96 protein-coding genes, 2 pseudogenes and 2 riboswitches are annotated in these 105,220 nt (G+C 61.5%); of the genes and pseudogenes, 35 read left to right on the forward strand and 63 right to left on the reverse strand.

Annotation, left to right across the window (positions count from 1 at the left end; translation table 11 throughout):
• A pseudogene (locus FLO80_RS23245) lies at positions 1–395 on the forward strand (hypothetical protein); the annotation flags it as partial.
• 53 nt (positions 396–448) lie between these two features.
• On the opposite strand, the gene FLO80_RS16340 reads toward FLO80_RS23245, so the two are convergent.
• The 5 genes from FLO80_RS16340 to FLO80_RS16360 all read right to left on the reverse strand — a co-directional run bounded on the left by FLO80_RS16340 (position 449) and on the right by FLO80_RS16360 (position 5,356).
• Entirely contained in the window at positions 449–1,273 is an 825-nt protein-coding gene (locus FLO80_RS16340) for an ABC transporter permease (protein WP_111367802.1), read from the reverse strand.
• Entirely contained in the window at positions 1,270–2,070 is an 801-nt protein-coding gene (locus FLO80_RS16345; protein WP_246156709.1) for an ABC transporter permease, read from the reverse strand. Before FLO80_RS16345 ends, FLO80_RS16340 begins: the two co-directional genes overlap by 4 nt.
• 81 nt (positions 2,071–2,151) lie before the next feature.
• Positions 2,152–3,270, reverse strand: a complete 1,119-nt coding sequence (locus FLO80_RS16350) for an ABC transporter substrate-binding protein (protein WP_111367798.1) — start codon at positions 3,268–3,270, stop codon at positions 2,152–2,154.
• A 27-nt stretch (positions 3,271–3,297) separates the two neighbouring features.
• Positions 3,298–4,365: an ABC transporter ATP-binding protein gene (locus FLO80_RS16355; protein ID WP_111367796.1), complete on the reverse strand. Its 1,068-nt coding sequence runs from the start codon at positions 4,363–4,365 to the stop codon at positions 3,298–3,300.
• A gap of 100 nt (positions 4,366–4,465) precedes the next feature.
• Entirely contained in the window at positions 4,466–5,356 is an 891-nt protein-coding gene (locus tag FLO80_RS16360) for a LysR substrate-binding domain-containing protein (protein ID WP_111367794.1), read from the reverse strand.
• A 150-nt stretch (positions 5,357–5,506) separates the two neighbouring features.
• Here FLO80_RS16360 and FLO80_RS16365 point away from each other — a divergent pair, with 150 nt between their 5' ends.
• From FLO80_RS16365 to FLO80_RS23035, 3 genes are all read left to right on the forward strand, one after another.
• Positions 5,507–7,087, forward strand: a complete 1,581-nt coding sequence (locus FLO80_RS16365; RefSeq protein ID WP_246156710.1) for a zinc-binding metallopeptidase family protein — start codon at positions 5,507–5,509, stop codon at positions 7,085–7,087.
• Between the two features lie 19 nt (positions 7,088–7,106).
• Complete coding sequence (locus tag FLO80_RS16370) at positions 7,107–8,024, forward strand: dimethylarginine dimethylaminohydrolase family protein (RefSeq protein ID WP_111367792.1); 918 nt, start codon at positions 7,107–7,109, stop codon at positions 8,022–8,024.
• A 302-nt stretch (positions 8,025–8,326) separates the two neighbouring features.
• Complete coding sequence (locus FLO80_RS23035; RefSeq protein WP_149187083.1) at positions 8,327–8,533, forward strand: hypothetical protein; 207 nt, start codon at positions 8,327–8,329, stop codon at positions 8,531–8,533.
• A 100-nt stretch (positions 8,534–8,633) separates the two neighbouring features.
• Here the strand turns inward: FLO80_RS23035 and FLO80_RS16380 are convergent.
• From FLO80_RS16380 to cobO, 3 genes and pseudogenes are all read right to left on the reverse strand, one after another.
• Positions 8,634–9,391, reverse strand: a pseudogene (locus tag FLO80_RS16380) (IS5 family transposase).
• Between the two features lie 354 nt (positions 9,392–9,745).
• A complete protein-coding gene (locus FLO80_RS16385) occupies positions 9,746–11,194 on the reverse strand; it encodes a cobyric acid synthase (protein WP_111367789.1) in 1,449 nt (482 codons plus the stop codon).
• Between the two features lie 3 nt (positions 11,195–11,197).
• Positions 11,198–11,809 (reverse strand): cob(I)yrinic acid a,c-diamide adenosyltransferase, encoded by a 612-nt coding sequence (cobO, locus tag FLO80_RS16390; RefSeq protein WP_111367842.1) that lies wholly within the window; start codon positions 11,807–11,809, stop codon positions 11,198–11,200.
• Positions 11,810–11,847: 38 nt separating this feature from the next.
• A riboswitch (cobalamin riboswitch) is annotated at positions 11,848–12,054 on the forward strand.
• Positions 12,055–12,148: 94 nt separating this feature from the next.
• Between cobO and FLO80_RS16395 the strand changes: the two genes are divergently transcribed.
• From FLO80_RS16395 to cobJ, 7 genes are read left to right on the forward strand one after another with little or no spacing between them, the layout of a single operon-like run.
• Positions 12,149–12,547 carry a DUF1636 family protein gene (locus FLO80_RS16395; protein ID WP_111367787.1) on the forward strand — a complete coding sequence of 133 codons (399 nt, stop codon included), beginning with the start codon at positions 12,149–12,151 and terminating at the stop codon, positions 12,545–12,547.
• A gap of 1 nt (position 12,548) precedes the next feature.
• Positions 12,549–13,604 carry a cobalamin biosynthesis protein CobW gene (gene cobW, locus FLO80_RS16400; RefSeq protein ID WP_111367785.1) on the forward strand — a complete coding sequence of 352 codons (1,056 nt, stop codon included), beginning with the start codon at positions 12,549–12,551 and terminating at the stop codon, positions 13,602–13,604.
• Between the two features lie 14 nt (positions 13,605–13,618).
• On the forward strand, positions 13,619–16,918 hold the full coding sequence (gene cobN / locus FLO80_RS16405; protein ID WP_111367783.1) for a cobaltochelatase subunit CobN: 3,300 nt from the start codon (positions 13,619–13,621) through the stop codon (positions 16,916–16,918).
• A complete protein-coding gene (locus FLO80_RS16410) occupies positions 16,915–18,063 on the forward strand; it encodes a ferredoxin-like domain-containing protein (RefSeq protein ID WP_111367781.1) in 1,149 nt (382 codons plus the stop codon). The genes cobN and FLO80_RS16410 overlap by 4 nt, the downstream gene beginning before the upstream one ends.
• Positions 18,064–18,693: a precorrin-8X methylmutase gene (locus FLO80_RS16415; protein WP_111367779.1), complete on the forward strand. Its 630-nt coding sequence runs from the start codon at positions 18,064–18,066 to the stop codon at positions 18,691–18,693.
• On the forward strand, positions 18,690–19,433 hold the full coding sequence (gene cobI, locus FLO80_RS16420; RefSeq protein ID WP_111367777.1) for a precorrin-2 C(20)-methyltransferase: 744 nt from the start codon (positions 18,690–18,692) through the stop codon (positions 19,431–19,433). The genes FLO80_RS16415 and cobI overlap by 4 nt, the downstream gene beginning before the upstream one ends.
• On the forward strand, positions 19,430–20,182 hold the full coding sequence (cobJ, locus tag FLO80_RS16425) for a precorrin-3B C(17)-methyltransferase (RefSeq protein WP_111367775.1): 753 nt from the start codon (positions 19,430–19,432) through the stop codon (positions 20,180–20,182). The genes cobI and cobJ overlap by 4 nt, the downstream gene beginning before the upstream one ends.
• Here cobJ and FLO80_RS16430 read toward each other — a convergent pair.
• A complete protein-coding gene (locus FLO80_RS16430; protein ID WP_111367773.1) occupies positions 20,155–20,910 on the reverse strand; it encodes a cobalt-precorrin-6A reductase in 756 nt (251 codons plus the stop codon). The genes cobJ and FLO80_RS16430 overlap by 28 nt on opposite strands.
• On the opposite strand from FLO80_RS16430, the gene cbiE reads away from it, so the two are divergent.
• From cbiE to cobF, 7 genes are all read left to right on the forward strand, one after another.
• The gene (cbiE, locus tag FLO80_RS16435) at positions 20,909–22,105 is read left to right on the forward strand and encodes a precorrin-6y C5,15-methyltransferase (decarboxylating) subunit CbiE (RefSeq protein ID WP_111367771.1); all 1,197 of its coding nucleotides are present in this window, start codon (positions 20,909–20,911) and stop codon (positions 22,103–22,105) included. The genes FLO80_RS16430 and cbiE overlap by 2 nt on opposite strands.
• Complete coding sequence (locus FLO80_RS16440; RefSeq protein ID WP_111367769.1) at positions 22,102–22,473, forward strand: cobalamin biosynthesis protein; 372 nt, start codon at positions 22,102–22,104, stop codon at positions 22,471–22,473. The genes cbiE and FLO80_RS16440 overlap by 4 nt, the downstream gene beginning before the upstream one ends.
• Complete coding sequence (cobM, locus tag FLO80_RS16445) at positions 22,470–23,270, forward strand: precorrin-4 C(11)-methyltransferase (protein WP_111367767.1); 801 nt, start codon at positions 22,470–22,472, stop codon at positions 23,268–23,270. The genes FLO80_RS16440 and cobM overlap by 4 nt, the downstream gene beginning before the upstream one ends.
• 6 nt (positions 23,271–23,276) lie before the next feature.
• Complete coding sequence (locus tag FLO80_RS16450; protein WP_111367765.1) at positions 23,277–24,587, forward strand: cobyrinic acid a,c-diamide synthase CobB; 1,311 nt, start codon at positions 23,277–23,279, stop codon at positions 24,585–24,587.
• A complete protein-coding gene (cobA, locus tag FLO80_RS16455; protein ID WP_111367763.1) occupies positions 24,584–25,303 on the forward strand; it encodes a uroporphyrinogen-III C-methyltransferase in 720 nt (239 codons plus the stop codon). Before FLO80_RS16450 ends, cobA begins: the two co-directional genes overlap by 4 nt.
• 36 nt (positions 25,304–25,339) lie before the next feature.
• A riboswitch (cobalamin riboswitch) is annotated at positions 25,340–25,521 on the forward strand.
• Positions 25,522–25,580: 59 nt separating this feature from the next.
• Entirely contained in the window at positions 25,581–26,258 is a 678-nt protein-coding gene (locus FLO80_RS16460; protein ID WP_111367761.1) for an energy-coupling factor ABC transporter permease, read from the forward strand.
• Positions 26,259–26,325: 67 nt separating this feature from the next.
• On the forward strand, positions 26,326–27,072 hold the full coding sequence (gene cobF / locus FLO80_RS16465; RefSeq protein WP_111367840.1) for a precorrin-6A synthase (deacetylating): 747 nt from the start codon (positions 26,326–26,328) through the stop codon (positions 27,070–27,072).
• Between the two features lie 85 nt (positions 27,073–27,157).
• Here the strand turns inward: cobF and FLO80_RS16470 are convergent, their stop codons facing one another.
• Positions 27,158–29,422, reverse strand: coding sequence for an adenosylcobalamin-dependent ribonucleoside-diphosphate reductase (locus FLO80_RS16470; RefSeq protein ID WP_111367759.1), 2,265 nt, complete (start codon positions 29,420–29,422; stop codon positions 27,158–27,160).
• Between the two features lie 157 nt (positions 29,423–29,579).
• Here FLO80_RS16470 and FLO80_RS16475 point away from each other — a divergent pair, with 157 nt between their 5' ends.
• On the forward strand, positions 29,580–30,011 hold the full coding sequence (locus FLO80_RS16475) for a DUF1489 family protein (RefSeq protein ID WP_111367757.1): 432 nt from the start codon (positions 29,580–29,582) through the stop codon (positions 30,009–30,011).
• Between the two features lie 120 nt (positions 30,012–30,131).
• Here the strand turns inward: FLO80_RS16475 and hisG are convergent, their stop codons facing one another.
• From hisG to hisS, 3 genes are read right to left on the reverse strand one after another with little or no spacing between them, the layout of a single operon-like run.
• Positions 30,132–30,827 (reverse strand): ATP phosphoribosyltransferase, encoded by a 696-nt coding sequence (gene hisG, locus FLO80_RS16480; protein ID WP_111367755.1) that lies wholly within the window; start codon positions 30,825–30,827, stop codon positions 30,132–30,134.
• On the reverse strand, positions 30,824–31,912 hold the full coding sequence (locus tag FLO80_RS16485) for an ATP phosphoribosyltransferase regulatory subunit (protein WP_111367753.1): 1,089 nt from the start codon (positions 31,910–31,912) through the stop codon (positions 30,824–30,826). Before FLO80_RS16485 ends, hisG begins: the two co-directional genes overlap by 4 nt.
• Positions 31,912–33,402 (reverse strand): histidine--tRNA ligase, encoded by a 1,491-nt coding sequence (gene hisS, locus FLO80_RS16490; protein WP_111367751.1) that lies wholly within the window; start codon positions 33,400–33,402, stop codon positions 31,912–31,914. Before hisS ends, FLO80_RS16485 begins: the two co-directional genes overlap by 1 nt.
• Before the next feature lie 125 nt (positions 33,403–33,527).
• On the opposite strand from hisS, the gene FLO80_RS16495 reads away from it, so the two are divergent.
• Positions 33,528–33,722 (forward strand): SlyX family protein, encoded by a 195-nt coding sequence (locus FLO80_RS16495; RefSeq protein WP_111367749.1) that lies wholly within the window; start codon positions 33,528–33,530, stop codon positions 33,720–33,722.
• A gap of 9 nt (positions 33,723–33,731) precedes the next feature.
• On the opposite strand, the gene FLO80_RS16500 is transcribed toward FLO80_RS16495, so the two are convergent.
• The 7 genes from FLO80_RS16500 to FLO80_RS16530 all read right to left on the reverse strand — a co-directional run bounded on the left by FLO80_RS16500 (position 33,732) and on the right by FLO80_RS16530 (position 42,207).
• Complete coding sequence (locus FLO80_RS16500) at positions 33,732–34,706, reverse strand: hypothetical protein (protein WP_111367747.1); 975 nt, start codon at positions 34,704–34,706, stop codon at positions 33,732–33,734.
• A 114-nt stretch (positions 34,707–34,820) separates the two neighbouring features.
• Entirely contained in the window at positions 34,821–38,225 is a 3,405-nt protein-coding gene (locus FLO80_RS16505) for an efflux RND transporter permease subunit (protein WP_111367745.1), read from the reverse strand.
• A 3-nt stretch (positions 38,226–38,228) separates the two neighbouring features.
• Positions 38,229–39,686 (reverse strand): efflux RND transporter periplasmic adaptor subunit, encoded by a 1,458-nt coding sequence (locus FLO80_RS16510; RefSeq protein WP_111367743.1) that lies wholly within the window; start codon positions 39,684–39,686, stop codon positions 38,229–38,231.
• Between the two features lie 130 nt (positions 39,687–39,816).
• Positions 39,817–40,260: an NUDIX hydrolase gene (locus tag FLO80_RS16515; protein ID WP_111367741.1), complete on the reverse strand. Its 444-nt coding sequence runs from the start codon at positions 40,258–40,260 to the stop codon at positions 39,817–39,819.
• Positions 40,257–40,799 carry a molybdenum cofactor biosynthesis protein B gene (moaB, locus tag FLO80_RS16520; RefSeq protein ID WP_111367739.1) on the reverse strand — a complete coding sequence of 181 codons (543 nt, stop codon included), beginning with the start codon at positions 40,797–40,799 and terminating at the stop codon, positions 40,257–40,259. Before moaB ends, FLO80_RS16515 begins: the two co-directional genes overlap by 4 nt.
• A 2-nt stretch (positions 40,800–40,801) precedes the next feature.
• A complete protein-coding gene (locus FLO80_RS16525) occupies positions 40,802–41,407 on the reverse strand; it encodes a metallophosphoesterase family protein (RefSeq protein ID WP_111367737.1) in 606 nt (201 codons plus the stop codon).
• Positions 41,404–42,207, reverse strand: coding sequence for a uracil-DNA glycosylase (locus FLO80_RS16530; RefSeq protein ID WP_111367735.1), 804 nt, complete (start codon positions 42,205–42,207; stop codon positions 41,404–41,406). The genes FLO80_RS16525 and FLO80_RS16530 overlap by 4 nt, the downstream gene beginning before the upstream one ends.
• A gap of 309 nt (positions 42,208–42,516) precedes the next feature.
• On the opposite strand from FLO80_RS16530, the gene FLO80_RS16535 reads away from it, so the two are divergent.
• The 6 genes from FLO80_RS16535 to plsY are packed head-to-tail and all read left to right on the forward strand — an operon-like array spanning position 42,517 to position 46,875.
• The gene (locus FLO80_RS16535) at positions 42,517–43,476 is read left to right on the forward strand and encodes an aspartate carbamoyltransferase catalytic subunit (RefSeq protein ID WP_111367733.1); all 960 of its coding nucleotides are present in this window, start codon (positions 42,517–42,519) and stop codon (positions 43,474–43,476) included.
• Positions 43,473–44,024, forward strand: a complete 552-nt coding sequence (locus FLO80_RS16540) for a hypothetical protein (RefSeq protein ID WP_111367731.1) — start codon at positions 43,473–43,475, stop codon at positions 44,022–44,024. Before FLO80_RS16535 ends, FLO80_RS16540 begins: the two co-directional genes overlap by 4 nt.
• Complete coding sequence (locus FLO80_RS16545; RefSeq protein WP_111367729.1) at positions 44,021–44,497, forward strand: hypothetical protein; 477 nt, start codon at positions 44,021–44,023, stop codon at positions 44,495–44,497. Before FLO80_RS16540 ends, FLO80_RS16545 begins: the two co-directional genes overlap by 4 nt.
• An 8-nt stretch (positions 44,498–44,505) precedes the next feature.
• On the forward strand, positions 44,506–44,967 hold the full coding sequence (locus FLO80_RS16550) for a hypothetical protein (protein ID WP_111367727.1): 462 nt from the start codon (positions 44,506–44,508) through the stop codon (positions 44,965–44,967).
• A 28-nt stretch (positions 44,968–44,995) separates the two neighbouring features.
• Positions 44,996–46,270, forward strand: coding sequence for a dihydroorotase (gene pyrC / locus FLO80_RS16555; RefSeq protein WP_111367725.1), 1,275 nt, complete (start codon positions 44,996–44,998; stop codon positions 46,268–46,270).
• Complete coding sequence (gene plsY / locus FLO80_RS16560; protein WP_111367723.1) at positions 46,270–46,875, forward strand: glycerol-3-phosphate 1-O-acyltransferase PlsY; 606 nt, start codon at positions 46,270–46,272, stop codon at positions 46,873–46,875. Before pyrC ends, plsY begins: the two co-directional genes overlap by 1 nt.
• A 309-nt stretch (positions 46,876–47,184) precedes the next feature.
• On the opposite strand, the gene FLO80_RS16565 is transcribed toward plsY, so the two are convergent.
• The 3 genes from FLO80_RS16565 to FLO80_RS16575 are packed head-to-tail and all read right to left on the reverse strand — an operon-like array spanning position 47,185 to position 49,865.
• Complete coding sequence (locus tag FLO80_RS16565; RefSeq protein ID WP_111367721.1) at positions 47,185–48,555, reverse strand: glutamate--cysteine ligase; 1,371 nt, start codon at positions 48,553–48,555, stop codon at positions 47,185–47,187.
• Positions 48,556–48,615: 60 nt separating this feature from the next.
• Positions 48,616–49,140 carry a hypothetical protein gene (locus FLO80_RS16570; protein WP_111367719.1) on the reverse strand — a complete coding sequence of 175 codons (525 nt, stop codon included), beginning with the start codon at positions 49,138–49,140 and terminating at the stop codon, positions 48,616–48,618.
• Positions 49,137–49,865, reverse strand: coding sequence for a 16S rRNA (uracil(1498)-N(3))-methyltransferase (locus FLO80_RS16575; RefSeq protein WP_111367838.1), 729 nt, complete (start codon positions 49,863–49,865; stop codon positions 49,137–49,139). The genes FLO80_RS16570 and FLO80_RS16575 overlap by 4 nt, the downstream gene beginning before the upstream one ends.
• Before the next feature lie 12 nt (positions 49,866–49,877).
• Here FLO80_RS16575 and ubiA point away from each other — a divergent pair, with 12 nt between their 5' ends.
• The 3 genes from ubiA to FLO80_RS16590 are packed head-to-tail and all read left to right on the forward strand — an operon-like array spanning position 49,878 to position 53,159.
• The gene (gene ubiA, locus FLO80_RS16580; protein WP_246156711.1) at positions 49,878–50,861 is read left to right on the forward strand and encodes a 4-hydroxybenzoate octaprenyltransferase; all 984 of its coding nucleotides are present in this window, start codon (positions 49,878–49,880) and stop codon (positions 50,859–50,861) included.
• Positions 50,862–50,920: 59 nt separating this feature from the next.
• Positions 50,921–52,849: an OmpA family protein gene (locus tag FLO80_RS16585; RefSeq protein ID WP_111367717.1), complete on the forward strand. Its 1,929-nt coding sequence runs from the start codon at positions 50,921–50,923 to the stop codon at positions 52,847–52,849.
• Positions 52,836–53,159 (forward strand): hypothetical protein, encoded by a 324-nt coding sequence (locus tag FLO80_RS16590; protein WP_111367715.1) that lies wholly within the window; start codon positions 52,836–52,838, stop codon positions 53,157–53,159. The genes FLO80_RS16585 and FLO80_RS16590 overlap by 14 nt, the downstream gene beginning before the upstream one ends.
• Here FLO80_RS16590 and FLO80_RS16595 read toward each other — a convergent pair.
• From FLO80_RS16595 to FLO80_RS16650, 13 genes are all read right to left on the reverse strand, one after another.
• A complete protein-coding gene (locus tag FLO80_RS16595) occupies positions 53,146–54,297 on the reverse strand; it encodes a winged helix-turn-helix domain-containing protein (protein WP_111367713.1) in 1,152 nt (383 codons plus the stop codon). The genes FLO80_RS16590 and FLO80_RS16595 overlap by 14 nt on opposite strands.
• Before the next feature lie 64 nt (positions 54,298–54,361).
• A complete protein-coding gene (locus tag FLO80_RS16600; RefSeq protein WP_111367711.1) occupies positions 54,362–54,655 on the reverse strand; it encodes an SCP2 sterol-binding domain-containing protein in 294 nt (97 codons plus the stop codon).
• A gap of 74 nt (positions 54,656–54,729) precedes the next feature.
• Positions 54,730–55,170 (reverse strand): molybdenum cofactor biosynthesis protein MoaE, encoded by a 441-nt coding sequence (locus FLO80_RS16605; RefSeq protein ID WP_111367709.1) that lies wholly within the window; start codon positions 55,168–55,170, stop codon positions 54,730–54,732.
• A gap of 1 nt (position 55,171) precedes the next feature.
• Complete coding sequence (moaD, locus tag FLO80_RS16610) at positions 55,172–55,417, reverse strand: molybdopterin converting factor subunit 1 (RefSeq protein WP_111367707.1); 246 nt, start codon at positions 55,415–55,417, stop codon at positions 55,172–55,174.
• Entirely contained in the window at positions 55,417–56,088 is a 672-nt protein-coding gene (gene pgsA / locus FLO80_RS16615; protein ID WP_111367705.1) for a CDP-diacylglycerol--glycerol-3-phosphate 3-phosphatidyltransferase, read from the reverse strand. The genes moaD and pgsA overlap by 1 nt, the downstream gene beginning before the upstream one ends.
• Before the next feature lie 176 nt (positions 56,089–56,264).
• Positions 56,265–58,142, reverse strand: coding sequence for an excinuclease ABC subunit UvrC (gene uvrC, locus FLO80_RS16620; protein ID WP_111367703.1), 1,878 nt, complete (start codon positions 58,140–58,142; stop codon positions 56,265–56,267).
• A gap of 312 nt (positions 58,143–58,454) precedes the next feature.
• Positions 58,455–59,237: an SDR family oxidoreductase gene (locus FLO80_RS16625; RefSeq protein WP_111367701.1), complete on the reverse strand. Its 783-nt coding sequence runs from the start codon at positions 59,235–59,237 to the stop codon at positions 58,455–58,457.
• Positions 59,234–60,190: a calcium/sodium antiporter gene (locus tag FLO80_RS16630; protein ID WP_111367699.1), complete on the reverse strand. Its 957-nt coding sequence runs from the start codon at positions 60,188–60,190 to the stop codon at positions 59,234–59,236. The genes FLO80_RS16625 and FLO80_RS16630 overlap by 4 nt, the downstream gene beginning before the upstream one ends.
• Positions 60,191–60,192: 2 nt before the next feature.
• Positions 60,193–60,354: a hypothetical protein gene (locus FLO80_RS22910; RefSeq protein ID WP_188078318.1), complete on the reverse strand. Its 162-nt coding sequence runs from the start codon at positions 60,352–60,354 to the stop codon at positions 60,193–60,195.
• Positions 60,355–60,357: 3 nt separating this feature from the next.
• Complete coding sequence (locus FLO80_RS16635; protein ID WP_111367697.1) at positions 60,358–61,152, reverse strand: S49 family peptidase; 795 nt, start codon at positions 61,150–61,152, stop codon at positions 60,358–60,360.
• Between the two features lie 101 nt (positions 61,153–61,253).
• The gene (locus tag FLO80_RS16640; protein ID WP_111367695.1) at positions 61,254–62,015 is read right to left on the reverse strand and encodes an ABC transporter permease; all 762 of its coding nucleotides are present in this window, start codon (positions 62,013–62,015) and stop codon (positions 61,254–61,256) included.
• Positions 62,012–62,941, reverse strand: coding sequence for an ABC transporter ATP-binding protein (locus FLO80_RS16645; RefSeq protein WP_111367693.1), 930 nt, complete (start codon positions 62,939–62,941; stop codon positions 62,012–62,014). The genes FLO80_RS16640 and FLO80_RS16645 overlap by 4 nt, the downstream gene beginning before the upstream one ends.
• 100 nt (positions 62,942–63,041) lie before the next feature.
• Positions 63,042–63,968, reverse strand: a complete 927-nt coding sequence (locus FLO80_RS16650) for a LysR family transcriptional regulator (protein WP_111367691.1) — start codon at positions 63,966–63,968, stop codon at positions 63,042–63,044.
• Between the two features lie 102 nt (positions 63,969–64,070).
• Here FLO80_RS16650 and FLO80_RS16655 point away from each other — a divergent pair, with 102 nt between their 5' ends.
• On the forward strand, positions 64,071–64,706 hold the full coding sequence (locus tag FLO80_RS16655; RefSeq protein ID WP_111367689.1) for a class I SAM-dependent methyltransferase: 636 nt from the start codon (positions 64,071–64,073) through the stop codon (positions 64,704–64,706).
• 3 nt (positions 64,707–64,709) lie between these two features.
• Here the strand turns inward: FLO80_RS16655 and FLO80_RS16660 are convergent, their stop codons facing one another.
• Complete coding sequence (locus FLO80_RS16660; RefSeq protein ID WP_111367687.1) at positions 64,710–65,570, reverse strand: crotonase/enoyl-CoA hydratase family protein; 861 nt, start codon at positions 65,568–65,570, stop codon at positions 64,710–64,712.
• Between the two features lie 149 nt (positions 65,571–65,719).
• Between FLO80_RS16660 and FLO80_RS16665 the strand changes: the two genes are divergently transcribed.
• Positions 65,720–66,439, forward strand: coding sequence for a hypothetical protein (locus tag FLO80_RS16665; RefSeq protein ID WP_146611055.1), 720 nt, complete (start codon positions 65,720–65,722; stop codon positions 66,437–66,439).
• On the opposite strand, the gene FLO80_RS16670 is transcribed toward FLO80_RS16665, so the two are convergent.
• From FLO80_RS16670 to FLO80_RS16690, 5 genes are all read right to left on the reverse strand, one after another.
• Positions 66,432–67,118 (reverse strand): hypothetical protein, encoded by a 687-nt coding sequence (locus FLO80_RS16670; protein ID WP_111367683.1) that lies wholly within the window; start codon positions 67,116–67,118, stop codon positions 66,432–66,434. The two genes, FLO80_RS16665 and FLO80_RS16670, sit on opposite strands and share 8 nt — an antisense overlap.
• Positions 67,119–67,233: 115 nt before the next feature.
• Positions 67,234–67,965: a proteasome-type protease gene (locus FLO80_RS16675; RefSeq protein WP_111367681.1), complete on the reverse strand. Its 732-nt coding sequence runs from the start codon at positions 67,963–67,965 to the stop codon at positions 67,234–67,236.
• Between the two features lie 15 nt (positions 67,966–67,980).
• Positions 67,981–68,778: a transglutaminase family protein gene (locus FLO80_RS16680; protein ID WP_111367834.1), complete on the reverse strand. Its 798-nt coding sequence runs from the start codon at positions 68,776–68,778 to the stop codon at positions 67,981–67,983.
• Positions 68,779–69,048: 270 nt separating this feature from the next.
• A complete protein-coding gene (locus FLO80_RS16685; protein WP_111367680.1) occupies positions 69,049–69,990 on the reverse strand; it encodes an alpha-E domain-containing protein in 942 nt (313 codons plus the stop codon).
• A gap of 1 nt (position 69,991) precedes the next feature.
• Positions 69,992–71,428, reverse strand: a complete 1,437-nt coding sequence (locus tag FLO80_RS16690; protein WP_111367679.1) for a circularly permuted type 2 ATP-grasp protein — start codon at positions 71,426–71,428, stop codon at positions 69,992–69,994.
• 308 nt (positions 71,429–71,736) lie between these two features.
• Between FLO80_RS16690 and FLO80_RS16695 the strand changes: the two genes are divergently transcribed.
• Both FLO80_RS16695 and FLO80_RS23385 read left to right on the forward strand, forming a co-directional pair.
• Positions 71,737–74,250, forward strand: coding sequence for a cation:proton antiporter (locus FLO80_RS16695; protein ID WP_111367832.1), 2,514 nt, complete (start codon positions 71,737–71,739; stop codon positions 74,248–74,250).
• Positions 74,251–74,455: 205 nt separating this feature from the next.
• Positions 74,456–74,581 (forward strand): hypothetical protein, encoded by a 126-nt coding sequence (locus FLO80_RS23385; RefSeq protein WP_281287023.1) that lies wholly within the window; start codon positions 74,456–74,458, stop codon positions 74,579–74,581.
• A 137-nt stretch (positions 74,582–74,718) separates the two neighbouring features.
• Here the strand turns inward: FLO80_RS23385 and FLO80_RS16700 are convergent, their stop codons facing one another.
• The 9 genes from FLO80_RS16700 to FLO80_RS16740 form a co-directional block, all read right to left on the reverse strand.
• Entirely contained in the window at positions 74,719–75,351 is a 633-nt protein-coding gene (locus FLO80_RS16700) for a response regulator transcription factor (RefSeq protein WP_111367830.1), read from the reverse strand.
• A gap of 263 nt (positions 75,352–75,614) precedes the next feature.
• Positions 75,615–78,182 (reverse strand): ATP-binding response regulator, encoded by a 2,568-nt coding sequence (locus FLO80_RS16705; protein WP_111367677.1) that lies wholly within the window; start codon positions 78,180–78,182, stop codon positions 75,615–75,617.
• Between the two features lie 2 nt (positions 78,183–78,184).
• Positions 78,185–79,099, reverse strand: coding sequence for a type II secretion system F family protein (locus tag FLO80_RS16710; RefSeq protein WP_111367675.1), 915 nt, complete (start codon positions 79,097–79,099; stop codon positions 78,185–78,187).
• A 4-nt stretch (positions 79,100–79,103) separates the two neighbouring features.
• Positions 79,104–80,084, reverse strand: coding sequence for a type II secretion system F family protein (locus tag FLO80_RS16715; RefSeq protein ID WP_111367673.1), 981 nt, complete (start codon positions 80,082–80,084; stop codon positions 79,104–79,106).
• Positions 80,081–81,538 carry a TadA family conjugal transfer-associated ATPase gene (locus FLO80_RS16720; RefSeq protein ID WP_111367671.1) on the reverse strand — a complete coding sequence of 486 codons (1,458 nt, stop codon included), beginning with the start codon at positions 81,536–81,538 and terminating at the stop codon, positions 80,081–80,083. The genes FLO80_RS16715 and FLO80_RS16720 overlap by 4 nt, the downstream gene beginning before the upstream one ends.
• Positions 81,528–82,865, reverse strand: a complete 1,338-nt coding sequence (locus tag FLO80_RS16725; protein WP_188078319.1) for a CpaE/TadZ family protein — start codon at positions 82,863–82,865, stop codon at positions 81,528–81,530. Before FLO80_RS16725 ends, FLO80_RS16720 begins: the two co-directional genes overlap by 11 nt.
• Positions 82,862–83,935, reverse strand: a complete 1,074-nt coding sequence (locus FLO80_RS16730) for a CpaB family protein (protein WP_111367667.1) — start codon at positions 83,933–83,935, stop codon at positions 82,862–82,864. The genes FLO80_RS16725 and FLO80_RS16730 overlap by 4 nt, the downstream gene beginning before the upstream one ends.
• A gap of 36 nt (positions 83,936–83,971) precedes the next feature.
• Positions 83,972–84,214 (reverse strand): hypothetical protein, encoded by a 243-nt coding sequence (locus tag FLO80_RS16735; RefSeq protein WP_370330874.1) that lies wholly within the window; start codon positions 84,212–84,214, stop codon positions 83,972–83,974.
• Between the two features lie 176 nt (positions 84,215–84,390).
• Positions 84,391–84,984, reverse strand: coding sequence for a response regulator (locus tag FLO80_RS16740; RefSeq protein WP_146611054.1), 594 nt, complete (start codon positions 84,982–84,984; stop codon positions 84,391–84,393).
• A gap of 570 nt (positions 84,985–85,554) precedes the next feature.
• Here FLO80_RS16740 and FLO80_RS16745 point away from each other — a divergent pair.
• Complete coding sequence (locus FLO80_RS16745) at positions 85,555–86,769, forward strand: glycosyltransferase (RefSeq protein ID WP_111367663.1); 1,215 nt, start codon at positions 85,555–85,557, stop codon at positions 86,767–86,769.
• 141 nt (positions 86,770–86,910) lie between these two features.
• On the opposite strand, the gene FLO80_RS16750 is transcribed toward FLO80_RS16745, so the two are convergent.
• A complete protein-coding gene (locus FLO80_RS16750) occupies positions 86,911–87,717 on the reverse strand; it encodes a tetratricopeptide repeat protein (protein ID WP_188078320.1) in 807 nt (268 codons plus the stop codon).
• A gap of 45 nt (positions 87,718–87,762) precedes the next feature.
• Complete coding sequence (locus tag FLO80_RS16755; protein WP_188078321.1) at positions 87,763–89,031, reverse strand: BamA/TamA family outer membrane protein; 1,269 nt, start codon at positions 89,029–89,031, stop codon at positions 87,763–87,765.
• Positions 89,032–89,510: 479 nt separating this feature from the next.
• On the opposite strand from FLO80_RS16755, the gene FLO80_RS16760 reads away from it, so the two are divergent.
• Complete coding sequence (locus FLO80_RS16760; RefSeq protein WP_111367657.1) at positions 89,511–91,148, forward strand: pilus assembly protein TadG-related protein; 1,638 nt, start codon at positions 89,511–89,513, stop codon at positions 91,146–91,148.
• A gap of 33 nt (positions 91,149–91,181) precedes the next feature.
• Here FLO80_RS16760 and FLO80_RS16765 read toward each other — a convergent pair whose 3' ends face one another.
• The 10 genes from FLO80_RS16765 to FLO80_RS16805 form a co-directional block, all read right to left on the reverse strand.
• Positions 91,182–91,580: a TadE/TadG family type IV pilus assembly protein gene (locus tag FLO80_RS16765; RefSeq protein WP_188078322.1), complete on the reverse strand. Its 399-nt coding sequence runs from the start codon at positions 91,578–91,580 to the stop codon at positions 91,182–91,184.
• 76 nt (positions 91,581–91,656) lie between these two features.
• Positions 91,657–92,211 (reverse strand): CpaD family pilus assembly lipoprotein, encoded by a 555-nt coding sequence (locus FLO80_RS16770; RefSeq protein ID WP_146611053.1) that lies wholly within the window; start codon positions 92,209–92,211, stop codon positions 91,657–91,659.
• On the reverse strand, positions 92,208–93,602 hold the full coding sequence (locus tag FLO80_RS16775) for a type II and III secretion system protein family protein (RefSeq protein ID WP_111367651.1): 1,395 nt from the start codon (positions 93,600–93,602) through the stop codon (positions 92,208–92,210). The genes FLO80_RS16770 and FLO80_RS16775 overlap by 4 nt, the downstream gene beginning before the upstream one ends.
• A gap of 65 nt (positions 93,603–93,667) precedes the next feature.
• On the reverse strand, positions 93,668–94,843 hold the full coding sequence (locus FLO80_RS16780; RefSeq protein ID WP_111367649.1) for a beta-barrel domain-containing protein: 1,176 nt from the start codon (positions 94,841–94,843) through the stop codon (positions 93,668–93,670).
• Positions 94,840–96,975 carry a type I secretion system permease/ATPase gene (locus FLO80_RS16785; protein ID WP_111367647.1) on the reverse strand — a complete coding sequence of 712 codons (2,136 nt, stop codon included), beginning with the start codon at positions 96,973–96,975 and terminating at the stop codon, positions 94,840–94,842. The genes FLO80_RS16780 and FLO80_RS16785 overlap by 4 nt, the downstream gene beginning before the upstream one ends.
• 4 nt (positions 96,976–96,979) lie before the next feature.
• Entirely contained in the window at positions 96,980–98,272 is a 1,293-nt protein-coding gene (locus FLO80_RS16790; RefSeq protein WP_111367645.1) for a TolC family protein, read from the reverse strand.
• 221 nt (positions 98,273–98,493) lie between these two features.
• Positions 98,494–99,588 (reverse strand): BapA/Bap/LapF family prefix-like domain-containing protein, encoded by a 1,095-nt coding sequence (locus tag FLO80_RS16795; RefSeq protein ID WP_146611052.1) that lies wholly within the window; start codon positions 99,586–99,588, stop codon positions 98,494–98,496.
• A 278-nt stretch (positions 99,589–99,866) separates the two neighbouring features.
• Complete coding sequence (locus FLO80_RS16800; RefSeq protein WP_188078323.1) at positions 99,867–102,095, reverse strand: BapA/Bap/LapF family prefix-like domain-containing protein; 2,229 nt, start codon at positions 102,093–102,095, stop codon at positions 99,867–99,869.
• A 367-nt stretch (positions 102,096–102,462) separates the two neighbouring features.
• Positions 102,463–104,079, reverse strand: a complete 1,617-nt coding sequence (locus FLO80_RS22915) for a hypothetical protein (protein ID WP_188078324.1) — start codon at positions 104,077–104,079, stop codon at positions 102,463–102,465.
• A complete protein-coding gene (locus FLO80_RS16805) occupies positions 104,046–105,023 on the reverse strand; it encodes a hypothetical protein (protein WP_223145497.1) in 978 nt (325 codons plus the stop codon). The genes FLO80_RS22915 and FLO80_RS16805 overlap by 34 nt, the downstream gene beginning before the upstream one ends.
• Positions 105,024–105,220: the final 197 nt, after the last annotated feature.

A 105,220-nucleotide genomic window follows, 5' to 3' on the forward strand; every position in this document is an offset into this window, starting at 1 on the left:
GCGCGAGGCGGACTTTCAAATATAAATCCACGACTAAAATCTCCCGCCCTCCCTGCAAACAGAAAGGGCCAAAGTGGCAACATTTTACGCTGCCCGCAGCGGGATTATCACGCCACTTCCGTGGCTCACTTTTGCACTGCCGTTCTCACATATTGCAACTCAAGGCCACGCCACTGGTTGCTACGATTACCGTGGTGGAGATCTATGCCGTATCCTCGCGCGTGCGGGCGGATACCTTCATCGTCTACGAGCCGCTCTTGCTACTCGCCGTGGCCTATTTGCTGGTGGCGGGAGTCATCACCCTGCTGTTCGGCCGCTGGGAGCGGCGCGGATCGGGCGCGGACCTGTCCCGCGCCACCACGCCCGCAGCCGAAAAAGCAGCCACGCAACCCTGAGGGGGCAAGGGCGAGAGGCCCCCTTCTTCGCGGTGGCGACTGGGCGGGCAGGTCTAGCCGTGTGGGGCAGCTCTGCGTTTCTTCATAAGCTTCTGTACCACCGTTTTACCCACAACGACGACGATGACGATCAGGATCAACACCACGGAAATGGCGGCTATGGCCGGGTCGATGTTATCGCGCAGCCCCTGCCACATGAGCCGCGGCAGGGTGACGGCATCGACGGAGGTGATGAAGATCGTGACGGCGATCTCCTCCCACGACAGCACGAAGGTCAGCAGAAACGCCGCGATCACGCCGAACTTAATGTTGGGCAGGATCACCTTGAATATCCGCGTTCCCAGCCCTGCGCCCATAGCCCGCGCGGCCAGATCCATGCGCCGGTCAACCTGGGCGAGCGAGACACTCACCAGCACCACGGCGAATGGCACGATCATCACGGAATGGGCCAGCGCCACGCCGAACATCGTGTCATAGGCCACGATGCCGTTGAAATTCGACAGGGTGATCAGAAAGAAATACAGCGTCAGCGCCGATACAACCGGCGGCGCCACCATTGGCAACAGCGCCAGCCCCATAAGTACCCCGGCGAAGCGGGGCCGGAACATCCATATCCCAAGACTGAAAAACGTGGCCAGCGCGGTAGAGAAAGCGGCGCTCAGCACTCCGATACGCAGCGACAGCCAGATGCCTTCGATCCATTCGCGATCTTCGATCAGCGTGCGATAATGACGCAGGGACAGTTCGCCCGTAGGAACCGAAAGAAACCTCTTGGGCGTAAACGACACCGGCACCACCGCCAGCAGCGGCATCAGCATGAAGATCGCGATCAGTACGGTCAGGATAACGGTCAGACGGCGGGGGCGCGAACTGATCATTTCTCAGCCCCGGGCCGGATCTGTTTCAACAGAAGGGACAGAAGCGCCGAAACGGCAAGCATCAGTATGACGCTGATCGCGGCGGCCAGCCCCCAGTCCGGGCTCTGGAATATGCGCAGGTAGATCAGCTCGGCCACCATGACGCTTCGACCACCACCAAGGATCGCAGGCGTGATGAAAAAGCCTATGGCAAACACAAACACAAGCAGTATCGCACCCAGAATGCCTGCCGCCGTCATCGGCACGAAGACCTGCAAGAACACGCGTGCGCGGCCCGCGCCCATGCCGCGCGCTGCCATCAGCACACGTTCGTCGACCATGCGCATGGCCGAGGCGAGCGGAAACACCGCGAAGGGAACCATGAAGTGGATCATGCCGACCGTGACCCCGAATTCGTTGCGCACAAGGCGCAGAGGATCGTCCAACAATCCGGCGGCTTCCAGCCATTTGTTGAGGATGCCACGATTTGACAACAGCGCCAGCCAGCCGAAGGCCCGGGTCAATACGGAAATCCAGAAGGGGATGAGGATGCATAATTCGGTTAACATGCGCACCAGCGGCGAGCCGCGCACCCAGAGCAATGCCAGGAAATAGGCCATTGCCACCGAAATCAGCGTGACAATCACGCAGATGCGCAGCGTGCGCCAGAAAACCGAGAGGACCAGCGGGTCAGCCAGCGCTGCCTTGTAGTTCTGCAGTCCCGGTTCGGGAAGTGTCACGCTCCACCCCACGACGCCGGCGAAGGGCAGCACATAGGCTAGCGACAGAAACGCCAGCAGCGGCGCCAAAAGGATCATGGGGCGGAAACGACGTGCCATTGGTAAACCTCGAAACGGCGTAAGATTGCTCCGGCCCACGGGCCGAAGCAGCGGCGGGTATTACGACGAGACGATACCCAGATAGGCATCGAGCGCCGCGCCGTAGTTCTCTTCGTACCAGGCGACGTCCAGCGGTACCTGCTTTTCAAAGTTTCCGGCAGCCACCGGGTTATAGCGGCGTTCATCCTCGGGGATCAGGTCATCCGTCTCGGGGTTGGCCGGACCCTGATAGAGCATGTCGAACATGACTCTCTGCCGCTCGGGCTCCTGGGCAGAGGCAATGAACTTCATAGCAGCCTCGGCGCCGCCGGGGTTGCCCTTGAGCACCGCCATCGCGCCGGGCGACAGAATACCGTCCTGCCATATGAAATTCACCTCACCGTCCGTGTCCTGTTCCAACAGCCGCGCGCGGGTAGACCAGATCAACGCCATTGAGGCCTCGCCGTCGAGCATCAGCGTTTGGCTCTCCGCCCCATTACCCCAGAAGCTGATCACATGCATCTTGAAGTCCTTCAGTTTGTTGTGGGCGCGTTCGATATCCAGTGGATACAGGTCCTCTTGCGCCACGCCGTCGCCCATAAGCAGCGCCTCCCACATGCCAGCGCCCCATTTGTACATGGCGCGCTTGCCCGGGAAGGTTTCCACATCGAAGAAATCGGCCATCGACGTCGGGGGGTTGTCCCCGAACTTCGTGGCGTCATAGGCGATGATATAGGAAAAGAAGTAGCTGGATGCCGAATATTCCCAGCCAAAGCCGTCACGCATCTTGGACTTGTCGACCACGTCATAGTCGATCGGTTCGATCATGCCCTGCTTGCCCAAGGCTTCGGCCGAAAACGCATCGGCGTCTACGATGTCCCAGGTGGGATTGCCACTTTCGAACTGCGCCTTGATCGCGCCTTCCGTCGGGCCCGAGCCGTCCTGGCGAACCCGAATGCCGTTCTCTGCCTCGAAAGGTTGACCGTATGCTTCATCATAGGCGTCGACCGCATCGCCACCCCAGCTTACAAAGACAAGCTGCCCGTCATCGGCCAGCGCCGGTGTCCCGCGAGCAAGCACCGTGGTGCCCAGCAGGGCGGCGCCGAGTTGGGCGAAGGTCCGGCGAGAAATTTTCCCTTTCCGCGCGTTCTCGGTCAGTATTTCAAGCTGGTCTTCCACGAAATGTTTAGTGTGATTCATTGCCTTGTCTCCCTTGTCGATGAGGCCCTACAAAAGAAACCCCTTCTGTTCAGGCCAAGTGGCCCAGATGTCGCTGCCGGGGGCCAAACCCTCCGGCAACTGATCGGTGGTGTGGTTCAACGTGAGGGCTGTGTTGTCGGGGCCTCGCAGATCAATGCGCGTCTCCGCACCCAGATAGGTCAGATCGGACACTGTTGCCCGGATCGCGTTGCCGGTTTCCGGCGGGGTCAATGTCAATGTCATGTATTCGGGCCGGACAGCGAGAGTCTGACCGTCCTCGCGACCTATGGCACGCAGGGCGCGTCCACCGAACTGACCGCGCAACATGACACCGTCGCGCACCGTGTCGGTGAGAGGCAACAGGTTGATATCGCCCAAAAACTCGGCCACGAAGCGGTTTTCCGGCCGCTCGTACGCCTCGCGCGGTGGAGCGATTTGCTGTAGCCGGCCCTGCTCGAAAATCGCAACACGCGACGACAGGGCTAGCGCCTCGGACTGATCATGGGTGACGAATACAAAGGTGGTGCCAGTCTCTCGGTGCAGGCGCCGCACTTCATCCTGCATCTGCCCTCGCAGGTTCTTGTCGAGCGCTGAAAACGGTTCGTCCAGCAGCATCACCGGCGGTTCGCTGGCCAGGGCACGTGCCAGCGCCACGCGCTGTTGCTGGCCGCCCGAAAGTGCATCGGGCCGCTTGCGCTGGTGTCCGTCGAGACCCACCATCTCGATGATCTCGGCCACCCGCGACTTGATCCGCGATGCACTCCATTTCTGCACCTTGAGAGGAAATATGATGTTCTGCTCGACAGTCATATGAGGAAACAGCGCATAGCCCTGGAAGACCATGCCAAAACCGCGCTTTTCGGCAGGCACATTAGTCATGTTGGCACCGTCGAGCGTCATCCGCCCACGACTGGGATCCTCGAATCCTGCCAACAACATGAGAAACGTGGTCTTACCCGAGCCGGAAGGCCCAAGAAGCGTCAGGAATTCGCCGCGCCCAACGGTCAGAGAGATATCGTGAAGCGCAGTGAAACCGCCAAAGTCCTTGCCGATGTTTTCGACGCCAATCTCGGCGGCACGGCTATTGATCGTCATCGGACCTCCCTCTTTGTAGAGTAAGCGTAGAGGCGGCTACCGGGCAGGTGCAATTGAAATCTTTTACCGAAATCGGCAAACAAAATTTGTCAAGGACAGCTTATCGCTCCCGCCCCACGATCGCGTCATGCACCCAGCGGCGGAAGGCAGAAGCAGGAGCTAGATCTTTATTCTGTGACGGGATGGCTAAGTAATAGGCGTTCTGCGATTTGATCTCGATATCCGTGACCCGGATCAGCTGGCCGCTTTCCATCGCGGCGGTGCAGATGAATTCGTCGCCCATGGACACGCCCTGACCCGCAAGCGTGGCGGCATAGACCAAGTTCATGTCGGCAAACACCGGCCCTCTGTTTGCCTCCTTCGGGAGCCTGCCCGCTGCGCTCATCCAGCGTTGCCAATCTTCGGTACTGCCCAGATGCAACAAATCAGCGCGCAGGATGTCGCCCGGCGATTGGATTCCGCCCAGCCGATTGGCAAGGCTGGGGCTCATCAGTGGTACAAAGGCCACCTCCCGCAACAATTCAACCTCGACACCTGCCATGTCACCGCTGCCAAAAGCTATAAAAACATCGACTTCCGGATTCGACACATCCTCCAGCCGTCTGGGGGTCACGATGCGAATATCCACATCCGGACAGGTGGCGCGGAAAGCACTGATGCGCGGAGCAAGCCAGAAAGCGGCGAAGCCGGGGGTGCAACTGACCGTCAACCGCCCCGACAACCCGCGTCCGGCATTGCGTGATGCCGAGCTTGAAATGGCTGACAACGCCGCACGCACATCCGTCGCATAATGACGCCCCTGCGCGGTCAACTCGATCCCGGTGCCGACACGGTTGAACAGGACAAAGCCCAGATCTCGTTCCAGCAAGCGCAGCTGATGACTAACTGCGCTACGCGTCAGGTTCAGCTCTTCCGCCGCCGCACGCACCGTTCCCTGCCGCGCGAAACACTCGAGAGCGCGCAGGGCCTGAGTCGAAGGAATGCGGGACATGGGTAAGTCTCCTTTGCTGCGACCTTACCTTATAGGGGATCGGGAGGAGGTCTAGCAGCTTGGTGAGCGAATTTTGCCAATGGCGGAAAAAGGTTTCACTATGACACGTCGCGTTTCGCTGGCTAACTGACGTCGAAGAAGGAGACCCACGTGACCTTGTCCGACGCACAGACCAAAGCCTTGGCCACCGTGGACGCCCGCATGCCCGAGCTGTCGGACTGGTGTGCCACGATATTTGATTTCGGCGAAACGGCGTGGCGCGAGTATCGCTCGGCGGAATGGTATGTGAACCGCCTGCGGGCAGAAGGCTTCACGGTCGAGGAAGGATCGGGTGGCATGCCCACCGCCTTCTGTGCCGAATGGTCGAATGGCGATGGCCCGGTGATCGGCATGTATGCCGAATACGATGCCATTCCTGGTAATTGCCAAGCAGCGGCCACGCAGCGGGCCCCGCGCGAGGGGCTGGGATTTCAGGCCGGGGGGCACACGGACCCCCATTCCGGACTTGGCATCGGGGCGCTTGGGGGGCTTCTGGCCACCAAGGCGGCGATGGAGGCACAAGGCATAAAGGGAGGTCTGCGCTTCACCGGCGAACCGGCCGAAAAGGTGCGCGGCTCGAAGCCGATCCATGCTGCCAAAGGCTATTATGACGGTCTGGCGGCGATGCTGTCATTCCACCCGTTTTACATGCTGCCGCTGTGCAATACCGTGCGATGGGACACTCATTGCGGTGCCGCCCATTCGATGGTCTATCGCTTCATCTGCGACGCGCCCGAATCCTGGGGAATGGGCGACGGTGCCCCGATCCCACAATCGCACTCCGCGATCCGCGCGCCAGGTGCCTCCGAGGCGCTGATCGCCATGTTCCAGATGTCGAAGGCGCTGCGCGATTCGATGTTACCTCATCAGGGCGGCTGGTCGATCTCCGAGGCGGTTCTGACCGCAGGTCAGGCGACGGCGGACAATCAACCGGCGGGCCTTGCGGAACTGCAGTATATGCTGCGTACTCCCGACGTGGAGATGGCCGAACAGGTGACGGCGGCGCTTGACCGCAACGCCGAAGCGGTGGCCGCCATGACCGGGTGCCGCTGGGAGCGGCACTGGGTCTGCAAGTCGCGCCCCGGCTTGGCCAATCACGCGATGGCAATGATCGTGTGGAACGCGATGCAGGTGGCGGGACCGCCGCAATGGGACGACGAGGCGGTACAGGTCGCGCAAGAAATCCAGTCGAACCTCGGGCTCGACCCCATGCCCGCCCCTTTCATCGACGAAATGAGCCGCCTGACCCATCCGCATGAAGCCGAAGCCATCCTGCGCCGCGATTTGCCTCCACGCCAAGCCAACAGCACGTCAGACGATTATACCGACATGAGTTGGCACACGCCCTTGGCCCGGTTCTACATTGCGCGCCCCGCGCTCAACCCCGCCGGGGCGCCCTATCCCAACTGGGTGATGAACGCCTTGGGCGGCATTCCGGCCACAATCGACCCGATGGTGCGCAGTGCCGCAAGGGTTCTGTCGCTGTCGGCGTTGCGCCTGCTGGAAGACAAGGCCGCCCGTGACGCGGCCTGGGCCGAATTCGAAGAACGCACGGGCGGCGGTGTAGGTGGCGATCGCTGGGTGGCTCCGCTTTGCGATTACGAGCCGCCAATTCATTTCCGCTGGCCGGAATACATCGAAACCCCGCGCGGGCGCAACTGGTGGATACCATCGACCATGCCCGGCGCGTGACCTGAGGAGAAAAAAGATCATGCTTGACAAGACCGCGAACGACTTCACCATACAGGCCCGTATCACGGGCGGTGGCACTGCGCCCATGCAGAACTGGCGCCTGCCGAACGAAACCGACCCGCTGAGCGACGTGCTACTCGGCTCGCCCGCGCATCTCAAGCACTTGGCGACATCGAGTCTGTCGAGGAAGCACCTACGCGAAGATCCCTGCGACATCCAGGTGGCGCAGGGCCAGCACGCAGAGATGGTTTCGGCTTATGAACATTTCGGCGTCACGGTGCACATGCACCGGCCCGAGCCGGAACTGCCGATGCAAGTCTATGCACGTGATTCCTCGGTGATGACGCCCTACGGCGCGATCATCACGGCCATGTCTCAGTGGTGGCGCCGGGGCGAAAACTACGCCGCCATCCGTACCTATGAAAGGCTCGGCATCCCGATCTACGATATGGTGACCGCCGGCACTTTCGAAGGCGGCGATTTCAACGTGATCGAGGAAGGCTGCGTGCTGATCGGCTGTGGTGGAGCGCGCACCAATGAGGCAGGTGCACGTCAGGTCGCGGGCTGGTTCGAGGACGAAGGCTGGGAGGTGAAGCTGGCCTTCATAGACGAATACTACGTTCACATCGACCTGATGGTTGTCCCCATCGCCGAAAAGCTTACTGCAGTCTGTACCGACTGCACCGACCCCTGGATCGTCGATTGGCTGAAGGGCAAAGGGCATGAAATCATTGATGTACCCTTCCGCGACACCATGAACCTTGGCTGTAACGTGATGAGCCTCGGCAACGGCCGGGTGATCGCACCGGAACGGTCGAAAACCCTGGTCGAAGCGCTGCGCGCACGCGGCTTCGAGGTGGCCGCCATCGACACGGCGGAAATCTCCAAGACCGGCGGCGGCATTCACTGCATGGCGCAATCCCTTCGCCGGGGCTGACAATTCCTTGGGTTTTGTATTTGCTGAATCGGATCAAGGAGGTATCTGATGCGAACCGGACCTGTGCCGATTGCACCGCGACGCGCCCTGTCCACGACTATCGAACCCATACCCTCGACACCCTTTGCAGTCGGTTTCGCACCAATGTGCCTCGCTATTGTCGGTGTGCCTGTGGTGCAAAATCCGATACCGTTTCTCAGGGACCGGTTTCGCCGTTCACGAAGCTCATTCCGGATAGGTCGACGCCGGGCTAGCAGCGTCCTGAGGCCGAGCGTGAGTCGGGCCATTCCCTTTAGGAGGCGGTGCAGATTTTAGAAACGCTTCTGCCTTGTGCACAGCAGTTCAACACCACGGTACGTAATCGCCTAGGTAAGGTTGCGCAAATGATAGCTGACGACGAACAAACCGAGATCAAGGCTGACGAAAAATGCGCCGTCGCCTCCATTGATCAGTATTCTGGACGGCACTCATATCCGGTGCTGATCGGAGTATCAAAGACGCCATCTTGATATCGTAGTTGGCAAGATCGAAGGCCTCAATAAGAGCCATCGCATTGGTCTGGTTCAACAGACCGCACGCTCCCCCGCTAGGGTCAGGACTCATTGAGTTTCAAAGCCAGTAGATGACGATGGCCGCGAGAGCAATAGCGGACAGGAAGACCTTGGGACAGCGATCATAGCGTGTCGCTACTCGTCGCCAATCCTTGAGTCTGCCGAACATGATCTCGATGCGGTTGCGCCGGTTGTAGCGGCGTTTGTCGTATTTGACAGTTGCCTTGCGCTGTTTCCGGCCCGGGGTGCAGGCGCGTATCCCCTTGTCTCTCAATGCGTCTTGGAACCAGTCGGCGTCATAGCCACGGTCCCCGAGCAGCCAGTCCTCGTCGAGCAAACTGCGCAGCAGAACCCGCGCGCCGCTGTAATCGCTGACCTGACCAGCAGTCATGAACAGGTTCAGGGGCCGGCCCTGGCTGTCGCAGATTGCGTGTAACTTGGTGTTCATGCCACCTTTGGTCCGCCCGATCAGGCGTCCACGCCCCCCTTTTTCGCGGCCAGGCGGGTCGCTGTTCGCTGTGCTTTCAGACAAGTTGCGTCGATCATCACCGTCTTCTCTTCACCGTGCTCCGCGGCAAGGCCTGCCATTATCTGCGCGAAGATGCCCTTATCGCTCCATCGCTTCCAGCGGTCGTAGAGCGTCTTGTGCGGGCCGTATTCCGCAGGCGCATCTCACCAACGTAAGCCATTGAGGTTGATGAAGATAATCCCGCTCAGCACCTTGCGGTCATCGACCTTTGGCTTGCCGTGGGACATCGGGGAATAGGGCTCCAAACGCGCCATCTGCGCATCGCTCAACCAGAAAAGATCAGACATGACACCGCTCCGTTTTCGGAGCCGTGAATCACGCAGCGTGTCTGAAATCAATGGGTCCTGAGCCTAGCAGGAGACCGATTTCCTCGGGTTGGGCCTGTCGAAACAGACGGGACAAGCGGTTGAGGTGATGCGCTTCTGTGGTTCCGTTTTTCAAAGGTCGTCTCGACGATTACAAGTACATCCATGGTCGTTTCCCTAACAATGAAACCACCATTATAGCTGAAGACCCCCAAGATTTGCCCACTCCCGTTTTGGGATAAGAGCGCAACATGGCAAAACCTTATGTCGAAACCTTGCCAGGTCACGCGTCACGCGCCCGCCAAGTTTCGAGACTGTCGCAGGGTCAGGTAGTGATCACTCTGCCAGTTTCAGAAGGCCATTCACATCTAGATGCGCTTCGAGGTGATCAGCAAGCGCGTCGAGCGTCGCCTCCACCGACGCATCATAGGACAAGCCCGACGCGGCTACACCCAACCCCGACAGCCATGCGCGGCGGAACCTGTCTTCGGAAAACAGCCCGTGCAGGTAACTGCCCGCGACACGCCCATCGACCGAAACAGCGCCTTCCGGTCGCCCGTCGACATACGCGAAGGGGCGCGAACGGTCTGGACCATCTGTCTGGCCAATATGAATCTCGTACCCCGAAACCGTCTGTCTAGTCGCCGCATGGACAGCCTCTATGCGAGTGAGGTGCTTGTCCCCACCCATCACTGTGGTGACGTTCAGCAGGCCCAGACCCGGCGTTCGGCGCGGTGGCCCTTCAATGCCTTCAGGATCGTCAACGCAATGACCAAGCATCTGGTACCCCCCGCAAATCCCCAACACGCGTCCACCGCGCCTATGGTGCGCCAGTAGATCGACGTCCCAGCCCTGCGCACGCAGAAAATCCAGATCACCGCAGGTGGATTTCGACCCGGGAAGGACCACCAGATCGGCATCCGCTGGAATTACCTCGCCCGGCCCCAACATCGTCACACGGCAGCCCGGTTCCTGCATGAGTGGGTCGAGATCGTCGAAATTCGCGATACGCGAAAGGCGCAGACAGACGATGTGGAAACCCTCGGCCCTAGCGGGCACTACGAAATCCAGCGCGTCCTCGGCGGGTAGGTGCCACGCATCAGGAAACCAGGGCACGACGCCATAGCCTCGCCAGCCAGTCTGCGCTTCGATCATCGCATAACCGTCATCAAACAGGCTCGGATCGCCTCGAAACTTGTTGATAACAAATCCGCTGATCCGCGCGCGGTCGGCCGCTGATAGCACTGCCTGTGTGCCCACGATCTGGGCAATGACGCCGCCCCGCTCGATGTCGCCGCAGAGCACCACCGGCACATCCGCGGCTTCGGCAAAGCCCATGTTGGCGATGTCATCTTGGCGAAGATTGATCTCCGCCGGGCTGCCTGCACCTTCAACGATCACCAGATCATGAGCGGCTTTCAAACGGGTAAAACTCTCCAGAACCGCATCCATAAGCTGCAGCTTGAGCCGGGCATAGTCGCGCGCGCGGGTCGATGTCAGCCGCTTGCCTTGAACGATGACCTGAGCGCCGGTGTCCGTCTCGGGCTTGAGCAGCACCGGGTTCATATCAGTGTGCGGCGCCAGCCCACAGGCCCGCGCCTGCAGCGCTTGGGCCCGCCCGATTTCGCGGCCTTCCTGCGCCACAGCGGCGTTGTTAGACATGTTCTGCGGCTTGAAGGGCGCAACGGATAAACCACGCCTGCGCACTGCACGGCACAACCCCGCGACAAGCATGGACTTGCCAACATTGCTTCCGGTGCCCTGGATCATCAGCGCGCGCGACATAGATCAGAACTCCACGCCAGCCTGCGCTTTGACGCCGTCACGGAATGGGTGCTTGACCAGCGTCATCTCTGTCACGAGATCAGCGGCCTCGACCAACTCGGGCTTGGCGTTGCGCCCGGTCAGGCAGACATGGGTCATGGCGGGTTTTTCGTTCAGCAGGAAATCAACCACTTCGTCGATGTCGAGGTAATCGTAGCGCAGCGCGATATTGATTTCGTCCAGCAGAACGAACTGAATCTGCGGATCGAGGATTTGTTCCCTGGCAATGCGCCACCCGTTTTGCGCCGCGGCGATGTCGCGCTCGCGATCCTGCGTTTCCCAGGTAAAGCCTTCGCCCGAGACGAAAAAACGGCACTCGTCAGCAAACCGTTCGCGCAGGAAGGTCTTTTCGCCGGTGTCCCAGTTGCCCTTGATGAACTGTACGACAGCGGCAGGCATGCCATGGGCGATACAGCGCATGATCATGCCAAAACCGGACGAGGATTTGCCCTTGCCCGATCCGGTATGCACCATGATCAGGCCCTTTTCTTCGGTCTTGGTTTCCATCATCTTGTTGCGCGCGGCTTTGATCTTGCGCATCTTCTCAGCATGGCGGACGTTTTCGTCATTGTTCATTTCGGCATCCTCGTTCTTGACAAGCGATTGGGATTCGGACCATCTGGCGCAGTGTTGGTGCCTGTGTAAACAGGTGAAAAGGGAATGTGCAGCCGGGATATGCCCGGTCAAGTACAGCCGCCCCCGCGACCGTGACCGGAGAAGGTTGCTCAGAGCCACTGGCAAATGCCGGGAAGGATGAGCCACCGCAGGGCAAAAGCCCGAAATCCGCAAGCCGGGAGACCTGCCAGCACGAACCGCGCGAAACCGGACGGGGTGTTCCGGTGACGGGATTGGACCTGTCAACATAGGGTCTGTTCCGCCATCTGACCCGCGTCCCATGACCATGGGACCGAGGAAATGGAAACGACGGCCAAGAGCCAACCGCAAACCGAACTGCTCGTCTGTGTCAAATGCAGACGGGGGCAAGAAATTCCCTCTGATGCGCGTCGGCCGGGGCAGGCGCTTTATGATGACCTCACCGGGTTGGACCGTCCCGAAGGCGTGCGCATCACCGCCGTCGAATGCCTGCAGAACTGCGATCACGGGTGCACCGTCGCGTTGCGGGGTGGCGATGCGAAATGGACGTATGTTTTCGGGCATGTCGACGAGGCGTCCCATCCAGAGATGATCCTTACCGGCGCAGCGCAATACCACAGCAGCGCCGATGGGGTTATTCCATGGCGCCAGCGCCCGGAACATTTCAAGCGCAACTGTATCGCCCGCATCCCACCTGTCGCTCTGCCTGAGGAGGCCTGACATGACCAATCTCGCAAAACTGCCCGTCACCGTAATCACCGGATTCCTTGGCTCGGGCAAAACCACGCTGATCTCGCATCTGATGCAGAACCCCGGCGGCAGGCGCCTAGCCGTGGTGGTCAACGAATTCGGAGATGTGGGCGTGGACGGGGAGATCCTGAAGGGTTGCGCCATCCCCGATTGCCCGGCAGAGAACATCATGGAACTGGCCAATGGCTGCATCTGTTGCACTGTCGCAGATGATTTCATCCCGACGATCGAAGCGCTTATGGCCCTTGATCCACGGCCCGATCACATCCTGATCGAGACCTCTGGTCTGGCTTTACCCAAGCCGCTCCTGAAGGCGTTCGATTGGCCGGACATACGTTCCAGGATCACGGTTGACGGCGTGATCGCGCTGGCCGATGCAGAGGCCGTGGCCGCAGGCCGCTTTGCTCCCAATGTTGCGGCGGTGGACGCCCAACGTCTGGCCGATGACAGCATCGACCACGACACCCCGCTTTCCGAGGTTTTCGAGGATCAGATTTCCTGCGCCGATATCATTCTGCTCACCAAGCCGGACCTGGCAGGCTCCGACGGTGTGGCCAAGGCACGCGAGATCATCGCCGCCGAGGCTCCCCGCCCGCTACCCGTTGTGGAAGTATCCGAGGGCGTGGTGGACCCACGCGTGATCCTAGGATTGGAGGCAGCCGCTGAAGATGACATGGACGCACGCCCCTCGCATCACGATGATCACGATGACCACGAGCATGACGATTTCGAATCCATCGTCGTGAACATCCCTGAAATCTCCGACCCGGTCGAGTTGGTGAAAGCGATCGAAACCCTTGCTAAAGAACACAATATCCTGCGCGTGAAAGGCTATGCCTCCGTCGTCGGCAAACCGATGCGCCTTTTGGTGCAGGCCGTTGGCGCGCGGGTGCGCCATCAGTATGACCGCCCATGGCAAGCAGACGAACCGCGCGCCAGTCGTCTGGTGGTGATCGCGGAGCACGACGACATCGACACAAAGGCCATCCGGTCCGTGTTGGCCCCCGCTGCCCAGGCTGCCGAGTAAGAAGGGCCGCCGCCATGCATGTCGTATTCCGTGAAAGCCACGGCCTGGAAGAGACAGACACGCCAACCGATCTGGGCCAGGACCCGGCGGATCTGGTGGTGCTGTCCTTTTCCGACAGTGACCTTGGCGCCTTTGCCGAGGGCTGGCGGCGCGGCGGCGGGCCACAAGGCAAGCTGCCGAGTCTGCGGCTGGCCAACCTTACGGCGCTGCGCCACCCGCTCTCCATCGACACCTACATTGAAAACACGCTTGTGGGGGCCAAGGGCATCCTGATCCGGCTGATCGGTGGGGTGTCTTACTGGGAATACGGTGTGCAGCAGGTGCTGGCGCTTGCACAACGCCAGGGCATGGCGGTCGCGGTACTGCCTGCAGATGGACGCGACGACAAGCGGCTGGATGCAGTCTCCACGCTGCCCATCTCCACGTTGCGGCGGCTCGCACATCTCTGTGACACAGGTGGCGCGGTGGCGGCACAAGCAGCTCTGGCACAGATGGCGCTGGCGACCGGGCTCTATGCTGCGCCGGTGCAGGGCAACAAGGCTTTACCCACGGTCGGCGCGTGGACACCAGAACATGGAGTGACCTGCCCACTTTCCGATATGCCCATGGCGCGCGCAGCCCGTGTGCTGATCGTCTTCTACCGCTCTTATCTGGTCGCGGCCGACCTTGCACCGATTGCCGAACTGGTCGCGGCGTTTCGCGCCGAAAACTACCACGTTCGCGCCCTGTTCGTGCCGTCGCTGAAAGCGGCCGATGCCAGCAGTTGGCTGGCCCGACAAATCCGAGCCTATGGGCCCCATGCCATCGTGAACGCCACCGCTTTCAGCGGTAAGGGCGCAGAGGGGCAGTCACCGCTGGATGCGGGCAGCGTGCCGGTATTCCAGGTGGCCCTTGCCACCTCCACACGGCAAGCCTGGGCCGAGGCGGAACGCGGGCTGTCCCCCGCGGATCTGGCGATGCACGTCGTACTGCCGGAGGTTGACGGGCGGATCATGGGAGGCGTGGTTTCTTTCAAGGAAGGAGGCACCCCAGATCCGGACCTGCAATTCGCCCGCTATGCCCATGCGGCGGATGCCGAGCGCATCGAAGCAGTCGTGGCCCGTGTGCGCGGCTGGGTGGATCTGGCCGCAAAGCCTGCGGCAGAACGGCGTATCGCGTTGATGCTCTCCACCTATCCGGGCAAGGACTGGAACATGGGCCACGCTGTTGGGCTGGACGCCCCCGCTTCGGCCCGCGCGATCCTCTCGGATCTGGCGCAGGCGGGCTATGACGTGCCGCCAGAAGCAAGCGATCTCGAAACCCGGCTGCTGGCGCGCGAGGTGAGCCTGCCTTTGGCGGATTACCGCGCATATTTGGACCAACTTCCCGAAACCCTGCGCGCGGATCTGCATACCGCGTGGGGCGCACCTGAAGACGATGACTGCGTCAGCGATGGCGCGTTCCGCTTTGCTGCAATTCGGTTGGGCAACTCGCTCGTCGCGCTGCAACCCGAACGCGGGACGCCAAGGCTGCGAGGCGACGAATACCACGACCTGTCGCGCATCCCGCGCCATGCCTACGTGGCCTTTTACCTATGGTTGCAGCAGGAGGTGGACGCGCTGGTGCATATTGGCGCACATGGCACACTGGAATGGCTGCCGGGCAAGTCCGTAGCTCTTTCCGGCGATTGCTGGCCCGAGGTACTGACAGGTGCGCTGCCGGTGATCTACCCGTTCATCGTTAATGACCCCGGCGAGGCTGCGCAGGCCAAGCGGCGCATCGGTGCGGTGACATTGGGCCATGTGCCTCCGCCGCTGCGTCAAAGCGATACGCCTGACAGGCTGGTCAGACTGGAGGCATTGCTCGATGAGTTTTCCAATGCCGACGGACTAGACCCGAAACGCCGGGACCGACTGCAATCCGACATCCGTCTGGAGGCACGGGCACTTGGGGTTGAAGATGACCTCGGCCTCGATCACGCCGCCTGCACCGCCGAGGCGATCACCCGGATCGACCGGTTCGTCTGCGACATCAAGGAAAGCCAGTTCGGCGAGGGCCTGCATATATGGGGTCGCGCGCCGCAAGAGGCCGGAGCGTTTGACATAACCCCCTCTGTTGCGGCGGAGCGGAGCTCGCTTCTGGCCGCACTGGACGGGCGGCGGATCGCGGCGGGGCCTTCCGGTTCGCCCTATCGCGGACGGCAGGACGTGCTGCCAACCGGGCGCAACCTCTTCACCACGGACCCGCGCGCCGTGCCCACACGTGCGGCCTATACGCAGGGCGTCAAACTCGCCGAAGAGCTGGTGCGACGGCACTTGCAGGAACAAGGCGACTGGCCACGCGGCCTGATCGTGGATCTGTGGGGCTCCGCCACCATGCGCACCGCAGGCGAGGAATTCGCCATGGCGCTTCACCTGCTCGGCGTCCGCCCTGTCTGGGACCAGGGCTCTGAACGCGTATCCGGGCTGCAGGTCTTGCCAATTGCAGAACTGGACCGCCCGCGCATTGACGTGACCCTGCGGGTCTCCGGCCTGTTTCGAGACGTGTTCCCCACGCTGTCGGCCCTCTTTGCCCAAGCCACCCGTACGCTGGCCGCCCGCGATGAGGCGCCCGACTGGAACCCCTATGCAGGCCAGACCCCCACCGCGCGTGTCTACGGGCCTGCACCGGGGAGCTTTGGCCTTGGCATGGGTGCGGTGCTGGACAACGTCACGCCAGAGACGCGCGTGCAGGCCGGTCAGGCCTGGCTTGATGCATCGGCCTGGGCGCTGGACGGCGATAGCACCATCCATGACATGCAAGGGTTGCGCGCGCGTGTGGCTCAAACCGACAGCTTCGTGCATTTACAGGATCTGCCGGAGACGGATCTGCTGCTGGCCTCCGACTACGCCGCGCATGAGGCAGGGTTTGCAGCGGCGCAAGACATCACAGGCGGACAGGCCACGCTTTACCACCTCGACAGCACCAACCCCGAGCAGCCGCGCGCGCGGCTGCTGCCAGAGGAGATCGCCCGCGTAGTACGAGCCCGCGCCGCCAATCCGCGCTGGATTGCGGGTATGCGCGCCCATGGCTTCCGGGGGGCTGCCGAGATTGCTGCAACACTCGACCACATGGCCAGCTTCGCTCAGCTTGCAAATGCAGTCGGCTCGCATCTTTTTGACACCTATCATGAGGCCACGCTAGGAGACCCGGAGACCGAGGCTTTCCTGCAAAAGGCTAACCCGGAGGCCCATGCCGCCATGCTCGACAAGTTCCGTGCACTGCATGAGGCCGGGCTGTGGCAGACGCGGCGTAATTCCATTCTGACCAGGCTTCAAGGGAACCTTGCGACATGACCGCCAAGCTCGCGCAATCGCCAATGGTGCAAGGCTGGTGCCCCGGGGCGCATCGCCCGATGATGTCCGGTGACGGGTTGGTGGTGCGGGTGCGCCCCTTCCGCGCGACGCTGTCGCCTCCGCAGGCGCGAGCGCTGTGTGATCTGGCGCGGCGCTATGGCAATGGCACGATCGACCTGACCACCCGCGCCAACCTACAAATCAGGGGGGTCGCGGAATCCGATCATCCCGCGTTGCTGCGCGCACTGGCAGGGCAGGACCTGCTCGATACCGACCCAGTTATGGAAGGGCGTCGCAACATCCTTATGGCGCCAGACTGGCAACAGGGCGGATTGACGGACAGGCTTCATACCATGCTGTTGGAGACTTTGCCCAAACTGCCGGTGCTGCCGGAAAAGATGGGTTACGCGCTGGACACCGGCGCCGAGGCACGGCTGACCAGAGGTGCGGCCGATTTCCGCTTTGAATTGGACACCGAAGGCCATTTGCTGCTGCGCGCCGATGGTGTGGCCAATGGCATACGCATCGACGAGACCAACGTGATGGCGGCGTTGACCGAGCTGTTGGCATGGTTCATCGAAACGGGCGGACAAGAGGCCGGGCGTATGGCGCGGCACCTGCGCAGCACGTCCCTGCCCAACGCATGGCAAGTGACTGCCCCGCGCGCACCTGCAAAACCGCTGGCACCTGGTCCGACAGACGACGGCCTGATCCTCGGCGTGCCGTTCGGCAGCATCTCGGCAGCTGCGATGGAGACCTTGATACAGGCCCCCGGCGTCGCAGATCTGCGTCTTATGATGGACCGTCTGCTCTGGCTGCGCGGGGCGCTTCCGCAAGCCCCCCCCGGCTTTATCACGACCCCCGGCAGCGCGCTGCTGACCACCCATGCTTGCCCCGGTGCGCCGTTCTGTCCCCGAGCGACGGTCGAGACACGCGCGCTGGCCGAGCGCCTGGCGGGGCAGGTTCCGGGCTCGTTGCATATCTCGGGCTGTACCAAGGGCTGTGCCCTGCCCCGCCGAGCCGATATCACCCTGACGGGGCGAGACGGGCGCTTTGATCTTGTCCGGAACGGTGCCCCGTGGGACGAGCCCGAAGCCACGGGACTGCGCCCCAATGACCTCAACGACCTGACCGGATACGCCTGAATGCCCTATGAATACGAAAAGGACGGTGCGCTTATCTACGCCGAGAGCTTTGCCACGATTCGTGCAGAGGCCAACCTGGCCCGATTCGACGCGGATGAAGAGCCGATCGCGGTGCGCATGATCCATGCCGCCGGGATGGTGGGACTGGAAGAGCATATTCGCTTTTCGCCCGGCTTCGCGCAGACGACCCGCACCGCGCTGGAGTCGGGCGCTCCGATCTTCTGCGACGCGCGAATGGTTTCCGAAGGCGTGACACGTACCCGTCTGCCTGCGGACAACGAAGTCATCTGCACGCTTCACACAGACGGCATCCACGGTCTCGCCCGCGAAATGGGCAACACGCGCTCCGCCGCTGCACTCGAATTCTGGCGACCAAAGCTCGAGGGCGCTCTGGTGGCCATCGGCAACGCCCCGACCGCGCTTTTCCATCTGCTCAACATGCTCGAAGCCCCTGATTGTCCACGCCCTGCGGCGATCATTGGCTGCCCAGTGGGCTTTGTCGGCGCGCACGAGAGCAAGGAGGCGCTCTGGGCCGCTCAGCCGGTACCGTGCTGTATCGTGGAAGGGCGCCTTGGCGGCAGCGCCATCACCGTAGCCGCTATCAATGCCATCGCGAGCCGCAAGGAATGAGCGCGGACATCAAAAAACAAGGCACGATCTGGGGCGTCGGCCTTGGTCCCGGCGATCCCGAATTGATGTCCGTCAAAGCAGACCGGCTCTTGCGGTCTGCCAGCCATGTTGCCTATTTCCGAAAGGCCGGGCGAGCGGGTCAGGCTCGGCGTATCCTTGAAGGGATGCTGCAGGACGGTGTCACAGAGATCGCCATGGAATACCCGGTGACCACGGAAATTCCGCTTGACGATCCGCTTTATAACCAGACGCTCTCTGCCTTTTACGAAGACAGCTCGGCCAAGCTGCGTGCCTTGTCTCTGGAGGGGCAGGATGTTGTTGTGGTCAGCGAAGGCGATCCATTCTTCTACGGATCATTCATGCATGTCTACACCCGCCTGAACGGCGATTGTCCAGTGCAGGTCATACCCGCCACCACCGGTATGAGCGCCGCCTGGACCGCGACCGGTTTACCCGTCACATGGGGCGATGATGTACTCAGCGTGCTCATGGGGACATTGCCGGAAGACACGCTGGTAGAGCACATGACCCGCGCGGATGCATTGGTCATCATGAAAATCGGCCGCAACCTCGAGACGGTCCGGCGCGCACTCCACCGTGCGGGCCGGTTTAACGCCGCCTGGCTTGTGGAAAATGCCGCCATGCCGAACCAGAGCGTGCAGAAACTCTCGGAAGCAGGGCAAAAGGTGACACCCTATTTCTCGATCATCGTGGTGCATGGCAACGGGAGGCGTCCGTGACAGGCTCGCTCGTCATCGCTGGACTTGGCCCGGGGGCGGAATCGCTCGTGACGCCTGAGGTCGGCGCGGCATTGGCGCAGGCCACGGATGTGGTGGGCTATATCCCTTACGTCGCCCGCGTATCAGAGCGGTCGGGGTTGACGCTGCACCCGTCCGACAACCGCATCGAGATTGACCGCTCCCGCCATGCATTGGAGATGGCCAGCGAAGGGCGGCAGGTGGTTGTCGTCTCTTCCGGCGATCCGGGCGTCTTTGCCATGGCCTCTGCGGTCTTTGAGACGGTAGAGGCCGGGCCTGCGGCGTGGCGCGATCTGGACATTCGCGTGCTGCCCGGCATTACCGCCATGCTGGCTGCGGCTGCCCGTGCGGGTGCGCCACTGGGTCATGATTTCTGCGCCATCAACCTCAGTGACAATCTCAAGCCATGGGCGCTCATCGAAAAACGGCTACGGCTGGCGGCGGAGGCGGATTTCGCAATGGCCTTCTATAATCCGCGGTCCAGGTCCCGGCCGGAGGGCTTCGCCAAGACATTGCAGATCCTGCAAGAAACTTGTGGCAATGCCCGGCCCATCATCTTCGCCCGCGCGGTATCGACACCAGAGGAAGAGATCCGCGTGGTGCCCCTCGTGGACTGCACGCCCGAAATGGCCGACATGCGCACCATGGTGTTGGTAGGCTCGTCGACCACCCGGATCATCGAGCGTAACGGCACGCCGATTGTCTATACTCCCAGATCGGTGGAAACATGACCCAGCCAGCGCATCACATTGGCGACAGAATGCGCCTCCGCGCGCTCCGGAATGGTGGGGCGGTCGATCATCAGAACCGGCAGGCCAAGCTCGCGCGCAGCAAGGATCTTGGCCTGTGCGCCGGTGCCGCCCGCGTTCTTCGAGACAACCAGGTCGATGCGATGCTCGACCATAAGCGCGCGGTCCCCCTCCAGCGTAAAGGGACCACGGTCCACGATCACCTGTGCGTCGGGAAAGCCCAAGGGCACTTTGGGTGGGTCCACCAGTCTCAGCAGGTAGGCGTGCTGCGGATTGGCTGTGAAGTCGTGCAAATGCATGCGCCCCACGGCCAGCATGACATGTTTCGGAGAGCAATCCAGCGCGGCAACCGCGCCCGCGATGTCCGGGACATGGGTCCAGCGGTCTCCGGGCTCCGCCGACCACGGCGCGCGCGTCAGCGCGATGAGTGGAACGCCGATCCGTTCGCAGGCAGCAATGGCATTGCAGCTCATCTGCACGGCAAAGGGATGGGTCGCGTCAATCACGTGCGTGATACCGTTATCCCGCAGATAGCGTTCCAACCCCTCTGCGCCGCCAAATCCGCCCATGCGCATGGGCAATGCCTGCGACGCGGGCCGCTCCACGCGTCCTGCCAGCGAGACGATGCCGGAGAGCCCTGCCCCGGCCACCGCGTGGCACAGGCTTCGGCCCTCGGTCGTACCGCCAAGAATGAGGAGGTTTGGGCGCATGTCTGACACTCCGTGGCTGACCGTGATCGGTCTGGGCGAAGATGGACCGGACGAGTTGTGCAGCGCAAGCCGTAACGCGCTGGAGCAAGCCAGTTGCGTCATGGGATCAGAGCGGCACCTTTCGTTGCTCTCCGATGCAAAGGCCGAACAGATCGTTTGGCCTGTGCCGTTTTCCGCCGGCATCGAACAACTGATGACGCGGCGCGGGCAGCCGACGGTGGTGCTGGCCTCGGGGGACCCGTTCTGGTTCGGCGCGGGCACAACGCTGGCCAAACGCTTGACGCGCGGCGAATGGTGCGCGTTTCCGGGTAGGTCCACCTTTTCCCTTGCCGCCGCGCGCCTGGGCTGGCCACTGGAACACACGCTTTGCCTTGGTCTGCATGCTGCACCACTGACGCGGCTCCGCCCGCATCTGGCGCCGAAGCGGCGGATCATTACGACGCTGCGAGACGGGGATGCTGTCGCAGCGCTTGGTCGTTACCTGCAAAGCTGCGGCTTTGGCGCGTCTCCCTGCACGGTACTCGAGGCAATCGGCGGTCCGCGCGAGCGGGTAACCGAGGCCAGGGCCGAAGCACTCATGGATCACGGCTTTGCCCATCCCGTCTGTGTTGGCGTTGAGGTGTCGGGCGAGGGCGACGCCCTGCCTCTCACGTCTGGTCGCGCCGATGACTGGTTCGAGCATGACGGCCAGATCACCAAACGGCCGGTGCGTGCTCTGACCCTTGCAGCCTTGGCGCCCCGCCCCTTCGAGCATCTTTGGGATATCGGCGGTGGTTCCGGCTCCATAGGGATCGAATGGTTGCTATCAGACCCGTCCTTGCAAGCCACCGCCATCGAGCCGCGCACCGACCGTGTCGAACGCATCCGTGTCAATGCCTCCAAGCTCGGCGTTGACCGCTTGAAGGTCCTGCATGGCACTGCACCCGGGGCGCTGCGCGGCCTGCCAACGCCGGATGCTGTGTTCGTGGGCGGCGGGCTCTCTCCGGATCTGCTCTCGTATCTGGAAAGTCTAGCCACGGGCACGCGGCTTGTGGCCAATGCCGTAACACTGGAAACCGAAGTCCTGCTGACACAGGCACATGCCCGTCTGGGTGGCGAGTTGATGCGAATCGAGATCTCCGATATCGCGCCCATTGGCCCCAAACGCGGCTGGCGCGCTGCCTATCCCATCACGCAATGGACCCATGTTCTATGATTGTGGCGGGGTTTGGATTTTCCACGCGCGGGACAACAGAGAGCCTGCGCAACGCGTTGCAGCGAGCCTGCGCCGCCGCTCGGATACCTGCTCCACAGGCTCTGACCACAGTCGAAGATAAAGCGGCAATGCTTGCCCCCCTGGCGCAGGAACTGGGCCTGCCCCTACATCCGATTTCACAAGAGATGCTTGCCTCTCAGGCCACGCCAACACAATCCTCGCGCGTTGCGGCAGAGCGCGGCACGGGCTCCGTCGCGGAAGCCACGGCGCTCGCAGTGGCCGGGCCGGGGTCTCGCCTGCTGACACCACGCATTCACGCACAAGACCGCCTAGCCAGTTGTGCCCTAGCCGAAGGAACCCCCAGATGACCGTTCATTTCATCGGCGCCGGACCCGGCGCACCGGACCTGATCACCCTGCGAGGTCGGGATATCATCGCGCGCTGCGAGGTCTGTCTCTATGCTGGCTCGTTGGTGCCACAGGTCCTTCTGGAGCATTGCCCCGAAGGCGCGCGCGTTGTGAACACCGCGCCCTTGGACCTCGATCAGATCATTGCCGAAATCCGCCGCGCGCATGAGGCCGGTCAGGATGTGGCCCGGCTGCATTCCGGGGATCTGTCCGTCTGGTCCGCCATGGGCGAGCAGATGCGCAGACTGCGTGCAGAGAGCATTCCCGTCTCCGTCACACCCGGTGTGCCCGCCTTTGCTGCCGCCGCCGCCGCGCTTGGCGCAGAGTTGACCTTGCCGGGACTGGCGCAATCTGTGGTGCTGACGCGCACCTCCGGGCGGGCCTCAACCATGCCGGAAGGCGAAACGCTGGCCAATTTCGCTGCGACGGGCGCGACACTGGCCATTCATCTGTCCATTCAGAATATCGCCAAGGTCGTGGAGGAACTGGCCCCCGCCTATGGCGCGGACTGCCCGGTTGCGGTGGTATACCGCGCCAGTTGGCCGGATGAAGCAATCCTGCGTGGCACGCTGTCGGATATCGCGGGCAGGCTTACGGACAACATCCAACGGACCGCGCTGATCCTCGTGGGGCCCGCGCTGTCCGGGGAAGGGTTTGACGAAAGCTGCCTCTATGCGGTGGACTATGATCGCCGCTACCGCCCCCAGAGGGCAGACAGCCCGTGGGCCAACTGCACGGAGGAGCCCGAGAATGGGTAATCTCGCATGAACGGTCTTCTCATATCCGCCCCGTCCTCCGGCACTGGCAAGACAACGGTAATGCTGGGGCTATTGCGCGCGCTGTCCGAGGATGGTCTGACTGTTCAGCCCTTCAAATCCGGGCCGGATTATATCGACCCCGCCTTTCACCACGCCGCCTGCGGACGGCCCAGCTTCAACCTTGATGGCTGGGCGATGGGCCCGAACCTCTGGCAAGCCATCACCGCTCGCGCGAAAGGGGCGGACCTCTGCGTTGCCGAAGGGTCCATGGGCCTGTTTGACGGTGTTGCCACACGCGGCCAGCAAGGTTTTGGCAGCAGCGCCGAGACCGCACAAGCCATGGGCTGGCCAGTCGTCCTGGTGCTCGATGTGGGTGGGCAGGCGCAATCCGCCGCCGCCACGGCCCTTGGTTTCCGCACCTACCTGCCAGATCTGCCCTTCGCTGGCGTAATCCTCAACCGGGTGGCCTCACCCCGCCATGAGCGACTGGTCCGTCTGGGCATGGAACGGGCCGGCCTGCCGGTGCTGGGCGTGTTGCCCAGGCGCGGTGATCTGACCCTGCCGGAACGGCATCTGGGGCTGATCCAGGCGGTTGAACACCCCGATCTGGCCGCGGCGATTGCGGACTATGCCAGCTTCCTGCGCGAGCACGTGGATTTGCAGGCCATCCGCGCTGCGGCGCGAGGGGTGTCGCTGCCAGACAGGCCACCTGCCCTGCCCCACCCGCCTGCACAGCGCATCGCCATCGCGCGGGATGCGGCGTTTTCCTTCACCTATCCGCATCTTCTGGAAGGTTGGCAGGCGGCAGGGGCCGAAATCCTGCCCTTTTCTCCACTTTCCGACGAAGCACCGAACCCGAGCGCTGATCTCGTCTGGCTGCCCGGCGGATACCCGGAGCTCTACGCGGGGCAGCTTGCCGCCGCCGAAGCCTTCCGCAAGGGCCTGCGCACCCACGCCGAGACGCGACCCGTTCATGGCGAATGCGGCGGTTACATGGCGATGGGCGAAGCACTGATCGACAAATCCGGCACGCGACACCGGATGGCCGGACTCCTGGGTCTCGTCACCAGCTACGAAACCCGGAAATTCCACCTTGGGTACCGCCGCGCCGTGCTGCATGCGCCTCTACCCGGCTTCGCCCCTGGCGCGGCCTTGCGCGGACACGAATTTCACTACTCCACCATTCTGGATCAGCCTGACCCAGCACTGGCGGAGGTGCGCGACGCGGATGGCAATCTGGTGGCTGAGACGGGCTCGCACCGGGGCCACGTCTCAGGCACGTTCTTTCATCTTATCACACAAGAGGAAAACGCATGACGGGCTTTGTCAGCTTTGTGAGTTCCGGGCCGGGCGATCCCGAACTCCTGACGCTCAAGGCGGTGGACCGGCTCAAGCGCGCAGACGCGGTCTTGTTCGATGATCTCTCCTCCGGTCCAGTCCTGAACCATGTGCGCAACGGCGCCGACCTGGTGGGCGTAGGCAAGCGCGCGGGGCGGACGTCGCCCAAGCAAAACCATGTCAGCCGCCTTCTCGTTGATTACGCGCAGCTGAACCAACGCGTCGTGCGACTGAAATCCGGCGACAGTGGAATTTTCGGACGCCTTGAAGAAGAGATCGAAGCGCTCAAGGCGGCCAACATCCCCTACGAGATCATCCCCGGCGTCCCTTCGGCCTGTGCCGCCGCCGCTGCCGCCGGTATCCCGCTGACCCGACGGCTGACGGCGCGACGCGTCCAGTTCATCACGGGGCATGACGTGACTGGCCAGTTGCCCAAGGACATGAACCTTGCAGCGCTCGCCGATCCAACCGCCTCCACGGTCGTGTTCATGGGCAAGCGCACTTTCCCCAAGCTGCTGACCATGCTCGTCAAAGCAGGTCTGCCCGAGACAACACCCGCCATTCTTGCCGAAGGAGTCAGCACGCCTGATCAGCATATTGCGCGACATACAATGAAATCATTGGCCGATGAATTATCCCGGGACATCACCGACAAGCCCGCCCTCATCCTCTATGGGCCGTTGGCAGGGACATAAGTGTCGTGTTTGTACTTGTGCGAGCCGGGCCGGACTGCAACAATGAAGATCTACGGTGTCACTCTATGTGGCAAAATAGGGAACCGGGTGAAAATCCCGGACTGCCCCCGCAACTGTAAGCGGCGAGCGTGACGGAAAGCCACTGGCCTGTAAGGCTGGGAAGGCCGGAAGCGCCCCGACCCGCAAGTCAGGAGACCTGCCGTAGAGCCTTAAAAGCGCCGCATATGCGGCAAATCTTGCTGCCGGAGGGGCAGCCACAAGAACGAGGAACTTAAAAATGCATATCGAACCGGGTGTCGTCGATGGGGCCAAGATGGCCTTTGCGTATACCACCGCCGCAGGTGCGGCCGGCTATACCGCCAAGCTGGCAATGGAAGATCTACATGGCCATAATGTCGTTTCTTTCATCGCACGCACAGCTCTGGCTGCAGTCGGCACCTTCATTTTCTTTGAAGTATTGCCGCAGTTCGCGGTGGGTATATCCGAAGTGCACTTCATCCTCGGCACCACCTTGTTTCTGTTGATGGGTGCGGCCCCGGCCGCATTGGGTCTTGCGGCAGGTCTTCTGATACAGGGTATGTTCTTCGCCCCATCTGACTTGCCTATGTACTTTGTCAATCTGACCACGCTGTTGTTGCCGCTCTTCGCGGTCACTGCTGTGGCACGCCGGATCATACCACAAAGCACCGCCTATGTTGACCTGAGGTACGGCGACGTACTCAAGCTCTCCGCGATGTATCAGGGGGGTGTCGTGGCTTGGGTCGCCTTCTGGGCTTTCTACGGCCAGGGTATCGGCGCCGAAACCTTCCAGTCTGTATTGACCTTTGGCGCAGCCTACATGCTCGTGATCCTGATCGAGCCAATTGCCGATCTTGCAGCACTGGCCGGTGCCAAGGCACTGCGTGGAATGGAACGGTCTGGCCTGTTCGCCAATCGCCTCTACAACGCGGCTTGAATCCGACAACGATAAAGGCCCGGGTCGTGTCAGCATGGCCCGGGCCTTTCCACGCCCGGACGACAACATGACGCAAGCGCCCCGCGAAATCTGGCTGGTCGGTATCGGCACCGGAAGCCCGTCGCATATCACGCTTGAAGGGGTAAACGCTCTGCGGGCTGCGGCCTTGATCCTCGTGCCGCGCAAAGGCACAGGCAAAGACGATCTGGCGGAAATCCGGCACCGGATCATCGCCGAATGTGGATCGCAGGCACGTATTCTACATTTCGACTATCCGGAACGCGACCCGGCCCTGCCCTATCAGGAACGGGTCGAGCGTTGGCATGACGAAATCGCGCATCGTTGGCAATCAACCATTGCAGGTGCCAAGATCGATGGCCCGGTTGCGCTTCTGGTCTGGGGTGATCCGTCTCTTTACGACAGCACGTTGCGTATCGCGGCACGGCTGCGGCCAGAACCAAGGGTGCGGGTTGTGCCCGGCATCACCGCGATCCAGGCGCTGACCGCCGCACACAAGATACCATTGAACACGGTGAACGGATCGGTGCATGTTACCACGGGTCGCCGGCTTCGCACGTTGGGCATGCCCGCGAATGAAACGTCGGTTGTCGTGATGTTGGACGGGCTGTGCTCGTTTCAGGAACTCGATCCAGTTGAGCTTCATATCTGGTGGGGAGCCTACCTCGGGTCAGAGAAACAAATTCTGATTGAGGGGCCTCTTGATGAGGTAAGGAAGGGAATTGTCCAAACCCGCACCGAGGCACGCGCGCGACACGGCTGGATCATGGATTGCTATCTTCTGCGTCGGGTCTGATCAAGAACAAGCAAAACCTGGAGGACAGGCAGTCAGTTTTTATCTTTTTTAAGGCATTATAGGCAACACATATCCCCCGATCGCTTCAGCCGCATTTCGAATGGCCACAGCTCATGCAGGTCATGCAGCCCTCGACCATGCGCATGTCATACTGGCCGCAACTGGGGCAAGCCGCGCCTCTTGGTGGCGCGTCGAGATTGACCACCTGCGCTTGCGGATCGGCTTTGAGACCCATCCCCTCACCGGCGATGAAGCCGATGGAAATAAGGTGCCGTTCGATCACGCCGCCGATGGCCGCGAGGATCGACGGGATATATTTACCTTCCATCCACGCACCGCCGCGCGGGTCGAACACGGCCTTGAGTTCCTCGACCACGAAAGACACGTCACCACCACGCCGGAACACCGCCGAAATCATCCGCGTGAGCGCCACGGTCCATGCGAAATGCTCCATGTTCTTTGAGTTGATGAATACCTCGAACGGTCGGCGGCTGCCATTGATCACGATATCATTCACCGTCAGGTAGATGGCGTGCTCACTGTCGGGCCATTTGAGCTTGTAGGTCGTCCCCTCCAGTGCCCTTGGCCGGTCAAGCGGTTCGGCCATGTAGATGACATCGGCACCCTGATCGGCCTCGGGCGCGTCCTCGGTTTGCTCGCTCACGCTCAACACGCTGCCGGTGATCTCGTTCGGGCGGTAGGTGGTACAGCCCTTGCAGCCCGTTTCATAGGCTTGCATGTAGACATCCTTGAACGCATCGAACCCGATATCCTCGGGCACGTTGATCGTCTTGGAAATCGAGCTGTCCACCCATTTCTGCGCCGCCGCCTGCATCCTGACATGCTCCGACGGCGCAAGTGTCTGGGCGTTAACGAAATATTCGGGCAGCGGCGCATCACCCTTGAGATCGCGCCACATCTGAACGGCGTAATCCACCACCTCTTCCTCGGTCCGCGACCCGTCCTTTTGCAAGACCTTGCGCTTGTAGGCATAGGCAAAGACCGGCTCGATCCCGCTTGAGACATTCCCGGCATAAAGGCTGATCGTGCCGGTGGGCGCGATCGAGGTCAGAAGTGCGTTGCGGATGCCATGTTCGGCGATCGCGGCGCGCACATCCGCATCCATTTTCTGCATCGTGCCCGAGGCGAGAAACTTTTCCGCATCAAACAGCGGGAACGCACCCTTTTCTCGCGCCAGATCGACCGAAGCCAGATAGGCCGCCCGCGCAACCGCGTGGAGCCAGGTCTCGGTCAGTTCGACCGCTCGTTCGCTGCCATAGCGCACCCCCACCATCAAGAGCGCATCGGCCAGCCCCGTCACTCCCAGCCCGATCCGCCGCTTGGCTTGTGCCTCGCGCGCCTGTGCATCAAGCGGAAAGCGTGACGCATCCACCGTGTTGTCCATCATTCGCACCGCGACACTCACCAGGTCGGCCAGCTCGTCCTCGTCGACCATGGCCCCCTCATCGAACGGGTCTTTCACCAATCGGGCAAGGTTGATCGACCCCAGAAGACAGGCTCCATAGGGCGGCAGGGGCTGTTCGCCACAAGGGTTCGTGGCCGCAATCGTCTCGCAATAGCCAAGGTTGTTGGCCTCATTGATCCGGTCGATGAAAATCACGCCCGGTTCGGCATAATCATAGGTCGCGCGCATGATCCGGTTCCAAAGATCGCGCGCGTCGACCGTGTGATAGACCTTGCCGTCGAATTCGAGATCCCATGTGCCGCCAGCCTTGACCGCCTCCATGAACGCATCCGTCACCAGCACGGACATGTTGAACATGCGCAGCCGCGCGGGATCGGATTTCGCGGAAATGAAATCCTCGATATCCGGGTGATCACAGCGCATCGTCGCCATCATCGCGCCGCGACGGCTTCCGGCGCTCATGATCGTGCGGCACATCGCGTCCCAGACATCCATGAAGCTCAGCGGCCCGCTGGCATCCGCCGCCACGCCACTGACCACGGCCCCCTTGGGCCGGATGGTGCTGAAATCATAGCCGATACCCCCGCCCTGCTGCATGGTCAGCGCAGCCTCTTTCAGCATGTCGAATATCCCGCCCATGCTGTCGGGGATCGTGCCCATCACGAAACAGTTGAACAGGGTCACGCTGCGCGCGGTGCCCGCCCCGGCGGTGATCCGGCCGGCGGGCAGGAACCTGAAATCCTCAAGCGCGTGATAGAACCGCTCTTCCCACGTGTCCCGATCCGTCTCGACCTCGGCCAGCGCCCGCGCGATTCGCCGCCACGTGTCCTCGACACTCATATCCACGGGCGTATCATCGGACCATTTAAGACGGTATTTCATATCCCATATCTGTTCGGCAATCGGGGCAGCGAAACGGGTCATGGGCCTTGTCCTCGACGGATGGTGTGCAGGGAGACGAAATTAGGCCGACATGCTATTGCGGTCAATCGCGGCATAGCCGACAGGAAGGAATTCGTCAGCCCCTGTGGCAGAATCAATGGAAGACCCTTAATCTACCATATCTGGTGGAGGCGAACAATTGTCGAACAAAATACACCTGATCAAGCTCAGCGTCGGAACCGAAGCGGTTGACGATCTGGTCGCATGGCAGACCCGGAAAGAGGCCCAGACCACCGACGGGTTGCCGCGCCACGTTACCCGCATGTGGCCGCGCCGCGAGAGCGAGGTGCTGAACGGCGGTTCGATCTACTGGGTGATCAAGGGGGTGGTGCAGGCCCGCCAACGCATCCTGCGACTAGACGAGGTGACGCGACAGGACGGCATCCGCCGCTGCGCCATCGTGCTCGACCCGGACGTGATCCGCACCGCGCCCGCGATCAAGCGCCCATTCCAGGGCTGGCGCTATCTCGATCCCAAGGACGCGCCCCCCGACATCTCCCCAGGTCGGGCCAGCGATGACGATCTGCCGCCAGATCTTTCGGCGAAACTCGCGGAAATCGGGGTGCTCTGAGTGGCTGGTTTATAGTATCGTCCTTGATCGAATTCGCCCCCACCCGGAACAGCGGCGAAGCCGCCCGGGCTGCCTCTGCTGCCGCCTTTTGGATCGGACACTGAACCCGAGCCCCGTCTCTCAATCCAGTTCGAGCCGGGCCATGAGCTCTGCCATAACCACCCGATCCTCTTGCGAACAGTTCGAGCCGCGCGAGCGAAACAGCGTCGCCTGGCTCTTCAGGATCAACCCATCGGACAGGATCTTGAGGTGATTGGCCCTGAGCGTGTCGCCGCTCGACGTGATATCGGCGATTGCCTCGGCGGTCTCGTTCTTCACCGTGCCTTCGGTCGCGCCCTGGCTGTCGACCAGTTGATAATCCGCCACCCCCTGCTCGCGCAGGAACTCACGCACCAGCCGGTGATACTTAGTGGCGATCCGCATGCGAAACCCGTGCCGCGCGCGAAAGGCCGCCGCCGCCGCATCGAGATCGTCAAGCGTATCGACATCCACCCAGAACCCCGGCACCGCGATTACCAGGTCAGCCTGACCGAACCCAAGCGGCGCCAGCTCCTCGACCTGCCGTTCCCATCCGCCCAGCTTTTCACGAACAAGGTCCGTGCCGGTCACGCCCAGATGGATGCGTCCGGCGGCCAGTTCGCGCGGGATCTCGCTTGCCGACAACAACACGAGCTCAACGCCGTCAATCCCCTCGACCGCCCCGGCATATTCTCGGTCCGACCCCGACCGCGCCAGCTTGACCCCGCGCGCACCGAACCAGTCGAAACTCTTCTCCATCAGCCGCCCCTTGGACGGCACGCCAAGCTTCACGCTCATTCCCGGCCCTCCCGCAGCGTCAACATCAGCCCCGGGCGCACCACGCCGCCCACGGCCGGGATCTCGCTCCCCTGCCCCAGCACCCGGGTCAGCGCATCATACCGCCCGCCCGTGGCAACGGGGGGCAGATCGGGGCGCCCCTCGGCGTGGAATCCAAAGACGAACCCGTCGTAATATTCCATCTGCGTCCGTCCATAGGACGCCTCGAAATCGAGCCGCTCGACATCGACACCCCGCGCCGCCATCGCCCCCGCCCGCGCCTTGAGCCGCTCGACCGCCGGTGCGATCGCGGCCATGTCCACCGCCAGATCGCGCAACTGCTCAAGCGCATAAGGCACCGTTTCGCGCACCGACAAGAGCGCATCCATCAGCGCCACCTCGCCCTCGGAAATCGGCGCCGCCGCCGCATCCTCGCGCAGCGCCGCGATCCGCGCCTCGATCTCGTCCGGACTGCGCTGCCCGATCACCGGTGCCGCGCCCACCATCGGGTCCGGGTCGGCCAAAAGCGCCGCGCGCGTGGGCGGCATCCCGGCCCGACCCGAATACCGGTCGATCAGCGCCCGGAACCGCCGGGGCCGCCAGATATGACGCATCAGCGCCGCCTTGCGCCGATCGGTCGTCCTCAACCCCGAAACCGCCGCCGTCAAAAGCCCGATATCCCCCGTCGCGGCGCGCAGCGGCAACCCGTTCAGAACCGACTGGATCAACGCGAACACCTCGGCATCCGCCGCCGCCGGATTGTCGCGCTCGAACACCTCATATCCCACCTGGATATACTCATTGGCGCGCCCGGCATCGTCTTCCTGGCGGCGAAACACCTCGCCCGCATAGGTATAGCGCGCAGGCTCCGCGCCGTGCTCCATATGCATCTGCACCACCGGCACGGTGAAATCCGGGCGCAGCATCTGCTCGCCGCGCAGCGTGTCCGACGTGGTATAGGCACGCGCGCGAATATCCTCGCCATAGAGATCGAGAAGCGCCTCGGCAGGCACCAGAACCGGCGCCTCGACCGACCGCGCCCCCGCCACCTCGAAAAGCGCCTTCAATCGCGCCGCCTCGGCCCGGATTCCGGCCCGCTCGCGCATCACGCGCCCTGCCCGTCGAGAATCTCGCGCACCTTCGCCACCAGATCGGCGCGCGGCACCTCGAACTGGCTCGGGCGTTCCTTCCATTCCTCCAGCGTGGCGCTCTCGGCGATCTGCGCACCCAGGATCAAATCCTTGATCTGGACGACCCCGCGCGCCTTCTCGTCCTCGCCCTCGATCACCGCGACCGGGCTCTGCCGCTTGTCGGCGTATTTGAGCTGGTTGCCGAAATTCTTCGGATTGCCGAGGTAAACCTCGGCGCGGATGCCCGCACGACGCAACTCGCCCACCATCGCCTGGTAATCGGCCATCCGGTCACGATCCATCACCGTCACGACCACCGGCCCCACTTCGCGGGTCTCGATCCGCCCCTTCTCACGCAACGCCGCCAACAGACGATCGACACCGACGGACACGCCCGTTGCAGGAACCGCCTGCCCGGTGAAACGCTTCACCAGATCGTCATAACGCCCGCCGCCCGCGACCGACCCGAATTGCCGCTTGCGGCCCTTCTCGTCGAGGATTTCAAAGGTCAGCTCGGCCTCATAAACCGGCCCGGTGTAATAGCCGAGACCCCGCACGACCGACGGGTCGATCACGATCCGGTCGGGGCCATAGCCTTGGGCCTCCAGAAGCGCCGCGATCTCTTCCAACTCGGCCACACCCTCGGCGCCCACCTTGCTTTCGCCCACCGCCGCGCGCAGGTTGGCCAGCGTTTCACCATTGCCTGCCCCTTTCGACGTCAGGAAGGCAATCACAGGCTCGGCCTGCGCCTCCGACAGGCCCACCCCGTCGATATAGGCCCCCGAGGCATCCAGTCGGCCCTTGCCCAGCAACTCGCGCACGCCCGCTTCACCCACCTTGTCGAACTTGTCGATGGTGCGCATCACGGCGGCGCTGCGCTCCTCGTCCTCGGCCAGTCCCATGCATTCCAGCACCCCATTGAGCACCTTCCGGTTGTTCACCCGGATCAGGTAATCCCCGCGCGCAATGCCCACCTCTTCAAGGCAATCCGCCAGCATCGCGCAAATCTCGGCATCCGCCGCCACGCTGGCCGCGCCCACGGTATCCGCATCGCATTGATAGAACTGGCGATACCGCCCCGGCCCGGGCTTCTCGTTGCGCCAGACGGGCCCCATCGCATAGCGTCGATAGGGCGTGGGCAACTCGTTGCGGTGCTGGGCATAGACCCGGGCCAGCGGCGCAGTGAGGTCATAGCGCAGCGCCAGCCAGTCACCCTTGCCGTCCTCTTCGCTTTCCTGCCATGCGAACACACCCTCGTTGGGCCGGTCCACATCCGGCAGGAACTTGCCCAGCGCCTCGACCGTTTCCACCGCCGAAGACTCAAGCGCGTCGAACCCATAGGCATGATAGACCCCGGCAATCTTGCGCAGCATCTCGGCGCGGTCGCTCACGTCCTGCCCGAAATAGTCGCGAAATCCTTTCGGCGTCACCGCCTTGGGGCGCGGGGCTTTCTTTTCCTTGGCCATGGGGATGTCATCCTTGCCTTGCTCTCGCGGGCCAAGCCTCTAGCGGATGGGGCCATGCGGGGCAAGGCGGCATCGCGCAGCAATCCGCTTGACCGAACGCGCAGGCAGGGCTACCTGCCGAAACCATGGATCGACTGGAAGAGAAAATCGCCCATCTCGAACGCAGCGTCGATGACCTGTCCGAGATCGTCACGCGGCAAGCCGACGACATCGCCACGCTCAGGCGCCGGGTCGAGATGCTGATGCAGCGCGAAGCCGAGCGCGAGGCGGATCAGGGCAGCCACGTCTTCACCGGGCAGGAAAAGCCGCCGCACTACTGATGAAGCGGATCAGCCACCCGGCGCCATGGCCTGAATCACCCCGTCATGGATCAGGATATTCATCCACCCGTCCGCACCTTCGAACCGGTTGTACACGCTGACGAACACGGTGCCGCGATCCATTCGGCCAATGCGGTTGCCGCAGGGTTTGTTGCGGCTGACCCCGCAAACCCGCGATTTGACCCTTTCATAGGCCCGGTCGGTCTCTCTTCCGGTGCGCGCGCTTTCCGGCAAGCCATAGCGCAGCGCCTCGTACATCGAGGGCGCGCCGAACACCGCAAGCGCCGCCGTGATCTGCCGCGGGCAACCATCCGCGAAGCCGGTGATATAGAAACTGTTCAATCCCGGGTGTCCCGGATTGCTGTCATAAAGGCGGTATTTCGGTCGCTTCTCGGGATATTGCCCGACCTCATGCCCCAGATCGCCCCGCCCGACATGACAGGCGCGCGCGACATCCCCAAAGGGCAGCACCTCGCCCGGGGCGACCTCGCGCGCATCCGCGCCCGTCCGGCGCGCCGCCTTGTTATTGCTGAAAAGCCCTGGCCGCGCTTGCCCGCCGCGCCCCCGGTATTCCGACGCGGCAGGCCCGGCCGCATCGCCGCCGCGCTCCGACGTCACGGTCTCGGCCCTCTCGGGCCCAAAGAGCCGGTCCCAAAAACCGCCCTGCTTTTGCGCGCGCGGCGCGGTTTCTGCATCGTCCGACGCCACATCCGCTGACGCCGCGTCTTCCGATGCCACCGTGTCCGTTTCATCGTCGGACGCAACGGGCTCATCATCGTCGCCATCGACCGCACCAACGTCACGCGGACGCAGCAATCTCTGGAAAAAGCCCACATCTTCCTCGGTTTCATCCGGGGCGGCCGCGACCTCGGCCACCGGCTCGGGGCCATCGAGCTGCGTATCGGAGAGGCGCGGCACATCGCTCAGCGGGTCCGAACATCCCACCAAGGCCACGATTGCCACAAGACCGATGCAATTGCGCAAAGCTCCTCCCCGTTCCAGTCCGCCCGCTCACGCAGGCGCCATGCGAACCGGGTCACTTTTAGCGATCCTGCGGCTCAAGGTCCAGCCGGGTGCCTCGCACCTGCAGAAACGCGCCTACCCCCGGGCCGAACGCTGGCTCATGAATCGGCGTGTCAGACGCCACGATATCGCCGCCAATCCAAAGCCCAGCACCGCGATCACCAACGCCCCGGCAAGGAAGAGACCGAGTGCCTTGACCATCGGCGCGCCATCGAAGGGCAAACGCCCGGCCAGCGGCGGCCAAACACCGCCCGCAAGCGCCACATGCCCCATGGTTGCCGCCAACCACCCCAGACTCGCCAGCCCGCCCAGCAACACCGCCCAATGCACCGGCCCCGCGCCATGGCCACGCACCCCGCGCCGCAACGCGGTGAACTGCCGCCCCAGGTCCGATTGCACGGCCATCAGGGCCGGGACCACCAGCAGCACCAGGAGCACACCAAAGCCCAGCCCGTAAACCAGCGTGATCACCGTCGGCTTGAGAAACTGCGCCTGTTGCGATTGCTCGTATAACAGCGGGGTCAGCCCCAGAACCGTGGTCAACGTGGTGAGCATAACCGGCCTGAGCCGGTCCGCCGCCCCGTCGATGATCGACGGGATCAGACCACGCTCGCGCGCATGATCGTCGATCGTGGTCACCAGAACGATCGAGTCGTTGATGATGATCCCGGTCATGCCCAGCAAGCCCACCACCGTGAACATGCTGAGTGGCACATCCCAGGCCGCATGGCCATAAATCGTGCCGACAAGGCCAAAGGGAATGATCGCCATCACCACCACCGGCCGGGTCCAGCTCGAAAAGGCCCAGGCCAGCACGGCATAGATGCCCACAAGGCTCAGGATCAGCCCCAAAAGCGCATCGTTGAGGAATTCGTCCTCCTGTTCGGACAGGCCCGACAGGCGCCATTCGACCTGGTGCAGGCTCGCGATATCGGGCAGGATCTCGGTTTCCAGCGCGCGCATGATTTCCTCGGCGCGGGCCGGATCGTCCTCGGATATGTCGCCCGTCACCGACACGGTGCGCAGCCCGTTCTCGCGCCGCACGGTCGAGAACCCGGCCCGGGTCTCCACCTCGACGATATCGACCAGTGGAACGTACTGGCCCTGCGGCGTGCGCATCTGGCTGCGTTCAAGGAAATCCGCCGACAATTCCCCACGCGGCAGTTCGATGCGGATCTCGGCGCTGCGCGGCCCGTCGGGATAGGTCGCCGCCTCAAGCCCGTTCAGCCGGTGGCGCAGCACCCGACCCAACCCGTCAATGGTAAAGCCCAACGCCTGCCCCTGCGGGGTCAGTTCAAGAATCAACTCATCCTTGTCATAGGCCAGGTTGTCCTCGACCGCGCTGACCTCGGGATAGCGGTTCATCGCCTCTTTCAACGCCTCCGCCGCCGTCTTGAGCGTCTCGGCATCCGCACCATAGAACTGCACGTCGAGCGCCTCGCCCCCCGGCCCCGACCGCCAGCCGCGGAAACTCAGCGTTTCGGTCATAGGATGGCGCTCCACCCGCTCCTGCAATTCGGCCACGAGGGCGAAACTGGAATAGGGGCGCAAATCGGCGTCGATCAATTCGATGGCGATCCCGCCCAGAAGATCGGCATCCTTCACGTCCGACCCGGGCAGCGGGCGACCGGAATTGCCCCCCACCTCGGCGATGGCATAGTCGATCGGGTTGCGGCCATGGCGCGTCTCGTATTCCTGCGCCAGGTCCTCGATCATGCCCTGCATCAGGCGCATCTGCTCGATCGTGTCGGCCCGCGTCGCCCCCGGCACCATCGCCCAGTTGCCGGTCACGCTGCCCTGCTCGGGCGCGTTGAAAAACCGCCATTGCACATCGCCCCGCACGACCTGCGCGACCTGAATGGCCAGCAGCAAAATCGTTCCGGCCAGCACCGGATACCGCATCCAGACGACACCCGCGATGAACGGGCGAAACAGCGTCTCGCGCACCCAGACGAACCCCCGGTTCACCACCCGCGACGGCAGGTCATACCAGTGATCGCGCATCCCCGCGCGATGCAGCGAATGGGCCATGTGGTGCGGCAGGATCAGGAAACACTCGGCCAGGCTCGCCGCCAGGACCGCGATCACCGTGAAAGGAATATCGGCAATCATGTCGCCGAACCGACCCGAAATCGCGGTCAGGGCGAAAAACGCGATGATCGTGGTCAGGCTCGCGGCAAAGACCGGCAACGCCATGCGCCGCGCCGCGTTCTCGGCGGCCTCGACCGGCCCCTCGCCGCGTTTCACACGCGCATCCGCGTGCTCGCCCACCACGATGGCATCGTCCACCACGATGCCCAGCGTGATGATCAGCGCGAAAAGCGAGATCATGTTGATGGTCAAACCGAACGCATACATGAGCGCGATCGCGGTCAACATCGATACCGGGATACCCGCCGCCACCCAAAACGCGGTGCGCGCATTGAGAAACAGGAACAACAGCCCCACGACCAGCGCCAGCCCCACGGCCCCGTTATCGATCAATATGTTGAGCCGCCCGCTGATCGCCTCGGCACGAGTCCGGATCAGGTCGATCCCGACACCCGCGGGCAATGTCGCCTCCATCTCTGCGGCGACCTCCTCGACCTGCCGCTGGATAGCAATCGCATCGCCCTGCGCCGAGCGGTCCACCCGAACCGAGATCGCCGGGTTCTCGCCCACGAAGTAGCTCCGGTTGCGGCTGATCCCCTCGACCCGCAACCGCGCCACATCCCCCACGGTCAGTTTCGATCCGTCCGTCGAAGATCGCAGCACGATCTGCGCCAACTGGTCGACATCGCGCTTTTCCACCCCGGTGCGCACCCGGGCGTTGGCCCCTTCGACATCGCCCGCCGGATCGGCATCGACCTCGGCGGCAATGGCCTGCGCAATCTCGGCAAAACTGATATCATGGGCAATGAGGCTGACACTGGGCACCTCGATGATCGTGCGCGGCGCGGCGACGCCCCGGATCGTGGTGCGCGTGACCCCGGCGGCAAACAGCCGGGTCACGAATTCGTCTGCAAAGCGGCCCAGTTGCTCGCTCGCGACCGGCCCGGTGATGACCACATCCGTCACCCGGTCGCGCCATGCGCCGCGCGTGACCCTTGGGTCTTCGGCCTCTTCGGGAAAGGTGGTCAGTTGATCGACCGCCGACTGCACATCGTCGGCGGCGCGCGCCATGTCATAGCCCGGCTCGAAATCCAGCGATATCTGCGCCCGCCCCTCACGCGAGGATGCGGTCGAGCTTTCCACCCCCTCGACCGCAAGAAGCGCGGGCTCCAGCAACTGGACAATCGCCGCGTCCACGTCCTCGGCCCCTGCGCCCTCCCAGACCACGCTCACGCTCACGCTGTCGATGATCACATCGGGAAAGAACTGTGCCCGCATCCGTGGCACGGCCGCCAGACCGGCAATGATCAGAACCACCAGCAACAGGTTCGCGGCGGTCGCATGCCGCACGAAATAGCTTAGAATGCCACCCGGATCGCGTAGCGCCATGGATCAGCCCCCCATGCGCGCTTCGATGCGCGTGACCGTCTCGGCGGGGACTTTCGGTTGCGCAAGCTCTGCCAGAATGCGGCTCTTGACCGCCTCCGGCATCCGCCCGTTATCCTCGACAAAAGCGACAAGCCGCGCCCGCCGCTCCTCGCTCAGTTCAAGCATCTCGGGTTCGCTCAAAGCCTCGGCCGGACCGCTGCGCAACGGGCGCACCTTGATCCCCGGCCCAAGAAGCGGCGTCCGGTGGGTCACGACCTCGCGCCCGGCAAGGCCCTCGGCCCGGATCACGATCTCATCCCCCTGCCGCCGCAACAATTCGACCTCGACCCGTTCAAGCCGCCCCTCGTCATCCAGCGCCAGAACATCGCCCGCCGATCCAAGCGCGCCCGAAGGCAACACGATCACCCCGTCGAGCGGTGGCTCGACGATCTCGACCGTGACGAAATCACCCGGCTTGAACTCCCGTGCCCCGTCCAGTCGCGCGAACAAAAGCCGCCCGGTCTGGCCTTCGCCCACCGCCGCGCTATCGCGGACAAGCTGTCCCTGCGCGGTCACATCAATGCCGAACACGTCGAGGATCGCCCGCACCGGCGCCCGGCGCAAACGACCCTCATCTCCCAAAAGCCGGACATAATCGCGGGTCGACACCCGGAACGCCACCTCAAGCGCGGTTTCGTCGACCAGTTCCGCCAAAAGCGTATTCGCCGACACCAACCCACCCTCGACAAGGTTCACCCCGCTCAGCGTGCCGGTAAACCCGGCGTGGATTTCCATATCGGCCAGCCTGCGTTCGGCCTCGCCCAGCGCGATCCGCGCCCGGGCCTTGCGCGTTTCGGCGTTGTCCACCCGCGCTTCCGCCTGTGCGATCGCTTGCCGCCGCGTGAGAACCGCCGCGCGCGCGGCACTCGCGGCGAGTTCGGCGGTTTCCACCGCCGCATCCGTGCCGACACCGCGCTGGCGCAGATCTATCTGTCGTTGCAGGGCGCGTTCGCGCAGCACCACCTGCTCTTCCGCCGCCGCCAACTCGTCGCGGGCGAGATCGAGCCCGCGCGCGGCGTCGCGCGCCTCGGCCCGCGCATCCTCTAGGTCGCTCGCGGCGCGGTCCCGCGCATCCTGCGCATCCGCCGGGTCGATCCGCACCAGAAGCGCACCCTCCTGCACATGGCCGCCCTCGACGAAATCATCGGACAATTCGATCACCCGGCCACCCACCGCCGCGCGAATGTCCAGAGTCCGGCTGCTCTTCACTTCGCCATAGGAGGTCAGGACCGGCGCAACCCGCCCGGCTTCGGCGCGCATCACCCGGACCGCGAACTCACGCTCGCGACTTTGCGGCACCCGCGCCTCGCGCGCCATGCGCGCCTCGACCGCCTGTTGCAAGGTGTATCCGGCATAGAAAAGCACGCCCAATGCCAGCGAGAACAGAAAAAGCCCGGTCAGGCTCTGGCGCAGAAATCGCATCGTTTCATACCTTCGAAATCCGCCGTTACGTCCCGACGGTCAAGTCTATCGTGGCCCCGTGAATTGCCAAGCCCGTTGCCACATCACGATTGTCTTACGTGCGACTGCCCCGCTTCCGTCGCTTGCCGTCTCAAAAATCTTCCAGTTCCAGAAGGATACCGCGAAAATTCTCGATCAGATCGAACTGCGCCACCTGCGACCGGGTCAGAAAACCGAACCCCGCCCCTTCGCTCAGCGTGACATCCCCCGTCTCGACACGCCGATCAAGCGTGAAGACATGCACCACCCCGTCGATCCGGGCCTGGCTTGCGAACATGACCAGCGGATGCAAGGCGTCGGCCGTGATGTCGATCCCGGTTTCTTCGCGAAACTCCCGCCGCGCCGCCAACTCGGGCGTCTCGCCCGGCTCGATACCGCCCCCGAACAGGCTCCATTTGCCGGGCGCCACGATCCCCGCCGCATCGTCGCGAAGCTGCATCAGCACCCGGCCCTGCCGGTCACGCGCCAAAACCGCCGCCCCGCGCCACCCCACGGGGTCCGGCAGCGGGCCGACAACGCGAAACCCGCCGCTCATTTCCGCCTCAGATGCTCGTCCAGCCGCGGCATGATCTCGACGAAATTGCAGGGGCTGTGACGATAGTCGAACTGCCATTGCAGGATCTCGTCCCATGCGTCGCGACAGGCCCCCGGGCTTCCCGGCAGGGCAAAAAGATAGGTGCCCCCCGCAACGCCCCCTGTCGCCCGGCTCTGCACCGCGCTGGTGCCGATCTTCTGCATGCTCACCATGGTAAAGACCGTGGCAAAGGCCTCGATCTCCTTTTCATAGACATCGCGATGCGCCTCGACCGTGACGTCGCGCCCGGTCAACCCGGTGCCGCCGGTCGTAATGATCGCGTCCACATCGTCGCGCGCGATCCATTCGCGCAATTGATCGGCGATCTGGTCGCGCTCGTCGCGCACGATCATCCGGTCGGCCAGTACATGCCCCGCCGCCTCGATCCGCCCGACCAACACCTCGCCCGAACGGTCTTCGCTCATGTCGCGCGTATCCGACACGGTCAGAACCGCGATCCGCACCGGCAGGAAATCCTTGCTCTCGTCGATCTTTCCCATGCCTAGATCCCCGCCTCGAACTCGAACCAGTTGACCACCGGGCCGAGGTTGACCACCTCGCTTTGCCCGATCTTGCCCCGCTCGCCCCAGCATTCGTGCACATGCCCACACAGGACAAGCCGGGGCTGCACCCGCTCTATGGCCCCGCGCACCGCCACGGAGCCGACCGAAATCCCCGTCGATGTCCGGTCAACCACGCCCTTGGGCGGCGAATGGCTGATCAGGATATCGGCGGCCTCGCAGGCAGCCAGCATCGCCTCGGCCTCGTCTTCGCCCAGGTTGCAGGACCAGTCGCCAAAGGGCGGCGGCGGCACCGCATACCCGAGCCCGAAAAGGCGCAGCCCGCCGATCACATGCCCCTGCCCGTGCAGCACCACCGCGCCCTTTGGCGCGTCCCGGCGCAATTCCTCGGCGCTCTCGACATTGCCGGGCACCAGAACCATGGGCGCCGCGATCCCGTCCAGCACCGACAGGATATCGCGCAATCCCTGCCGCATATGACAGAAATCCCCCGCCCCGATCACCAGGTCGGCGCCATCCGCCGCCTCGGCCACGGTGCGCATCGCCTTTGCACTCGCATGCACATCGGAAAACCCCAGCACTCTCATGACCCGGTCTCCAATCTCGCCCTCAAACTCAACAAATCGGCCCAGGCTTCGCGCTTGGCCCCCGGGTTTCGTAACAGATAGGCGGGGTGAAACATAGGCAGCGCCGGACGGCCAAATGCCTCGGACCATGTGCCGCGCAGCCGCGTGATCCCGCGTTGGCCCAGCACCGCCTGACAGCTCGTGTTGCCCATCACGACAAGGATATCAGGCGCGGCCAGTTCCACATGCCGCCCGAGAAAGGGCAGCATCATGGCGATCTCTTCGGGTTTCGGATCGCGGTTCTGCGGCGGGCGCCACGGCATCACGTTGGTGATATAGACCGCCTCTCCCTCGCCCGCCCGCGCCATGCCGATTGCCGCCAGCATCCGGTCGAGCAACTGCCCGGCGGCACCCACGAAAGGCCGCCCTTCGCGATCCTCGTCGCGCCCCGGCGCCTCGCCGATGATCATCACCCGCGCGCCCGGCTGACCGTCGGCAAACACAAGCTGGCGCGCGCCACGCTTGAGATCGCAAAGCTCATAGGCGTCCATGGCGGCGCGCAACGCGACAAGGTCGGTCGCCGCCTCTGCCGCCTCGCGCGCAACGGCCACCGGGTCGCCCCGCTCCGGCTCGGGCAATGGCGTGGCTTGCACCGGGGCGGGTGACGCCGGTTTTTCCGGTTTTGCCGCATCCGGTCCCGTCACCTTTTCAGGCAGGCCATACCGCACCACCGGGGCATCCCCGATCGCCTCGTCCGCGCCGAGCTCGATCTGCCATTCGAGGGCCGCCCGCGCCGCGTGATATCCCATGTGCGATTCCATTGCGGTAGCCTAGCGCAACCCCGCGCCGGCCTGAACCACTCATTCGCCATGCCACGGCCTGAGGTATTGCGCCGCGCTTCGCGCGTCGCGGCGGGGCCTCGCTGACGCTCGGCCCGGCCGGGTTGGCCCCTATGCGCATGACTTTCGGGCATCGCGCAATCCGCCACCGTCGAATTGAGTATTTTCACCAAGAAAGAGACAGGCGGGCAGACCCCGACGCATCATCTGCCGCATCGGCTGGACACCCACCTGTGCGCTTCCTATAACCGGGCGGATCATGCGAGGCCCGCTTGCAAGGGGAGTAAGGCCATGAGCTTTCCACACCGTCACCTTCTGGGCATCGAGCCGCTCGCGCCCGCCGACATCACCACGCTGCTGGATCTGTCCGATCAATATGTCGACCTCAACCGGTCGGCGCGCAAGCACACCGAAACCCTTGCCGGTCTGACCCAGATCAACATGTTTTTTGAAAACTCGACCCGCACGCAGGCCAGTTTCGAGCTGGCCGGTCAAAGGTTGGGCGCGGATGTGATGAACATGGCCATGCAGGCCAGCTCGATCAAGAAGGGCGAGACGCTGATCGACACGGCGCTTACGCTCAACGCCATGCATCCCGACCTGCTGGTCGTGCGGCATCCGCATTCCGGCGCGGTCGATCTCTTGTCGCAGAAAGTGCGCTGCGCGGTGCTCAACGCAGGCGACGGGCGCCATGAGCATCCCACGCAGGCGCTTCTGGATGCGCTGACCATCCGGCGCGCCAAGGGGCGGCTGCACCGGCTCAGCATCGCGATCTGCGGTGATATCGCGCATTCCCGGGTGGCGCGCTCGAACATCCTGCTGCTGGGCAAGATGGAAAACCGCGTCCGGCTGGTCGGCCCGCCCACGCTCATGCCCGCGCGGATCGGCGAATTCGGGGTCGAGGTCTATGAAGACATGCGCGAAGGCTTGAAGGATGTCGACGTGGTGATGATGCTGCGCCTTCAGCGCGAGCGCATGGATGGCGGCTTCATCCCGTCCGAGCGCGAGTATTTCCACCGTTTCGGCCTCGATACCGAGAAGCTCGCCTTTGCCAAGGAAGACGCGATCGTGATGCATCCCGGTCCGATGAATCGGGGCGTCGAGATCGACGGCGAAATCGCCGACGACATCAACCGGTCGGTCATCCAGGAACAGGTCGAGATGGGGGTCGCCGTTCGCATGGCGGCGATGGACATCCTCGCCCGCAACCTGCGCGAAGCGCGCGCGCGGGAGAGAAAGGTCATGGCGTGACCCCCACCAGCACCGAGATCAGGTCCAGCGAACAGGGTGTGGTACGCCTTTTCGCCGTCGATCTGCCCCCGGACGAGGCCGCCCACTTCAACCGGCGCAACGGCACATGGCCGCTGCGCGCGGCACTCGGGGCGGATTGGCTCGACCCAGACCACCTGCTGTTTTTCGACATTGCCGATCTCGAAGGAGTCGGCCTGACGGAGTATCTCGCCGAAGGGCACGGCATCGGGGCCGAGGAACTCGCCCCCCTGCGGCAACGGCTCGACGGGATGAAGGGCCATGCGCTGATCGTCACCTCGCGCGCCTTCGGTGGCAGGGCGCAGACGATCAAGCCGCGCGCGCCCCTGCGCCTCGTCGCCACGCTTCATGAGGACCGACCGCCGGTGATTTTCGAGCGCCTGCCCTCCGACGCCGCCACCCGCCCGGGCGCGGCGACAACCGGGGACAGCGCGACCACGCCCGCAAGACCGGGCCGCAAGCGCCGCCTGATCCTCGCGCTCCTGGTGCTGGGACTGGTCGCGTTGACGCTGCTGGCGGTGCTCACATGACCCTCGAACCACACCACCCCGGCCCCCAGACCCCGCTGGTCGCAGGCGAAACCGTGCTCGCCATGTGGCGGCCGCGGTTCTGGCTCTTTGCCCAGCGCGCCCTGCTCCTGGGGTTCGTGACCGCGCTCGGGCTCTCCGGGTTCGGCTTCCTGATCTGGTGGCAATGGCTTCTGGCGCTGCCGGTGCTGACGCTGGTCTATGTCTTTGTCTTCGACGATTATGCCACATGGGTCCGGCGCCGCGGCGATTGCTGGTATCTGACCGACCGCCGCCTGATCTACGAGAGTGCCGACACCCCCGGGGAACAGGCCACCGTGCCGCTCTCGGGGATCGCGTGGATGCGCCCGTGGTTCTGGTGGAGCCTGCGCATCGGCCTGACCGGCGGCACCGCCACCACGATCCGCTTTGTCCCGGGCCCGCGCGATATCCGCCGCCGCATCGAGGCGGCCCAGAACCAACCCCAGGCAAATTGAGAACCCTCATGCCCGACCCCTCCGCCGACCTGCGCTACGCCAACACCCCCTCGACCCCGCTGGCCGATGGCGAAGAGGTGCTGCTCAGCTTCCGCGCCGACCGCCAGACCTATGTCCGCGATCATGCCTCCATGGCCGCCATCGCGATGGCTGCGGGCATGGTGATCCTCTGGGCGCTGGGCAATCCGCATGTCTGGACCGGCGCCATCGGCGGGCTGGGTGCCATCGCCCTGCGCGGCTGGTATGTCGCCTCGGACGAGCTGGCCGTGCGCTGGGATCTGACCGATCGCCGCCTGCTCGGCCCCGGCACGCGCATGGTCGGCCTGCGCGAGATCAAGCATATCAACACCTTCCTGTCGGCGGTCCAGATCGTGACCGTGACGGGCGACAAGCACCTGATCAAGTACCAGTCCGACGCCCATGCAACCAAGGCACGGATCGAACGGATCGCGGCCGGGGGACGGCCGTGACACCAACGCATAATCAAAGGCACCGCCGATGAAGACCCTTCTGACCAATGCCCGCCTGATCGACCCCGAGGCCCAGACCGACACGCCCGGCTGGCTGCTGATCGACGGCACCGCGATCGGCGCGACCGGCCCGTCCGGCGCGGGCGAACCCGCCGCCGATCACATCGTCGACTGCGACGGCAAATGCCTCGCCCCCGGCATCGTCGATATCGGCGTCAAGGTCTGCGAACCCGGCGAACGGCACAAGGAAAGCTATCGTTCCGCCGGGCTTGCCGCCGCGGCGGGCGGCGTCACCACCATGGTCACGCGGCCCGACACGCTCCCGGCCATCGACACGCCCGAAGTGCTCGAATTCGTCCGCCGCCGCGCGAACGAGGCGGCGCCGGTCAATGTCCTGCCCATGGCCGCGCTCACCAAGGGCCGCGAGGGCCGCGAGATGACCGAGATCGGCTTCCTGCTCGACGCGGGTGCCGTGGGATTCACCGATTGCGACCGGGTCATCTCCGACACCAAGGTCTTTTCCCGCGCCCTCACCTATGCGCGCAGCCTCGGCGCGCTGGTCATCGCCCATGTGCAGGAACCGATCCTTTCGGCGGCGGCCTCGGCCACCTCGGGAAAATTCGCCTCGCTGCGCGGGCTGGCCAGCGTCACCCCGATGGCCGAACGCATGGCGCTCGATCGCGACATCGCGGTTCTGGAAATGACCGGCGCGCGCTATCACGCCGACCAGATCACCACCGCCCGCGCCCTGCCCGCCCTCGAACGGGCCAAAAGGAACGGGCTCGACATCACCGCGGGCACCTCGATCCATCACCTCACCCTGAACGAAATGGACGTGTCCGACTACCGCACCTTCTTCAAGGTCAAACCGCCGCTCAGGTCCGAGGATGACCGCTTCGCCACGGTCGATGCCGTGCGCTCGGGGCTGATCGACATCATCTCCTCGATGCACACGCCGCAGGACGAGGAAAGCAAGCGCCTGCCCTTCGACGAGGCCGCGAGCGGCGCGGTCGCGCTCGAAACCTTGCTGCCCGCCGCCCTTCGTCTCTTTCACGCCGACCAGCTCAGCCTGCCACAACTCTTCCGCGCCCTTGCGCTCAACCCGGCGAAACGGCTCGGCCTGCCCGCGGGGCGGCTGGCACCCGGCACGCCCGCCGATCTGGTGTTGTTCGATCCCGACAAGCCCTTCGTGCTCGACCGTTTCAAACTTCGGTCGAAATCCAAGAACACACCGTTTGACGGCGCGCGCATGCAAGGTAAGGTGCTGATAACCTTTGTCGGCGGAGAAAAAGTGTTCGGCTGATGCCCGTGATCGAGACCAGTTTGACCACCCTCGCCCTCTGGGCGGTGATCGGATACCTTTTCGGGTCCGTGCCCTTCGGCCTGCTGCTGACCCGCGCGCTGAAACTGGGCGATCTGCGCAAGATCGGCTCGGGCAATATCGGCGCGACGAACGTGCTGCGCACAGGTAACAAGCGCGCGGCGGCGCTGACGTTGATTCTCGATGGCGGCAAGGGGGCGGTCGCCGTTCTCGCCGGGCGCGCCATCGCGGGCGAGGATGCGGCGCAGGTCGCGGCGCTCTTCGCCTTTCTGGGCCATTGCTATCCCGTCTGGCTCGAATTTCGCGGCGGCAAGGGCGTGGCCACCTTCCTTGGCATCCTGCTGGCGCTCGCTTGGCCCGTTGGCATTGCCGCCTGCCTGACATGGCTTGCCACCGCCGTGATCGCCCGCATCTCGTCGCTTTCGGCGCTGGTTGCGGCGGGCAGTTCGACCATCTGGATGCTGGTGCTGGGCCATGGCACCGCGTTCTTCCTCGGGATCGCGCTGACGCTTCTGATCTTCTGGCGGCACCGCGCCAACATTTCGCGGCTGCGCACCGGGACCGAACCCCGGATCGGGCAGAACTGAGTCGTGGCCGCAGGCGGATGGCGCGTCAGGGTATGTCGCGTTTGATCGGCTCAGCCCCCCTTCTCGTTGGTTGTCCGTCCAAGCCGATTCGACACCGGCCCAGGCGACGTGAAACCAATCAAACGCGATATAATCCCTAACCCAACAGAAACCCACCGCGCGCTGCCGAATTAACCCTTTGGGCCGTTTTCGGCAGATGAATCCTCCGGCAGCCGGGAGTCAGACGCAAAACAGCCGGGAATCATACGCCGATTCCGGGCCGAAATCCGTTTAGAAAGGTTAATTTCGCTTAACCTTTCGTTTACGGATTCAGTAGGCGTAGCCCTCGTAGATCCGGCTCAGATCGCCGTTCCACTCGACATGATAGAGATCGAGAAGCTCGTCGGCCGGGGCCTTCCCATCGGTCACGCTGTCCTCCAGCGCGTGCAGGAAATGGCGCTCATCGGGCACCATGCCGCCCGCCCCGGGCCGGGCCCGGGCCCGCAGACCCTCGCGAGAAATCTCAAGCGTTTGCCGTGCCAGATCGCGCATGTTGATGTCGCCCACCTGCGCATGCAGCCCGTCCTTGCCGGCCGCCACGCGCAGCGCCTCGCGGGTCTCGGCATCCCAGCCCTTGACCAGGTCCCACGCCGCATCGAGCGCGGTCTGGTCATAGGTCAGCCCGACCCAGAAGGCGGGCAGCGCGCACAGCCTGCGCCACGGGCCGCCATCGGCGCCGCGCATCTCGATGAATTGCTTGACCCGCGCCTCGGGAAAGATCGTGGTCAGATGGTCGGCCCAGTCGCTCAGAGTGGGCGTCTCACCGGGCAGCGCGGGCAGCTTACCCTTTAGAAAATCACGGAAACTCTGGCCCAGCGCGTCGATGTACTTCCCGTCGCGATAGACGAAATACATCGGCACATCGAGCGCGTATTCGACCCAGGCCTCGAACCCGAATCCTTCGTCGAAGACAAAGGGCAACATGCCCGTGCGCGCCGCGTCGAGATTCTGCCAGATATGCGCGCGCCATGATTTCCAGCCATTCACCTTGCCTTCGAAAAACGGCGAGTTGGCAAAAAGCGCCGTGGCCACCGGTTGCAGCGCCAGCGCCACGCGCATCTTCTGGACCATGTCGGCCTCGGTGGAGAAATCGAGATTCACCTGCACCGTGCAGGTGCGATACATCATCGCCGTGCCCAGCGTGCCGACCCGGCCCATGTAATCGGTCATCAGCTTGTAACGCCCCTTGGGCATCATCGGCATCTGCTCATGCGCCCATTCGGGCGCCGCTCCAAGCCCGATGAAACCGACACCCACCTTGTCGGCGATATCCTTAACATCCGCTAAGTGTTGGTTAACCTCGTCGCAAGTCTGGTGGATCGTCTCCAGCGGCGCCCCCGAAAGCTCCAACTGCCCCCCCGGCTCCAAACTCACATTCGCTCCATCCTTTTGTAATCCAACGATATTTTCGCCTTCATACAGAGCTTCCCACCCACGCAGATCGCGCAAACCTTCCAACACCGCCAGAACCGAACGCTCCCCACGGTAAGGAATGGGTAAATGTGTATCCTTACAATACCCGAACTTCTCATGCTCGGTGCCAATTCGCCAGTCCTGCTTGGGTTTGCAACCTTCAGCGAGATACTCGGCAAGTTGTTCATGGCGTTCGATCGGACCGCCGCCGGATTGGGGAATGGACATAGGAATTTTCTCCGATCTGTTCGCACATCAACGAAGGAGTGCTGCGAATGAAGGAAAGTGTCAATGCAGCCGCGCGACCCGTTCTTGCCAGATTACGAAGTTTTCCGGCTTTCGTGCGGCCGACGCTGCGATCACTTTCTGGTAATGTGCGCCGGGAAACTGCGCCAGCGCATCCAGGAGTCGTTCAGCCCCCGCCGCCGAAGCGGGAATTCGTACCTTCTGACCTTCACGATCGGTGAATATCCACAGGATTTCGCCACGCTCTTCATCCCCCAACGCCTCAATCTCGATTCGCGCAATCAATGACAGCGGCACGACAATGCCCCCCTCGGGCAGGAAATAGGTGAGCTGTGCCTCGTCAAGCTCGACCACCCCGACTCCGCCGCTGCGCGGCCTGATCCGCGCCCGTTGCAAGCCTGTAATCAATAGTGCAAACCCGAGCAAAAGAACGGGCCAGCCGATCCACTGAATTATGCCGATACCGCCAAACGCCCAATTCGCGCCCAGCCCCGTAACAAGCGCGCCAACCAACACCTCGCGCCAGCGCCAGATCGCCGCGCGCGCCTCGGGCCGCACGAGGTTCATAGCCAATCCCCCAATTGTGCCTGCCATACTGTTATTGCCGCCACCACAGCAGTATCGGCTCGCAGGATGCGCGGCCCCAAAGCGACCGGATGGGCACCGTCCATCGCCGCGATCCGATTTCGTTCGGCCTCGGAGAATCCGCCTTCCGGCCCAATCAGGATCGCCCATGACTGCCCAGAAAATCTATCGGGAAGGACAAATGCCCCTCCCGCCAACGTCTCGTCGCAAAACATCAGATGCCGACCTTCCGGCCAGTCGTTCAACACCTTGTCCAAACGTTCAAGCGGCGCGACCTCGGGCACGAACGTGCCACCACATTGCTCGGCCGCCTCGATCGCGTGGGTCTGCAACCGGTCCTGCCGAATACGTTCCGAATTGGTAAAATCCGTCTGCACCGGCAAGATCCGCGCCGCACCCATCTCGGCGGCTTTCTCGACGATGAAATCGGTTCTTGCCTTCTTGATCGGGGCAAAAAGCAGCCACAAATCCGGCGGATCGCGTTGCGGTGCACTCTGTTCAACACAGGACAAAACGCCGCCACGCTTACCCTTCTCGACCACCTCAGACCGCCATTCCCCATCCTGGCCGTTGAAAAGCAACACTGCATCTCCATGGCCAAGGCGCATCACGCCGAAAAGGTAATGCGCCTGCGCCCGGTCCAAAGGAACGGTTTGCCCTTGGCCCAAGGGGTGCTCTACATACAATCTAATCTTTGCCGTTTTCATGGACCCGACAATATGACCGCACCCGAGAATACGCCAGAGCCCAACCACAAGGTTGGCGATGCCGTGGCAGACGCCGTAAAGGATAATTGGGTTGACCGGATCGCCCCCGTCGCAACCCGCCCCTACTTCCGGCTTTCACGTGCTGATCGGCCGATCGGAACATGGCTGCTTTTGTTGCCGTGCTGGTGGGGTCTCTTGCTCGCCATGTTGCATGACGGGCAGGCCCGCTGGTTCGATCTGTGGATATTTTTCGCCTGCGGGCTGGGGGCGTGGCTTATGCGCGGGGCAGGTTGCACATGGAATGACATAACCGACCGCGACATCGACGGTAGTGTCGAGCGCACCCGGTCGCGCCCGATACCTTCCGGGCAGGTTTCAGTGAAGATGGCGTTGGCCTGGATGGTGGCACAGGCACTCGTGGCCTTCGTTATTCTCTTGACCTTCCCTGTCAACGCCATCCTTCTGGGTATTCTGGCGCTTTTGCCGGTCGCCATCTACCCCTTCGCCAAACGCTTCACATGGTGGCCACAGATATTTCTCGGCCTCGCTTTCAACTGGGGGACACTGTTGGCGTGGACAGCGCATACCGGTACTCTCGGGACACCGGCAATCATCCTCTATTTCGCGGGGATTTCATGGACGCTTTTCTATGACACTATCTATGCACATCAAGACAAGGAAGATGATGCCCTGATCGGCGTGAAATCAACGGCACGCCTGTTCGGGACGCAAACACCGATCTGGCTTCGTCGCTTCCTGATCGGCACGGTTACACTCATGGGGCTGGCGATTATCGCGGCGATGATCGGCCAGCGAGGCAACCCGCTGGCGCTCCTTATAGCGCTGTCCGGGGCCTGCGTCATGGGATGGCATATGGTGTGGCAAATTCGCATGCTTGATATTGATGACAACGACAAGCTTCTCATGCTGTTCCGCTCCAATCGCGATACCGGGCTGATCCCTCTGCCGTTTTTCGCCGTCACCCTATTCCTTTGATTGCACCTCGGGGCAGCAGGGCCTAGAGAACGGTCAGGGTTTCCAAACTTCGGTCCGAGATGCGCCTGTCTTCAATCTTCATCATTGCTGGTACGTTCCTTGCGGCGGCTATCGCCAGCCTGTTCGCGGCCAGCTTTGCCGTGACCATGATCGAGGAAAACTCTGAAATCGATGTTCGGCGCTCGCTTGATGACCAGGGCCTGACATGGGCCGAGGTCCATGCCGACGGGCTTCGGGTCTTTTTGACCGGTACGGCACCCAGCGAAGCATCGCGTTTTCTTGCCGTGAGTTCCGCGGGAAGTGTGGTTGACGCCGCTCGGGTGATCGACCGCATGGACGTGCAAGCCACCAAGGGCATTACGCCACCACGATTTTCCATCGAGATATTGCGAAATGATGCGGGCATTTCGCTAATCGGGCTTATTCCGGCCACGACCGATCGTGATGACATCCTTGAAAAACTGGAGGACATTGCAGGGAATGGGAACGTGGTCGACCTGCTGGAAACCGCAGATTATCCGCATCCTCCCGAATGGGATGCCGCCCTGCAGTTCGGGTTGGAAACGCTGGAGGATCTGCCCAGATCAAAAGTCTCGATCGACGCCCAGCGGGTTGAAATCACGGCAATGTCAGACAGCCCCGATGCCAAACGCAAACTGGAGGCCGACCTCGCCCGTGCCGCGCCGCGTGGCCTTGGACTTGTCCTCGACATCTCGGCACCCCGCCCTGTCATCACGCCGTTTTCATTGCGTTTCGTAGTTGACGAAAACAGTGCCCGGTTTGACAGTTGTTCCGCCGATACAGAGGCTGCGCGCGATCAGATCATTGCCGCCGCCCGGGCCGCCGGCATGGCAGGCAAGGCCAACTGCACTATAGGCCTTGGCGTGCCGTCCCCCAATTGGGCCCGCGCCGCCGCACTCTCCATCGCCGCCCTGGACAGGATCGGAAAAGGCTCTGTCACCTTCTCGGATGCGGACATATCGCTCGTGGCGGCCGAAGGCACCGATCAGTCGCTTTTCGATCAAACGGTCGGTGAGCTCGAAACCACCTTGCCAGAGGTGTTCACCGTTCACGCCGTTCTGCCACAAACCGCTGAAAACGGCGATTCAGGCCCACCCGAATTCGTGGTGACACTTTCGCCCGAAGGCCTTGTTCACATGCGCGGGCGTATCAGTGACGAACTGCTGCGCCAGACAGCCATCAGTTTCGCAAGGGCACGCTTCGGGTCCGACGTGGTCCACAATTCCGCTCGCATCGACGACTCGCTTCCAAGAGGATGGGCAGTGCGGGTGCTGGCCGGAATCGAAGCTTTGGCACAGCTTTCAAACGGTGCGGTTACCGTGTCCCCGGATCGGATCGTGGTCAGAGGCAACACCGGGAACTCCGACGCCAGTGCGGGAATTTCCCGGCTGTTGTCGGACAAGCTGGGCGAGGCGTCGCGGTTCACCATAGATGTCACCTACCAGGAACAGCTCGATCCGGTGGCAAGCGTGCCTACACCCGAAGAATGCGGCGCACAGATCGAGGCTGTTCAGGCAGAGCGCAAGATCAGCTTTGAGCCCGGTTCTGACACGATCGACGCAGGCGCACGCAAGACGCTGGACGATATCGCTGACATCCTCAAGAAATGTGGCCCCATAAGGCTCGAAATTGCAGGACACACGGACAGTCAAGGGCGGGAAGTGATGAACCAGCAACTCAGCCAGGCCCGGGCACAATCGGTTCTCAACGGTCTGCGCGAGCGGCGCGTTCTTACATCGACCTTCACCGCCGTCGGCTATGGCGAGACCCAGCCCATCGCGGACAACGGCACCGAGGAAGGCCGCGAGGCCAACCGCCGGATCGAGTTCCGCGTCGTTCTTCCCGAACCGATCGAAGAGACGGAAACCACATTGGAAAGCATCGAACAGGACGTCGCTGCCGATCCCGAGACGGAAGCCGATGACACGGCTTCGCAAGACGAGGACACCCCGGATGACGAGAATTGAATTCATCATTGCAACGGCAATCATCCTGTTTGTCGCCTTTTGCATGGGATGGTTTGCCAATTGGCTCATTCACCGTTTCACGCGGGTGGCGCGCTCGGATATCGAAGAGCTGGAGAAGATGTCACAGGAATTGCACGAAGCCGAGGAAACGCGCGATCAGGCCATCACCTATCTGCAGCAGCGAGAGGCCGAGTTGACCAATCAGATCGCGCAGACCGAGGCCGAACTTGCCGCGGCCATGGACGGGCTTCGCGATGCGCGACATGAGGCGGAAACGCTGCGTGCGCAGCTTGACTCTAGGGGCGCCTGATCTCGGTCGCGCCGGTCAGCCGCGAAAGCCGCGAGAGTTCCGCCGAAAGCCTTTCGTCGCGGGCAGATGACCAGACAACACCCGGCTCAACCCACATTTTATCAAGTGAAATCAGGTTCTTCTTCCGATCGGCCCTGACCTCGACGCGCCCCACGAACCTGTCACCTTCGAGAAGTGGGAAGACATAATACCCCCATTGCCGCTTGGCCGCAGGCACGAACATTTCAACCCGGTAGTCAAAACCGAAAAGCCGCTTCAAGCGGGCGCGGTCCCGAATCAAGGGATCAAACGGGTTGAGAATGCGCAGACGCGACGTGGGTTTCGCCAGCCGGGCCAGCCGCGTGTCGATATCCGGTTCGGCCCATGCTTGCGCCACGGTGCCATCGGCCCCTTCGATTTCAAGCGATACCAGGTTCTTCCTGTTGCGCTCGATCCAGGCGTTAACCTCGCGGCTGTCCATGGCCTCCCAGAACCGCTGGATTTCACCCGCGGTTGCAAAACCGCAGCGCCGCAGCGCGGCCCGGCACAGCCAATCGACCTGCTCCGCGTCATCAATCTGGGCCTGCAGACGTTCGGGCGGGAACACCCGCTCGGCGAGATCATAGAACTTGGTAAAGTTACGCCTATGCGCGGTGGCGAGTTCGCCAGCATACCACATGTAATCGAGGGCGAGCTTGTGCGGCGGGCGTTGCCACATCTTCCTCGGGCCGTTGATCCGAGTGTCGAAATCATGTGTTGAAAGCGGCCCCTCGCGTTCGATCCTCGCCTTTATCTCGGCCCGCCCTGCCGCATCGGGCATCCCCTTCCACCACGATGCATTCCGAATCCGCGCGGCCCGGCGGCGAAACTGGCGTTGCCACATCGGCAGGAATTCCATCGGTAAAAGGCTGGCATCATGTGTGAAATGCTCGAATATTTCTCGCGATTCTAATAGGTTACCGAGCATCGGTTCGCGATAATTCTGGTTGCGCGACCACAGAATGTGATGATGCGCCCGCGACACGACCCGGATCGCGTCAAGCTGAACAAAGCCCAGATTGCGGATCACGCCCGCCAGGTCAAGCGGCCCCGTCGGTGTTCGTGAAAGCCCTTGCGCCTCGATCCAGAGCCAACGGGCCATACGATTGGAAAGCCTCATGACATCACCATCTTTGCCCTGATTGCTTTGCTCCGCTACGCCGCTGGCAAGATCCGCTCGGCCCTCACGCGCCCGTCAGGATCGCACTGACCTTGAGCGCGCGCTGTGGATTACCCTCCACCTTCAACTTGCCGGTCATATAGGCCATCACCGGGTTTTGCGACCCCTCCATGATGGCGCGAAACACCGCTTCCTTGGCCTCTAGTGTCACGTCCGCCACGCCGTCACCCACCCGCGCGCCGTCAGCATCCATCATGATCGATCCCTCGCCTTCGAGGATCAGTTTCGCCGTGCCCTTGAGAACACCCCGCACCCTTGGTGCCAATACCTCGGTGAAGTCCTGCAAGATGTCCGACATAACACAATCCATCCCATATGATGCGCATGTCCTTACCGATCCGGTCACGGCACGCAATCCTGTCCCGGCGTCACCTACCAACGGCCAAGGGCATCCTCATCCTCGTGCCGCGGCGCGACCCAATCCGTTCCAGAGCGCGTGATTTCCTTCTTCCAGAAGGGCGCGCGGGACTTGAGATAGTCCATCAGGAATTCCGCCCCCTGAAAAGCGTCTGCGCGATGCGGTGCGGCGGTGGCGACCATCATGATCATTTCGCCGGGACGCATCGCCCCGAATCTGTGGACAATCAGAACGTCCCCGAGTTGAAAACGGGTTAATGCCTCGTGCGCGTGCTCTTCGAGCGCCTTTTCGGTCATGCCGGGGTAATGCTCGATCTCCATCGAAACGAGGCTGCCCGCAGCATCGCGGACGATTCCGGTGAATGTCACGACGGCCCCCATCCCGCCCTGACGCTGGGCGAATGCCTCGGCCTCGGCGCCGAAATCAAAGGGGTCGGATTGCACCCGGATATCCATCTCAACCCCCTGTCATCGGGGGAAAAAATGCCACTTCGCGCACGCCATCCAGCGGTGCGTCGAAATCGGCCAGTTCCTGATCGAGTGCCACGCGTAGGGCCGACAGATCGGCGAAGGCGGCCGCGTATCGGTCCTCGCGGGCTTTGAGTTCGGCGACGAGTTCGGCGACAGTACGGGCCTTGGTTTCAATGGTTTCTCGTGGCAGGCCAATCCGTTCGCGGACCCATGCGAAATAAAGCAGTTGCATCAGTGATCCTCGCGCAGAAAGGGCGTTGATTTCCTGAGATAATCCCAGCCGGTAAGAAGCGTCAGGACGGCTGCGAACCACAACAGGATCACACCCAGGTTGCCGGCCCAGATCATGCCTTCGTATTTCCAGCGCAGCCCTTGGGTATCCTGTGCCGCCCCGGAGATCATCCCTTCGATCATCGCGTCATCCATCCCCCAGGACGACATGACGAGATAATGTTCGAACACACCTTGTGAAAAAAGCACTGCAATTGCAATCATTTGCACGGTTGTTTTCCACTTGGCCATCGGTGTCACGGCCAGCGTTCCCGCGGTGTCGCCGAGGAATTCGCGCAGGCCTGAAACGAACACCTCGCGAAAGATGATCACGGTCGCGGGCAACACAATAAGTGGTGTCCAGCTGGCGTCGCTATACCCGATGATGGTGGCGAGCGCGATCAGGACCATGGCCTTGTCGGCGATCGGGTCGAGCATGGCGCCGAGCTTGGTTTCCTGCTTCCATGCCCGGGCGAGATAGCCGTCGAACCAATCGGTCACGGCCGCGAAAACGAACAGCATGAGCGCGACCCAATCGGCGTAAGGCCTTGTAAAATATAGAAACATCACTGGAACCATCGGCGCAGCGATCAGACGCAGAAGCGTCAGGATATTGGGGATCGTCCATCTCATCGCGCCGTTTCTAGCCGGGATTCGAACGCGAGGGAAGGCACCGCGCACCATGGTTAACGCAGGCAGGCGGCAAAAAATCGGGGGGGTGACTCCCGGCTGCCGCCCGGCTGCCATCCGGCTGCCGGGGAATCCGGTCGAATTTAACGAGTCATGAGGTTAACGCGGCGCGCGCCGCCTCAGCCCGCGTCGTGGAAGAAATCATAAATCTTCTCGGCGAGGCTGTCGGAAATCCCCTCGACCGCCTTGAGATCGGCAAGGGCGGCACGGCTCACCGCCTTGGCGCTGCCGAAATGCGCCAGAAGCGCGCGTTTGCGCGTCGCGCCGACGCCCGGCACGTCGTCGAGCGGCGTCGCGCCCACCGCCTTGGACCGTTTGGCACGGTGGGCGCCGATGGCAAAGCGGTGCGCCTCGTCGCGCAGGCGCTGGATGAAATAGAGCACCGGGTCGTTGTGCCGGAGCGCGAAGGGCCGCGCGCCGGGGCGGTGAAACTCTTCCTTGCCCGCGTCGCGGTCGATGCCCTTGGCGACGCCGACCATCGGAATGTCGGCAACGCCCATCTCGTCCATGATCTCCTTGACCGCCGAAACCTGCCCGGCGCCACCGTCGATCAACAGAAGGTCGGGCCAGTGGCCTTCGCTACGGTCGGGGTCATCCTTGATCAGGCGTTTGAAACGGCGGGTCAGCACCTCTTTCATCATGCCGAAATCGTCACCGGGGGTGAGGTCGTCGCCACGGATGTTGAACTTGCGATACTGGTTCTTCATCATCCCATCCGGTCCGGCGACGATCATCGCGCCGACCGCGTGGGCGCCTTGGATATGCGAGTTGTCATAAACCTCGATCCGGGCGGGCGGCGCGTCGAGGCCGAAGGCGTCGGCCAACCCCTTGAGCAGCCTGCCCTGAGTCGCGGTTTCGGCCATCTTGCGAGCCAGGCTTTCGCGGGCGTTCCGGGCTGCGTTGCCGACCAGCTCGGCCTTTTCGCCCCGTTGCGGCACGAGGATTGCGACCTTGCGCCCGGCCTTGTCGGACAGCGCCTGCGCCATCAGGTCGGCATTTTCGAGCGGGTGGGACAGGAGGAGTTGTTTCGGCGGTTCCTTGTTGTCGTAAAACTGGCCGATGAACGCTTCGAGCACCTCGGCGGCCTCGATCTCGGACGAGCCCACGCGCGGATAGAAATCGCGGTTGCCCCAGTTCTGCCCCGCGCGGATGAAGAACACCTGCACACAGGCCTGCCCGCCATCGAGATGGAGCGCGATCACGTCGGCCTCGGAGGTGCTGCGCGGGTTGATGCCCTGCGCCGTCTGCACCTGTGTGAGCGCCTTGATCCGGTCGCGCAGGGCGGCGGCGCGCTCGAACTCCATCGCGTCCGATGCGGCCTGCATGTCGGCGGCGAGATTTTCCTGGATCTCGGTCGAGCGCCCCGAGAGATAGCGTTCGGCATCGCGCACCGATCGGGCATAATCCGCCTCGCTTATCTTGCCGACGCAGGGCGCGGTGCAGCGCTTGATCTGGTATTGCAGGCAAGGGCGGGTGCGGCTTTCGAACATCGCGTCCGAACAGTTGCGCAGCAGGAACACGCGCTGAAGCTGGGCCAGCGCGCGGTTGACCGCACCGGCACCGGCGAAGGGACCGTAATAGCGCCCCTTTTCCTTTTTCGCGCCGCGATGTTTCTTGATCATCGGGAAGGGGTGATCGGTGACGAGGATATTGGGAAAGCTCTTGTCGTCGCGCAAAAGCACGTTGTAGAGCGGTTTCAACTGCTTGATGAGGTTCTGTTCGAGGAGCAGCGCCTCGGTTTCGGTGCGCGTGGTGAGGAACATCATCGAGGTGGTTTCACGGATCATCCGGGCGATGCGCGCCGAATGGCCCGTGGGGCGCGCATAGCTTGACACGCGCGCCTTGAGGTTGCGCGCCTTGCCGACATAAAGCACGCGGTTTTGCGCATCGAGCATCCGGTAAACGCCCGGCGACGCGTCGAGCGTTCTGAGATAGCCCGCGATCACCCGGTGGCCGGGAACCTCTTGTTGCGGGGTGTCTTCTTCATGGTCGCTCATCGCGGTGACTCTTCGATTCCCTCGGGTGCGTTCGGGATGGCTGCAATCTTATTGCCCATTCGGCAAGAGAAAACATGTCCACGATTCTTGTGGATAAGTCTGGTGGTATCTTTGGGTCAGCGCGGAATTTTCCTTGTTTTCGGCCTGCTTCGCTGGATTGCCTAAAAAATAGGCGGATATGCAAGCTGTTGTTATCCAACAATATTTTTTTGACCATATTGCAAAATATTGATAACATTAAACTTTTTGTAACGCATTCGTAACACATTCGTACGCGGTGCAAAACTTTGACCGGATGCGCGCGGGGCGGGTCTATTCCGGGCCCAGAATATCCGGCGTCTGCCATCCAAGGTGCTGGCCGCCATCGACGCAGAGAAGCTGTCCGGTGACCGCCGGGGCGTCGATGAAATAGCCCAGCGCGGCGGTGATGTCCTCGGGGTTGGAGCCGCGTTCCAGCACCGTGCTGGCGCGTTGGCGGGCGAAATGCGGCTCGCTCTGACGTGCGCCGATGAGCGTGGGGCCGGGACCGATGGCATTGACGCGGATATCGGGGGCGAGCCCTTGCGCGGCGGTGCGGGTGAGCGCCCAGAGCCCCATCTTGGCGATGGTGTAGGAGGCAAATTCGGGGGTGAGCTTGCGCACGCGCTGGTCGATCATGTTGACGGCAAGGGCGCGGGCGCGCGGCTCGCCGCGCTTGTCCGTCTCGGCGCGCGGCGCCTGTTCGGCGAAATGCTGGATCAGCACGAAGGGCGCGCGCAGGTTCGTTTCGATATGCCGGTCCCAGCTTTCACGGGTGCCGGTGCGGATCGTGTCATGTTCGAAGATCGAGGCGTTGTTGACCAGCAGGGTGAGTTTCTGCCCCAGCGCCTGCGACGCCTCGTGGACCAGGCTGCGGGTCTGGGCCTCGTGCAGCAGATCGGCCTTGAGACATGCGGATTTGTGGCCCGACGCGGCGATCTCGTCGGCGACGGACCGGGCCATCTCGGCGTTGGAATGGTAATGCACCGCCACGTCAAAGCCACGATGCGCAAGATAGAGCGCCATGGACGCCCCGAGCCGCGTGGCCCCGCCGGTGACGAGTGCCGCACCGCTCATGTCAGCACCAGTGCGATATAGGCCGCGTAAAGCGCGGTGAGGCCGATGCCCCAGATCCGCGTGATGTCGCGGCCCAGAAAGACGAACGGGATGATCAGCAGCGACGCGCCCAGCATCACCCAGAGGTCAAAGCGCAGGAATTGCGGATCGACCGGGATCGGGCCGATCAGGGCGGCAACCCCGATGATGGCCAGCAGGTTGAACATGTTCGAGCCGATCACGTTGCCCAGCGCCACGTCGGCCTGACGGCGGATCACCGCCATGACGGTGGTGGCCAGTTCCGGCAGCGAGGTGCCAACGGCAACGAGGGTGAGACCGATGACCGATTCCGAGACGCCATAGCGGCGCGCGATGCTGCTCGCCCCGTCGATCAGCAGATCGGCCCCGAGCGGCAGCCCGACAAGGCCCAGCGCGAGGAAGACGAGGATCTTCCACCACGGCATGTCGGGGTCGGCGCCTTCGACCTCTTCCTCGTCCAGAAGGGCGGCGGCGGCGGCGGCGTCACGGCGGTGGCGTTGCGCATGCAGGAAGGAATCGCCCAGCATCAGCGCCAGCCCGGCCAGAAGCACCAGCGCCGCGATCCAGTCGAACACCCCGCGAAAAGCCAGCGCGATGAAGAGGAGCGAGGCGGCGATCATCATGAGATAGGTCTTGCGGCTGTCGCATTCGGAGGTGTGCATCACGGCGATCAGCGCCGGAACCCCTAGCACCAGCAGGATATTAGCGGTGTTCGAGCCCACCACGTTGCCGAGCGCGATGCCCGGCGCGTTGGCCAGGATCGCCTGGATCGAGATCAGAAGCTCGGGCGCGGAGGTGCCAAAGGCGACGATGGTCAGCGACACGATCAGCGCCGGAATCCCCACCCGGAGCGCAAGGTTGACCGCCCCGCGCACGAGGCTGTCCCCCGCCAGAAGCAGGATACCGAGGCCCAACATGGCGAAGACCCAATCCATGCCTATCCTTTCTTTTCACAATTGCAGGTCTTGCCGATGCGGAACCGGCCGCATTTCGGACAGCGTTTCGCGTCGAGCTGTTTCTTGCCCGGCACGCGCAGTTTGCCGAACATGCCAAGCACCGCGATGAAGACGAGGAAGAGGAGGACAATCTTGGCGATCATGGATCAGAGGCCATAGCGGGAGAATTGCGCCCGCTCTTCGATCTCGGCCATGGCATCACCGGCCAGCGTCGCGCCGAAACGCTGCAACAACCCGCGCTTGCGGCCATAGGGGATGAGTTTGACCTTGTCGCCGTAAAGCTCTTTCAGCTTGGGTTCGAGATGCGCCGTGCCGTCGATCAGGCCCAGGTCGAGCGCCTTGCCCGCAAGCCAGAATTCACCGGTGAAAAGCCGCGGATCGTCGGCGAGGCGATCGCCGCGTGACGCTTTCACATGGTCGATGAAGATCTGGTGCATGTCGTCGAGGATCACCTTGAGCCGGGCGATATCCTCTGGGTTCTCGGGGCGGAAGGGATCAAGCTGGGATTTCGACTTGCCGGCGGTATAGACCCGCCGTTCGATTCCGTGGCGGGCGATGAATTCATGCGCGCCGAAGGTGCCGGAAATCACCCCGATCGAGCCCACGACCGAGGCCGGATCGGCCCAGATGTCGCGCGCCGCACAGGCCAGCCAATAACCGCCCGAGGCGGCCACATCCTCGACAAAGGCGTGAACCGGGATGTCCTTTTCCTCGGACAGGCGCCGGATGCGCGACGCGATCCGCGCGCTTTGCACCGGCGAGCCGCCGGGCGAGTTGATCAGGAGCGCCACCGCCTTTGGTTTGCCCCGGCTGAAGGCGCGCTCGATGAGCGGCGCCAGCGCCTCGTCATTGAGCGGCATGCGCCCCACGCCGATGGCGCCCTGAAGGCGCAGGACAGCCACCCGGGGGGGTGCTTTTACAAAAGGGATAAATCTCTTCATGAAGGCTCATGTAGAGGCGGCGGGCGGTCGGCACAAGGCGCGGGGGCGCCTTATGCCGTTATCGTGTGAATTTTCCCCCGCCTGCGGGCAAATCGTGACAGTTACGGCTTGATCCGGTAGCCGGTGCGAAAGATCGCCCAGACCACCGCAAGGCACAGCAGCAGGAACCCCGCAATCGCCAGAAGCGAGAGCGCGACCGGCACATCCGACGTGCCGAAAAACGCCCAGCGGAAGCCCGAGATCAGGTAAACCACCGGGTTGAAATAGGTCACGGTCTGCCAGCCCGGCGGCAACATCGAGATCGAGTAGAAGGCCCCACCGAGGAACACCAGCGGCGTGACCACCAGAAGCGGGATCAGTTGCAACTGCTCGAAATTGCGCGCCCAGATGCCGATGATGAAACCGAACAGCGCGAAACTCAGGCAGGTGAGCAGCAGGAAGGCCACCATCGCCGCCGGGTGCAGCACCGTCAGATCGACGAAAAGCGTCGCCGTGGCCAGAATGACCATCCCGATCAGCAGCGACTTGGTCGCCGCCGCGCCGACATAGCCCAGCACGATTTCGAAAAAATTCACCGGCGCCGAGAGAAGTTCGTAAACCGTGCCGATGAATTTCGGGAAATAGATGCCGAAAGAGGCGTTGGTGGTGGCCTGTGTCATCACCGACAGCATGATCAGCCCGGGCACGATGAAGGCGCCGTAACTCACGCCCTCGACCTCGTTGATGCGCGATCCGATGGCGGTGCCGAACACCACGAAATAAAGCGAGGTCGAGAGCACCGGCGACAGGAAGCTTTGCGCGATGGTGCGGAAGAAACGTGCCATTTCATAACGGTAGATGGCACCGACTGCTTGCCAGTTCATGCATCCTCTCCTTTCACCAGATCAACGAAAATTTCTTCGAGGCTGGATTGGCGCGTGTGGATGTCACGCAGCGCCAGCCCCTCGCGCGAGAGATCCTGCAACAGGGCCGTGATGCCCGTGCCCTCGCCCTGGGTGTCATAATGGTAGCTCAGGCTGCGCCCGTCCTCGGCCAGTTCCAGATCATAGCCCGAGAGCCCGCCCGGCACCGCCTCGACCGGGCGGCGCAGCTCGATCCGGAGCGTCTTGCGGCCCAGCCGGGTCATCAGCGCCTGCTTATCCTCAAGCAGGAGCAATTCGCCGTGGTTGATCACGCCGACACGGTCGGCGATGGCCTCGGCCTCTTCGATGTAATGGGTGGTCAGGATGATGGTCACGCCGTCGCGGCGCAAATCCGCGACCATGTTCCACATGTCACGGCGCAGATCGACATCGACCCCGGCGGTGGGTTCGTCAAGGAACAGAACCCGCGGATTGTGCGACAGCGCCTTGGCAATCAGCACGCGGCGTTTCATGCCGCCCGAAAGTTCGTTGACCTTCGAGCGCCGCTTGTCCCAGAGCGACAGCTTGCGCAGCACATCTTCGAGATGAGCATCGTCGCGGCCCTGCCCGAACAGGCCGCGCGTGAAACGCACCGCGTCCCAGACCTTTTGAAACGGTTCGAGCGCGATTTCCTGTGGCACCAGCCCGATGAGCGCGCGCGCATCGCGATAGCGGGTGATGATGTCGTGCCCGCCCACGCGCGCCTGCCCGCTCGATGGGGATACGAGGCCGCAAAGCATTGAAATCAGGGTTGTTTTCCCGGCTCCATTGGGGCCGAGAAGGGCCAGTATCTCGCCCTCTTCTATATCGAGATCCAAAGGCTTGAGCGCCTCGGTTCCGTCTCCGTAGACCTTGGTCAGGCCCCGGGTTTCGACGATTGCAGGCATGGGGGTCTCCTTCGTTCGCCGGGCCAACCTATGGTCGAACGCGGGAAGTTACCAGATTGCCGGACCCGGAAAAATCGCTTTGCACGGGTGGAATCTTGCTTCAGCCCGATGCATTGCCATCACCGTTGTTGCCCGAGGCAGGCCGCGCCAGCACCTCGGCCAGCAGGTCAAAGACCAGCCGTATCCGCGCGGCGCCGTGCAATTCGCGATGGGTGACGAGCCATACGGGAAAGGTGATGGGGGGCATTTCGGGCAACAGGCGCTCCATCTCGGGGGTATGGGCCGCGACCTCATCGGCCATGGCCGCGATACCGAGACCCTGCTGCGCCATGGCCCATGCGACAAGGCCGTTTTGCGACCCGAGACACAGGTTCTCCGGCGAGAGCGTGATGCCCAGCGCGCGCAGATGGTCGATGAAACGGGCGGGGTCACCGAAATGAATGACATCGTGGCGCGCGAGATCGGCCAGGGTCGCGGGCCGCCCGCGTCGGTCGAGATAGCTTTGCGCGGCATAGAAATGCGCCGTCGCTTCGCGCAGTTTGCGCGCGATCAGGTCGGGCTCGGTCGGGCGCAGGTTGCGGATCGCGATATCGGCCTCCCGGCGGAGGATATCGCGAATGTCGTTGGCCGCGACCAGTTCGATTTCGAGGCGCGGGGCGGCAATGCGCAGCCGGGCCAGGATTGGCGGCAGGACATGGGCACAAAACAGGTCAGACGCGGTGATCCGGATCTTGCCCTCGAGCGTTTGGGCCTGCCCTGCCGCGGCAAGGGAAACGCGCTGCGCCGCCACGGCCATGGCGCGCGCATGGGGCAGGATCTCGCGGCCTGCCGCCGTCAGTTCAAGACCGCGCCCGACCCGCTCGAACAGCGCAAGGCCAAGGCTGGTTTCCAGTGCCGAGACCTGGCGGCCCAGCGTCGGCTGGGTCAGTCCGAGCGCCCGCGCGGCGGCCGTCAGCGAACCGTGTTCAGCGGTGGCCAGAAAGGCGCGCAATTGCGTCCAGTCGAATTCGGGGCTCTGCTCATTCATGCATATCCGTATACCAGACCTGCGTTTTCAGGCAATTCCAACCCGCGCAAGGGTGGTTTAGCACGTCAGCACATGCAATATGGCATAAGGTGGAGACGAGACATGACCAAGCGGACCTTCTGGGATCGGGCGGCGGAACGCTATGCCAGGCGACCGGTGCAGGACGAGGCCGCCTATGCCTATACGCTTGAGCGCACGCGCGCCCATCTTGCGCCCGATGGCCGGGTGCTCGAGCTGGGCTGCGGCACCGGCACGAGCGCGTTGAAACTGGCCGATGCGACGGGTCATATCGTGGCCAGCGACCTTTCTGCCGAGATGATCCGCATCGCCCGCGACAAGGCCGAGGCGCAGGGTGCGACCAACGTGACATTCGTGCAGACGGATGCCGGGGCCCCGCCGGACGGGGAATACGACGCCGTTCTGGCGTTCAACCTGTTGCACCTGCTGCCCAATCCCGAAGCGGCGTTGATCGGGATGGCCGAACGGGTGAAACCCGGCGGTTATTTCATCTCCAAGACCCCCTGCCTGGCCGGGTCGGGGATAAGCCTGAAGCTTCGCGCGCTTTTATGGCTGGTCGTGCCGGTCATGCAGGCACTGGGCAAGGCCCCCCGGTTTCACCGGATGAGCATTGCCGGGCTGGAACAGGCAATCGCCGGAGCGGGGTTCGACATCATCGAGACCGGCAACCACCCGGCGAGCCCGCCCTCGCGCTTTGTCGTGGCGCGCAAACCGCTTTGACCCCTACCGGTTGGGTTTCGGCAGGGGTTCGTTCGCCGTCCAGTCCCATGTGCCCTCATCACGGTCGCGCACTGCCTGTTTCCAGCCTGCTTCCTCGGACCGGGCCTTGAAATTCAAACCCTCGGGCGAGTGGCGGGTGATGCCGTCAAAGACGGTGGCCAGGCGTTGGGTCGAGTTGATGGTCATTTCCATCGCCTGGTTGACCACCATCTTGTGCATGGCAAGCTGGTTGGTGGGAACGCCCGCCATGCGCGCGGCCAGTTCCTCGACCGCGTCATCAAGATCGCTTTCGGGCACCGCCTTGAGCACGAGGCCCATCTCGGCGGCCTCGACGCCGGTGATCTTGTCACCGGTGAACATCATCCGCTTGGCCTTTTCCGGCCCCAACCGATAGACCCACATCGCGGTGGTCGGACAGCCCCAGACGCGGGTGGGCATGTAGCCGATACGCGCCTCTTCGCCCATGATCACGATGTCCGAGCAGAGCGCGATGTCGGAGCCGCCGGCCACGGCAAAGCCATGCACCTTGCAGAGCACCGGCTTGAGACAGCGAAACAGCGACATGAATTTCTGCGTGTTGCCCCACATGAAGCGGTAATCCTTGATCGGATCCCAAGGCATCTCTTGCGTCACGTTGTTGTCGGCGCCGTTCTTCTCGGCGTAATAGGCAAGGTCATAGCCCGCGCAGAAGGCATCGCCCTTGCCCGACAGCACGATCACGTGCACGCCCGGGTCGGCATCGGCGCGGGTCACTGCCGCCTCGAGCTCGGTCGGCAGGTCGTCGTCGATGGCGTTCATCACCTCGGGCCGGTTGAGCGTGATCCGTGCAATCCGGCCGTCTTTCTCGTAAAGCACCTTTGGCATGGCATGTCCTCCCTCTTGCAGCGCAACCAAAGCACCGGGCCCGGGGCGTGGCAAGCCATGACGCGGGGTGCAGCACCGGATGGGTTGGATTCGTCAAAATCCACATTTGGGGATTGACAAATCCACACATGGGGATGCCCTATGTCATCATGAGCGACCTTGGCCAACGCACCGCGGATTTCTGCAAGCGCCATTTCGGCGGGCTCAAACCGGCCTGCGCGGCAGCGGGGCTCAAATACTCGACGCTGCATTCCCAGATCACCAATGGCCGCGAGATCCCGTTTTCCAGCATCGAGCGGCTGTGCCATGCCGCCGGAGTCTCGCTCGAGGCGTTCCGCTCGAACCGGGCCGAGATCGGGGTGATCGCGCCTGCGCCGAGCGCCACACTGCACCGGCGCGCGGCGGCGGCCTATTCCCAGGCGCTGCGCGATGTGCAGAACGAAATGCTGCGCATGGGCGGCGACATCATGGTCGACGATGTGCTCAACTGGCTGCACCGCAACGATGGACGGCTGGAAGATTTCGATGCCATACGCGAGCGGGTGGACCTGTTTTATCCGGTTCAAAGTGACGACAATTTGATGCGTCCCGCAAAAGTTGGCCATCAAAGCCTTGCTGCGCAATACTTCAGGATAGAACACACGCAGGATTATGCGCATAGAATCGGCCAGTTGAGTCGCAGGATCATTGATGCCACCCTTGCATCGCACATTGAGGTACAACGACGGCAACAGTATCAGATCGCCGATATCGACTTTTCCGCAACTGTGGACGGAATCGAGATCAAAGAGAAATATCGCCGAGTCATGGCGCCGGTCGAAGCACCTGACGGGCAGAAACTCACGCTAGTCTTTGCCAAGCTTATTTGACGCGTGCGCGATCCGCGCGTGACTTTGCGGCTTTCAACACATGGTTCAGATGCCGTCCTTCAACCGCAAGAACCACATGGGAATTCAATCGCCCGTCCGGCTCTGGGTCGACCCATTGGATAGCCTCAGGAATGGTCAGGATAAAGCCGTAAAGGTAAGCAATACGCAGGTGATTTTCGGGAATGATGGCATACATCCAGTCGAAGCCTGGCCATTTCATGACACAGATCACCTGCAATATCTTGATCAACGCCTCAAGCAAGGCCAGCTTGCCCCGGTGGTCGTTGCGAAACTCGAGCTCTCCGATATAGACGATATTGCCCTGCAACAGATCCTCGACCGGGCGGGCGATCTGGGCGATCGGGTCGCGGTCACGGCCATATTGTTCACGCGAGGTACGGCGCAGGTAGGAGCCAAAGCCTTCATCGCCCAGCCGGTCGTGCTTGGCCGCGACGCCGCCGACCACCTCGTCGCCCTTGAAGAGAAACAGCCAGAATGCGCGGTCGGCGGTGAAATCGTTGCGCGAGATCGACATCATCGGGGTCTGTTTCTCGCGGCCCGTCTGGGGCACGAGACGCTGGATCTCGTCGAAGTCGGTGCTGGCGCGGACCGAATAACCCAGCCGCTCGATCTCGGCGTAGAACGGGACCACCGCCTGTAAAATCTCGTCTTCCCGCATCGACCGCCGCTTGTTTTTCCAGTTATTCCTGCCGCACCCGACCTGTTACGCCCGCAGGGGGATGCAATCAAGCCGGTGCGAGGCGATTGCGAGGCACCTGTTGCGCGCTGCCCGCTCAGAATTCGTAATCGGGCAACAGGTCGAGCGCGTTCTTGAGCGCCCTGCCCCAGTTTTCCGACACCGCCGTGTAATAGGGGTCGTCCGGCGCGATGCGGCGCGACCGCCCGAGCACCAGCGCGTCGGTTTCGACGATCTGGAGGTCGAAGGGAGCGGCCACCGAGAGGTTGGCCTTGACCGTCGAGTCGAAACTGACCAGCAGCAGCTTGACCGCCGCCTCGAAGGACAGCCCCTTGTCAAAGGCGCGCACGAGGATGGGGCGGCCGTATTTCGTCTCGCCGATCTGGAAGAACGGCGTGTCCTCGCCGGCCTCGATGAAATTGCCCTCGGGGTAGATCAGGAACATGCGCGGCGGGCCGCCGGCGATCTGCCCGCCAAGGATGAGCGTGGCGTTGAAGGCGGCATCGGCGCGTTGTCCGGCATCGGCGTGCCGCTCGATCACCTCGTGCAGCGCATCGGCCACGAGGCTGGCGGCCTGAAACATCGAGGGTTGCGCGAGCAGCGAGGGGTCGCGCTCTTGCGTGGCCTTGGTGCGTTCATCGAGGATCGAGACAACCGCCTGCGTGGTGGCGAGGTTGCCCGCCGACATCAGCACCATCACCCGGTCGCCCGGCACCTCCCAGCAATGCATCTTGCGAAAGGTCGAGATGTTGTCAACGCCCGCATTGGTGCGCGTGTCGGACATGAAGACCAGCCCGCGCTCAAGCATCAATCCCACGCAGTAGGTCATGCCCCTGCCCTGCCCCTATTGTTGTGCAACCTCGATCTGCACCGACAGGCGTTCACCGCCACCGCCGATCGTGAGACCAGTTACAGGAGCGGCCTCGCCGTAGTCCAGCCCCGTCGCGACGCGCACATAGCGCATATCGGGCGAAATGCCGTTCGAGACGTCGAACCCCACCCATCCGAGCCCGTCGACATGGGCCTCGGCCCAGGCATGGGCGGCGTCCTGTTCCACCCGGTCATCGAGCATCAGGTAGCCCGAGACATAGCGCGCCGGGAACCCCATCTCGCGGGCACAGGCGAGAAAGACATGGGTGTGATCCTGACAGACACCGCGTCCGGCGGCGAGCGCGTCTTCGGCACTCCAGTCGGAGAGGGAGGCGCCGATCTCGAAGGTGATGGCGCGGGCGATCACCTCCCGCAGGGCGTGCAGCCGGTCGAGTTCGGTTTCGCCCGCCACCTCGCGGATCAGCGCACGACAACCCGCCCCGGCGCGGGTGCGGTCGGTCGCCCGCCGATAGAGCCAGAGCGGCGCGGGGCCGATATGGCGGCCCACGATACCGTGGTTATCTCCGACCTCGACCTCGCCCTCGCTGACGATCACGATGCCCTCGGCCTCGCGCTCAAAGCTGATCAGCTCGACGACGTTGTTATGATGATCCTCGAACGCCACTTCCCTGCGCCCACCCTGCACATCGGTGCGCCAGTGGAGAACCTGTTGGTGATGGGTCGATTTCGGTGTCTTGCGCAACTGTTGCAGCCCGTGGCTGGCGGGGGTGTCGAACGTGTAGCGGGTGGTGTGACGGATGAAGAGGCGCATGGGCATAGGGTCATGATCCATTACCAGCACCCCCTCAGTTCGGCGGATTTCCTGTCTGACAAGGCGCATGGGCGCCGGAGTAGTGGTTCTATTTCAAGCCATTGAAACGCCGTCAGGCGGGAAATCCGCCGAACCCGAAGGGCACGAGGACATGCGCGCTCTCTGCGACCCTCACCGCTTGCAAAGGGGGCCACCCAGTGCGGCGCGTCGAAACCCGCCGATTTCGTGCATATCCTCGCGCTGAGGAGGTGCTGGTAATGGATCATGACCCTACTCATAGAACCGATAGTCGATTTCGATCTGTGCGCCCAGTTCGGAAAGAAGCGAGAGCACCTTCTGGATATATTCATGCAACCCGTAATCGAGCACCGCGTCGATATCGAACGAGAGGTAGCCGCGCTCGATATGATCGACCAGCGCCCATGATTGCGGGCGCGTGCCGTAATTCGAGGCCAGGTAGCCCAGGTTGTCGCGCAACTTGCCGATGCAGAAGGCGAGGCTGCGCGGCATCCGCTTGTCGAGGATCAGGAACTGCGCGATGTCGCGCGGGTCGATGCTGTCGCCATATTCCATGCGAAAGCCGCCCCGGGCCGAGACCGAGCGCAGGATCGTTTCCCATTGCACGTTGTCGATGGACGAGCCCACCGCCATGACCGAGGGCAGAAGGACATAGTATTTCACATCGAGAATGCGCGCGGTGTTGTCGGCGCGTTCCAGAAAGGTGCCGATGCGGGCGAAATCGTAGATATCGTTGCGCAGCATCGTGCCATGGGTCGCGCCGCGCACCAGCGCGGTCTGCTGGCGGACCGTGCGCAGGGTCTGTGGCAGATCGCGTTCCGAGACCTTGCGGGCCAAAGCCGTGCAAGCGGTCATGTAGGTGGCATTGGTCGCCTCCCAGACCTCGTGGGTGAGTGCTGTGCGCACCAGCCGGGCGTTCTGTCGCGCCGCCATGATCGAGGTGAGCACCGACGACGGGTTCTCCTTTGCGCGCAACATCCAGTCGATCGCCGTGTCCTTGGCCAGGCTGTCATGGGCGGCGTGAAAGCCCGCAGCCACCCCGGCGGTCTGTAGCACCGATTCCCATTCCTCGTCGCTGCTGCCCAGTCGGGTCAGGGCGATGCGCTGGCCGGTTTCGACCAGTCGCGAGATGTTCTCGGCCCGTTCGAGGTAGCGATACATCCAGAAAAGCCCGTTCGCCGTCTTGCCCAGCATGTCAGTCCTCCAGCACCCAGGTGTCCTTGGTGCCGCCGCCCTGGCTCGAATTGACGACGAGAGAGCCCTTTTTCAGCGCCACGCGGGTCAGCCCGCCGGGAGTGATGTTGATGCCTTCGGGACTGACCAGAACGAAGGGGCGCAGATCGACATGACGCGGGGCCAGCCCCTTGTTGGTAAAGATCGGCACGGTCGAGAGGCTGAGCGTGGGCTGGGCGATGTAATGACCGGGCCGCGCCCTCAGCTTGCGGCGAAACGCGGCGAGTTCCTTCTTGCTCGCGGCGGGCCCGATCAACATGCCGTAACCGCCCGAGCCATGCACCTCCTTGACCACCAGTTCGTCGAGATGGTCGAGCACATAGGTCAGTGCCTCGGGCTCACTGCATCGCCATGTCGGCACGTTCTTCAGGATCGGGCGTTCGCCGGTGTAGAATTCCACGATCTCGGGCATGTAGCTGTAGATCGCCTTGTCATCGGCGATGCCGGTGCCGGGCGCATTTGCGATGGTGATCCCGCCAGCGCGGTAGACGTCCATGATGCCCGGCACGCCCAGCGCCGAGTCCGGGTTGAAATTCAGCGCGTCGAGAAAATCGTCATCCACCCGGCGATAGAGTACGTCGATGGGTTTGTAACCGCGCGTGGTGCGCATCGCCACGCGCCCGTCGACCACGCGCAGGTCATGCCCCTCGACCAGTTCCACCCCCATCTGGTCGGCCAGGAAAGCGTGTTCGAAATAGGCCGAATTGTAGATCCCCGGCGTCAGCACCGCCACGCAGGGCCGCCCGCCCGAGCCGGAAGGTGCGCAGGCCGCCAGCGACTGGCGCAACATGCGCGGATAGTTCTGCACCGGCTGCACGCGGTTGCGGCTGAACAGTTCGGGAAACATCTGGAGCATCGTTTCGCGATTTTCCAGCATGTAGGACACGCCCGACGGTGTGCGGGCATTGTCTTCGAGCACGAAAAAATCGTCATCGTTGGTGCGCACGAGGTCGATACCGACGATATGGGTATAAATGCCACCGGGCGGGGCGACGCCGATCATCTGGGGCAGGAAGGCGTCGTTGCGGGCGATCATCTCTTGCGGGATGCGCCCGGCGCGGATGATCTCCTGTCGGTGGTAGATGTCGTGCAGAAAGGCGTTGATCGCGCGCACACGCTGCTCGATGCCGCGCGACAGGCGCTGCCATTCGCGCCCCGAGATGATGCGGGGAATGATGTCGAAGGGGATCAGGCGTTCCTCGGCCTCGGCCCGGCCATAAACGTTGAAGGTGATGCCGGTGAGGCGAAAAAGCTCTTCGGCCTCGCGCTGCTTGGCGCGCAGGTTCTTGGGGTCTTCGCCGTCGAACCAGCTCTGAAACCGCTCGTAAGGCGCGCGCAACGCCCCGTCCCGGCCCCACATTTCGTCGAAATTCCCCGTTTCATTCACTGTGCCGCTCATGGCCCGATTAGAGCCCGACCATGTGGACAGGTCCATTCCGAAATCGCGTTTTGTCCCCCGTCGGGCCATTCCACCCGGCCCGGGCTTTGATAATTGCCTAAATTTCAGGCAATCACGCCCTTTTCCACGCCATCCAAGCGATGCGTGTTCCGGGGGCCACGGCCAGATCTGCCCATCGCGACCTGCCCATCCTCATGACGCTGACAACTCCGGCAGGGCGCGGCCGGGGACCGCCAAGGGCGCCGCAAATCACAAAAATCACCGATATGCCGTTTCCCGACACCTGGTTTTCCGGCTATTCCGGTTCCATGGATATCGTTCTGATCACCACGGTCATCGCATCGCTTTTCCTCGTTATCGGGGTCGCGGAACCTTTGGCCGCGCGGATTCGCCTGCCTTATACGGTGATCCTCGCGCTGCTGGGCATCCTGATCGGGGCGGGGGCGATCTTCTTTCTGCGGACCGAGCTGACCGACGCGCTCAACCCCGTGGCCGAAGCGATCCTCGGCCTGCCGATCCGCTCGAACGTGTTCCTTTATGTCTTCCTGCCCACGCTGCTGTTCCAGGCGACGCTGGGCATGAACCTGCGCCGGATGCTGGACGACTGGGTGCCGATCCTGGTCCTGGCGGTGGTGGCCGTGGTGGTGGCCACGGTGTCGGTGGGTTACGCGCTGTCCTGGGCGAGCACGCTGCCGCTGGCGGCCTGCCTGCTGATCGGCGCAATCGTGTCCACGACCGATCCATCCGCCGTTGTCTCGATCTTCCGGTCGATCTCGGCCCCGCGCCGGCTCGCGCGGATCATCGAGGGTGAGAGCCTGCTGAACGATGCCGCGGCGATTGCGCTTTTCGGTCTTTTCATGGGGTTCGTGATGCTGGGCACGCCGAACCCGACGCTGAGCGACGCGCTCGCGCGCTTCCCGCTGCTGATCGCAGGCGGGGTGTTGATCGGCTGGTTGAGCGCGCGCATCGCGGTGTGGGTCATGGCGCTCTTTGCGCGTCATGAACTGGCGCAGATCTCGATCTCGGTGGCGCTGCCCTATCTCGTCTATATCGGCGCGGAACAAAGCATCGGTGCCTCTGGCGTTATCGCCGTGGTGGCGGCAGGCCTTACCTTGAACCTGACCGGGCCCGGGCACCTGCCCCCGCAGGCATGGACCAACCTTCGCGAGGTCTGGGGCCTGCTGGCGCATTGGGCCGGGGCGCTGATCTTCATCCTCGCCGCGCTCCTGATCCCGCGGCTTCTGGAGGAAGTCCGCCTTTCGGATTTCATCCTGATCGGCGTGGTGATCCTTGCGGCCATGGCGGCGCGGGCGGTGATCCTGTTCGGGCTTTTGCCGTTCCTCACGCTGCTGCGCGTCTCTCCGGCGGTGGAGAGGCCCTACCGGTTCGCGATCCTCTGGGGCGGGCTTCGGGGCGCGGTCACGCTGGCGCTGGCGCTGGCGGTGACCGAGAGCTTTCGCGTGCCGGTCGAGGTCAAAAGACTGGTCGGCATCCTTGCCACCGGTTTCACCCTTTTCACGCTGATCGTGCAGGGCACGACGCTCAGGACGATCATCGAGTGGCTCGGGCTCGATCGCCTGTCGCCGATCGACCAGGCCCTGTCGCGGCAGGTCGTCGCCGTGGCGCTTCAGACCGTGCGTGAAGACGTTGCCCGCACGACCGAGAATTACGAACTGACGCGCGAGATCGTGCGCTCCGAGGCCAAGCGGTTCGGGGATCGGCTGGACGCGGCGGTGAAATCCGCCGAGGCCAGCGCCGAGATCCTTGACCGCGACCGGATCACGCTCGGGCTGATCGCGCTGGCGGGTCACGAGCGCGACACCATCCTGTCGCGGGTGCGGGAACGAACGATTTCCGCGCGGATGGCAGAGCAGGTTCTTTCCGACGCCGACCGGCTGATCGAAGGGGCGCGGTCAGGCGGTCGCAGCGGCTATATGCGGGCCGCGCGGCGCAGCGTCGCCTATGGGAGAACCTTTCAGGCGGCGGTGGTGCTGCACCGGCGGCTGCGCCTCGCCATGCCACTGGCGCGGCTGACCGCCGACCGGTTCGAACTGCTGCTATCGCAACGCTTGATCCTGCGTGATCTCGGGGCATTCATCGACGGGCGCATTCGCCGCATCCACGGGCGGCGGGTGGCCGACCTACTGCACGAGTTGCTGTCGCGGCGGATCGAGGCGACGGAGACGGCATTGGAAGGATTGCGCCTTCAGTATCCGGGCTATGCCGAGAAGCTTCAACGTCGGTTCATTCGGCGCACCGCCCTGAGGCTGGAAGAACGCGAATACTTCGCCATGCGCGAGGACGGGCTGATCGGCTCGGAAGTCTATACCGCCCTCATTCAGGAGCTCGGGATGCGACGGGCCGCGGCGGAAAAGCGCCCTCACCTCGATATCGCGGTTCAACGCGCCGAACTTGTCCGGCAGTTTCCGCTGTTCAAGGATCTCGATGACGCGGCATGCAAACGGCTGAGCCGCGCACTCAAGACCCGCTATGTCAACGCGGGCAAAGTCGTCATCCGCAAGGACAGCATTCCCAAAAGCGTGTTCTTCATAGCATCGGGCGCGGTCGAGTTGGAATCTGCCGGTCAAACATGGAAGCTCGGCCGGGGAGAGATGTTCGGGCAGTTGGCCATCCTCATGCGCAAGGCACGCCGGGCCGAAGTGCGAGCAATTGCGCCCTCGACGCTGCTGGTGCTCGACGAGAAACGCTTTCGGCGCCTGCTCAAGCGCAGCGAAGCACTTCAGCAAGCGGTGCGCGCAAGCGCCGAGAAACGCGGTATCGCATCCGATGCGCTTTTGTCAGACGGATCAGACGCCATCTAGCCGCGCCTGTGCCCTACAGATTACCAAGATTCTTGGCCTTTCCGAAAGATTCAGTGCGCCCGACCGAGAACAATATGTCATTTTTAGAAACGGAGAGTTTCCGTGGATGGCGGGGAAATGCGGGAAATTCCGTTGCGGGATTCCAAAAGATTAAGGTATACATACTAAAGATAAATAAAGAGACTTTGAGATAGGATCAATCATCATGACTATTGTCGCAGCTTTCGCAGCCACCGTGCTTGTCCTCTATGTTTTCCAGGCATGGAAAAAACAGCATCGCCACAACCTGATCTGGTCTTCGCGCCTCAAGGAAATGGCATTGTTGGGCTGACCGCCGGAATTTCCATATCTGCGCAAGTGCGGCGTGTGAGATCCTGTTCACGCAACGTGGCAGATGCTCGCGCGCAAGGCAGAGCGGGAATTGCGAGCGGAGCTATGTCCCATTTGGCCAAGAACTCGCCCCCCCAGTCACGTCAGGCCCATGTCTCTCGCTTTCACAACGGCTTGCGTACGGTTTTTCACTTCCAGCTTGGTGCAGATCGAACGAACATGCATCTTTATCGTAGGCTCCGCGAGATTGATTTTCGCGCCAATGTCACGGTTAGATAGACCTTCTGCCAGATGTGATAGAACCAGAAGCTCTTTCTTCGACAATGGATTGTCTGGCAAATTTACCTGATCAGAACGATCAATGGTGATTTCACGCGGGACATATTGCTCACCCGCGGCCATAAATCGGAGGGCATTGGCAAGGGTGCGTGTGTGAGTCGTCTTGAGGACGATTCCGGAAGCCCCGGCTTCGAGAATTTGGCTCACGTTGTGCGGAGAGGGATTGCTTGTAAGAATTCCCACGGGTTTTCCGTCATTCGCCGCAATTGCCCTGCGTAGACCTTCAACGCCGTTCATGCCCGGCATGTTGAGATCGAGCAGAATGATGTCAAAACTTCCAAGGCGCTCTACCAATTCGAGAGCACCATCCAGAGTATCGGCTGTTTCCACTGATATGCCAGGCTGGCTGGAGAGGAAAAGCTCTATCATTTCCAACACCATGGCATGATCGTCGGCAACCAATACCCTGAGTTGATCTTGTGTTTCTGCCATTGTCTTACCCATCGAGAACAACGTTTTTCGAGTTCTGACTGCGCATCGTCTTTGTCACACACAGCGAATGTACGTTGAAGATACGCCCCCTATTACAATTGTATAGTCGACCATGCTTGCTGACGTAAGTCCTAACGAAAGATTACGCGCCTGACTGGTCAGAAGACGAAAACCGTGGCGGAGCGGTCACGTTCTGGTGCCGCCCCCGGCGTCAGTTGATCTGCAGGGTTCGGGGGGCCCACCAAGCGGCCCGGCATGGGTACTCAGCTATCGGGCGCGCTTGACGTGGTGGCTTGGCCAAAGAACTCGGCCGCGACCTTCTGCATCTGTTGAAGCGAAAGCGGCTTTTCCAGAGCGTAATTCGCACCAGCCCCTTCAAGCTCGGCGCATTCCGATCCCATGGCGGATGCCGTTATGCCAATGATCGGCACGATCCTGTTCGTCTCGCGCACCCGCTTTATCACCTCGGAGCCCAGCATTCCCGGCAAGAGTTGATCGACCAGCAGAAGATCCGGGCGGCTGTTTTCATAGGCAAGTAGCGCCTCGTCACCGCGTTCGGCCCAAATCGTAGTGCCAAAAAGACGCCGGAGACGCGCGACCGTGATCTCTCCCACGATCTGATTGTCTTCGATCAGAAGCACGGTCTTGTCCGGATAGGTCGCCTGGGTTTCTGTCATGGGCAGGTGCTCCAAAGTGGTGTATTCAGCGTGCTTGGCGAGCCGAACGGGATGCTTGAGAATAAAGCTTGTTCCAGGATTGGGGGCTGTCACGTCATAGGCACCGTCGCTCTTTGCTGTCGAAAAGGGCGGCAAGCGACGCGGCACAGCGCCAATTTCGTCAGTGTCGGGGCGACGCAGGATCAGCTCTCCTCCCATCGCCTGCACGGCGTTACGTGCGGTATAAAGCCCGAGGCCCGGCCGAGTGTTGCCCGGTCCGGTCCCATCTGTATCAAAGGGCCGGAATATCGTCTGGCGACGTTCGGCTGGAATACCTCGGCCATTGTCACTGACCTGCCAAGTGGCAATCGCCGCGCCATCTGTCTGTCGGGTGAGAAAAACGCTGACCGATATTTCGCTGGCGCGCGCATGGATGATGGCATTGTGAATGAGCTTTGACAAGGCGATGAAGATTCGTCCGTAGTCGCTTTGAATCAGCGTATCGCTTTGCTGAGAAAGCGAGAACAACAGCGCGACGCCGTTGGCCTGCGCCGGGCCGGTGTAAACCTCTTGAAGATGCTGTGCCATCTCTCGCAGAGTGTAGACTGTCTGCAGCAGTTGGACGTCTTCCCGCCCATCGTGGACCCGCAAGTCGTCGAGCACGGAATCAATTCGGTTGCAGGCATCTTTGAAGCCTGGTGCGATTTCGTTCCACGGGGTTCCGCTATCCAGTTCCTCGGCCAACATCGAAAGAATGGACATTGGTGTTCGCAATTCATGCGAAGCGACAGAAAGCAGTCGTTCTTCGCGCAGGAGCGCCTCGCCAAGTGCGGTTTCTGTGCGGCGGACTTTCGCTTCCAGATCGCTTTGTTCGGATATGTCGAGCAGGCCGAGCCATGCCGAATTGTGTGTCTTGTCAAGAATATGGATTCGGTGGGGGGCCGGGGGCGTTTCGGGACTATATGGTGAGAGTGGCGTGGGATTGAGCTTGATGGCGAAGGCCTTTTCCGGAGCAGCAGGTGCAGGCTCTCGAATGGCATTCAGAAGTTCAAGCATTTCCGAGGAATTGGCTCCGCGGAAGAAATCCGCAAAGCTGTAGCCTTTCTCTGATCCACGTTCCGAGGTGATCAGGTACATGCGCTTGGCATTCAGGTCGGCGCGCAGGAGGCGACCGGCTCCAAGGCGCGCAAACTCTGTGCGGAGCTTTTCGATATTATCGCTCGCAACGATCCGTCGGTGGGCATCTTCCGCCTGTCGGGCAAGCGCCGCCATGCCAATGATGGCAACTGCCGATAGCAGCACCGGGGCATTGCCTGTGCCGGTTGGGTTGGCAAGTTCCCCGATGCTGGTCACCACAAACGGGATATGCGGCAAAAGGACGGCGAAGGCCGCAAGGGTCAGCGAGGCCAGCACTGGAGAGCGTGAGGTAAAAGGCAAAGTGGCGATCACGAGCACAGCGAGCACGAGTAGCAAGAGAGGCTGTCCGGCAAGGCCGTTGATGCCCGCAAGCAGGATAATTCCGGCCAATACGACCGAAAAATGCATCAACCAGCGCCCCCCTGCTTCGATCGAAAGAGCGAGATGGATAAGCAATATGGCCGCGCTCATGCTGACAAGCATATTGCTGATCAGGGACAGCGGCGTGAGCGTATAGGGTCCGGAGATGGACGGGAGGAAGTTCAAGGCAGCGGCCCCGAGGGTCAGGACGGTGCCGTGAAACAAGAGTGCGGGCGTGCCGCTAGCGGCGAGACCGAGCCAGTTGTGCCGAAAAAAATGGGACCACAGGGCCAAGAGTGACCCCAGGCCAACCGCACAGATAATCGGGATGACAACCCCGGTTTCTGATCGTGTCGTGAAGGAAATATTTGGCCAAGCCAGAAGCGGTAGCGCGATAGCGGCGATAAGCGCCAGTGCGACCGTCATCCAGAATCCCCTGGCACTGAACCGTGCTCGCCCGCTTTCCAAGGCGATCAAAACGGCGCAGGCGCAAACAAGATAGAGTGGCAGAATATAGGACTCAGGTGCGCGAACTGAGAGCCGGTCCAGAACGGCGACCGACGCCAGCGCATAGAGGACGATGACGAGAGCGCCGTTCGCCTTGCTGTTTGAGCCGGCGCGCGTAGGGCTACTGCCCGTAGAGCGAAGAATGTCGGGGGAGGCCATGACTTCATTCATGCTCAAAAGCTCTTGGAAATGCTATAAAGCGCCGGCGCAAGCATCAGAAGAAGAAACGGGGGCACGGTGAAGAGCATCGTTCCCAGCGTCAGTTTCGTTGGCAGGACATTGGCCTGTTCTTCGATCCGGGTGATGCGTCGACTGCGCTGATCGGCAGAAAAGACGCGGAAGGTTTCGGCCACGGGCGTTCCCATCGTGGAAGATTGCAGCACGACGCGCGCGAATGACTTGAGATCGATGTTGTCCGTCTCGTATGCAAGCCGCTCGAAGGCGCTGGCCCGGTCGGCTCCCGCTTTCAGTGCCTCGGCGGTGGTGGCAAAACGCTCGGCAAGCTCAGGGTGTATTCGGTGCAGGGATTTGGCCACACGAACGAGGCTGAGATCGAGTGATTGCCCGGCTTCAACGGACACAAGCATGAGGTCGAGCGCGTCGGGCAACCCTTTTGCAATTTTCGCAACATAGCGATCTGCGCGGCTTTGAATAAATATACCGGGCAGGCTGTAACCGACGAGAAATGTCAGGGAGCCGACGATGAGCCACATTGCGTTTTCTGCAAAGCTGATCTGTAAAATGAGATTGAAAACGACAAGTGAGATCGGAATCGCGATCAATCCGCAAACCAGCTTGCTGATGGCAAAGTAGTGGGGGGCACTGGGCCCCGGAAAACCGGCCTGAAACAGAGTCTTGCGCAATTTTTCGCGGCTCTTCTCGTCGGGTTCTTCCAAATAGCGCATAAGCAGGGAGATGAGCCCCCCCCGGCGCAGTGGCACATTTCTGTCGCGGCGAAGGTTGCGAGGCCGTTGCGCTTCCGTTGAGGGCCCAGATCGGCGGCTCAATAACCAGAGCGCGGCAATCATGAAAATCAAACCGCAGGCGAGCAGCACGGAGAGCAGGGAACTGAGATCGGGGGCGGTCATGGCGTCAGTCCTCGATTTTCAACATGCTGCGCATAAAAATGATATTTGCAAAGAGCAGCACGCCGACGGTGACGAGCAACGGGATGAAATACTCTGACTGTGCGATGTCATCGAAATAGCCGGGGCTGAGGAGGAAGATCCCCCCCGCAGCGACGATCGGGAAAGCGGAAAGAACCTTGCCCGACCAGCGTGCCTCGGAGGTGAGGGCGTTGACCTTGCGTTTGAGTTGCTGGCGCCCCCGACATATCACGGCAAGACGTTCCAGGATCTCGGCGAGATTTCCCCCGCTGCTTTGCTGGATCGCAACCGCCGTTGCAAGAAAGTGGAGATCCTGATTCTTGCACCGTTCAGCCAGGTCGTGCAGCGCAATGACCAGATCGTGCCCGAAGCTGATTTCGCGGGCCGTCGTGGCACATTCCTCGGCGATCGGACCCGACATGGATTCGCCCACGAGAAGAAGCGCGCGCGTGAAGGGAGCGCCGACGCGCAGAGAACGGACGAGGATATCAAGTGCCTCGGGAACGGAATCGGCTATGGCATTTATCCGTTTCTGGCGACGAAAGCGGTAGACCGTGATCCAGGCGATAGAAGTAACGATCAATGCGCCTGCGATTGCAATCGGGCTGGGCAAACCAAGCAGTAGCGCAGAAGGGATCGCGAGGGTCGCCCAGCAGATGACAAACAGCGTTGCTTCGCCGCGATCAAGAAGCATTAGCCAAGAATACAGATGGCGCAGGTCACGCTGCCGAATCCACTGAAGCCATTCGACATGCGGGGCGGGGCGGCGCAGCGAGACATCAATGGAATCGGCAGGCGTAATCAGTGTCGCCGGGCCATCGGGCGAAGCGTCGCCCCCCGTCTCGTAACGGGCAAGAAGGCGTTCACGTCGATGACGGGCGAACCCTACAACGCTCAAGGTGGCAGCCGCGAGAAGCAGCAAGGCACCTAGCAGAAAAGCGGTAGGTAAGATCCAATTGAGTGTCATCTTCTATCGTTTTCATAGATCGCTTCCGGCAGATCAACTCCCCAGCGACCGAACCGATCGGAGAAATGCGAGCGGACGCCACTGTTGACGAAATACCCTTCGACGCGACCATCGGGGGCTGTGCCGGTATGTTTGAAGGTGAAGAGCTCTTGCATTGAAAGGACACCCCCCTCGCAGCCGGTGATCTCGGTGAGCGAGGTTATCCGGCGCGATCCGTCCTGCATACGACTGATCTGGACGACCAGATTGACCGCGCTCGCGATCTGGCGGCGAAGCGCGTCGAGCGGCATGTCGAACCCTGCAAGCGCAATCATGTTCTCGAGCCGACTTGCGGCATCTCGGGCTGAGTTCGCGTGGATCGTTGTCATCGAACCGTCATGCCCGGTGTTCATGGCTTGCAACATGTCGATCACCTCATCACCGCGGGTTTCACCGACGATGATCCGGTCGGGGCGCATCCTGAGCGCGTTGCGCAGACAGTCGCGTTGCGTGACCTCGCCGCGCCCCTCGATATTGGGCGGGCGGCTCTCCATTCTGCAGACGTGATCCTGCTGGAGATTGAGTTCCGCGGTATCTTCGACTGTCAGAACCCTCTCTCGGGGGCTGATAAAGGCGGAGAGGGCATTCAGCAGCGTCGTCTTGCCCGAACCAGTACCGCCCGAGATGATGATATTGAGCCGACAGGACACCGCGGCCCGAAGGAACGCAGCCATGTTTTCGGACAGGGCACCAAATGCGACCAGTTGTTCGATGCTGAGCGAGTCCTTTCGGAACTTGCGAATCGAAACGATCGTGCCATCGACCGCGATAGGCCAGATCATCGCGTTGAGCCGCGAACCGTCGGGGAGACGGGCATCGACATACGGGTTCATTTCATCAATGCGGCGACCGACCATGGACACGATTTTTTGCAGGATACGGAGCAGATGGGATTCGTCAGAAAACTGAATATCCGTCTTCTGTAATATTCCGTTCTGTTCGACATAGATGCTTTCCGGGCCGTTGATCAGGATGTCGGCGATGCTGTCGTCCTTGATCAGAACCTCGAGCGGTCCCAGACCGGTCACTTCATAATATAGCTGGTCTATGATTTGATCACGATCGGTGCGTGAAAGAACGATGCTCTGATTGGGGGCCAGCTCTTTCACGATATCGCCGATAACTTTGCGGATATCGGCCTCCGAAGCCCGTTCGAGCGCGGAGAGGTTGAGCGTTTCAAGAAGCGTCCGGTGGGTTTGCTTCAATATCTCTACAAGAACCCTGCGCCGGTTTCTCTCTACCGAACGTTCCGGCGGAATCTCGTCCTCATCGCCGGGGCGAGGCAAGGCATGGGAAAAGGGTAACGTTCCGGTCTCGCCCGAAGGCAAGGGGGAATTTGTGGTAGTATCGTTTCCAACCGGAGCGGAATACAGATTTTCGGCATCCAGTTGGCTTTCCCTATATTTACGAAACATGGCCTAGTGTTCCCTTGGAGGGGGCCGCTACGTTTGTGATCAGCGCCTGTACGGCTTTGCGAAGAGGATTACCGGATTGGAACGATAGGAGAGGAATTCCAAGATCGCAAGCCTCGGAAACCTCCGGCCCACCATCAGGAAAGATATGGGAAATACGACTCCCCAGTCCGGTCTCAAGGCTTGCGAGTGTTTCTTGCCAATTTGGAGGGGGATGTATCGGCGCCCGGTTCAGCACGAAATCAAAATTTGCCATGCCCATGCCTTCGCTGTTTAGCAAGCCGCGCAGTTTGTTCGCGTTATGAATGCAGCGAACCTGCTGCTCCAGAATTCCGACCACCACATCTGCTGAACTGTAGAGATCGCCTGTCCAGTCGGTCAATGCATGCGGTGCGTCGATCACAATCACCGAGGCAAACTGTTTGGCGAGCGAGAGAAGATGCTGAACGGACTCACTCGTGAGCGCGTCATAAGGGTGGATATTCTGTGGCGCGGAAAACACGAGAAGGTTCTTCCTCAGCGACAGCAGGCAGTCTCTAAAGCTTTCGGCGTCGAGGGCACGGATGTTGCGGTAGGCATCGTCAATGCGGAAGCTTTCCGCGAGATTGAGGTAGCTGGCGGCACTTCCAAATTGAAGGTCGAAATCAAGTAAACATATGACATCAGAAGGGCGTGCCCGCGCCAGCTCGGTGGCAAGCGTTACCGACAAGGTTGTCGTTCCGACGCCCCCCGCAAGCCCCTGGAGCACGAATGTCGCCGCATTGTTTGCCAGCTTGTCGCTTAAAATGCTTGTTGGCGTTGTCGTGAGAGAGCTCGACCTGCGGCGCAGCAGATTCCACAACCCTTTGCGGCGGGGACCGGAGGGCCTGTTTTCCCGAGGGGTCGGAGGTGTATTTACCTCCGCTTGCGGCCTGATCCGCGCGAGAAAGTCTTGTGGCGCCTTGCATGCATCCGGGCTGAGGATTTGCGCATTCGCTGGCATATTCAGTTGGCTGACATTGCTCTGGTCCGCCAGCAGGACGAGCTGTCGGGTCAGCTTGGCACAAAGCGTGATGACATTCTGCGCGTTGGTGAATGCAACGCCGTCTTCGGCGTCGAAGGCAATCAGCGCGAGGTCGAATTGGCGGTCCTCGCCTTCCGCGGTGCGCAAAGAAGATACCGCCTCGGTCATGTTCAGATCGGTACGGCGATGGGGTGGCAGGTGTGCCAGACAATCGGCGATGTTGAGAATGGTCTCCGTGCTGTTGGATATGGTGCAAACCTCGATAAGCGTCGGCTTGTCCGAGGCGGCATGCTCCGGGGCGGCGCGTTCTCCTCCGGCTGGCGTCATTGACACGGAACCTCGATCAGGGAGCGCGCAGCGGATCGCACGATGATGAGCTGACATTGCTTGGGGGCGCTGTTTAACGTGAACAACCCCGGAACATCGAGATTCGCATCCGGAGCCGTCGTCGGGTTTGAATCGGCAGAGGCGGAGGTGTCAGATGCGCTGGAAGAAGCCCTGTCCAGGACAGCCATCCATGCCCGTTCGGCGAGTGCGGGCGCGGTGTCGCTGGCCGCTTCATCATCTGCGGGCAGTTCAGCTTCGGATTTTTCCGCCAGTTTCTGATCCGTCGCCGGCTCGGGAGGCATTCTATCGGCGGCGGATACGCCGGGATTGGACGGAACGATGAGAAACTCGCCGCGTTTTTCCGCTTGCATGAGATTGGCCACATCTTCAGCCGAACCGACAATGACAAGCTTGTCCGATTTACCTTCCGACCCAGACGAGGACGCCGCCTGGCTGGGGAATGCCCTTGCCGACAACGGTGCCTGAGACGAACCGGAGGCTTCATCGGCTGCAGGCGCAACTGGCGCCGGCCGAGCGATCTCCAATCCGGTTGCAAGTAGTCTAGTCACGTTCTTGCCGGAGCGTTCCCGTTCGCGCCAGTAGACATCGAGAACGTCTCCTGCCGACAGTTGCGCGGAGTATTCGTTCAGATTGGACGGGCTGATCGCGTGAGCGCGCTTGTTAAGCGGCAGCATGTATCCCGCGCTGGTCTGTTCACCCTGCGTTGCCAGTTGGGATGTCAGCAGGAACTGACCCGCCTTGAAGTCTTCCAACGCGAAAAGTTCAGAACCCGCCTCGGAGAAAGAGGCTTCAAGATCCTGGAGCATATTGTCTGGAACGGCGGCGGCCGTGATGTCGGTCAACTTGAAATCAGCAGCGGTTACACGCTCGCCGCGCGCAATGTCGCGAGTGAGCAAGGGAACGCGCGCGACGCTGACCATGCGCTCGAGCTGCTTTTGTGCGGCCTGAAGCTTGTTTTCAAGTGAACTTAGATAAAGATATATTCCTGCACTCGACGCGACGGACAAAAACAATCCAATAGCTAGAAAAAGCCAGATTTTGCGACGCATGAAACCCTCTTGGTGTTAACACACAAACAGGGCTGATCAATCGGAAGCAGCATTCACACCTTGTTCCAGCGCGTTGGCCAATAGATCCTTCAAAACATTAATCACGGAACTGTCGCCCTCACCGATTAGCACACCACTAATGCCTGCTGCGAGCGCTACTACTGCTGACGTTAACACAACCCACTCCACCGTAACGGCTCCAGCCTCATCAGTGAAGCGTGATTTTGCGAAATCTTTGAATGAACCCACCATCAGGATAAGTTTGGCGAGTAGTTCCATGTTTTGACCTCATCATCGGTTCTCTTGCCCAACACCGAAGGTTGACCAAGACGGGGTGCCGAACATCGCAAAAAAGGGAGGGGGCGCCATGGCATCACAGATGATACGAACCTAGCCGTGAATTCCCTTTGCGCATCCAGCCGAATCCAAATGCAATTTCTTGCACGCGATCACGGTCACTCATCCGAAAATTCGGACAGTCCCAGTCGGGAGCCCAGAGAATAATGGCCTTGATCGTTATTCCGCTGCGCTGCGGCGACGGCCTGCCGTAGTCGGCTTTCCGAAAACGGCGCTTTAAGCGTCGCATCGCAAGCCATCATGCGTTCTGTTGTAAAGTCGTCATCCCTAACCTCGCTTGAGATAAGGATAATCTTCAGGCCGGGCTTGGCGCGACGAAGCTGGATACAGAAATCAACGGTATCCTCAACGTCACCGATGTAATCCGAATCCACCAGAAGGAAATCCAGCTTGTCTGCATATTTCAGAACCCACTGCATCGGGGGTTCCGCCTCCGAGACCACCATCAGGTTCCCGCCCATCTGAGCAACCCACTCCCGATAGGATACACTTGCCGCATCGGAGTCAGCGAGAAGAACCGAAAGCCCTTTGGGGCATAGATCCGCATTGTCCATGCGGCGCATCTCGGTGCTGAGATGCATCAGGTCGCTCACCCGAAGCGTACCGGCAGGGGCGGCGCTGCGATCATCATTGGCGGCTGGCTTGACGCCCGACAGATCGGAGGCGGGAAACATACCGCGTTGCATTGACATGGCTAAATCCTTACACTCTTTGGTTTCCGCAATGCCCCACAAGGCTCATTATACATACTAAAGAGCACCCCGCAATCCTTTTGTTCTGACGCGACATGGCAACCGGAAACCCGTCGATTCCTGGCTGTTTTGTGAACCACCAAGGCGTGTTGACGTTCAGGATTCCCATGTGGAATGAATTCTGATCCAAGCTTGCAAACACAAGAGAGCAGCCTTGACCCGACTTGTCCTGGCAGATGCCCAGCGGGCACTCATCGACCCGTTTGAACCACAGAAGACTGACTGATCCCGGCCAGGCCAGACACGGTACGGATGGTGCCTGACGATCAAGAGCAACCACGAGAGCCGGTCGGTGGCAATCAAGGCAATCGCCCCGAAGATCGGTTGTGGCCGAGACATGCTGCGCCGTCAGGTGCAGCAGGAAGCCCACGGAACAACGTCGAGCTCCGGTTGACCGATGAAGGCAGGGCGGTGATAGAATCGGTGCTGCGTCGTCACAAACGCATATTCGTGGAATTCATGTTGTAATCAGACGGAAGCCAGATCAGATTCCCCCAAAATGGAAACGCCATGTCTCGTCCTGTGATCGTTTTTGCTGGCTCCGTCTACCCTGGCCAGCTCGGTCTGCTTTGTGAGTATCTCCGCCGCGAGAAGCTCGCTGAATCGTATTTTCTTACGACACCGGGCTACACTCAAGCCAATAGCCACCGAGTGCCCAACCTCATCCCATTTCAGCCCGATGGGAAAATCGTAGGGCCACAAAGCTATTATTATTCCAGCAAGGTTGAACGTTCCGCACGGATCAGCCGTGGCTTGCTTGCCGCCCTGCTTGAACTACGCAAGAAAACCCGGATTGACGTAATTGTTACGCATTCTCTCTGGGGCGCCCCGCACTTCCTCTACAATGAAATCGACGCAGCCATTGTGAGTTATATCGAGTTTCCCAGCTACGAGGCTCATGGATGGGACCCCGATTACCCGCCGAATCTCGCCCAGCGATTAGGCGACCGCAACACGGAAATGCTGCACTTCCATCAGGTTTTGAAAAGCGATCTCACCATCGTGCCCAGCGCCCATTCCAAGGCAATGTTTCCAACCGAATTGCACGGCAAGATCGAAGTGCAGTTCGAAGGCTTCGAGATCACCCCGCCGCCGCAACCCGAGCATGCACCGGATAAACCTTTTACCATTGGCTTCGCCGCCCGCGACCTTTCAAATGCCAAGGGAATCGATATTTACATGCGTCTGGCTGATCGGCTCATCGGCGAAGGCCTGGACGCGCGCTTTGTCGCCATCGGCGATCCCGATGCCTCCACCTATGGCTACGAACAGCAATGGGTGAACCATCATTATGGCGGAAAGGTAAAAAACTTCCGCGACCACGCTCTAAGGCTTTATCCGCGCGCTGAAAGAATCGAATTTCCGGGTAAGCTCCCCTATGATCGCTTCGCCTCGTTGATAGGTGAAGTCGACCTTTTCCTTTATCCCTTGCGCTTTGGCGTCGCCAACTGGGGGCTGATGGAAATTCTGGCCCGAGGTGGCTGTGTCATTGCACCCGACCGCGGCTATGCTTCCGAACTGATTATCGACGATGTCAACGGATGCCTTCTGCCCGATGACGACGATAAATGGATCGAAATGATCAAGGCGCTCAAGGACGATCCCGAGCGGCGCGCCCGTTATTCCAAGGCTGCGCGTAAAACCGGGCGCAGCTTTCATATTTCGGCAGTTGCCCCGCGCTATTTGCGCCTTTTCAGGCAGGCGATGAACGCTCGCAAACGCTGAATGCCACTGGAAGGCGGGACGGTCTCAGCCCCTCAAGCATCAAATTGCCCGAGCCGGGCATGATGAGGCATGCGTCAGCCCCCATCGAAGATCTGCACATCGTAGTTTGTGTCGGTGCCCGAAGTTCGGAGCGTGGCTCAGTTAGCTGAAAACCATGTAACCGATTGGCTTGCCGCTCTTGAAACGGTTGCGCATATCCTCATAGTGATCAAGCGTCGCGCTGACTTCCGTTTCACTCATCGTGCCGGTCAACATGGCACGCGCCTCTCGGCGCTTGCCGTCCAGCGCGTAGGCTATCGCCAGATTGCTGCGCACCGTGTCCCCGTTGTCGGGGTCACGCAGCAATTCTTCCATCATGCTGATCCCCGCACCCACTTGCCCCGAAAGAGCGAGGCTCAAACCGTAGTTGCTCATCAGCACGAAATTCGAAGGGTAGTATTTCAACCCCTCCCGATAGCTTTCCTGGGCCTCGGCGTGCCGTGATAGGAAATCAAGGGCCACGGCCCTGCCTGTGAGGGCCGACAGATTATTTCGTTCGTACCGCAATGCCTCGTCATAGAATTCTATCGCCTCTGCCGGGCGCAGGCGCCGCAATTTCAGCGTGCCAAGCTCATTGAGAATTTCGGGGTTGCGTTTGTCCAGCATACGCGCCCGCGTCAACGCGAATTCCGCCCGTCCGAGCTGATCCATTGCCAGGTAGCTGCGCCCAAGCCCGAGATAGGCCGACGCCGATTTCGGGTTCTCTCCGGCGGCCTTCTCATAAAGGCGCGCCGCCTCGACATAGGAACCACCAGAAATGGCCGCATCAGCGACGGCCTCGGTCTCCGAGACGTCCTCGTTCTTCCCCGAAAGCGAAAACCCTGACCCGTCACCCGAAATTGTTCCGCAGGCCTGAAGGCTACTACTCAGCACGATCGCCACACCGAGCTTCCTAAGTTTGGTTCGCATCGTTTTCTCTCCTGAGCCGAGTATTTCTTGTGACCGTTTTGCCATTCAGAAACGTGCCGAAATCGACAACCCAAAATTTTGAATCTCATCACCCGGCTGCTTGCGAACTGGCTCGGCCAGGTAGAATGAAACCGGCACATTCCCAAACTCGAGTGTCATCGAGAGCCCGGCAGACGCCCGCCAATCAAGACCATCATTGACGCCACCTCCAAGTGTATTGCTCAGCCCCCACGCGGACCCCACATCGACAAAACCGCCAATCCTCGCCGGGGTGCCAAAAACTTGCCCAATGCTCTTCTGGAGCTCGACACTGCCCACCAGATAGTTTTCGCCGCCCAGGAAATCCGCACCGTCGCGCGGGCCGATGCCTCGCGAAGCAAAGCCACGAAGCGCGGTTCCGCTGGTAAAGAAACGATCCGAAATCCTGGCCGGGGGACCTTTCAGTGATGAAACGTGCCCGCCTTCCATCCGCAAAGCAAGGACAAGGTTGTCGGGGTCGATTGCAAATCGCGTCCCGGCCGAGACCTGCGTCTGGCTTATCACGTTGCCCGTTCCCAGCCCGAAGAAGAATTGCTTTGCCTCGGCTTCCCAGTTTTCCGCTGTATGTCGATAGCTCAACCGTAAATATGCTTCACGCCGGGCGCCTGCGTCAGCCTTGATCAGCGCACTCGACGTCGCGCTAACATTGCGGATCGTATCACTCCGATAGCCGAGGCCAATCTCGCCGCGCCCGCCCCCTGCGAACTTGCGCGCCACGTAAGGTTCGATGAAGGCACGGCGATGCTCGTAACTCTGGTCGTCATAGCGAGCGTCGGTAACGCTTGTATCCAGCCCCAAATCCCACCCATTGGCAAAGGCGTCCTTGCGATAAAGGCTGGTCGTCAGTTCCGAAAATTCCTCCGAGAACCGAAGCTCAATCGCACCAAACGTGCCGGGGAAAAGATTATAACGCTCAAAATAGACCGTTCCTATCGGCCCTTCCTCGCTATCGACCTGCAACCCGACCTCGAAACGACCGGGCCGGCTATTCAATTCCTCTACCTCGATCACCATCGTGTCCCCCTCAGGGACGAATTTCACCCCGCCAAATTGCCCGGTCGACATCAGGCATTGGCGGATCTCGGCTTTTGTCGAAGAGGTAAAGTTTTCGTCCTCCGAAATATCGCAGACCGCGAGAATATCATCGCTCTTCAAGAATTCGTTGCCCCGTAGTTGCACCTCTGAATAACTGCGTGCTGCACTCCCGCCAGGCGCTACAGCGATGGTCGCAACGATCAGAGCTCCCGCAATTCCGATTTTCGTCAAATATGCCATGTCTCTGACCTTTCCATTTTTGTCCTGCGTCCGTCGTACGGAAAATACCGGAAAGCGCATTTTGTCTATCGACGGTGCCTAGCGCTTGCCACCGCTGCGCACAATGGGCCTGAGGCTTGGGGGCAATGTCCAAGCCTGAAACAGCGCGCTAAAAATAACGGGGGCAACGACCGGTTCTGCTTCTCAATTGACGCTGAACTCGATAACAATGGAAAAACGTTAGATACGCCAACCCATTTGCCACATTTTCGCCCGACCCAATCCTGTAAGATCGCTCGAAAACAGCCTTTTTTACTATCCCTGGAGGCCAAGCGTTGCATCTGACATCCAAATCCTCATGCGATTTCTTAAGGGAAGTCCCCGCCACAGCACCCGGATTGAATCGCGCAAGCACAGCCTCCGCCCCCAGACGGACATTCAAACATCCCATTCTTTTTACTGCAGGATTTCGACGATTCGCGAAAGGGGAAAGCGGCGCAATGGCCGTGTTTTTCATCATCCTCATTCCAGCGGTACTTCTAATCGGCGGCCTCGCTGTAGATATCAGCCAACTCAACGCGCAAAAGCTCTTCCTGCAGGGTCAAGCCGACCTTGCAGCACAAAGCGCCGCTGCCCGGTTGAGCGACCTCGATCAAGCCCGCGCACGCGCCCAGGAGACGGTTTCACTAAACGATCAATATGGTGAAATCCTGCTCGACGAAGACGATGTCATTTTTGGCAGCTATGCGCCGGAAACCGGCTTTGATCCGACAGCCCCAACCGGTGTCAACGCTGTCAAGGTCAGCGTGTCCATGCCTTGGTATGCCTTCCTGTGGTCGGCCATCGTGCCCAGTTCGCCAAACCTCATTACCCGCTCGGCCGTTGCCATGAGTGGCCCACCGCATGCTGCTTTCACCTTGCGCAATCGGCTGCTTACGGTCGACACTGATGAATCTCCACTTCTTGATCCAATCGCCGACGCGTTGGTTGGCGAGAATGGACTGGGGGTCGATCTGGAAGCGATTGGCTATGCCGGTCTCGCCACGACAAATGTCGAGATCAACGAATTGGTTGATCTCGTATCGCTCGGGATTAGCGGCGATGTGGTCACCTTCGATGATCTCCTCAACGCCTCTATCGCCACGGCCGATCTTGTCGAGGCCCTGCTACTCGCAGCCGGGGCGGATCTCTCCGCTTATACGGCCGCAGCTTCTTCAAACACGTCTCTGGGAAGATTGCTCAAGATATCCCCTTCCCTCATCAATCTCAATGTCGACGATCCACTGCCAGACCTGGAAATCGGCCTTGCGGACATGCTGACGGTGGCCGCCGGGCTTGCCAACTCAGACCCCTCCGAACGGCTTTCGGCCGATATCGCGCTACCCCTTGGACCGCTGGCAGATGTGCACGTTGAAACCGGACTTATTCGCGCGCCCGTCACATTCGTCGGTCCTGTCTCCGATGAGACACCGCTGACCGGCGAGATCAGCCAAGTCGATCTTTCAGTTGAGGCTCAGCTCGCTGGATTGCTCGATCTCTCGCTCGACCTATCCGCCGCCAATGCGACCGCAACACTGACCGAACTCAATTGCGCCGCCAGTGAACCCGACGACATCATCGCCACATTCGAAGTCACTTCTGGCCCGGCCTCGCTCGGGTTGGGACTCTCGTTGCTGGCACCGATCGACGGGGATGATGCGGCTGAACACACGACAACCGATTTGGCCTCAAGCACACAAACCGTCGAAATCCGCCTCGACCAAGTAGGACAACCTGTGGCTGTTAGTAGTCAGCTCGCGACCTCCGACGTGACATCGGCTCTGTCTCAGACACTCGAAAACATGCGCAACGACCTGCACGAGGAGCGCGAGGAAACCTCAGACGAACGCTATGAAAGGTGCATGCGCATTCTGTTCGGGATTGGCTGCTTGCTGGACGTGGTCGTCCGGGTGCTCGACGACGTCATTAGCCAGCTCACCGCAGTGATCGATGACCTGACCACCCTACTTTCTAGCAGCCTTCTGCTCGACGGTCTTGTTCAAGCCCTGCTCGACGCGCTCGGAATCGACATCGCTCGTGTCGATATCATTCTCAACGATCACACCTGCAGCAGGTCTGATGTACGGCTTGTCAACTAGGTCACGATCCACCACGTGGGCCAATGGCTTTTCTCAGTTCACGAAAACGACCGCACTACGAGAAATGGTGCCAAAATCCATACCCAATGTCTGGCTGACGGACTGCAAAGCACTGCCAGTCAGATTGTAGCTCATCTCCAGGCTCACGCTACCGTCCTCCGCTGGTTGGCCCCCGCAGGTCATCGGAAAGCTGACATTATCCAGCCGAAGCAGCGGGCTCTGCTCAATCACCTGTGAAAGAATGGTCGTGTTGAGCTCGGCACATATATCCACATCGGGATCGCCCTTGGCGATGATGCCCACAGATTGCCGCGCGAGCGTTTGAACCGCCTGCTGCAAATCGCTCGCCGTGCCAATATAAAGGCTGGTGGCCAAGATAAAGAGGAGGAAGAACACAAAAACAGGGAAGAGAATAACGAACTCGATCGTCACGAGACCGCGCTCGTCGCGCAAAAGTTTCCGTACCCGTCGCAGGCCGACACGCACGTAGTCGTTACACGCTTCCGATCTATTCATTGCGCCTCTGCCTTGCCGTAGTCCATGCGTTTGTAGTCTGGGGCGGCAAGAAGCTATCGGACGGATTGGCCATCATCGCCGCAAGATTGTGCCCTGAACTGCAACCGTCCGGCCGCCCGGCCGACGCGCCGTCGCAATCGGCCTGCACCGAAAGCGTGCGCACAACGCGGATCGTCCCGACGCTTTGCGAGCGGCACTTGTCTCGAAAATCCCGCGCCGCCAGGTAACGTTTCTGCGCTGGCACATGCCGCAACAGCGTCATCATCGTCTGCATGCGCTGCACGTCTCGCGTGGGATTGCGCCCCTTTGGCAGCGTCACCACCAGAACATCATCTGATGTGAGGTGCAATTCGCGCAAAAACCTATAGAGCTTCGCGCGTTCAGATTCCGCCATGGTTCCTGAACAATTGTTGAAACGATAGTTGTAGTGCGCCTCGGCAAGCTGTGGCTCTAGGCGGTCAACGGCGCCTCGCGGCGCTTCGGCCTCTGTGCAGCCGGTCAAGGCGAGAGAGACGGACAATGTAGCCCATACGAAAAAACGGATCATTGCAGCCGAAATCCTCCACCAGTCCCGCGCACCCGCGATTTACCCCGATTCTGCCCCGGCTTCAGCGGTTTCGTGAAACGACCAGTTCCCCATTGCTCAATGCCCCCCACAGGCTTGAGATCGTCCACCGGCGTTTTCAGATCACGCGGGTTTGTCGGCTCCACCAGATAGGGTGTAACAGTGATCACAAGTTCCGTTTCGCCGCGCGCATAGCGCGACGATCTGAACAACGCCCCGAGAACGGGCAAATTTACCAGACCAGGGAAACCGCCCAATGCTTGTTGCGTGCCGCTCTGGAACATGCCGGCAATTGCAAAACTCTGCCCTGAACCGATTTCGACAGTGGTAGAAGCACTACGTTCCGTGAGTGCCGGGCCAATATCCGAGGACGTGGTTTGCGATTCGTCCACCTCCCGCACCTTGGTCTCCAGGCGGATTTCTATGCGCCCCTTCTCACGTACCACCGGGGTGAATTCAAGTTCCACGCCATAAGGTTGCAATTCGATCGTCACCTCGTCATTGGCGGATTTCACTTGATACGGAATCTGCCCACCGGCGAGAAACTTGGCCGTCTCCCCGGACCGCGCCGTCAGGTTCGGCTCGGACAGGATGCTCACCAATCCACGCTGCGACAACGCATTCAGCAGAAAGTTCATGTCCAACGCCGAGGGCGTCACGGTAATCGCAAATCCATTGGAGATGGTTGAGGCCGGGGAACTGAAACTTCCCCTGCTGTTCCCGCCGTTCATGCCAAACCCGATATCATCGCTGATGGTTCGCGCGACCTCGGCAATCTTGACCTGAAGGTTGACCTGCGCCGACTGCTCCAGCTCCAGCCGGTTGACAATCACGGCATTCGGTCCGGCTAACGCTGCCAATACATCCTCGGCCGTCACCACGTCATCCGGGGTGGGAACGCTACCATGCAAATACACCGCCCCATCCAGCGAAGACACCGATACTGTCCCACCGCTCACCGCCTGACGTACCGCCCGGCTCAATCTCTGGGAATCTATGCCCACCGCAATCGTCGTGCGCATCATCGGCTCATCATCGGCGCCGAGTACGAACAATGTGGTCTCGCCAACGGATTTTCCCACAATATAGATATATTTTGCGGATTGAAGGTCGATATCGGCCACACCGGGATTGGACAAAAAGACCGCTTTGGCGGGCTCGTCCAGCCGAAGGAATTTCGCCTCGTTAACGTTCAGAGCGATCTGTTTATCGTCCACCTCAAGAAGCGTTTGAGCAGCGGGCATCTCAATCAAGGTAAAACTCAAGACAATGGCCAGGCAAGGCAACGACACCACGGCAAGCAGAAGCCGTCGTGCAAACAGACTCCAACTTCGCCTGAATGCGATGCCGATCACTGGGCCTAGAAAACTCATCCTATTGTTTTCCCTCTTTTGCCGCTCTTCAAAACGATGCCTCCGCGCTTCATACACATATTCCGCTAACGCAGCTGCGCCCGTAGGAGCGGCCTTAAAAGATAGCTTAGAACCGAGCGTTTGCCGGTTTCGATGTCCACCTGAGAAACCATGCCCGGTCGGATCGGGTATCGCTCTCCTCCCGCCTCCAGATAGTTCTTCTCGGTCGTCACCATCACCCGGTAGAACGCTTGGGGGCCAGTAGGTCCAGCCTCTTCCACTGTGTTCTCACTAATCTGCGTCACCGTTCCCTTCAAATCTCCATAGACCGCAAAATCATAGGCCGTGATCTTTACGCTGGCAGGCATTCCAGGGGTTACGAAAGCAACGTCTCGCGGCGGTACCTTGGTTTCTATTAACAACTGGTCGTCTAGTGGAGTCACCTCCATAATCGTCTCGCCCGGTTGAACCACGCCGCCAATCGTCGTTATTTCCACATTGTTCACCCGCCCCGAGACGCGAGCCCGGATGCTCGTGCGCTCAAGCTGATCGCGGCGCTGCAAAAGCACCTGCTGAAGCGAAACGAGCCGAGCCTTCTTGTTCACAAGGTCATTGTAGGCGTCTTGCACATAAGAATTGGTCAGACCTGCAATTTTCCCGGCAAGCGCCGCGGACTGTTGTTGTAATCTGTACAGTTCCACTTTGCTTACCGAGCCGCTGTCAACGAGCGGCGCCGTCACGTCGATTTGCTGCTTGAGAATGGCGCGTTCCGCCTCAAGCGCGGCCACGGATTCCTCCAGCTTGTTTCGACGCGCCTGGAAAAGCCGGGCTTCGTCGCGTTGGGCTGCTCCGTCGGCATCATCCGTGAAAGCGATATCATCGCGCTCCTGAACCTCCGCTTCCAGCCGCGCGATCTCAGCCGTCAACGTAGAAATTTCGGCTTCCGTCTCCAAATAGGCCGAGCGGAACCGAGTGCCGTCCAGTTGTACCAGCACATCGCCGACCTCGACGATATCGCCTTCATTAACCAGCAGTTTCGCAAGAATACCGCCTTCAAGGCTCTGGATCACCTGCATCCTTTGCATCGGCACGACCTTGCCTGATCCTCGCGTGATTTCGCTGATCTGGGCGAGTGCGGCCCAGATCAGTCCAATCACCATAGCGACACATAAAACCCACACTGTTTGTCGCGCCGCCTTGAGGCTCTGAGCGCGAAATTTACCATCAAGATCCGCGAGAAGTCTGTCTGTCGCGCTGCTCATTTCACAGCCTTTATTGGTTTTTCTCTCGTACTGCGCTGGGTCAGGGCTAGAATATTGGCCAAGGTATCGTCATGCACGATACCGCCTTCCTTCAGCACAACCGCTCGCGGCGTCAAAGCCAGCAACTCCTTCTTGTGAGTTGAGATGATCGTCGTGCGCCCTTCCAGCCATTTCGACAAAAAGCGCACCACGTGAATCTCCGTTGTATGGTCAAAGGCCGATGTCGGCTCATCCAGGATCACGACAGGCGGATCTTGCAGAATAATCCGTGCCAGCGCGATAGCCTGTTTCTGTCCGCCCGAAACATTTCCGGAACTCTGAATATTCAGGTCCAGCCCCCGAACATGCTTGCGCACATGTGGTCCCAGCCCGACAGCATCCAGTGCCGCCATCATCTCTTCGTCGGTGTGCAGCCCTTGATCGAGGCTCAGGTTGTCGCGTAGCGTACCCTGAAACAGCGCCACGCTCTGAGGCAAATAACCAATCTGACGCCGCCGATCTATCGGGTCGATCTGGCTCATCGCCAATCCGTCAATCTTCACCGAGCCGGATTGGGGATCAACGAGACCGGCAAGAATACGCAGCATCGTGGACTTGCCTGCGCCGTTACTCCCCAGAAGCGCCACCCGCTCTCCTGCTTTGATCTTCAGCATACCAATCGAAAGCGCATCGCCCTGCTCGGCATCATGGCTGTATTTCACATCTTCGAGTTCAAAAAAGCCGCTCAAGTCATTGGCCCGCACATATCGCCGGTCCTCGCTGCGCTCAATGGGCATGCTCATCACCTCATCGAGCCCTTCCATCGCGCTTTTCACGTTCTGCCATTTCGCCAAAAGCCGGTTGAGCTGGCTGATTGGGGTAAGCGTGCGCCCGGTAAGCAAGGAACAAGCGATCAAGCTGCCCACGGTCAAATTTCCGGCGGCTATCAGGTAAACGCCGGTAATGATTACAAATATATAGGTCACCTGCTGTACCGAAGCGGCCCATTGCCCCAGCATCGCCGTAAGCTGCCGCGCGCGGATACCCGAAGCGGCCATCGTGGCCGTAAGCTGATCATACGCCTTTTCCATCCGGGTCTCTGCCCGCACGGCCTTCACCGTTTCGAGGCTGGATATCGCTTCAAGCAGAAGCCCGTTAAGCGCCGCCCCCTCACGGGTGTTCTGTCGCGCCAGCTTGGCAAGGTGGCGCTGCAAAAAAAGCCCGGGCAACACGATTACCACCGCCCCGGCGAGCACGACCAAGGCCACCGGTCCGCCTATAAACCACAAGACTCCGAGAAAAATCAGTGTGAAAGGCAGATCACAAATAAGTGCCGCCGTGGTCGAAGTGAAGAATTCACGCACCGAGGAAAACTCGCGCACCTGACTGGCAAGCACCCCGACGGATTGTGGCTGATGAGAAAGCCGAAGGTTAGCGACGTGATGGAAAAGCCGCTTGGAAAGCCGCAAATCCAGATCCCGCCCGGAAATATCGATCAGTCGCGCGCGCATCGCACGAAGTACGAATTCCAACACCACAGCCAGTCCCACACCGCTCGCCAAAACCCATAGCGTATCGAATGCTTGGCTGGGGACCACTCGATCATAGACCTGCATGGTGAAAACGACGGTGGTAATAGCCAGAATGTTCGCCACAAGCGAGGAGAGGAGCACGTCACGATAAATTGGCCAGTTATCCATCACGGGCCCGGTGATCCAGTGACGATCGTTTTCCTTCGCAAAACCGCCAACACGTGCCGCCACCACATCCAGAGGCTTGGCCAGAATAGCCCGTCCGAGATAGGCGTCTTCCAGTTCCTCTCGCGAGATCTCGCGGCGGCCACCTTCCGTGTCTGGAACGCCGACAACGGCCCGCTCTCCTTCAACCTCCTCCAGCACCAGGCAACTCCCGTCGCGCATCAGCAAAAGGACCGGCAACGCATAATCCGAAATTTCCGAAAGCTTCGTTTCGATCACCCGCCCGGCTAAATTGGCGCGTCGCAATGCTTGCGGCACCGCATGCAAAGGCAAACGGCCGCCTTCAAGCGCCAGGCCAGATGTCAACTTGGAAGCAGCAACGTCGCAATCATAGGCCCGACAGAGCGCGATCAATCCTGTAACCAGACGATCAGAAAGGGCCGATATATCACTCATCGCTTCACTTTTCCCTTTTTGTGCTCAACAGCATCGCACCCAACAAACCAACCGATTGCGCCGCCTTGTACTCCATGCGGTTCAATTCATCGGCGGTATCAATGGCCGATATTTCCGCTTCATAAAGGTCGCGCCCCGTAGACAGAAGATCCTGCAATTCACGCTGCCCGGCTCGAAACTGTTCTTCGAACGCTCGCAAAACATCCCTTGCATCGCTGACCTGTGCTTGAAGCGAGCGCTTGGAAACCCTCAGTGCTTCCAGACGTTGCCGATAGGTGCGCACTTCGTTCTGCAGGTTCTTCTCCACCGCGCGCAGCCTTTGATCCGCGGCCTTCATCCGCTGCTCCGCGGCGATCACCGCGCGCCCGCGAAAACCGCTCGAGGTCAGGTCCATTCCTGCGGTAATCCCCACCGCACTCGAACGCCCGCGCCCTCCGGTCAAATCCTGCCGCACCGTGGCTTCGAGTTTCAACTGTGGCTTGCGCGAGGCGCGTGCCGCAGAAACCCCCGCGCGCGCGATGGCCACGTCTGCAGATGCTGAAACATAATCAGGGGCGCCCACCACAGCGGTGATCACTTCGCGGCTTGATTTCAAACGGTCCAGAAAGGCGAGCGCAGGAGGAGGCGATACCTGTTTCAGCGGCTGCCCCAACAGAAATTCGACCTCGGCCAAAGCGATATCGTAATCCATCCGGTGCTGAAACAGCTCTTCTTCGGCACGCGAAATCTCCAATCGTGCCCGTGCGACTTCGGCGCTATTGGCAAGTCCTGCCCGGACCCGGTCACGCGAGTACCGCTCCTGGCGATTTGTAAACCTCACGTATTCCTGCGTGCGAGCGATCTTGGCCTTTGCAATTACGATCTCGAAATAAGCCTCCGACATCGCGAGCGTGAAATCTTCGACTTCAGATTTCAGCATGGCGACCACTTTGACCCGCTCGGCCTCCGCTTCCGCGATCTGGCTCTTCGATAACCCCCAATCGGCAAGTAATTGGGTAACCGTCAGATTGATTCCGAGATCGCCACCATTGTCGCCGGTATCACCCGAAATATTCAACTGGGGGCGCCGGGCATCGCGGGAAATCTCCACGTTTGAGGTCTCGGCTGCCACCTGCTCGCGCAAGGCCGCAATAGTAGGGTCGCGCTGACTGCCCAAAACCACCGCCTCCCGCAAAGTTTGCGCCGAGGATGCGAGCGGAAGGGTCAACAGCACAGCCAGAAACGCTATCGGCCAGATCGGTAGCCTCCTCATCCGCGCTCCCACTCTCCCCTTACGCATCTTGGCGCCTTGGCTCATACGGCACCTCCGGTGCCCAAGATCGGGAACCCCGGCACATGTGTCTTCCAGTGAACCGGACCCAGCAGCAATACCACCTTCAACTCTCCGAATAATTAATACAGCATGTCCTTCCGATGCGGCCCCCAAACCGCCCCTAGATCAGCAATCCAATCCTACCACTCGTATAAAACCAATCGCGCCAATACCCTGAAACGAGCGCGAAGAACACAATTCAACCGTTAAACATAGTCCGCACCGGTGCCCGTCGGTGCATCCAACAGTGAGCTATCGTCCTCCGCCGGCATCACCGCGTATCCCGAGATATCCTCCCCTGTCTCAACTGGCGCTTCATCGTCGCCGAACATGCCACCGCTTTCAATCGTCTCGTCGACACCAGTTGCCGACTCCGCCATCACCTCGGCGAAGAGCCCCCCCTCGCCCATGTCGTCGTCATCAAAACCGAGAATGCCGCTCACGAGATTCCCGACATAATCATCCGCACCGGGGTCGTTTTCGTTCTCTGCATCCGTATTTGCAATCTCCGGTGCAGGAGCGTCCTCGTCAATCACAGGCGCCGAACCGTCAGCGCTGGCAGCTTCCCCTGAAACACCAGATGCAACGTCTTCCGTTCCATCTTCTTCGGTTTCGGCGACTACTTCGTCAGTCGCTGGCTCCGGCTCCTCAACCGCGGCTGATGCGACGCCTGAACCTGAAGTCGAACCAACCGTGCCCGACCCGTCGCCGGCACTCCATTCGCCGAGAAGAAGCGAAGTCGAGGCGACCGCGAATCCACCAAATGCCAGCTTGTCCACACTGCTCCCAGCCAGCACGAACTGGCCCATTCCACCGCCTTGCGCCGCGTCGTAGCCCGTATCAGCCGCCTGGCCACCTTCTGACGGCGCCCAACTGACCTGAACAACCCCGTCCTCGACTTCTGTCACTTCGAAAGCATCGCCTTCTTCCATGGGTAGTTCTGCGGGCTCACTCCGCGGGGCGGGTTCTTCCAATGGCGTGGCGTCAACAGGCCGGTTGATTGTGTCGCCCACAGAAGCCAAGAGAGGCTCGGGCGCGATGAGCCCTGTCACTTCTTCAGAACCGTCTCGACCCTGCAAGAGACGGCTGTAGCGCCCTTCGGCTCCAATAACAAAAAAGTCTTCTATCAGAACGGTTGTGCCATCGAGTAGCGTTACGTTCAGGTCTGCACCCGATTTCTCATAATAGGCAATTCCGGGTGTAGCATCCCCGAAATAAACATCGGCCGGACTTTCCAACCGGAGCTCCGAACCAGTCACGCGCTGAGTTTCGTCGCCTGACGTAGTAAAAATCTCGACCACTGTTCCCTCCATATCCCAGATGCCCACGTGTTCACGTCGATTGCATTAGCCCAAGACCATTAAGCGCAGAAGACATGAGCCCGGCAAACAGTTGACGATACCTGAATCATGGCAGGTGGTAGGGATCGTTCTTCCACTATCCCGCTAGTATGAGTCAACCGATTCGCTTCCGGAAATTGACGCTGTGTCTTTCAACGTAGTCTATTCCAGCCGCCAGCCCAATAGATAAGCGGACCGAAGAGCATTGCCCTTCGGTCCGTCATTTTTCATTTAGCGCCTCAGCCGGAGAGGCCGCCAAGTAGGCCGTCGTCGTCGCCTCCGCCGAGCAGGCCACCGACAAGACCGTCCTCACCGATCACCGGATCGAGGAGACCGCCGTCGCCACCGAGCAGGCCGCCGACAAGACCGTCCTCGCCGAGGACCGGATCGAGGAGACCGCCGTCGCCGCCGAGCAAGCCGCCGACAAGGCCATCCTCACCGAGAACCGGATCAAGGAGATCACCGCCATCGCCGCCGAGCAGGCCACCGACAAGACCGTCCTCGCCGAGAACCGGATCGAGGAGAYCACCGTCGCCGCCGAGCAGGCCGCCGACAAGGCCGTCCTCGCCGAGAACCGGATCRAGGAGACCACCGTCGCCGCCGAGCAGGCCGCCGACAAGACCGTCCTCRCCGAGAACCGGATCAAGGAGACCACCGTCGCCGCCGAGCAGGCCACCGACAAGACCATCCTCGCCGAGAACCGGATCGAGGAGAYCACCGTCGCCGCCGAGCAGACCACCGACAAGACCATCCTCGCCGAGAACCGGATCGAGGAGACCGCCGTCGCCGCCGAGCAGACCACCGACAAGACCATCCTCGCCGAGAACCGGATCAAGGAGACCGCCGTCGCCGCCGAGCAGGCCACCGACAAGACCRTCCTCKCCGAGAACCGGATCAAGGAGACCGCCGTCGCCGCCGAGCAAGCCGCCGACAAGACCATCCTCACCGAGAACCGGATCGAGGAGACCGCCGTCGCCGCCGAGCAGGCCGCCATCTCCAAGAAGGTTGCCGAGCAGGCCGTCATCGCCGAGCACACCGTCTAGCAAGCCGCCGTTGTCGCCCAGCAAGTCACCAAGGAGTCCGTCCTCACCGCCGAGAAGACCATTGAGCAGGCCGTCATCGCCGATCACGCCCTCAAGCAGGCCGCCGAGGAATCCTTCATCGGCACCGTCGCCGCCATCTTGGGTACCACCATGCAGGCCTGCAAGGACACTCTGGGTAAGCGTATTCACTCCCCCAAGAACATCGCCCGCAGTCAGATCGGTCACCGCACCGTCAAGACCATCGGCCACGGCCTCGACCAGTTCGATGGCATCGTCAAGCGCGCCATCGACCAGGGCATTCTCGGCCAACAACGCCTCTTCGACGGAACCCAGCAAGGTTTGCAACGCAGTCTCGGCATCGAGTGTGTCAAGCGCCGCAAGGCTGTCCGCAAGCCCATCCGCCAGCGTTGCACCGGCCTGGCTGGTGCCGGACTCGAGATCACCAAGCACTCCACCGCCCGAGTCGGCGTCGCGAGCAAGCAGCCCGTCAACCAGCGAAGCCAACAGATCACCGGCGCCTGCCATAGGTGTGCCATTGTCGAGGCCATCCATGAAGCCTTGCATACCGTCCTCGAGGCTTTCGACCAGCACATCCACACCGCTTTCGGCACCATCGATGAGATTGCCCTCACCGGTCAGCGCCTCGGTCGTCGTGTCGATCAACGTGTTGAGCGCCGCGGCAACGTCCTGATCGTCCAGTTCCGAGATCGCCTGGTCGATTCCCTCGCCAAGAGTTCCAGTGGTTCCACCAAGGCCATCGACGGCCTCACCCAGAACGCTCCCGCTCTCCGTCGGATCGGTCGGGTCCGTTGGATCGGTCGGGTCCGTCGGATCGGTCGGGTCCGTCGGATCGGTCGGGTCCGTCGGATCGGTCGGGTCCGTCGGATCGGTCGGGTCCGTCGGATCGGTCGGGTCCGTTGGATCAGTCGGGTCCGTCGGATCGGTCGGGTCCGTTGGATCAGTCGGGTCCGTCGGATCAGTCGGATCAGTCGGGTCCGTCGGATCAGTTGGGTCCGTTGGATCAGTGGGGTCCGTTGGATCAGTGGGGTCCGTTGGATCAGTCGGATCAGTCGGGTCATCATCGCTGCTACTGGCAAGCGCAGCCAGCAAGCCAGCTCCCCCGACAGAGGCTGCTGCCGCAAGACCGTCTTCACCCATACCAAACGCGTTCGCCATACCTGCACCAGCACCAGCCGCTGCATCCTCGGCGCCGGCAAGATCTGCATTCTTGAAAGTATAGGGACCATCAGTGAGTGAGAGCTTGCTCATCTCTCCATCGGGTCCAACAACGAAGAAATCTTCGATCACAAGCTGATCACCGTTCTTCAAACGAACCACAAGGTTATCACCGCTGCGGAAGAAATTATCCACATCGGCACGTTTGACGTTGACCTGAAAATCAGTGGGCTTTTCAGCCTTCAGCACTTTTGTCGACATAGCTTTGGTCCCTGGTCCCTATCACAGATTTTTTGCCCTGCGCTCGATCGGACTCCCGACCGCACCACCGAGCGGTTCAGCATCAAAGCCATCGTGCTACATCACCAAGCATCTCATCTATTGACACACAAACAACCTAAAGGTGCGTAACTATAGCTTTTAGTATGTATAACCAGCTTTTCGTATTTCCTGTCAATCATTCCGGGTGACTACCCCGGCAAAAAGTGGCGAAATCGCGAAAATAATTGAAGACCACCGCCAGCCAGGCACCGGAACGGGCCCGAACAACGCGGCCCAATACGTAAACGGACCGAAGGGCATTGCCCTCCGGTCCGCCAATTTTTCATGTAGCGCCTCAGCCGAAGAGACCGCCAAGTAGACCGTCGTCGTCGCCTCCACCCAGCAATCCGCCAATCGGACCCTCATCTCCGAGAAGGCCGCCAACGAGGTTGCCATCGCCCGTTGCGCCGCCGAGCAAGCCACCGACAAGACCGTCCTCACCGAGGACCGGATCAAGGAGATCGCCGCCGTCGCCACCGAGCAAGCCGCCGACAAGACCGTCCTCGCCGATCACCGGATCGAGGAGATCGCCACCGTCGCCGCCGAGCAAGCCACCGACAAGGCCGTCCTCACCGAGAACCGGATCGAGGAGATCGCCGCCATCGCCGCCGAGCAAGCCGCCGACAAGGCCATCCTCACCGAGAACCGGATCGAGGAGRCCGCCGTCGCCRCCGAGCAAGCCGCCGACAAGGCCGTCCTCGCCGAGAATCGGATCGAGGAGATCGCCGTCGCCGCCGAGCAGGCCACCGACAATGCCATCCTCACCGAKMACCGGATCGAGGAGACCGCCGTCGCCGCCGAGCAAGCCACCGACAAGGCCATCCTCGCCGAGAACCGGATCGAGGAGATCGCCGTCGCCGCCGAGCAGGCCACCGACAATGCCATCCTCACCGAGAACCGGATCGAGGAGACCGCCGTCGCCGCCGAGCAAGCCACCGACAAGGCCATCCTCACCGAGAACCGGATCGAGAAGATCACCGCCATCGCCGCCGAGCAGGCCGCCGACAAGACCGTCCTCGCCGAGAACCGGATCGAGAAGATCGCCGTCGCCGCCGAGCAAGCCACCGACAAGGCCGTCCTCACCGAKCACCGGATCGAGGAGACCGCCGTCGCCACCGAGCAGGCCACCGACAAGACCGTCCTCACCGAGAACCGGATCGAGGAGATCACCGTCGCCACCGAGCAGGCCGCCGACAAGACCGTCCTCGCCGAGAACCGGATCGAGGAGATCACCGTCGCCACCGAGCAGGCCGCCGACAAGACCGTCCTCGCCGAGAACCGGATCGAGGAGATCGCCGTCGTCGCCGAGCAGGCCGCCGACAAGACCATCCTCGCCGAGAAGATCCTCAACCAGGCCGTCCTCGCCGATCACCGGGTCGAGAACCCCGTCCTCGCCGAGAATATCGTCGACAAGACCGTCCTCACCGATCACCGGGTCAAGAAGGCCATCTTCGCCGGTCACCGGCTCAAGCAGATCAGACAGCGGACCATCCGCAGTCCCTTCGCCTGAACCGTCACCCAGCGCGCCAACGCCGGTCAGGTCGCCCAGCAAACCTTCGTTGCCAGTCAGAGGCGACAGTGCTCCGTCATTGCCGATCAGATCGCCCAACAGTCCCTCGGAGCCGGTCACTTCACCCAGCAAACCCTCGTTGCCAGTCACATCACCAAGAAGGCCTTCGTCGGCGACAGCGAAGTCAAGAAGCCCGTCTTCGGGACCCGCGTCTGTCGTACCGTCGCCAAGAAGACCCTGGCCACCTGTCAGATCACCCAGAAGCCCGTCGCTACCGGTCACTTCACCCAGGAGACCATCATTCCCGGCCAGGTCACCAAGAGTTCCCTCGCTTCCGGTCACTTCGCCCAGATCACCATCATTCCCGGTCAGAACACCCAATAGGCCGCCATCTCCGAGCACCGGATCGAGGATGCCGATATCCGCGTCAGCATCAGCATCAGCATCTGCGTCGGCGTCAGCATCTGCATCCGCATCCGCATCCGCGTCAGCATCCGCATCGGCGTCAGCATCCGCATCGGCGTCAGCATCCGCGTCAGCGTCAGCATCCGCATCGGCATCGGCGTCGGCATCAGCATCTGCATCAGCGTCGGCATCCGCATCCGCATCTGCGTCGGCATCCGCATCTGCGTCGGCATCCGCATCCGCGTCAGCATCGGCATCCGCGTCAGCATCTGCGTCAGCGTCGGCATCAGCGTCGGCATCCGCATCTGCGTCGGCATCCGCATCCGCATCTGCGTCCGCATCCGCATCTGCATCCGCGTCAGCATCCGCATCGGCGTCGGCATCTGCATCCGCGTCAGCATCTGCGTCAGCATCTGCGTCAGCATCTGCGTCGGCATCCGCATCTGCGTCAGCATCAGCATCCGCATCTGCATCCGCGTCAGCATCGGCATCCGCGTCAGCATCTGCGTCGGCATCCGCGTCAGCGTCGGCATCAGCGTCGGCATCCGCATCTGCGTCGGCATCCGCATCCGCGTCAGCGTCAGCATCTGCGTCGGCATCAGCATCAGCATCGGCGTCAGCATCTGCATCCGCGTCGGCGTCAGCATCCGCGTCGGCATCAGCATCCGCGTCGGCGTCAGCATCTGCATCCGCGTCGGCGTCCGCATCTGCGTCAGCATCAGCATCTGCGTCAGCATCTGCATCTGCGTCAGCATCTGCATCTGCGTCAGCATCTGCATCCGCGTCCGCATCTGCGTCAGCGTCAGCGTCAGCATCTGCGTCAGCATCAGCATCTGCGTCAGCATCCGCGTCCGCATCTGCATCTGCATCAGCATCCGCGTCGGCATCCGCATCAGCATCCGCGTCCGCGTCGGCATCCGCATCGGCGTCCGCGTCGGCATCCGCATCGGCGTCCGCGTCCGCGTCCGCATCTGCATCCGCGTCGGCGTCTGCGGATTTCAAAATTACCGGACAGCGATTTCGCTAAATCCCGGACAGCCATTTCAGTAATTCCCGGACAGTTCGGGCACGGCTGATTATCTGCCTGCGATCATGTTTCTGTTTTGAGTGTTTCGGTATTTTCGCTGGGGGTCAAGTT

The organism is Aquicoccus porphyridii (genome assembly GCF_008369105.1).
GTDB classification, from domain to species: Bacteria; Pseudomonadota; Alphaproteobacteria; order Rhodobacterales; family Rhodobacteraceae; genus Aquicoccus; species Aquicoccus porphyridii.

Excerpts from the sequence above, each read along its gene's own strand:
- FLO80_RS23385 (WP_281287023.1), top strand. The coding sequence starts at position 74,456 with ATGACTATTGTCGCAGCTTTCGCAGCCACCGTGCTTGTCCTCTATGTT.
- FLO80_RS16505 (WP_111367745.1), bottom strand. The coding sequence starts at position 38,225 with ATGGCGCTACGCGATCCGGGTGGCATTCTAAGCTATTTCGTGCGGCAT.
- FLO80_RS16535 (WP_111367733.1), top strand. The coding sequence starts at position 42,517 with ATGAGCTTTCCACACCGTCACCTTCTGGGCATCGAGCCGCTCGCGCCC.
- pyrC (WP_111367725.1), top strand. The coding sequence starts at position 44,996 with ATGAAGACCCTTCTGACCAATGCCCGCCTGATCGACCCCGAGGCCCAG.
- FLO80_RS16360 (WP_111367794.1), bottom strand. The coding sequence starts at position 5,356 with ATGTCCCGCATTCCTTCGACTCAGGCCCTGCGCGCTCTCGAGTGTTTC.
- cobN (WP_111367783.1), top strand. The coding sequence starts at position 13,619 with ATGCATGTCGTATTCCGTGAAAGCCACGGCCTGGAAGAGACAGACACG.
- FLO80_RS16675 (WP_111367681.1), bottom strand. The coding sequence starts at position 67,965 with ATGACCTACTGCGTGGGATTGATGCTTGAGCGCGGGCTGGTCTTCATG.
- FLO80_RS16720 (WP_111367671.1), bottom strand. The coding sequence starts at position 81,538 with ATGTTTCGTAAATATAGGGAAAGCCAACTGGATGCCGAAAATCTGTAT.
- FLO80_RS16450 (WP_111367765.1), top strand. The coding sequence starts at position 23,277 with ATGAACGGTCTTCTCATATCCGCCCCGTCCTCCGGCACTGGCAAGACA.
- FLO80_RS16495 (WP_111367749.1), top strand. The coding sequence starts at position 33,528 with ATGGATCGACTGGAAGAGAAAATCGCCCATCTCGAACGCAGCGTCGAT.
- FLO80_RS16785 (WP_111367647.1), bottom strand. The coding sequence starts at position 96,975 with ATGAGTGATATATCGGCCCTTTCTGATCGTCTGGTTACAGGATTGATC.
- FLO80_RS16355 (WP_111367796.1), bottom strand. The coding sequence starts at position 4,365 with ATGACGATCAATAGCCGTGCCGCCGAGATTGGCGTCGAAAACATCGGC.
- FLO80_RS16590 (WP_111367715.1), top strand. The coding sequence starts at position 52,836 with ATGACGAGAATTGAATTCATCATTGCAACGGCAATCATCCTGTTTGTC.
- FLO80_RS16740 (WP_146611054.1), bottom strand. The coding sequence starts at position 84,984 with ATGTCAATGCAACGCGGTATGTTTCCCGCCTCCGATCTGTCGGGCGTC.
- FLO80_RS16570 (WP_111367719.1), bottom strand. The coding sequence starts at position 49,140 with ATGAACCTCGTGCGGCCCGAGGCGCGCGCGGCGATCTGGCGCTGGCGC.
- FLO80_RS16690 (WP_111367679.1), bottom strand. The coding sequence starts at position 71,428 with ATGAGCGGCACAGTGAATGAAACGGGGAATTTCGACGAAATGTGGGGC.
- FLO80_RS16440 (WP_111367769.1), top strand. The coding sequence starts at position 22,102 with ATGATTGTGGCGGGGTTTGGATTTTCCACGCGCGGGACAACAGAGAGC.
- FLO80_RS16575 (WP_111367838.1), bottom strand. The coding sequence starts at position 49,865 with ATGAAAACGGCAAAGATTAGATTGTATGTAGAGCACCCCTTGGGCCAA.
- FLO80_RS16410 (WP_111367781.1), top strand. The coding sequence starts at position 16,915 with ATGACCGCCAAGCTCGCGCAATCGCCAATGGTGCAAGGCTGGTGCCCC.
- FLO80_RS16650 (WP_111367691.1), bottom strand. The coding sequence starts at position 63,968 with ATGAATGAGCAGAGCCCCGAATTCGACTGGACGCAATTGCGCGCCTTT.
- FLO80_RS16695 (WP_111367832.1), top strand. The coding sequence starts at position 71,737 with ATGGATATCGTTCTGATCACCACGGTCATCGCATCGCTTTTCCTCGTT.
- FLO80_RS16595 (WP_111367713.1), bottom strand. The coding sequence starts at position 54,297 with ATGAGGCTTTCCAATCGTATGGCCCGTTGGCTCTGGATCGAGGCGCAA.
- FLO80_RS16415 (WP_111367779.1), top strand. The coding sequence starts at position 18,064 with ATGCCCTATGAATACGAAAAGGACGGTGCGCTTATCTACGCCGAGAGC.
- cobF (WP_111367840.1), top strand. The coding sequence starts at position 26,326 with ATGACGCAAGCGCCCCGCGAAATCTGGCTGGTCGGTATCGGCACCGGA.
- FLO80_RS16525 (WP_111367737.1), bottom strand. The coding sequence starts at position 41,407 with ATGAGAGTGCTGGGGTTTTCCGATGTGCATGCGAGTGCAAAGGCGATG.
- FLO80_RS16550 (WP_111367727.1), top strand. The coding sequence starts at position 44,506 with ATGCCCGACCCCTCCGCCGACCTGCGCTACGCCAACACCCCCTCGACC.
- FLO80_RS16715 (WP_111367673.1), bottom strand. The coding sequence starts at position 80,084 with ATGACACTCAATTGGATCTTACCTACCGCTTTTCTGCTAGGTGCCTTG.
- FLO80_RS16370 (WP_111367792.1), top strand. The coding sequence starts at position 7,107 with ATGCTTGACAAGACCGCGAACGACTTCACCATACAGGCCCGTATCACG.
- FLO80_RS16430 (WP_111367773.1), bottom strand. The coding sequence starts at position 20,910 with ATGCGCCCAAACCTCCTCATTCTTGGCGGTACGACCGAGGGCCGAAGC.
- FLO80_RS16700 (WP_111367830.1), bottom strand. The coding sequence starts at position 75,351 with ATGGCAGAAACACAAGATCAACTCAGGGTATTGGTTGCCGACGATCAT.
- FLO80_RS16780 (WP_111367649.1), bottom strand. The coding sequence starts at position 94,843 with ATGAGCAGCGCGACAGACAGACTTCTCGCGGATCTTGATGGTAAATTT.
- FLO80_RS16725 (WP_188078319.1), bottom strand. The coding sequence starts at position 82,865 with ATGACGCCAGCCGGAGGAGAACGCGCCGCCCCGGAGCATGCCGCCTCG.
- FLO80_RS22910 (WP_188078318.1), bottom strand. The coding sequence starts at position 60,354 with ATGATCGCCAAGATTGTCCTCCTCTTCCTCGTCTTCATCGCGGTGCTT.
- cobM (WP_111367767.1), top strand. The coding sequence starts at position 22,470 with ATGACCGTTCATTTCATCGGCGCCGGACCCGGCGCACCGGACCTGATC.
- FLO80_RS16655 (WP_111367689.1), top strand. The coding sequence starts at position 64,071 with ATGACCAAGCGGACCTTCTGGGATCGGGCGGCGGAACGCTATGCCAGG.
- FLO80_RS16750 (WP_188078320.1), bottom strand. The coding sequence starts at position 87,717 with ATGCGAACCAAACTTAGGAAGCTCGGTGTGGCGATCGTGCTGAGTAGT.
- cobO (WP_111367842.1), bottom strand. The coding sequence starts at position 11,809 with ATGAACAATGACGAAAACGTCCGCCATGCTGAGAAGATGCGCAAGATC.
- FLO80_RS16755 (WP_188078321.1), bottom strand. The coding sequence starts at position 89,031 with ATGGCATATTTGACGAAAATCGGAATTGCGGGAGCTCTGATCGTTGCG.
- cbiE (WP_111367771.1), top strand. The coding sequence starts at position 20,909 with ATGTCTGACACTCCGTGGCTGACCGTGATCGGTCTGGGCGAAGATGGA.
- FLO80_RS16510 (WP_111367743.1), bottom strand. The coding sequence starts at position 39,686 with ATGCGATTTCTGCGCCAGAGCCTGACCGGGCTTTTTCTGTTCTCGCTG.
- FLO80_RS16665 (WP_146611055.1), top strand. The coding sequence starts at position 65,720 with ATGAGCGACCTTGGCCAACGCACCGCGGATTTCTGCAAGCGCCATTTC.
- FLO80_RS16460 (WP_111367761.1), top strand. The coding sequence starts at position 25,581 with ATGCATATCGAACCGGGTGTCGTCGATGGGGCCAAGATGGCCTTTGCG.
- FLO80_RS16485 (WP_111367753.1), bottom strand. The coding sequence starts at position 31,912 with ATGCGCGAGCGGGCCGGAATCCGGGCCGAGGCGGCGCGATTGAAGGCG.
- FLO80_RS16345 (WP_246156709.1), bottom strand. The coding sequence starts at position 2,070 with ATGATCCTTTTGGCGCCGCTGCTGGCGTTTCTGTCGCTAGCCTATGTG.
- FLO80_RS16760 (WP_111367657.1), top strand. The coding sequence starts at position 89,511 with ATGGCCGTGTTTTTCATCATCCTCATTCCAGCGGTACTTCTAATCGGC.
- FLO80_RS16340 (WP_111367802.1), bottom strand. The coding sequence starts at position 1,273 with ATGATCAGTTCGCGCCCCCGCCGTCTGACCGTTATCCTGACCGTACTG.
- FLO80_RS16605 (WP_111367709.1), bottom strand. The coding sequence starts at position 55,170 with ATGGATATCCGGGTGCAATCCGACCCCTTTGATTTCGGCGCCGAGGCC.
- FLO80_RS16660 (WP_111367687.1), bottom strand. The coding sequence starts at position 65,570 with ATGCCAAAGGTGCTTTACGAGAAAGACGGCCGGATTGCACGGATCACG.
- FLO80_RS16680 (WP_111367834.1), bottom strand. The coding sequence starts at position 68,778 with ATGCGCCTCTTCATCCGTCACACCACCCGCTACACGTTCGACACCCCC.
- FLO80_RS16395 (WP_111367787.1), top strand. The coding sequence starts at position 12,149 with ATGGAAACGACGGCCAAGAGCCAACCGCAAACCGAACTGCTCGTCTGT.
- FLO80_RS16730 (WP_111367667.1), bottom strand. The coding sequence starts at position 83,935 with ATGCGTCGCAAAATCTGGCTTTTTCTAGCTATTGGATTGTTTTTGTCC.
- FLO80_RS16745 (WP_111367663.1), top strand. The coding sequence starts at position 85,555 with ATGTCTCGTCCTGTGATCGTTTTTGCTGGCTCCGTCTACCCTGGCCAG.
- FLO80_RS16710 (WP_111367675.1), bottom strand. The coding sequence starts at position 79,099 with ATGACCGCCCCCGATCTCAGTTCCCTGCTCTCCGTGCTGCTCGCCTGC.
- hisG (WP_111367755.1), bottom strand. The coding sequence starts at position 30,827 with ATGAGCGTGAAGCTTGGCGTGCCGTCCAAGGGGCGGCTGATGGAGAAG.
- FLO80_RS16625 (WP_111367701.1), bottom strand. The coding sequence starts at position 59,237 with ATGAGCGGTGCGGCACTCGTCACCGGCGGGGCCACGCGGCTCGGGGCG.
- FLO80_RS16705 (WP_111367677.1), bottom strand. The coding sequence starts at position 78,182 with ATGAATGAAGTCATGGCCTCCCCCGACATTCTTCGCTCTACGGGCAGT.
- cobI (WP_111367777.1), top strand. The coding sequence starts at position 18,690 with ATGAGCGCGGACATCAAAAAACAAGGCACGATCTGGGGCGTCGGCCTT.
- FLO80_RS16790 (WP_111367645.1), bottom strand. The coding sequence starts at position 98,272 with ATGAGCCAAGGCGCCAAGATGCGTAAGGGGAGAGTGGGAGCGCGGATG.
- FLO80_RS16640 (WP_111367695.1), bottom strand. The coding sequence starts at position 62,015 with ATGAACTGGCAAGCAGTCGGTGCCATCTACCGTTATGAAATGGCACGT.
- FLO80_RS16545 (WP_111367729.1), top strand. The coding sequence starts at position 44,021 with ATGACCCTCGAACCACACCACCCCGGCCCCCAGACCCCGCTGGTCGCA.
- moaD (WP_111367707.1), bottom strand. The coding sequence starts at position 55,417 with ATGCAACTGCTTTATTTCGCATGGGTCCGCGAACGGATTGGCCTGCCA.
- FLO80_RS16775 (WP_111367651.1), bottom strand. The coding sequence starts at position 93,602 with ATGAGTTTTCTAGGCCCAGTGATCGGCATCGCATTCAGGCGAAGTTGG.
- FLO80_RS16565 (WP_111367721.1), bottom strand. The coding sequence starts at position 48,555 with ATGTCCATTCCCCAATCCGGCGGCGGTCCGATCGAACGCCATGAACAA.
- moaB (WP_111367739.1), bottom strand. The coding sequence starts at position 40,799 with ATGGGAAAGATCGACGAGAGCAAGGATTTCCTGCCGGTGCGGATCGCG.
- FLO80_RS16685 (WP_111367680.1), bottom strand. The coding sequence starts at position 69,990 with ATGCTGGGCAAGACGGCGAACGGGCTTTTCTGGATGTATCGCTACCTC.
- FLO80_RS16805 (WP_223145497.1), bottom strand. The coding sequence starts at position 105,023 with ATGCCGACGCGGACGCCGATGCGGATGCCGACGCGGACGCGGATGCTG.
- FLO80_RS16670 (WP_111367683.1), bottom strand. The coding sequence starts at position 67,118 with ATGCGGGAAGACGAGATTTTACAGGCGGTGGTCCCGTTCTACGCCGAG.
- FLO80_RS16470 (WP_111367759.1), bottom strand. The coding sequence starts at position 29,422 with ATGACCCGTTTCGCTGCCCCGATTGCCGAACAGATATGGGATATGAAA.
- cobW (WP_111367785.1), top strand. The coding sequence starts at position 12,549 with ATGACCAATCTCGCAAAACTGCCCGTCACCGTAATCACCGGATTCCTT.
- FLO80_RS16385 (WP_111367789.1), bottom strand. The coding sequence starts at position 11,194 with ATGTCGCGCGCGCTGATGATCCAGGGCACCGGAAGCAATGTTGGCAAG.
- hisS (WP_111367751.1), bottom strand. The coding sequence starts at position 33,402 with ATGGCCAAGGAAAAGAAAGCCCCGCGCCCCAAGGCGGTGACGCCGAAA.
- FLO80_RS16530 (WP_111367735.1), bottom strand. The coding sequence starts at position 42,207 with ATGGAATCGCACATGGGATATCACGCGGCGCGGGCGGCCCTCGAATGG.
- FLO80_RS16600 (WP_111367711.1), bottom strand. The coding sequence starts at position 54,655 with ATGTCGGACATCTTGCAGGACTTCACCGAGGTATTGGCACCAAGGGTG.
- FLO80_RS16735 (WP_370330874.1), bottom strand. The coding sequence starts at position 84,214 with ATGGAACTACTCGCCAAACTTATCCTGATGGTGGGTTCATTCAAAGAT.
- uvrC (WP_111367703.1), bottom strand. The coding sequence starts at position 58,142 with ATGAGCGACCATGAAGAAGACACCCCGCAACAAGAGGTTCCCGGCCAC.
- FLO80_RS16645 (WP_111367693.1), bottom strand. The coding sequence starts at position 62,941 with ATGCCTGCAATCGTCGAAACCCGGGGCCTGACCAAGGTCTACGGAGAC.
- FLO80_RS16515 (WP_111367741.1), bottom strand. The coding sequence starts at position 40,260 with ATGAGCGGCGGGTTTCGCGTTGTCGGCCCGCTGCCGGACCCCGTGGGG.
- ubiA (WP_246156711.1), top strand. The coding sequence starts at position 49,878 with ATGACCGCACCCGAGAATACGCCAGAGCCCAACCACAAGGTTGGCGAT.
- cobA (WP_111367763.1), top strand. The coding sequence starts at position 24,584 with ATGACGGGCTTTGTCAGCTTTGTGAGTTCCGGGCCGGGCGATCCCGAA.
- FLO80_RS16585 (WP_111367717.1), top strand. The coding sequence starts at position 50,921 with ATGCGCCTGTCTTCAATCTTCATCATTGCTGGTACGTTCCTTGCGGCG.
- plsY (WP_111367723.1), top strand. The coding sequence starts at position 46,270 with ATGCCCGTGATCGAGACCAGTTTGACCACCCTCGCCCTCTGGGCGGTG.
- FLO80_RS16350 (WP_111367798.1), bottom strand. The coding sequence starts at position 3,270 with ATGAATCACACTAAACATTTCGTGGAAGACCAGCTTGAAATACTGACC.
- FLO80_RS16630 (WP_111367699.1), bottom strand. The coding sequence starts at position 60,190 with ATGGATTGGGTCTTCGCCATGTTGGGCCTCGGTATCCTGCTTCTGGCG.
- FLO80_RS16770 (WP_146611053.1), bottom strand. The coding sequence starts at position 92,211 with ATGATCCGTTTTTTCGTATGGGCTACATTGTCCGTCTCTCTCGCCTTG.
- FLO80_RS16635 (WP_111367697.1), bottom strand. The coding sequence starts at position 61,152 with ATGAAGAGATTTATCCCTTTTGTAAAAGCACCCCCCCGGGTGGCTGTC.
- pgsA (WP_111367705.1), bottom strand. The coding sequence starts at position 56,088 with ATGAGATGGACGATCCCCAATATCCTGACGCTTCTGCGTCTGATCGCT.